This window comes from Paenibacillus sp. FSL H8-0283, from assembly GCF_045040675.1.
GTDB classification, from domain to species: Bacteria; Bacillota; Bacilli; order Paenibacillales; family Paenibacillaceae; genus Paenibacillus; species Paenibacillus amylolyticus.
Genome location: NZ_CP150295.1, coordinates 2,015,112 through 2,130,454, shown reverse-complemented (window position 1 = coordinate 2,130,454; position 115,343 = coordinate 2,015,112). Strand labels below are relative to the sequence as shown.

The window sequence follows — 115,343 nt, the reverse complement described above, 5'->3', positions numbered from 1 at the left end:
TTCCTGTCCTGCTCTTCCATAAAATCCGGCAATGTACCACCCCGCTGGTGCCTCAAGTTTGATTTGATCCGAGGTCTTTTGTCCGCCTTCAACTTTATTTCCAAGATTGGTGGACAACTCCACGTAAAAGATCCGTTTATCTCCATTACGTGTCCCCTGACCAATTGTAGCCTGAGTTAAGTACTCTCCGTCTGCCAGGTTCAGTGTGACAATGTTGGATTGACCACCATGTGCTAGGTTCGTTCCATCCCTGTACAACGTTGAAATGCCGTCTACACGGTTGCCCGAGTTAAGTACCACTGAACTAGGTCTGGACTCCGGAATATGATTTAGATCATTAAACCCACTTCCTCCAGATCCTCCGATTGTTGAACTTAGTTGGTACTGAGAAGATGTGCTATACACAAATTCCGCTGTAATCGGATAATGATCGGAGAGTTGCTTCCCACTCGGATCAACAAATGTTTGATTTTCTAACCGATAGCTCTGTGCATTCAGAGACAACGCTTTACTTCCGCGATACAAAATTTTGTCCACGATCTCATAGTTGGGTCCATTTAAATTGCTTGCATCCATAAGGGCTTCTCCATCAGCGGGAATACTCCCACCTCGAATCAAATCGATCCACGGATCTCTTAAACCATTCTCAGACATGAGTAGCTCTATATTGTCAGCGGCACGTGTGTACCGTGTATTGGTATCCCCAAATACGATAACTGCGTTCCCGTCCGAGTGCTCCTTTATGTAATTGGAGAGTTGTCTGATATTATCTCGTCTGGCCTCAAGCGATTTATCATCGCTACCTGCGTCCGCATGCAAGTTGTACACGTCCACTTTCACCTGAGGTGTGATCTCATATGTAGCTACTGTAAATCCTTTTGGAGTCAATTCATCACTTCCATTGTCAAAAAGGCCAGATCGCTTATCCCAGGTAATACGTTTCAAGTCACGGAATGGATATTGGGACAGACTGTTCAACCCACTTCCAAAACCCGCAATTCCGCTTGTTGTCGTCAGATACGGCAGAGTGACTTGGGATATCAACTCATTATGATAATTAAAATCCTCTTGCACATTAATGATGTCATAGTCATTTAATTTTGGGGAAATCTGAACGGTGTACTCCTTGGGGTTGGAACTGGATACCAGGTCCGGAAGACCACCTACATTGTAACTAAGTACCTTGAACGAACCCGATACTGATCCACCTTCTGCAGCACTCGCCGTTGATAAAAATAACGGTGAGCTCGTAAAGGCAACAACAGCAGACAATACCAAGGCTGCTCCTTTTTTAACTATACTTCTTCGCATCATATACCTCCTCATATTAGAATCTATTCAAATATATGTAATATTCGTTAATGGAAGAATAACGCTGGTCTATTCATTTGTAAATATACAATTTGAACTAAAGAATATTTCCGCTTGCCACTCAGATAACAGAATAACCTTCTGATCACTGTTATCCCCAGATTTTTTGAATAAAAATACCCCCTAGAGAGACTTTTTAGAAAGTCTGTTCTAGGGGGTAATCGATCACATAAAACGATATCTACCGCTTAACATCAGCAACTAGCTTCAGCTTTACGGCTTCGAAAGGCGCTGCATTAGATTAACCAATGGAACCTTCCATTTCGAATTTGATCAATCTATTCATCTCAACGGCGTATTCCATTGGCAATTCCTTCGTGAATGGCTCAATGAAGCCCATGATAATCATCTGTGTTGCTTCTGCATCAGTCAGACCACGGCTCATCAGGTAGAAGAGTTGATCCTCAGACACTTTGGATACTGTAGCTTCATGCTCCAGCATGATGTTATCATTCATGATTTCATTGTAAGGAATTGTATCCGATGTGGACTCATTATCGAGAATGAGTGTATCACACTTGATGTTGGATTTCGCGCCCTCAGCTTGACGCCCAAAGGAAGCCAAACCGCGGTACGTTACTTTACCACCATGTTTACTGATGGATTTGGATACAATCGTAGATGTTGTATCCGGAGCCAAGTGGATCATTTTCGCACCTGCATCCTGATGCTGGTTTTTACCAGCTACAGCGATGGAGAGTACGGAACCTTTAGCTCCACGGCCTTTCAGTACAACCGCTGGATATTTCATCGTCAGTTTGGAACCGATGTTACCATCGACCCATTCCATCGTTGCATTTTCTTCAGCAACCGCACGTTTCGTAACGAGGTTGTAGATGTTTGGTGCCCAGTTTTGAATCGTTGTGTAACGAACACGAGCATTTTTCTTACAGATGATCTCAACAACCGCACTGTGCAGTGAGTTCGTGCTGTAGATTGGAGCTGTACATCCCTCTACATAGTGAACGAAGCTATCTTCGTCCGCAATGATGAGTGTACGCTCGAATTGTCCCATGTTCTCGGAGTTAATCCGGAAGTAGGCTTGCAGAGGTACTTCACATTTAACGCCCTTAGGCACGTAGATGAAGCTTCCTCCAGACCATACCGCACTATTCAATGCAGCAAATTTATTATCTGCTGGTGGAATAACCGTTGCAAAATATTCACGCAGGATTTCGGGATGCTCTCTGAGAGCCGTGTCCGTATCCATGAAGATTACACCTTGGTCTTCCAATTCCTTTTGCATGTTGTGGTATACAACCTCGGACTCATACTGAGCCGATACACCTGCAAGGAACTTTTGCTCTGCTTCAGGGATACCCAATTTATCAAAGGTTTCCTTGATTTCGGAAGGAACTTCCTCCCATGTTTTACCTTGTTTCTCCGAAGCACGCACATAATACTGAATTTCATTGAAATCCAATCCGTCGAGATCTCCGCCCCATTTCGGCATTGGCATCTTTTCGAATTGTTTCAGGGATTTCAAACGGAATTCCAACATCCATTCCGGTTCGTTCTTAATCTTGGAAATTTCGGTAACCACTTCTGCAGTCAGACCTTTACCGGTTTGAAAGATGGATTTGTGCTCGTCGCGAAAACCATATTTGTACTCTTCCATTTCTGGTGCTTTTTTAGCCATCTTGCTCTACCTCCCTATCGTTATTGTACTTTGTTCTCTTCGTCAATCCCTTTGCGTAATGCATTCCAGGCCAGAGTGGCACATTTGATGCGTGCAGGGAACTTGTTCACACCGGATAGGGCTTCGAGATCTTCATAATCGTCGAAATCGACTTCTTCACCTTTCATCAGTGAGGAAAAACGGTTAGCGATATCGAGTGCTTGTTCCATCGTTTTGCCTTTGACGGCCTCTGTCATCATCGATGCAGAGGACATGCTGATGGAGCAGCCTTCACCCGTATATTTGGCTTCCTGGACGATTCCGTCTTTCAGCAAAATTTGCAGTGAAATCCGGTCGCCGCACGTTGGATTGTTCAAATTCACCGTGACAGCGTCATTATCAAATGTTCCGCGGTTACGCGGGTTTTTGTAGTGGTCCATTATAACACGTCTGTACAGATCATCAAGTTGCATCGCCAAAATACTCCTTTGTCTGGATTAAGGCGCTGACAAGCCGATCTACATCTTGTTCGTTATTGTATAGATAGAAGCTGGCACGAGCTGTTGAGCTAACTTCAAGCCAGCGCATTAGCGGTTGACAGCAATGGTGTCCGGCACGAATGGCTACGCCACTCGCATCCAGCACGGTTGCCACATCATGTGGATGAACATCCCCCAGATTAAAGGTAACAACACCCACATGCCGCTTAGCTGGGCCATAGATGGTTAACCCATCGATCTCGGCCAGTCGTTCTGTTGCATAAGCTGCCAGCACACTCTCATGATGTGCGATCTCATCCATACCAATCTGCTCCAGAAAATCAATGGCAGCTCCCAACCCTACCGCACCTGCGATAATCGGGGTTCCACCTTCGAACTTCCAGGGAAGCTCTTTCCAGTTGGATTCGTACAGACCCACATCATCAATCATTTCACCACCGAACTCAATGGGTTCCATGGACTCCAGCAGCGCCTTTTTGCCGTAGAGTGCACCGATTCCGGTTGGTCCGCACATTTTATGACCGGATAATGCATAGAAATCACAGTCCAGATCCTGAACGTCCACCTTCATGTGAGGTGTGCTTTGTGCGCCATCAACAACGATGACAGCACCATTGCGGTGTGCAATTTCAGCAATTTGTTTCACTGGATGGATCAGACCCATAACATTGGATACATAAGCGATTGCTACAATTTTAGTATTGTTCGTAATCGTCTTCTCAACATCAGCCAATTCAATATGACCGTCAGGCTGAAGCGGAATGTATTTCAATGTTGCACCTGTCTCCTTGGCAACTTGCTGCCAAGGAATCAGATTACTATGGTGCTCCATTTGCGTGATAACAATCTCATCGCCTTCTTTGCAATTGGCGCGGGCGTACGATGAAGCCACCAGGTTCAGGGCTGTCGTTGTCCCGCGGGTAAAGATAATCTCCTGTGTACGGCGGGCATTGATAAACTTGGCTACCTTCTCACGTGCGCCTTCGTAAGCGTCCGTTGCACGGCTTCCAAGGGTATGAACACCACGGTGTACGTTGGAGTTCTCATACTCATAATAATGTTTGACTGCTTCAATCACAGCATGAGGCTTCTGTGAAGTTGCAGCACTATCTAAATATACGAGCGGGTGTCCGTTAATTTCCTGGTGGAGGATCGGGAACTGCTCGCGAATGGACGGATTCATTGTCCCAGCTTCTTCTCAATCAGGGACTGCAATTGGGTGCGCAGTGCTTCCAGAGGAATATCCGCCACCACCGGAGCCAGGAAGCCATAGATGATCAGGCGTTCGGCATCCGTACGGTTAATTCCGCGCGACATCAAGTAATGAATCTGCTCGGCATTGACTTGACCAACAGAAGCCGCGTGACCTGCTGTTACATCATCTTCATCAATAAGAAGGATTGGGTTGGCGTCTCCACGTGCTTTAGGGCTCAGCATCAATACTTTCTCTGTCTGCTGTCCATCAGCTTTGGTAGCGCCTTTCTCAATCTTCGTGATGCCGTTGATGATTGCAGAAGCTTCTTCACGCATAACTGCACGTGTAATCATCTGGCTTGGTGTATTCTTGCCGAAGTGACGAGCTTCTGTGGTGTAGTTGATTTTCTGCGAACCGGAACCTACAGCGATGACTTTGGAATCAGAACTTGATCCATTGCCTTTCAGCACGGTCATCGTGTTGCTCGCTGTGTCGCCATTGTTCATTTCGCCTACAATCCACTCGATGGAAGCATCATTCTCCAACACTGCACGACGGAATGAAACATCAGTTACATTCACACTCAGTTGATGAACCGATGCGAAACGTACTTTAGCACCGGATTTTGCGAATACTTCCACAACACCATTATGGAAAACAGGTGCGGACAATTCGCCAGATACATAGTTATCAACATAAGTTACTGAACTGTTTGCTTCTACAACAACAAGCACGTGAGGTGCAAACGTTGCAGATGCGTCGTCCGTAAGCAACACTGCTTGCAGTGGTACTTCGATTTCGACATTTTTCGGAACATACAGGAAGACCCCGCCATTCCAAAGTGCCGCATGCAATGCAGCGAGGGAATGCTCATCCGCTTTCACTGCTGTGTTCAGATATTGTTTTACCAGATCGCCATGTTCGCGAACCGCTGTAGCCAGATCCGTGAAGATAACTCCTTTTGCTGCCAGATCAGCAGACACCTTGGAGTATACCGTACCGGAATTGCGCTGGATAACCAGACTGCCTTCAGCTTGATCCTGAACCAGATCTTTGATAGAAGCAGGTACTTCTGTCAAAGAAGAAATGGCTTCACTTGTTTTATATGTTCCGTACTCGCTGACATTCCAGCGTTCGATTTTTTGTTTTTCCAGTTTAGGAAGCGCAAGCCCGCTCGCAAGCTTTAAAGCTTCAAGCCGCTGTTCGGTCAACCAGCCGGGTTCATTGTTGCTTTCCGACAAGGCGCGAAGCGCTTCAGATTCAACCGGAAGAATTGTTTGTGTAGTCATTAATTAATCCTCCTCCGTTTTGTCTTTACGCTTCTTGGCCTACAGTTTCGTCTGTAATTCCCAGCTCTGCCTTTACCCAGTCATACCCTTCCGCTTCCAAACGGTGAGCCAATTCAGGTCCGCCGGATTTCACGATACGACCTTGCATCATTACGTGAACATAGTCAGGCGTAATGTAGTTCAACAGACGTTGGTAGTGAGTGATGATCAGGAAGCCACGGTCTTCGCTCTTCATAGCGTTCACACCGTCAGCCACAATTTTCAAAGCATCGATGTCCAGACCGGAGTCAATTTCATCAAGTACTACGATTTTCGGATCAAGCAGCATCATTTGCAGAATCTCGTTACGTTTTTTCTCACCACCGGAGAAACCTTCATTCAGGTAACGGTGAGCAAACTCAGGGTTCATGTCGAGTTCTTTCATTTTACCTTCCATTTGACGAATGAACTTGATCAGGGAGATCTCGTTACCTTCGCCACGACGTGCGTTAATTGCACTACGCAAGAAGTCGGAGTTAGTAACACCTGCAATTTCACTTGGGTATTGCATAGCCAGGAAGAGACCTGCACGTGCGCGCTCATCTACAGCCATATCCAATACATCTTCACCATCAAGTGTAATTTTACCGTCTGTTACTTCATATTTAGGGTGACCCATCAATGCAGAAGCCAGAGTGGATTTACCTGTTCCGTTTGGCCCCATGATTGCGTGGATTTCTCCACCTTTCATTTCCAGGTTGATGCCTTTCAGGATTTCCTTACCTTCGATCGTCGCTTTCAGACCTTCAATGACGAAATTCGTAGCCATGTGTATTGTTTCCCTCCATTGATTAAATTGATGTTAGTTGTCGAAAACGAAAAAGCGCCTATTATATCTGAACAGGGCTTCCCCTGAATTTCTCCTGTACTCGAATCTTCAAAGCAAGAACACTTTAGAATAATTCTAAACTGATTCTCAATGATAATCAAGTCATTTCCTAAGAACCTTTGTCCATTGCATGAAACCTTATTCTTTCTGATTCTATAGTAAAAGACAAATTGAATCAAATCAGAAAACATCTTAAGCACAAATGCACAGTGAGAAAAATCACAGCAATTCAAGCTTTTATGCCATCTGCTGTACACTAATCTAAAAAAAGGACTCATCCATATTATGGACAAGTCCCTCCGTTAAATAATGTTACTATTTACAATTTGAGCATCTCGTTAATCTTCTGTACCTGTTCGTCAAAATCCGCAACGTCCACCACCGGCGTCATTTCGCGCGGCACCGGACCATTCGGAATAGAAATCCATGAACGGCAACCATTATATTCAGGCAGTACGGGGATTTCCATCGGTTCTTTCAAAAGGTACACACGTAAAATCAATACATGGAGCGGATCTTTCCGTTTCCATTTCAAACGGTCTTCGGCAAAATCCGCTGTCCACATATGAAAGTCAAGAAGTCGATCCAGCATCTCCTGATCTCGTATCTCCAGATCCTGCGTTACTTCGGCATATGCAGTAATACGGATTGTCGAAGCTTCGGGCACCCATTCGGCCAGTGATTCTTCAACATAGGATTGATCCGAGGACTTAATCAGTTCTTTACGCTGATGTTCATAAGTCGGATACAGGTAAAACGCTGGACTTTTCAGCTCAAAATGTCGGGTTTCCTCTACAATCCCGCCTTTGCGCATCACCATAATCTGGCGACCCGTTTCCAGTGCTTTGATTGCAGAAGCCCATTCTTTTAAAGCCGGTATCGTTGGTTCTAACATAAGCGGTCCCCTCCCCTATCGTTCTTGTCAGCAGTATAGACGCTCAGGGCGTTTCTGACAACATGATCCGGGCTCAGAAAGCTTACGTAAGAGACCATTTGTATTAGGCAAAATCTTACCTATATTAACCCAGGAAAGAGCGAAGCATCCACATGTGTTTCTCCAGGTCAGCCTTGAAACCTGTCAGCATATCGGATGTTGGTTGATCTTCAGCTGCATCTGCAACTTCGATACCTTCCTGATATTCATTCGAAAGTGTAGCGAAGTCCTCGATCAGGTTTTGCACCATTGTTTTTGCGTCTTCTCCGCCTGCTGCTTCCTGGATAGAGGAAAGCTCCAAATACTCTTTCATTGTAGCCGCCGGGCTACCTTTCAGCGTAAGGATACGCTCTGCGATTTCATCCATTTGTACTGTAACTTCGTTGTAGAACTCTTCGAATTTCACATGCAACGTGAAGAAGTTAGGTCCTTTAACGTACCAGTGATAGTTATGGATTTTAACATACAATACGTTCAGGTTAGCTACCTGACGATTAAGTACTTGTTCCACCGATTTTGCTTGATCTGTTTTGTTTTTTGTAGCCATATTAATCCCATCCTTTATTTAAAATTAGTCTGTCATGCCATGATAAGCAGGTTGTCCCGCAATGCATAACAGAGAGTTAATAATGTGTCACCACATGTAGTGGAGAGGCTTGTTAACGGCGTTTCTCTCAACCGTCCGGCCTATTTGTTTTTACCCTTGAACCGGAAGTTCGAATCAGGATCGACTTGACTTGTCTCAAAAAAAAGTTCAAAAACCGCGTTATTTCCGATATACTGACATATACCAAGCAAAGAAGTGGGTTTTCCTGTTTCTTCATATATATGGAGGTGGCACCTTTGTCCCAATATCGCCCGTTTACCCCCCAGGATGCAATTGAACTGGCCAAAACATTACCGGGTCCATTTGCGGCAGATGCGAATCTGGATTGTCACGAGATCGGCGATGGCAATCTGAATTTGGTATTCCACATCACGGATCAGAACTCCGATAAAAGTATCATTATCAAACAGGCGCTTCCTTATGCGAAAGTGGTTGGAGAATCATGGCCGCTCTCTCTGGTACGTGCCCGCATTGAACGTGAGATTCTGCAGGAAGAGTATCGTCTGTGTCCAGGGATGGTACCCGAAGTGTATCATTACGATGATGACCTCGCGTTAACGGTTATGGAAGATCTGAGTGATCATGTGATCATGCGTAAAGGCCTGATCGAAGGTGTTTCCTATCCTCTTTTTGCACAGCATATCGGGGAATTCATGGCAAGAACGTTGTTCTTCACATCAGACTTGGGCATGGATCAGCAATTGAAGAAGGAACAACAGGGCAGATTCATTAATCCGGACCAATGCAAAATAACGGAGGATCTGATCTTTGATGAACCCTACCGGATCGCTGAGAAAAATAATTATGATGTTTCCATTGAGGACGAGGCTGAAGCCCTCCGCACAGATGGAGAACTTCACCTTGAAGTGGCCTTACTGCGGGAAAAATTCCTGACACATGGGCAGGCATTGCTTCATGGAGATCTGCATACAGGCAGTATTTTTGTTACACCTGAATCAACCAAGGTCATCGATCCCGAATTTGCATATTACGGCCCCATGGGATTTGATGTCGGTGCAGTCCTTGCGAACCTGCTCTTGAATTACGCATCCCTCCCAGGATGGATTCAGGATGAGACTGCTTTGCGTGAGCGTGAGACGCTTTTGCTGAATATGGTTCGTGATGTATGGACTGAATTCGAATCTCGTTTCCGTGCCCTCTGGGTTAACGACCTCGTTGATCCGATGGCAAAAACGCCAGGCTATCAGGATCTGTATGTGCAACAATTGTTCAGAGATTCGATCGGCTTTGCAGGTACCAAAATGGTTCGTCGTATCGTGGGACTCGCTCACGTGGCGGATATAGATACGATTCCAAATGCAACTGAACGTGAACATGCTCAGCGTAAAGCGTTGTCCATTGGTAAAGCATTGATCAAGAACAATCGTCGCTTGAATACCATCGGCGAAGTACTGGATATTGTATCCACAGCTGTTACTACTACTAAGGCTTAACATAAGGAACGGAGGAACCACCCATGACAACCCCTGAATATCAGCCTCTGTCCTCTCTCATCTGGAAAAAGGACAAGCTTGAAATGCTTGACCAGCGTCTGCTGCCCGAAACGATCCTCATGTTGAAATTGTATACACCTGAGGAAGTATGGGAATCCATCCACTCCATGAAAGTACGCGGTGCTCCGGCGATTGGTATTGCTGCTGCATTTGGTGTTGTATTGGGTGCCAAATCATACGACGGAACAACCATTCAAGGTTGGTTGGACCACGTAAAATCCATATGTGCTCATCTGGCTACTTCCCGTCCAACAGCGGTGAACCTGTTCTGGGCATTGGATCGCATGATGCAAAAAGCAAATGAGGTCGTTGAATCCGGCCTGAGCCTGGATGAGGGCAATGATGCGCTTGAAGTAGAAGCTCTGTTGATTCAGAAGGAAGACGAAGAAGTATGCCGCATGATTGGCGAGAATGCACTGCCTTTGTTCGAAGATGGTATGGGTGTACTTACTCACTGTAACGCAGGCGGACTGGCTACGGCGAAATACGGTACGGCAACTGCTCCAATGTATCTCGCGCAGGAACGCGGCATTCACCTGAAGGTATTTGCAGACGAAACTCGTCCCGTACTTCAAGGTGCACGCCTGACAGCATTTGAGTTACAGCAAGCCGGCATTGACGTTACGCTGCTCTGTGATAACATGGCAGGCATGGTGATGTCCAAAGGCTGGATTCAAGCCGTTATCGTCGGAACTGATCGTGTTGCTGCGAATGGCGATGTAGCTAACAAAATCGGAACATACAGCGTGGCTGTGCTTGCCAAAGCTCACAATATTCCGTTCTATGTAGCCAGCCCATTGTCGACCATCGACTTGTCCACTCCATCCGGGGACCTCATTCCAATTGAGGAACGTGCTGCGGAAGAAGTCACTGAAGGATTTGGGAAACGTACAGCACCGCAAGGTGTTAAAGTATACAATCCAGCATTTGATGTAACGCCTAACGAATATGTAACAGCTATTATCACGGAAAAAGGCGTTGTTCGCGCTCCTTTCCAAGAAAACCTGGCTGCCTTGTTCGCGAAGGAAGAAGCTTAATTTAATAGAAAGCGTTCGTGTGTATAGAGGTGGGAGCTACGATGTGCCAGGCTCTGTATTACGGCGTTAAATAAGGGCTTCCCATAGGGAGCCCTTTTGTTAGTGCTTAGATCATTTTCAACAAAGCCTCTACACCCGTCATGCCAACCGTAATGCCCATGGCCTCGGCTTCTGTTGTCACCGACTCCATAGGTGCATGCAACAATTGCTCCAGTGTACGCACACCAACCGCCCGAGCTGCAATAATTTTGCGATCCCCGAGCTTCTCATTAAGTAATCCCACGTCGAGTGCTCCGCACATGATATATCCTTTGGATGTGTTAATAGTCAGCAAAGTTGTTTTGGGCAGTTTGACTTCTACCCCAACTAATACATGTTCTCCAACTACAATAGGCTCCATCGTCACCATAATTTCCCGATCCACCTCCTCTTCCACAGGTCACGATAATTGTATGCCTCATTCTGGATTGTCGTGTGGACACCTGCCGTGGTTGAGAAAATGTAGGTACTTACAGTTCAGACAGTGTTTGTCATGATACATTATAGAAGAATATGGAGGAATTGATATTTTGACTGCCAAGTATTACCTAAGAGTGGGAATGAGCATGATTATCGGACTATAAAATGGCTCAAAATGAATGGGGAAATTTCATAGGGAAATATCCAAACTTTAAAGAAACAGTGAACCGGCGAGATCTGTATCCTCCATTTGAGAGAGCGGTGCCTTTCATGAAAAACTCCTGAAGCAAGCCATTCAGATTTTCATTGGAAGCCCGCGGCCAGAGGACTAGGAGGAAGCAAAATAAACCCTGAGGTTTAACTGTAACCTCTAAATAATAAGACTTGATATCGTACAGCATGATCAATCATTTTTTGATGATAGTATAAATTTAAATTATACAAGGGGAGCACTCCCCCCCCTTGCGCATCACCATACCAAAAATTTTAACTATGATTAATACTTCACCCAACCATTGGTGGCATTCATATTTTTTTTAGTAGAAGTTGTATAGTAATACTTATTAGACGGTGTTGAAGCTTTAATGTTAATTCCTAATGTATCACTAACAAAACCTAAAGATGCGGTTGCTCGCATAGTCCAAGTCCCTGTGGTATTAAAGTATCCCTCTGAAATGTACCCCGGACTATTATTTGATGTCTCACTTAGAGTGAATCCTGGATTCCGATTTAGATGTCCTTGGATTACTTGAAGAGGCTTAACAGCTGCATTTCCATTGTGCTCCCAACTAACTGTCAAAGTTATTGTGGATGTATCTACACCAAATATGCTCAATTTCTCTGACCTGCTCACCGATGCCGCTTGATTAGCTCTAGCCGCAAAAGCGCCAGCTGATAATTGATTTGCTTGAACTTGATCAGTAGAACTGGACTCTATTTCAATTGGTATTTCTTGATTAGAGCTTTTATACGATGAAGTTTCGTTACCAGACAACATTTCGCTCATTGCATTTACATATTCTTCTGAAAAAATAAAACTTAAGAAAGCTTTTTGTTTAGTTGTGGGTAAACTATTAAACTGCTCTAATGTCTGAATAGCTCCAGTATCCCCATCATTAATAAGTTGTATCAAATACTCTGTATATTGCTCAGGTGTATATACTTCAGGTTCAGGAGTATCTTTCGCAGATGCCATGGATGCAAATATCGTTGTTACTAGAATTAGTGCAAGAGCACTCTTTGAGAATTTCCTTAACATTGAATCATTTCCTCCCATTTGGTTAATATATTAGTATTGGCATGGTGATTTATATATGTTACCATTAATTAGGTGATTTGAAACATTTATACTAAATTATCATCAAGAAGGTGGAGGATAATATGAAAAAATATACCCTACTATGGGCCGTTCTTGCTGTCATAGTAATACTAGCAATTATGTACATCTTTACTGATATAGCTTGAAAAAGAGATCATTGAATTTATTTCTCTCAAATGTCCTCCTCACGCTTTCAAGGACATTTATAAAAAGGATAATTGCAGTTGATTTATTTATTAAAAAAATGATTCCTGTGGTTATACCCATAGTAAGCTCAACTCGGATTTAAAAGTATACATTCGTTGTTACTTTTGAGTCCGATTACTTTCAGGTAGATTTCATAAAGTTAACAAAAGAATACCTGTTCTCAGATTAACACTAGAGTTTCAATATTTATATAAGACGAATCTCGTTGGTTAAGATTGTCGTGAGATAATTAAAGTTCTCCGTCACAATGACGGTGACTAGCACCTATATTAGAAATTGAAAGAGGTCGTTTTTAAGCAAAAACATAAACTTAATCTGCAATTATGCAGTAAACTTAGTAGTCCTATACTCGGTTTAATTTAACAGGTAGTATGTTGAACATACATGCTTTTTAGGTACACTAATCATATTTGAGCCGTGAAAACTGTATGTCATTGTGTCCAGCCTACCTTAAAACATTTGCTCATCATTCTTTAATCGTCTTATCTCCGTTAACTCTCTTCTAATTCCTAGTACACGTCTATGAAGTACACTTCGATCTATTGATTCAGCTACCGACTTTTTGAACTGGACATCCATATCACTTAATTGCTCCTGAGCTAGTTTCTTTTTATGTATTGGTTTAACTAGAACTTTTGTAGTTTCAGGCTTGATAGGCTTCAATCTTTTCTGCTTCATAATCTGTTCAAATACACTGTCCCCTTGATGCATGGTCTTCATTCCTTAATGTGTGATGAACACATTGTATCATAACGAGAAGACGACTGTTACACAATAAAGTACAGATGCTTAGGGATGGACATGAGCCTAAACGCAAAAAAAAGAGGGCCAACGCCCTCTTTGATGATGTACTCATTTTATAAAATGTAAAAATACGCTTGATTTCCTGGACTCTTCACAATTACTGTGGTCACTAAATCACCGGCATCCCGTTTACGGATACTTGTGATCGAATCTAACTCTACATTCGCAATAACTCTTGGTAAGACATACGCGGCCAGATCAGGCTTGGAAATTGTCACTTCAGTAGCCATATCGACAATCTGTCTCACATCTACTGTAGACTGCATATCCTTCCAATCTCGCACCTGAAGATAGCTATCCAAGTATTCTCTTTCCTTGATACTAATGTGTGCATCCAAAACATCCATATACTTGACCTCAATGCTGGAAAGCACATCAGGTCTTGAAATATATAATTGCCCAAGCTGTTCTTCCAAATAAGGAATCTCAAGACTGCCTGCCCTCTCATCATGATCTAATGCTCTGACTTGAAGAACACTATTCAGATCAGGGTTATTAACCCTAATCTCCGAAATCACAGTCGAATCACCGTCGTACATGACCGTAAGCAAAGACCCCAACGTTGAAGTTGCTTTTATATAATTGGAGACTTCCAATGAAGCATGAAGATCTGGTACGGATACAATTAAACTCGTATCCCGTCCATCATCGAGCAGCTGTGATATCGTTAACGTACTGACTAGAGACATTTGTCTATCTACCGTAATGACTGAAGTCAAGTCAGGATGAGACACTGCGATTTCTACAGTTTTTTCGTCGTCCAGACCTGTTCTAACGGCAAGATTACCGTCTGTATCCTTAGTTGTTCGTATAGTAGTAATGAACTGCGCATGAAGCTCGGGCTTAGAAATAGAAACCCATGTTTCCTTCTCTTCTGTCCTACTTTCAGCAATAGAAATGTTCGAATCCAGTTCCGCATCTATACGTTTAGCTACTATCAGATCTACATCCAGGTCCGGACGGCTGACTGCGATTACTTGAGGTATATCATGATGCATATGATCCTCATAGCGGTGGACGTACAACTGAGATTTGAGCCAGTCCAGCCCAATATCACTGTGTACAACTAACGTTGAAGCTATATCCTTGCGACCTGCACCATAAATAAAAATCTCACTTTCAATTTCGGTTCGACCGATAGAATAGATTTGAGAAGTGATATATTTGATCTGCAAAACAGGTGGTTTGGAAGACTCACGAGTGTTGAAATAAATCGGCGTGTTACCGCTAGACTGAATAATCAGTCCAACATTCGAAAGAATACCTTCTCTCCACATTCGAAGCAATGCCATCATATCAAACTCAACATAACGTTCAGTCGTATCCAGAATATAACTGGACGATAAGAGCTGAATGGACTGAGGTCTGTTCGCATACGTAATCCCGTACTCACGCCACAACGTATCAGGCTGATGCAGCTCAATGTGTGCTCCAGGTGCCAGGGTTCCTGTGTAATATAACCTCAATTTAGCGTCTTCCAGATATAACAGATCAGGTATTCTAGTATCCAAATCACCGAAATGTATAAACGATTCGAATTGCTCTATCTCGTCTCTACCGATCATCATACGCTGTGTATCACCAAAGTTGAGCGTCTGCAGGTGAGTTTGGCTTCGTGTGGTCGCATCAGCAACAGGCTTAAGATTAACAGTTACACGCGGTGCTTCCAGTAATTCATATTTGCCGTGTGCACGGTTATGTGGGCGAACGTACAACATGCCTTCAAGATCAACTTTGGATGCCGCTTGAATGGTTGCGCCCAGATCTCCTTGCGACCTGTACATCACCGATAGCGAATTGCTCAATTCCTGTGACCGTCTGACACGTACGGATACACTAGAGACGATCTCGGACACTTTTCTTGTAGCAGCTATTAGGGTTGAAGACAGTTCTTCATCCACCTGATTGTACAGGATATACTTTGCTGCAAAACGATTTTCCGGACTTTTAATATGTATATAACTATCTAATAGAGTCTCCCCGTTATTAATTCCACTCACTTCCTGTCTCATTGTATTGAGAGCTACACCCGGTCTGCTGTGACTTTCATTTCAAAATTGCCATTAGGATTCGGCTTGGCATGAATATCCGTTGCGATACGAATATAAAAATCGATGCTATCCTCCGGTTGAATCAGACCATAGGTCAGATAATCGATCGGAAGAAACGGGTCGGCCTGTCTGGATAATTGGACTTCAACACCATCCGTTTCGAATTTCTTATCCATCTCCAGGTAAACATGATCCACAGCATAACCAAGCAAGTTTTTGATTCTGACTTTCTTTGTTAACGTCGTCTGTCCGGCAATGATCACCCCATAATCAAGTTGTTTCAAAATACCACCAAAGGTATCTGAAAGAAAATCTCCAGACTCGTCCATAAACATTAATCCTGAATACGATCCGATAAACTTGATTTCCCGTGAGTCTACGGCACCCCAATAATCCTGAAATTCAACCTTCAATGTATTCTCTTCGCCAAAATTAACATTTCTCTCGTCAATATTGAGTTCAATATTGAATGGAGATGCTGCTAGTCGTGTAAAATTGCCATCCGCCGGATAATACGTTTTACCGTTCAACAAGACGCGGTATTTAACCTTGCCCTGATCTGCATCATCCAGCACACCTGTAAGTTTGTTACCAGAGAAGGTCAGGTCGATTGTGGCTGTGGTGTTTAACAGTTGCAGTGACATATCTCTAAACTCCACTGCATGTCGCGGTGCATCAACGACCATTTTCACTTCGTCAAGCGAATAGCTGTTTTCATAGTGCTTACTGCTATCGAAGTAGTAGGCAATTCGAGTTAAAGCTATTAGATCCTTTTCAGGGATGGCGTTGAGTGTGTCCAGGTTCATTCCTTTTCTTTTGAATAACGTTGTATCCTGGATATCCAGATCAAGCCACTTGTTGAAACGGTATGTCTTCCATGTGAGCCCTGAGTCGAACGAAGCAACCATTCTTAATATACCTTCCGGACTGTTCTCCGTTACTTTCGTAGCGACAACCTTTTTCACGTCTCCATATAACGCTATGTCTGTTGGTTGCACAATTAATTGCTCAAACGGTAGCGCGTTATACGTTAGCATTATGTCCCGATTTCCGGCGATTACCTCTTCGTCGTTGGTCCACGTAACCACGTCAAAATCTCCCTCAAGTTCATCCAATGGGGAGTAGTTAGCCGTGATATTCAGTTCCGCTGAGGTTTTGGAAGGATCGTCTGTATAGTATAGAACATCTACACTATCACCCAACTCGTCATATATTGTAAAAGGTTCGGTTTCGATTGTAATCGTTGATTCGGATTGATTTGGGTCATCGGTGTATTCAATGATTTTGATCTCTTTGTCTTCCCACTCTTCGGCTAGGGTGAAGAGATCAGTTTCAATGTTGAAGGATGCTTCTGTTTTGGTTGGATCGTCGGTATAGCAGCATAATTCGACTTCGCCAGTGAGTTGTGACCATGCAGATTCAAGTATGATGGAGATGTCTTTCATACCATGTGAAATATAGTCCTGCTCAGTTGCAACAGCTCCGATAGTATTCCATGAATTATCATAGTACTTATATTGACTATTATGAAAAAGAAAAACTGTATTTATGTCATAATAAGCGTATGCTTTATGTCCTGATGGTACTGGATATAAAAATGGCGAACCACCAAAATTAACTGTGAAAATATGAGAATTCGTTCCTCTTTCCTTAAATAGAGGGAGCACTTCTCCAAGTTCTTTTACATTGGTATGGCTTATACCCATACTTACACCATTTTTATAAAATTCAAGTTTTCCATTATCTAAGTCAAGAGCAACACCTATGACATTCCCGACCACCCAAGAGGTTCCATATGCCACATTCTCAGGATATTTATTTCCACCATTGCCATCGTAAGATCTCAATTGAAGAGCATTAGCAGTTGTACCAGTATAAGTTCCTGATGTTATGGGATACTCTTTAGAGGAAACACCAACAATCAAGTTAATATTGCCACTATCTAATCTAACTTCCCAATACCATTTCCCAGATGTCTTTCCATGTGTTGCACGTATGTTTGTAGAAACATTCCCGACATCTATCGCGCTTGTTAAATTTCCGTTAGTTAATATCCTAATGCCTACTGGATTATTCATGTCATTGGGGTTTAAAGTAACATCTAGTAGTGCCATAATCCCATCTCCTCTCTAAATTCTAAATCAAACAATCATTTCACATAGCTATGTGATCGACGCTTTCTTGATTGGCGTTTTGGATGTGTCAATTTTTTGTTTGAATACTTTTCCTGCACCTAATTGAGAATTGTCCTGAACAATCGCTTTCCTTTTATGGGTGTCTGAGTATAAATTAATTAATGAGGATTTTTCTATTCCATGACTTAGGAAGTTATTTTCTGAATAATCAAGACTTACCAAAGTGTTAATCTCTTTAGAATAAAATTGTACTTCAGACAGCGCAGTGTTTGTCGCTCCATTGTTTCTGATAATATACACTCTAAAAAATATAAACGATTTTTCATTGGTGAAGCTGAAGATTTTAGTTGTAGCATCGCTCCAACTTACTTCATTTTGTCTAATATCTAAATCAGTCCAAGATGATCCATCGTTTGACCCCTGTAGCATCCAGTCTACGGGAGCTGTTGTTTGTGTACTTGAAGATAAACTGTAGCGATCAATTAATACTGGCTCATTGAATTTGTATTGAATCCACTGAGGTAGACTCACAGATGTAGACCATCCTTGTGTATTCACTAATCCATCAAAAGCTTTCCATGAGTCAAAATTTGTACTCGCTATTGAACTAGCGGAAGATTGTCCATTGGTTGATGTATTGCTTGTCATTGGGGCGACAAGGGACTTAGAAGACATACTCTCATAACTGTAATACTGATCTTCTGATGAAATCAAGAATTTATTCGAATATGTTATATAATCAAAACCAATAGATAAAAGTACATTGTTATTAACTGTAGTCGGCATTATGTCGGTTGTTCCAGAATACATGGAATTGTAAGTAAGACTTAAACCTTCGCTTATCTGAAAAACCGTTGGAGTAGGGGTGTTTCCGCTACCAATAGGCGCACCATTCAAAAAATGAAATCCGATTAAATATTCAGTATTGGCTTCTAGCTTTACAGGAGCAAAAAAGTCTACTCTATACCATCCTACAACTCTAGTTGCTTCGGAAATGCCAATGCCATTTCCTATAAGTTGTCCACTCATAGTGTATATTCTCGGGGATGCCGTAGGAGAGGAGTTGGTGACTCCTCTGTACCAATACAAAGATGACAGTATCGTAGCCTTAGAGAATTTAAGTTTCATTGTCAATGTAGTTGTTGTTGTACTCCATTGATTGTTTGCTGTTGGAAATTTATAATTATATGAAATAATAATCGTCTCCTTTCAAAATAAAATAGAACACACCATATAGATGTGTTCCTAAATCTAACCTTATATAATCTTGTGCGCTTTATGCTTTGATCTATCAATTTTTTGTTTAAAGACTTTGCCTGATCCTAGTAATTCTGACGAATTATTTATATCACTTATCGATGTAACATAGTCATATAAATTTATTTCGACATCTTTGCCCATTCCATACTTGTTAAAATCACTCTCTGATAACGAAGGAACTTTTATAAGCTTTGTTATGATTGTTTCAAACATTTTCAATTCATTTACATCTGTATAGAATGAGTAACCATTATTCGCAGTCCAGTTTAAACGATACATTTTAAACTTCATATTACGAAAAGAAACATCTAACAAATATTCTTTATCCGTATATGCAGTTATCCAAGTCTGATCGATTTGTCCATCTAAAACAGTCCATAGTGATCCATCATTAGAACCTTCAAATGTCCAATTTTTAGGCATCTTGTTTAGATGGTTTGAGTTAGGAGATCTAACTGCATACTTATACAAAGAGATGGCTTCAAGAAAATCATATCCTAGATATCCCACTCCACCACTACCATTGAGAGAAACATATCCTTCGTTATCATCAATTCCATTGAATGCCTTCCATGGAGGATAGGCTGTGCCATACATATCTTTAGCAAACGCTCTGCCAGATGGTGATGTATCAGATGTCATTATCGGTATAGATGTATTATTGCTTTTTTTTTCAGTAAAGATAGAAAGCCTTTCGTCTTCTGATGAAATCAAGAATTTACTTGCATTTGCTTGTTTGCCATCGTATGAGTAATAACCAACTGGTAGTGGATATGCAAATGGAGATGCCCCAAAATTGAATGTCGCTGTCTTGCTAGTTGCAGTACCAAAGAAAATGAATGGGTATACTTCTCCCAAAATTTTTATGTCGGTGTGACTTACACCTAAGCTTACATTGTTCTTTCGAAACTCTAAGAACCCATTATCAAGATCAACTAAAACTCCCACTGTATCTCCAATAACAAAAACTGAGGTATAAGCAAGTCCTTCTGGGTATTTAAACCCATTAGAACCATACATAGATCTTTGATTCGTATTAGTAAGAATATTTGCTGTCATAGATAGGGTTTTATTTGCTATACCTATTCCCAAATTTATAGCTCCAGCGTCAAATTTTACTTCAAAATAACATTTTCTTGAATTTGATCTACCATGCGTTGCTCTAACAGATGTGGCAGAGACAGTATTAACAACTGTTAGATTCCCATTACTTAAAATGTTTCCAGAACCCATGTCGCTAGGATTTAATGTTACATCGAAAACATCTACCATTTATCCATCTCCTTTCAAAACAAATAGAACACACCTTATAGATGTGTTCCTCATAAATTTAGCCAAGTGTAATTTTATCTACTCGGCGTTTTGACATATCAATTGTGTGCTCGCAGGATTTACCTGAACCTAGAGTTGCACTAGCACTCTTCAAAAATTTAGATCCGCTCAGATTTGCATTGAGTAGAAGTTTGTCGTTAACACCATATTTTAAAAAAGTATTTTCAGTACTATTGTCGATTCCAACTTCTTTAAATCTCCTTTCATTAAACGAAAGTTCGTGAAGAATAAGAGAAGTGTTACCATTATTAGCTGTTATGTTTAATCTATAATGATCGTAACCTTCAAGCCTATTAATCTTAAAAACTCTTTTCTCTGTAGCGCCCCAAGTCTGATTAATCTGTGTATCTATTACTGTCCAATTGACTCCATCACTAGATCCCTCAAAAGTCCAATCTTTAGGAGTTGCAGTTACACTGACATTTGAAGCGAACCCTACAACATATTGTCCAAGAAACACCTTTCTCTTTAACTTCACAGCCAGTGCTCCTGTCTTTACGCTTGCTGATGACCAAAATGTTGAACTATCACCATCAAATGCTTTCCAAGCATCGTTGTTCGTTGTATTCGCAACACTGCTTGCGCTTATCTCTGCATATTCCGTTATATTTCCAGTTAGTGGAGGAAGGTAATTCTCTGTAGCAATTTCTGATAATATGGAATAATACTTATCATCACCTGATGAAAGTAAGATTTTATTTTTTATTAGTGGTGGAACTAGACATGTTTGAATTGTGTTTAATTGAGTAGTGGGATTAATTGTAGGTTGAATCAGAACTTTATTGTTTTCATCTATTAGCTCTAACATAAACGGCTTATCTATTCCTCTATTAGCACCTATTGTTGATGTATCAGGACGAGGTACAAATTCAATCTTATAAATCTTATCTAGCGGAACTTTAAACTCAACAGTTATTGTATATGTAGCATTTGCACTGTCTGTAAGCCAATAACAAAGATCTGTATAAACTCCTGTTTGTTTTTTGTTGGTGTCAACAAGGTATGGTAGATAATAAGCGTTAGTTGAAGGGTAACCAGCATCAGATGTAGCTAAGAAATTTTGTGTTTCTCCACTAGTTGGACTAGCAGAGACTTGACTTCCTGAATTTACCATATCAACTTCACTCTTATAAAATCTTACTCCACCAAATGCTGTATACGCAAAACTCGATTTTTGTATTACGAATCTAACTTTTTTTATCGCCATATAAGCACAACTCCTTTCTAAGTGAAATTATTATTTTACAGACAAAAAGAAGTAGAGCATTAAACTCTACTTCACACTTACATTAATTATTTCAAAATACTTTTTCAGATCGATTCTTCCTTTGAACATCTTGCCTGATCCTAGCGATCCATTGGCAGACATACTCGCAATGAAACCTTCGTTTTTTCTATCTAAAACAGATAGATCATCCATTCCGTCATTAATAAAAGTGTCTTCTGAAGGTAAAGTTGCCGAAATTGTATTCCACTCTAAAGTTCCAGTGTCAAACCTTTTATACGCTCCATCATGTTTAACGAAGGATTTAAACATTGGCAAAGTTTCTAGTTCTACTAATGGTCTGAAACCATGCGAAACATTATTAGAAATTGTATAAGTCAGAGTGTCGTTCTTAGAGTTACCTCTTAAAGTCCTATTACTGGAATTGTAAGTATTTGTAGTGCTTGTCCAAGTGTATACACCACTCCAATTCCACACGTTATTGTCACCAACAATGATTTTTCCATTCAGTGTAGAGTTAACAATATATTTATCCCATTCATTATCCTTATCCGTTGCTTTGATCCCGCCTGTGAGTAATCGATAAATTAAGGTATAATTCTTCACTCCTAAATCCTTTTGAACACCAAACACAAGACCATTGCTATTTAATGCATCCCATGATATTGAAGATTGAATGTTCCTGTCTGCAATTAAAATTTTCTTGCCATTATATTCATCAGCAACAATTAAATAGAAGTCTCCATTAGGTACACTTGGAACAGATGATGTTGATATGAATTCAGATGTTTGTTTTCCTATATTTTTAAACTCTCCTGCCGCACCAGAAGTGTTCGCAACATAATTACATCTGATACGTGTGCCAATCTCAAGTTCATCAATACTTGTTACTTCCTCTGGATGAAATAATCTACCATCAAGGTCAATATCAATTGCATCAAGTGAAAATGTTCCACTCAAACTAGTTGTTGATAGCTTCACTTTATGTAAAGCTTTCTCCAAACCTGACACTTCAAAGACCAATATTTGATATTTATTTGCTGGATTGTTGGGATTCCATGTAGAGACTTTTCCATCAATCTCTATGGTCACGTTATCCACTCTATTAGTCCAATACAGATCAATGATCCTCAATTTTGTCCCATAAAAATTAAATTTAATGCTATTTGATGATGCTCCATTAAGTGGAATATAGTGGGCTGTTCCTGCATAAGTATTAGAATCACCTGTAGCTGAAATCCAACCCACTCCTTCGTATTTAATAGCTGAATTACTATTGTCATACCTCTTCCAACCTGGTTCTGGTGCAAATAAACGTTGTCCCACCTGAGCCACCATATAGCCTGTGTCATCAATATCTACAGCATCTATATCCAATCTCCAATCTCCGTTCGTTCCGTTGATAAGATTAACTTCATGGATACCTAAAGACAGATTAGTTTTTTCGTAAGTTAGCCGCTGTCTTTCGTCTGCTGTTGTTGGCATTCTTGGATTAAACTTCTCAGTTACTCCATCAATGACGACTGAAATATCATCTGCAAAAGTCGGACCTATACTTGATATTAGTCTCATCTTGGTTCCGTAAAATTTAAACCTAATTTCGTTACCGCCCATTCCTCTTGCAGAATAGTGGTGGGTTGCATTGTAGAGAGTTGGCGTTCCTGATTGAGCTTGAAATATCCAATTCTCTCCCAGATATATAAAGGAATCATGTGTATCATCATATCGTCTCCATCCTGTATCAGGCGATGTCAATGGTTGTCCAACCACCGTCACAAGGTTTCCTGTTGAGTCAATATCAATAAAATCAAGAGCAAATGTGCTGTTACTTCCACTTACTACACTCTTATCTAAGTTCTTTATAACAACAGAATGCTCTTTATCCTCAAAATCTGTTTTTATGAATCCAACTGTACTACCAGCAATTGCGCTTTTACGACCAGTCACGTAATCACCTAATTTAACACCATCTACCTCAACTGAGAATCCAGAGTGTTCATTGGTATTCCAATACAAAACGCCAATAATTAACTTTGTTCCAGTGAACTTAAATGAAATAGTGTCTGCTGTGTTTCCCATACCAGAGTCAATATATGATAGTGTTCCTGCATAAGTTCCATACGTAGTGTATGCTTGCCTTAGTGCATTAGGGGAGCTGAACTTAATTCTTGAATCCCTTTCGTCATACCTTTTCCATCCTGCTTCAGGAGCTGTCAATGGTTGTCCTATTACTGCCATTCATTACACCTCCTTATATTCAAATACTGGGCGAAACCCAATATAATTCTGCGACGAAGCACTTCCTGTAAAAGCAACACCTCTATTATCGTCGCGCTGTTCATATCCTCGTACTATTCTGCTTGAAGAGGGTGCAGATAAGACTGTTCCTTTATTCGTAGTCCATGAGCCGAGAACAGGTGTTTCCTTTGCCCAACAAAACATGTTATGGTGATGCCAAACATTATCAACATTGGGTCTAGCCTTGCCACCCAAGTTGGACTTCATAATATATTTGTCATATTCATTATTACTTGGAAATGCCCCCAATCCTAAGTCCTTCATACTCAGTTTGCCATCTTTGTCTGCATATCCTACTCCACCAGATATACTACGGACAATTCCTGAGACACCACCAAAGGTTTTAGGCAAACCTTCAATAATCTTATTTGCATTCATTGAATCCCAAGTGACAGTATGATGTCTAATGCGATCAGAGATTAAAAGACCTTTGTCTACTTTAATAGCGTACCAGTAGTAGTTGTTTAAACTTGTAGTACCAACCAACCCATTTACAGGTATTTCGTTTATTCCTAGAGTGCCATCTATAAATTGCTCTCCAGAAGAATCATATCTCCATACAATATAGTCGCCAATCTCCATATCACTTATATTTGATCTCAATACGCCTGTAGTCGCTGGAACTGCCATAAAATCACCCCTTACTCACTCTGATTCCATCTACTTTTTGAAATTTCGTATTTTCAACCTTCTGACGTAGCACTATCCCTGCTGGAGTGTCCGATGCTCGTTCCATGTTCAATTGATATATTTTCTTTAAGCCTAGAGAACCCGAGTCACTTTCGACAAAGGAATTGTTGTATTTCCCATTCTCCTTAAATTCGTCTATGTAGAAATTCGAATATTCTTTCTCAGCAACAATCTCAATTTTCACCTTCATATACTTTGCAGGAGCTTTAGTAGCAGTCACATCTGCTAAAATTTCCTCATACGCCCCCCACTCAAAGCCATCCTCAGATGTACTCCAATAGATCTTGTATGATGCTCCCCCTACTACATCTACGCTTGCAGCCACACCTTTAAATGAAGCAATCTTATCCTGAATCCGAATGGGAGTGGACTCCCAAGACCCATTAGCTGGATAGATTGAATTCCCGTCCGCATCCTGGCTCAACTCTCTTAATTTCAACTTCTGAGCCTGATATATCGTATCTTTGAAAACACCTATAGATAGATCTATATCCAGTGCAATTTCTTGAATCGCCATACTTTCACCACCTATCTCATCTCAAAATCCAACTCAACGAATGTCCCAGTTTATGATTCCTGCATGATTTGCCTTCAGAGGGGCTACGATTTGATCTATGACAAAGCCATTTTTACGAATAACGAGTTGCCCAGGCAAGTCCAGGTTAGAAGAAATTTTTATTTGAAAGAATACGGATTCCTTTAGAGGCAGGGAACATACGCATTGAAAATTAATTTGTGCATCATTCAGGTTCATTGTTTTTTTGTAACCAAAGTTAAAACATTCAATCGTATTTCTGAAAGCCCCTGAATTCCCTTGCCCTGAAAATCCAGCCATATTCGCTTCTGAGGATCCATTTTTGAATTGGATGATGTCATTGTATACAAACGTTCTCCCGGTTAAAGGGTACTCCTGCTCATCACATTCATAAGATATGGAGTAACGATCAGCATTAATGTGGAAGACCCCATTGGCAACATTGTAATAAACTTGGGATCCTTGACCTATCAATCCGAATAACACCAACTTCTCTTTGTTGATGTCATAAAAGCGGTGTGCATGTTGTGTCTTAAGATCATACTCACTCAGATATGTTCCATCATAATAATCGGCAATCCATATATAAGCTTGAGATACAGGTGAACGAGAGTACTGTTTCTGACCTAAAATCACAGTTTTTCCTCCTCATAGATAAATAAAAAGACAGGCTACAATAGCCTGTCTGCATCATTAACTTTTCTTAAACGTAACGATAGGAGATACGTTTCTTGAACTCTTGTTTACCACTACGAGCATTCAAGGGTACTTCACATTGAATAGACAGCGTTACATAGTTACCTGCGGCGTCTTCTTGATCTCCATTATTATTAACTCCCAATATCTCTTTTGCACCCGGTACTAGCGGTGTTGCATAAGGTGTTCCAGTATGATCCACCGTAGTTTTGCCCGTAGTTCCAATAGGCTTCGAAAAGTCCTTGCCTACACGAGAGCTCTCTTCATCCAAATCGTTCTCCCCAAGTGAGTCCACTTGCACATGAAACCAGTTGTTTTTAACAGCTTCAATATCGTATTTAACCGTATCACCAGTGCCCCCGTCCATATCCCGCGTTGTAAAAGTGCAATCCTCCATTTTTGACACATCCGTCGCACCACCTTTGTTGTTCCACACATTAAAAATACGAATTTCACTTTTGGTATCTGCATCAATAACACCATAATCAAACGGTGCTACAATCTCCTTACTATGTGTTGCGTCCATCCATGTAATAATTGGTTGTGTCATTATAATCCATCTCCTTTTTTATGTTCTGATCGTTAATTGAATCGTAAGATGTTGAGTGTTTGAACCGGCTTCGATGATGTTGATTCTGAAGATATCTCCAGCCTCCACTTTTCTCACCTCAAATGTAGCCTCACCATCATCTTGATGTTGAAATGCTTCAAATTTCAGTGGACTCCCCATCACATCCTGCCAGTGAATGAGATCCTTGGATCGTTCAATTCTTATTTCAGTCGCGGTATCTCCAGAAACTCCACAGTAGCCCTTTACATGTAAAATCTCGCCATCGAATGGAAAGGGGGCTAAAATCCCCAGTACTTCCGGGTACACCCGTGATTCTTTGCAAAAGACTATAACCCGATCCTGTACTTCCAACGGAATCTCATTTAATTTCAGGTGTTCAGCTGTACTCATGAGCCCATCCATATCGGAATTAACCACCTGAAGGTTTTGACCAAATACATCAATCTCTACCCATGTCTGTCCATCAAAACGATATCTTTTACCATCCTTATACGTCTGCACCGTCCAGCCTATTTCAGGAGAAGGGTATTGCATACTTAACTCCTCAAAATCAGCAACCGGACTCTGGTACACAAGTCGAGTCGTCTGATAAGCCTCTTTTGCTTTTCCGGCAGCCTGTAAGGCTTCGCCAGCAGCCTCCAGTGCCCGCTTGATAGCGAGTTCAGTTTCGCCAGGATCTCCTGGCTGCCCCGGACCGCTATGTTTCACCGCTTCTCTAATTAAAGACTCTACATGTGCTAAAGTTATCCCATTTGACATAATTCACCTACCTAAGCGTTATGTAGCGTATTTTCTTTATAAGACGGCTTCCAAGTTGATACCTCCCCCTTAACTAGGAAACCTGTCCCTGGCTTATCATTAAAGAAATTCTTGAACAACCATGCACAGCATTGCTGTGTCTGGCTTTAGAGAGGTTTTCTAATGAGACTAATGCCAGCTTTTTTGCACTCCTTGCAGTATTTCATTCGATTCGATTTTGCCAGCATTCGTTTTCCGCATACGGTACAATTTTTGATGTTTTCTCCTTTCCAGCGAGAATACTCCAACACAAAGTCATCGAAGCGAACTAACTGGAAGGCAACCTCACCATGCTCCGCAGCGAACAAAACCTGTACGTTAGTTGAATCGACACGTTGACTTTCTTTGAGATACCCTAACTGAATAAGTTTGTGCACCAATAACCCCTGATCTTTTTTGCTTACGGCCATTTGACTATCACCGTAGATTTCTTTCCATTCATGATTAATCCAGTACGTATCATTTTCATTGATTCGATTATTAATCTTGCTGTAGACCAGTAAAACAAAGGCCAATTTCTCGAGTCGTTTACTTTTAAGTTGTTTGATCTTTTGAAGTTCTTCGTGCGTTACAGGTACATGATCAATCTCGATTAGCGTGCTCTTGCTTGCCTCCTCCCTTATCTTGATATACTTCTGAGACTGCTTAATGATACGATTGAGAAATGTATCCCACTGGACAGCATTGTAGTCTGGATAATACTTGGTCATAAACTGATTTAACAACGCATATGCATCTTCGGCGTTCTTCCCTTGTTGAAGCCCGTATTTAGCTAAACAAATCAACGTTTTGGTTGGCTTCTTATCCATTTTCCCATGTGCAATTGCTTGCTCGGCATGATGACGTTCATTCAGAATGATTTTCAAGGGCGCTACTCCTTCACATGCATTTGGGTCATTTTAAAGGTTTTTCCCGCGTACTCAATATCGCCGTCCCGGTCTCTAACCGGATAATGAATGATGTGATCATTGCTAACCAATAGATTGCGAATAATCTGATCTCCTGACACATCCCATACAAATTGCTTTGATTTCTCCGCATTTCGATAACACATGTCCACAATCATATTGCACAGATCTTCTTCGTTATTACAGATCTCCAGCGCCTGCTCCTTAAAGCGTGAAACAAACAACTGCCATCGGGCAGATCTTTCTTCCTTTTTCACCTTACTCTTGCGCAAGTTAGTCATATAGCTACGTAGCTCTTCGTTATGCATCTGATATAAACGTTGAATCTCTTTATAACGAGCTTGTGAGTATTTTTTGGTACTCATCAATATCGTATGATCAAACGAACTTGCGGTCTGTTTTAACTTTAACTTGTTGAACTCGTCTTCCACTTGATGACATAACCGGTTCATCACAGATGGTGCTGTGGATACAGGCATTCTCTGTTCATACTGTGCCAGGAACTGTTCCTGATCCGGAGATAGCTCCTTATTCGAATACAACTCATCCACAGTCATGCCAAATAACTGCAAGCACTTCTGACTCGTTTTTTCTACATAGGTGGTATATTCTTTTTTCTGTTCCGGGTCATTGTATATGAAAAAATAAGGTTTCTTGTGTGCTACCATTTTCAAGGCAGACTCGTCGGTTACCGCAGCGCGAATATCATACCAGTGCTTCGGCATTTTTTTACATTCAATACCTTTAGCCTGATCAATGGCATTTTGTTGATAATGCTGACCACATTGAATTCGGTACATCATTTCCTGATATCCTGCACTATGCTCCTCATAATTGGCTAATACATCAAACATCGACGTGATTTTGTTCGTTGTAAAACCGATCAGATCACCAAAGCTGTCTTTGTTAGCCTGAATCAGATCCTTCTCATCCGGAATTTTTTGGGCTGAGGTTTTCTGTACACATACAATCGCATCAAGCTCCTGAATTGCCCCAAGAATTGTGTCGTTGTCTGTAGTTAAGACCTGATCACTATCCATATCTGCACCATTTAAGGAATGCGTCGTCGTATCCCATGAATTTAAGATCGTGACCGTGTTCATATAGCGATACCAATGCTGCATCTCATCTGTATTTTGAAAACGAAGCACCTTGATATTGTTATGACAAGTCATCGGAGCTCTGAAGCAAGCTACGCGGTCCACATGGTGTTCATTCCAATATCTGGAGTAGAACTCACCCGAGCTCAGCAATCCTGTTAAAGGCAAGCCAAAAATGCTCTGACACAATGTATAGGGATCGCCAGATATAATGCTGAAATTGCCTTTCACTCTTAGAACTCCGATCTTGGCTTCATTCATTCGCTTACGTAATAAGGTATGAATTTTGTTGCGCACAAAAGGATCATCTATAAGTCGCGGGTCTACCATCAGCCCTTTAATATAATCATCTGGACTATTTCTATAATCGTTCTCATGGATGTGAATTCCTTTGAGAAATAACAGTGCCTTGCGATAGTCTTCACCTAGCACATTTTTAATCGAGTCTAACGTAGGCCGAATAAGTTCACCAATCTCATTATCATCCAATTGGAGCGACTGAATAAACTGGTAGTTTAAATGACGCTCGTCCTCGAGCTCTTCAGGTGTAACCTTCGTTACGCTAAACGTGTAGCCATAATAACCGCAACATAACAGGTAATCGTCGATACTGTTGTATGAGCTCCATAGTTTGAGCATAGACGTTGTGATGATCAGGTCTATCTCTCGAATATCCACAGGATTACCCCAGGCATCGTCCACCATATAATTACCTGCAACTCGATCAGCAAATTCGTGATAATCAAATGTAAAGACCATCCCTTTACAGAAGCTATTGCGAATACAAAATCCACTCGGGATATATTTATGTCCCAGCTCGATTGCCCATCGTTCACTAAGTGCAGGAGAGATAAGACCGAACCCATCACTCATGTTCATCTGAATAGGCTCATTTTTCCTACTCTCTATGCGAGGGTATTCTGTCTCGGTATCATCAATCTGAATTATGTCTGCGCCAAATTCAGTTATACAATCATGAACAACCAATACCCGCTCGGGATGTGACACAGGCGTGCTTGTACTGCAAGCCAAGGCCTTATATGCCTCCAGTTTGGCAGGAACCAGTTCTTTATTGGGATCTCTGCCGTTATTCAATCTTTTCTCCAACAGCGAATGAATATCCTTACTCACATAGATGACCGTCGAACTTTTGGCTCCACCTGTCGTAGCCAATAACCGCTTGTATTTCTTGCCGTTGATGGAGAAAGCTTTCGATGAATTCAGCCGATCATAGTCTTTATTATTTTCAATGACCACCAGCAAGTAATCATCGGCAAATTTCAGGTTTTTCAGTTCTTCATGCAATTTCTTCGTTGTTCTTTTATGTTCAGCATTGGTTTTCAAGGCTTTTAATCGCTCTATTTCCAGCTTGATTCTAGCCAGATCTTGTTCCCTCTCTTTGTAGCCTCGAATACGATCGATAAAACGAAACACCTGATGGTTTCCAATAGATGCCACTTCTCCATTTACTGTCGCTTCTTGATAAGTAAGATGCAGATCATAATCCGCTTTTCTAATTCTGGAAGATGTAATTTTATAAACGTATCTCAATCGATCCTGATATGCATTGCCCATTCCCGATTCCCCCTGTTGCTTCCTGTCCTGATTAAATAAATTATAGAGTAGACCCGCACGACTGGCGCAGGCAAACAGGACGATCAGGGGATGAAAAAAGAAGAATATTTGTTCTATTCTGGGGAGAAATTAAGGGGCACTCCGGGACTAGATACATCTCGAATCGGCATATTTCTGCGTCTCTAGCACTATGATAATTTCCTTTTTAATGATATAGTGAATTGAAGCGTTTTTTTGAGCTGACATAATTTTTAACGGGGCTGGGATGAATGAAAGAAACCTTATCCAATCAAGAGGACATCGGCTTTTTATTTAATGTCGATATACTTATTAAGAGCCGCTCAAATGCATTGGCACTGCAGTCCCTGTTGGAGTTCATAAACAATGAAGAACAAATTGCGGACTTTCGGATTCAATCCGGCATAGAGCTAGGCAAAATTATTGAAGCGACACTCCAGTCCAAGAAGGACTCTTTCGTCACACTTCACAACGAACGCAAAAAAGCCAACGCAGCACAGAAGGCGTCCACTGCAGCTCAGACACCTGCCTCACCTGCTCCAGTCAAAACACAGAATCTACAAGAACAACCGGTTAGTGAGAAAAAGCCTGCCACCCAAACATCTAATGTATCCGATGGAAACTCGTTTGACGCGTGGATTGACACACTCATCAAGGAGAATAAACTCACCCGTATTGTTGTCAATAACAAGAACGGTAAACATCAGAGCATTCCTTGCCGTATTCTGAATTTTGATCGTGATACCAGTATTGTGAGCATCTACCATGTCGATGAAAAACAGGTGTATACGTTCCGAACCAATGAAATCGATGAGTTTCTGTAACTAACTTCATCGGATTAAAACAAAAAGCAACTTGCGTTAGAATGACGGTACATTCTAACGCAAGTTGCTTTTTTAGTTCTATGTTTCATGTAGGATTGAACCCTCCGAGATTTGTTTGGACCGATCAGGAGCGATCCTTACCTCGCTGCCATACATCTAATGTCAATAACAACCATCCGGCAATGAAGGCTACCCCGCCAATCGGTGTGATGGCACCCAGAATCTTAATGCCAGAAATACTAAGCACATACAAGCTGCCTGAGAACACAATAATTCCGATAAACAACAGACGCGCTGCCCACTTCAGTTTTGTCGATGCTCCAAGTTGACCAGCCGTCAAACCAATAATGAGCAAGGCCAATGCATGAATCATGTGATATTGCACACCTGTCTCATATGTAGCTATGGCCGCCGGCCCAATCGTATCCTTGAGCATGTGAGCACCAAACGCACCAATCGCCACCGATAGCATGGTCATTACAGCTCCAAGCATCATCCATCTACGTTGCATATAAGTTCTCTCCCTTAATTCAACTACACTTCACTCCTATTATTGTAGCGAATCCACTCCTCCTTTACCAGTCGGGACAGAGCTTCAAAGATCATATGTCTGTTTATACTTAACAATCCTATCCCTGCCCTATAAATTGTAGGAAACCAGCGTAAATCCTTGATTTTTATCGATAATTATGGAAAAGTAACAGGTATGTAATCGTTGTATTTTAAGTGCAAGTTCAAAAAGATTGGTTTTCAGTACCGAGAAGATGGGATGAAGCTAGAAATGGAGTAGCGGAGCGTAGGGAAAACTACGTGAGCAACGGACATTTCGGGTGAATCCCATATTCGATGATGATGATGCCGTTAGGCATCTTTCGTAATCAAAAGCGGACTTTTTGAACAACCTCTAAAAGGAGAATCATTACTCATCGATTAGGTTGATAACACTCAGTACGATGATTAAGGGAGGCAAGTCAACATTATGGATAATCGCGATTCCTATAATTCAGGTTATAACAACACGGATCAGAATCCTGGCCATGCAGATCCATACAATAACAATGGGTATGAAGCATACCCGCCAGATCATGAGAGGCAACCAATGGCACCACTGAAACATTCCGGACCTGGGATCGCCAGCTTTGTCATTGGGTTGGTTGCAATCTTGGGTTATATTCTGATATTCTTTATTGCCACCATGGCTGTAAACGAATCCATCGGAGTTCTCACCCCGTTGCAGACAGAAGAGATCGCCTTGCATCCAGCAGTGGTTCTGGCTTCATTAGCCATCCTGGTCTGCCTGATTCTCAATCTGGCCGGAGGCATCGTCGGAATTATTGGTCTTGTCCTCAAGAATCGAAAGAAAGTTTTTGCCATTATCGGAACCATATTAAATGGGATCATGATTCTGTTATTCGTTGGACTTATCTTGGTAGGCATGACGCTGATGTAACGCTTTGCATCAGCGTCATGTTTCCTTATAATTAAAATGAATGGGTTTACACATAAGGATAATCTATATTTTTTGCCAAAATTATTGTTTTCAAAGGAGATTGACATGTCACGAATCAAAATTTTTGCGGACAGCACAAGTGATCTGGCTCCAGAATGGATCCAGCAGCACGATATCGGTATCATCCCTTTATATGTCGTGTTCGGTGAAGAATCACTGAAAGACGGTGCTGAGATTAAGCCTGAACAGCTATATGAACGTGTTAGCCAAGATGGGCGTCTTCCCAAAACAGCTGCACCTTCCCCCGCTGATTTCATAACGGCATTTCAACCTTACATAGATCAAGGGGATGAGATTTTATATATCAGCTTATCTTCTGAACTTTCCTCTACCTATCAAAATGCACGACTAGCGAGTTCCGAGTTCCCGGAAGGTCGAATATCGGTCATTGACTCACAGAATCTCTCATCAGGAATTGCACTGATGGTGATGAAAGCTGTTCATGCTGCTGATAAAGGACAAAACCTGACTCAGATTACACACCTGATTGAGGCGATGAAATCAAATGTACGCACGGAGTTTGTTATCGATACACTAGAGTATCTGCATAAAGGCGGACGCTGTTCGGGCATGCAGAACCTGATTGGAAGCCTGTTGAAGATTCGTCCTGTCATCCGGGTAACAGATGGCAAGATGGCACCTGCCTATAAAGTGCGCGGCAAACGGGAGAAAGCTCTGGAACAAATGTTGAATAATACGCTCAGCCAGAAGGATCAGATCGATCCAGACCTGCTGATTGTTGTGCACACCATGGCTGAAGAGGATGCGCTTGACTTGCAGAAGTCTCTGCAGGAACAAACGGGTGCCCGTGTGGAACTGACCACTGCTGGTTGTGTAGTATGCAGTCACTGCGGCCCGAAAACGATTGGAATCATCTATAATACTGTTTTATAGTATTACACGTTACATCGTATCGTATTACCCAATCCAATCCTTTCTTCTGGATCTGTATATGGTACATCCAATACTTGGACTGGCATACCGTTATAAACTAAAAAGGGCATTCCGAGCTTAATCGCTCAGGATGCCCTTTAATATTTTTGCTAAACTTTTGAATGACCTACACTTGGTCCATTGCTCATTATGATAATGGATCAATAACTTTTGGTCCGCAGATCATCCAGACTTTTGAATGCATATCCTTGCTTGCGGGCCTCATCAATAATGGAACCCAGAGCCTCCGTGTTATCTTTGGATACTGAATGAAGCAAAATGACAGCGCCCGGATGGAGTTGTTTCAACACCTGTTGATGAGCATATTGTGCGCCACGCTGCACATTGGTATCCCAATCTTTATAAGCAACAGACCAGAACACATTCACATACCCTTGGGCATGACTCTCTGCAAGCGTACGATTGTTAAAAATTCCTCTCGGTGGCCGTAAAAAGGTCGCTTGTTGACCGGTCAGCCGATTGACCTCCGTCTTGACCTTCTCAAGTTCCTCTCTAAGCTTTTCATTGGAGATGCGGGTCATATCCGGATGACTCCATGAATGATTACCGACAATATGACCTTCAGCCGCCATACGTTTGACCAACTCAGGCTGATCTTTCAGATAATGACCTGTCACAAAGAAAGCCGCCGGCACCTTCTTGGTACGCAAAACATCCAGTATGGCAGGTGTGAATCCATTCTCATACCCGTTATCAAACGTGAGATACAATTCCTTCTGTTTTGTATCCCCCAGGAAAATGGCATCGTTATGTTGTAAGATTGATTTGAAGCCTTCCTGATCAATGGAGGGCAGTTGACCGTTTTGACTTTTTTTGAAGCCAAAGTGATACGCTCCGGTAACCGGTGATGCTTCAGTCTGTGCCGGTACCATACTGATGGATAACAGTCCCAACAGTATATATAGAACCATTCGCTTCATTCTATCCGCTCCTGTTCCTGAAAAATTCGGTTAGTCGTTTGCACACACGAACACCTTCAGGTAATATGCCACAGGAACGGCTAATGTATGTAAATCATTAACGATCGAAACGTTTATTTTCAGGTTGTGGCGGAGATTGATGGAACAATTCAAGTAAGGTCTGAGGTTTGCCACTGGAAGCAAGCCATTCCCTCACGGTCTGTATGGCACGGGTCTGTCCATCTCCCCGATCACGCCATGTAAGCAACTCGATAACTTTGATAATCAAGGCCGACATATTGTGATTATCCAGTTCGGACCGCTCTGCCCTCAGCTTGTGATACAAAGCCTCCTGCTCCCAATCCAGTAGAATCTCATCACCGATGGTTGGCTTCAAAAGTGTATACGCTCTGTCACAACCTTTACAACGAACCGTGCTGACCTGTTCATCTATAAATTCCGCTCGGATATCCTGCTCGCAATCCGGGCATTTGAACCCAACTTGTATGTTTTGAATGTTTTTGTTCATGACATTGTTCCTCCTGCTATGTGAGCATTTTGCATCATTCGATTCAAAATACTCCTTGGATATATGCATAATGCTTATGTATGTACTACATCTATACCCGATATTTTGTCGATTCACGCTTATTTTGAAGAAATCTGTAAGGTGCTATAATCTTGTAAATATGTTAAAATATTATACATATCATGGTAGGGAAAAGGCGGGATACTCATGTCGAAGGAAGAGCGCAACATAACCTGGCAATCATCCAGCATCAACAGGCAAGACCGGGAGAAGCATAATGGGCACCATAGTCGTGCCATATGGTTTACCGGGTTATCAGGTGCAGGAAAGTCATCCCTTGCATTTGCCCTGGAGCAGTATCTCTACGATCAAGGCGTACGCTGTTATGTTCTGGACGGGGATAATGTACGTCATGGACTGAACCGTGATCTCGGTTTTACAGCAGGGGATCGTCAAGAAAATCTGCGGCGAATTGGTGAAGTATCAAAGTTAATGGTAGACGCCGGGTTGTTTGTACTTTCGGCTTTTATCTCTCCTCATGAACAGGATCGGGAGATGGTTAGACAGTTATTTGAACCAGATGATTTCATTGAAATCTATGTGCGCTGTTCAATTCAAGAATGTGAGCGTCGTGATCCCAAGGGTCTATACAAAAAAGCACGCAATGGTGACATCCCGCATTTCACAGGCATTTCCGCCCCCTATGATGTACCCAAATCTCCTTCATTTATCATCGATACAGAGCAATGGTCCATTGAGGAAGCCGTGCAAGAGATCGTACAGCATTTGGAGCAGATCGGTGCTCTTCAACTGCCGCTTCCTACGAAAACAGCCCTCGTTCATTAATTCTTGCTCATTATACTAACTACTTACATGAAAGGCGCACCAATCGTGGCGCGCCTCTTTACGTGAACCCATTGCTGGTTATACCATAGATAAATGAATAAAGAGAAAAAGATACACACTCTATCATCACGTTTGAATGTCTTCTGATGTCCACTCACTCACTTACTGCCCCACAACACCCGCTTGCATGTTCAAAAGTTTGCTGAACGTCCCTACCGGATCAGTAGATAACTGCTGGTACCCGCCCTCTTGAATCACCCGACCTTCATCAAGTACAATTACACGATCTGCCGTCCGAATCGTGGACAATCGGTGTGCAATCACGATAATGGTCACATGTCCTTTTAACCGTTCCAGCGCCTCATGAATGTACTGTTCATTCTCACTGTCCAGCGCACTCGTTGCTTCATCCAGTACCAATACAGAAGGATTACGCAGCATAGCCCGGGCAAGCACCAATCGCTGACGTTCACCCCCGGATAGACGAATACCCCGATCACCAATAATCGTATCCAGACCCTGAGGCAACTTCCGTACAAATGCTGCAGAGGAGGAAAATTGCAAAGCCTGCCACATCTGTTCTTCACTTGCATTTGGATCAACCAGACGCAGATTCTCACGAATACTTGTGTGAAACAGGAATGGATCTTGGGAGACATATCCGATTGAACTTCGCCAGCTCAATAATCGTTCTTCTGACAGAGGAACACCGTCAATCAAAATACGACCAGTTTCAGGCCTCACAAGGCCCATAATCAGATCTATCAGCGTGCTTTTGCCTGCTCCGGATTTCCCCACAATTGCGGTCATACCCCTTGCTGGAATCGAAGCTTGCACATTTCTCAATGAGTAAGCATCACTTCCCTCATAGCGATAGCAGACATCCTCACAGGTGATAGATCCCTTCAGTTCCATAGGTTGAATCCCATCAGTTCCAACGTCTCCTGCCGAAGCAATCTCTTCACTAATCTCACGACTCTTCGCCGTCTGCGCTTGTAATTCTCTGACTACCCGAAATGCAGGCAGCATGGAGCTGATGTACTCCAGATTGGACTGAATTGCCGTAAACCTTGGCCATAAGCGGGAAAAGATTAGGATGATGAGCAGCAGACTTGCGGGTGGCACCGTCATTACACGGAGAGAAAGATAGATGAATGCCGCAATAATGATTGCCGCGGACATCCGGTGAATCAGCTGTGTTCCACTGTTCAATTGGCTAAACTGAATGACATTGCGTTCTATCTGTCTGCACATGCGCTCAAACCAGTTCATGTGTGAGCGCTCAAGCATGTTACTCTTAATATCCTTAATGCCGTTGAAATGCTCGGTAATGCCGTTATAATAACTTTGCGAGAATTCAGAGGTCTGATCCCCGATCTGCTTGGCCCGCTTGACGAATTTTCTCAAGACAAAAAATAATAACAATCCACAGACCAGCACAAGTGCCGTCAGCTTGGCGGATAACCAGAAAGCAAGTCCGATCTGAATGCCCGTAAAGATCAGAGAGGCTGCCATTTGCAGCATAATACTCGTTCCCTGGCTCACACGTGCAAGTTCAGTCGTTAATATATGGTTAAAATCGGATTTTCGTTTTTGGAGAAAAAATGACCATTGCGCCATAATAATAGCACCATAGGTTTCCATGCGCAGCGTTCGTACAAATTGCTGTTGGATTCGAGTATTACGGATCGTCTGGAGACGCTGCATCCAGGCCTGTCCGGAGACAATCAACACAAAGGTGAACAATACGAGTAACAATTGGCTATTTTCAGAAAAACGATTCAACACGTCGCCAAGCCAGGGAATGTTTAAGCCTGTGGAGCCCATCTCAAATATGCCAATCAGACTCAGCATCGGAACAAGCATGTAGATACCGATCCCTTCCATGAGACTGATACAGATCATCCCTAGCAGATTCCAATATAAAATGGGCCCCGTGACATGATGCAACTTTCGCATGAAATACCTTAATTCCGAGATCATACTTTACCCCTTTCCGTCACCGTATACCTTTTAATTCGCCGCCAGAACCAGAGAAACGGACGTAACGGAAAGTACAGAAAAAACAAAGAACGCGGAAGCGGCAATTGATCCACATCCCATGTACTTGGATATAAACGTTCAATAAAGAAAAACCATTTCTGTTTTGTACTTCGAAGTTTAAACAAATACGATTGATAAGACTTCATATCAGCCGGACTTTCCAGCATGTCGTTCATGAACTTTGCGCCTTCGTTGGCTAATCGCTTGCCTGTACGGTCACTCAAGGACATCAAGGACCTGTACTCTACATCCAGCGGCGTATTCAGCAGCTCCGAGGCCAGATAAAGAGCCTGTGAACCAATGGATAAACGTCCCTCCGCTTTCAGACGTCTCTCTAATTTCTTCACATCAAGTGGCATGCTGCGGATCATCTGGTCGATATCCAGTAACCAGCGCAGTCTGAACCAGCCGTGTCGTGCACCATGGGTTACGAGATAAGCCCATAGGTCTTCTTGTTCAAGCATACGGACAGGTGTCTGTGTGTATGAACTGAACCGGCTTCGTTTCCACAGCAATTCAAAATCGGTTTCTTTGCCCGAATCCGGGTTCAGACGCCAATGGATCTCCACTTGAGTCCTTTTGACCGGATGGGTGTAACAGATATGATGTTCCCGCCATTTCCAGCTGCGCACCGTAGGTGCCCGCTCCCCTTCCTTGGATACATATCCGAGGGTAGCCAGAATGCCTTCAGCCGCTTCCACATCATCAAACGGAATCAGGATATCCAGGTCTTTGGAGGTTCGCATCGATACATCGCCATAGAGATCATGGGCGAGCGCTGGTCCCTTTAGTGTAATATTGCGGATACCGCGTTCACGAAAAGCTCCACACACCTGCTCCATTTCAGCTGTCAGATGTAACATGCGGAACGTATTGGCCGTATATTGTTGTCTCAGACTCTCCATAACATCTGCAGGAATGATTGCAGAGTTGAATTCTTTCATTTTCACATAAAGGACAGAGTATAAGCGGTGATGATAGACAAGCCGCAGAAAAAGCTGCCAATCGGTTCCTTGCAAACCCGCCTTGAGTTCTTCAGGGGATAGAGCCGTCAGATCACCTCTAATCATGCTCAAAATCAGCTTAAGCTCCTTCGGAAACCCTGATGAATAGAGTTCACTTTCATGTATCATAGACAATCTCCCCAGATCCCTTCTCCGGACACCGTTTGCCAAACACACCGACAACCGTATATTGGTCCATAGTATCAGCTCCGGTCACGATCAATTTACCACTTCGCAGCCAGGCATGAGCCATCATATGTCCTTGCTTATTCCGTGCAGTCCCCATGTATAACGTACTCTCTATCTTGCGTCGCTCAAGCATCTTCATCCCGGCAATCGCCATTACAAGGCAGCGGCTTTCCCATAACGTATATTTGCTGGCAAGCGAAATCGCTTTGGAAATATTCCGTATAGTGATGACCTCGCTGCGTTCGAGTCCTGTCATCGGTGTTTCTACCATAGGCGTACCCAGCCCTGGCGCGATTTTAGCGAATGGCATAGCCTTCTGTATGCGTGCCCAGCCAAGGAGGATATAGGCCTCCCATACCAGTCGACGCATCGACCGCGGGAGCGAGAGATAAGCCTTTATTTTTCGCAACATGACTCTACACTCCGCGAGTAACGTCGATTAAACCTTCACGGGACAGATGTTCCAGGAATTGTACTACCTGCTCACGACATACATCTGGCTCAATCTCATACTCCGCAGCAAGTACCTCAACAACTTCACCCAGCGTGCGTTCTTCTGCGATCAGATCCCAGATTCGTCCACCGGTACTCCCGAGATTATAGTATTTTCCAGAGCTAATGCTCATCATGACTTTCTCACTGCCCATATCACTGACCAGATTGCCTTCCTTCCGGGTTACCCGGTCTTCCACATTCATCGGCGTAGTCGCTGTCATTGTCCTGTATGCACTCCTTTACGTATATGATCTGTGATCCGATCCACCATCTCAAATGCTGTAAACTCAGCACCCGTTCTGACCAATCTGCCAATCTCCACACTTGCTGAAAGTCTTGAAGCCGTCTCAAACAACCATTGTGCCAGTCCCTGTCTTGCAACGAGTCCACCACGGAACGTATGCGAGCATAACAGATGCAGTCGTTCCAGCCCCGTCACTTCCACCAGTTGAACAGATGTATGGTTTGCCTCCGGTTGTGGAGCAAGTTCAAATATTCCACCTAGTGGTACGGCCATCTCATGAAAATAGTGCTGAACAGGTATCGCATACTTTGTAATCTCTGCGTGAACCGTTGCATAATCCTGTTCCTTCATGCCGAAGCCGTCCAGACTGGGCTGCCATAACTTCTGTTGCGGGTAACCAGGTGATACGATAGCTCTTCCTCCGGCATCCCAGGTCAGTGCAACAACATCATCGGTGAGAAGTGGATATCCGCGTGATGCCAGTGCGGCCGACAGTGTCGATTTGCCTGCTCCCGAATGTCCGACAAATGCGTAAGCCCAGCCATCAATAACCACTGCACTGCCATGCAATGGAAGAATGCCACGCTGCATCATAATGACCGCCATACAGGTGCCCAGGATGAATAATCTGACCTTTTTCTCATCCGCTCCTGGCTGAGGGGATACAACAATGCGCTTTCCTTGTTCCATTAGAAACAGACCTGTATCTTCGATTTTGAAAAAAAGACTGCCCTCTCGTGCCACAAAGTTGTCGTTGCCTACATCCCAACCCTCCCACAATAGGGTCAGATCTGAAGACTCGATGTGCACATCCACGACATCAAAATCAGTCTCTGCATCCTTGGGTGCGATCTGTAGTTCAGGCATTCGAATTTGACTCGACCAGCGCAGACCATACGCCACATAATGCAAAGGCAACAATGAACGACGCCTCCTTCGTAATAAAATGTAAAAAAAAGCCCTTATATTCATGTTGCTCAATATAAGGGCGGAGGCGAAAAGCTGGATTTGTTGCATTTCCGCCCTTTAAGTATGATGACACTTCATAAAACTAAACAACTTAGGAAGTTGGATCGTACAGATCCGCATCGTGAACCGTGATCCAGTCAATTTGTCTGTAGCCAGTACCGGCCATTGTTTGATTGACTTCCAACACTTCAAGAGCTGGTGCTTGCCATTCCTTTTTTTCCATTTGCATCGTATTCACCTCCTTTTCGCACTTCTAAGTATGATGGCATATGGTAAAGCTTTCTAACTAGTTCCGTAGAGATCCGCATCGTGAACCGTAACCCAGTCGATATGTTTGTAACCTGTGCCCGCCATTGTTTGGTTGACTTCCAATATTTCCAGTGCTGGTGCTTGCCATTCCTTTTTTTCCATTTGCATCGTATTCACCTCCTATCATGAGTCAATTGTAAGAAAAATCCGGGCCCACAGTTCACCGGGCTATATCAGAATTTCCGAATGAACCGATAGACGATCAGACTATGCATCATCAATCGCAGATCTGGATGCGAAGCAAGTTCAGGTCTTGGACTCGGGAAATTGGCCAGGGCAGACTTGATACGCTCCGTGTTTAATATGCCAGCGACCTTGCTGTCAGAACACAAAGCACGTAACTCGGCGGTAAAAGCATCCCAATTCGGAATGATGCGATGTAACCAATCTGCAGGCTGCACACCCCGTACCCGCTGATTCAGTCTGACCTTGTCAGGCAATTCCGGTGAAGTAGCCCGGCGAATCAATGAACGATCCGTCCCTTGTTTCACATATTGTTCAATCGGAACGGACAGACAGAACCGGATGACTCTGGCATCACTTGTCGGATCACGTTCCCAAGCGCGGTAACGCAGAGAACATTTCGTAGCTACAGCACCGTTTTTGTTGGCGATGGCCAGGTTATTAAATTTCTCGGCACGTACTTTGAGTGCATCAGCCTGGGCACCGCCCTGCAGAACAATAATGGATTTGAGTCTTTCCAGTACACCCGTTCTCTGCGCAAAGTCAGGATGGATCAATTGTACGGATGCGGCCTGGCTGGCTCCTTTGGACTGAGCCTTGAACCAATCCGGATATGCCTTTTTCCCGGTGATCTTGGCTATACGTGAGAAAGGCATGCCCGTTCGTTCACTATACTGCTGCATCTCACGGAACCAGCGGTACCAGCGGCCACTTTTCAGTAGACTGGCGTAATAATCCAGAGCCGGTCCCCAGGAGATGGTGAAATTACCACGTGCCCCTGTGAGCAGGATGCCTGCATCTTGCTGGCTCGCTTTTTCATAGAATCCGCGAATCCAGAATGAATTTTCAAAGTATTTATAGGGCATTTCCATAATGTCGAGCCAGGTATCTACTTCACTGAGTGGACTTCTGCCTTCAAAATCGAGGTAGTTCTCTGTGATATTGCCGACATGATTAATCGTGGAACGTATGAAGGGCCGTTCGTCTGCGAGCAACGTTTTCGACGTATAATCTGTGAAATCGGGTACGGGAACATAACTATAGGCCTGCAGCCGTTTGCCCTGACTTCTCAGTGTTCCGGAAGCAAAACCAACCACGGCTCCCGAGTCCAGTCCGCCACTTAATGCAGCAGCCACCTGTCTGTGCGTTCGCAATCGTGATCCAACCGCCTGCCCAAAGACCTCCCGAAACGCTTCTACATACTCGCCATCGGATTTAAGCCTTAGAGGTTCCACTTCATTCCAGCGATGATATTGCTTCAGCTCCAGTCTCCCATCCCGGAAGACAAGTGTATGTGCAGAAGGCAGCTGGCTTATTCCCCGATATACAGTTGAATTGATATCTGCTGAATCATGCATGTCAGGAATGGCAAGGAATTCGGACAGCCAGGTCTCATCAAGTTCTTTATGTACCCCTTCAAGCCCGAGCAACGGATTCATCAGTGTGCAGAAAGCAAAACGTGAACCATCATGTCGGTAATAAAAAGCTCTCATGCCTGTAATGTCTCTCGCTGCATACAGTTTTCGATTCCGCTCATCCCATATCGCGAATACAAAATCCCCCAGCAATCGGACGGCTACATCGTCTCCCCAGCGCTGATAGGCACGCAAGATCAATTCACTATCCGCCAACATACCCAGTTCAGCTCTAGATATTTGTAATTGATCTGCCAGTTGTTCCCGGTTATCCAGAATGGCATCTGCCGTGATGGTCAGACCACTTTCCTCATCATATAAAGGCAACTTCTCGCTAACCGATTCCGGTGTAATCCATTGGGCATGACAGCTGAGGAACGCCTCATTGCCTTTCCATACTCCTGTTGTATCCGCAGGGACATGCCCCAGGCTTGCGTACAGACGCCAGCTGTCTTCCCATAGCGCCTGCTGACCATCGTTGTGAACAATTCCTGCTATGGCGCTCATGATTTGCCTCCCCGTAGAATCTTGCGCTGTGAAGCCCAGGCGCTGATCTGATGACCAAATGGTACCCATGATTTGATACGCTGTATTTTGCTTTGAGCAGAAGCCAGCTGGACCTTCAAGCGTTCTCGCTCACTGTAACCCCGTTCCAGACGATGATCTGCTGCACGTAATGCGGCTTGCAGCTGTCTGATTGTTACCAGTGCAGCTAGCGTCGGGTCTGTCTTTTCCGGTTCTTCGACAACTGGGTCATTAAGATTCCCAACCGGATCATGAACGACAGAATCTGCCGGTTGCATTCGGTATTGTGGTTGCCACTGGCAACCGGTCGCTGCTGTCAACTGATGCGTGATTCGGTCAATGACCTCTTGATCCGGACTTGCATCATAATGTACACCCGTCCATTGTTCGGCTTCTGCGAGCTGTTCACTGTATCCCATCTGGTGGAACAGATCTGCCCCCATCACACGGCAATACAGTTCAACTTCATGTGGTTCTAATATGTTTTTCCAGTTGTTAACAGAACCTTGATGTGCCTCTTGATGCGAAGAGAGGAAAGGATCACCCACGCCCATACTGTAGAACATGTCAGACTTGGCACTGTCCAGAAACTGTCCATACTGCTCCATTCCCTGTTCATATCGAATTCCCAGAAACGCGCATAGTTTCTCAAGTTCTTCCTGAGGATTGGAAACCAATCGTTCATATTGCAATTCATACGCATTGGAATGGGGTTTGGCAAAATAATCATTCAAGCGGAGCATCCCAAGTGTGAGATCTACGGATTTCATATTTAATTTGGGGCTCTGCAGACTATGAATCAGGTCGAATCCTTCTCCTGTGTGGCGGTTTACCTTTTTGAATGATGCAGCTACGGCCAGAGGATTACGCTGGAGATGAATACGCTTGGACTGAGGGAACAGACGATCCAGCCATTCCAGCATGTAATAGTACCGTGGAGATTTATCAACGATGAAGTCTGCTCCGCTCCCCTCCAGGAATCCATTGTAGATTTCAAGAGCAAAACTTCTGCACGCCTTCTCAAAGACATCCTCAGATACCATGGCATTGTAGAACTGGCGCATGATGGAGCTGCCACCGTAAGCACGTGAATCAGCCTTGGGTAAATCGACAAGATTCATCAGAAACCACATTTCCTGGGTGGCAAATATACGACTATGATTTTGCAGCATTACGGTGGATAAGGAACTACCACTGCGGGGAACACATAGTAAGAAAACAAGTCCGTTACCTTGAGCATCGATCAATGGCAGCCTCTCCTCTGTTCATTAGTATAAATGTGTAGCTGGGATAGACCAGACTCTACCTTTGTGTTTGGCAAAACGAGTAATATGCATGCTATAGGTGAGCATTTTGCAATATTCCGTCGGAAGTTCACCCGGGAATGAAGCAAAACACATGATTACATTCGACAACTCTCAGATACAATATGTATTTATAGTTTTACTCTATGATACAAAATGTATCATGTCAATCTTTTATTTTCACCTTTTCATAAATTGATACTCTTTCACTGTATTCTGCTGTCTGTCATTTAAGCACTTATTCATGGATCAATTATGTTCTGATTGCACAAACGCGAATAAGCTCCAGACATGTTCTGTGAGGAACAATGCCTGAAGCCATACGTAATCCGTTGAGAAACTTAATATGAAAACGGGTGAACAACCATCAGGTAAATCTTACATCTGAACTTTTCCCAGTAGCTCCAATGCTCCCATTTCGCTCTTCTTCCTGATCTGCCCGTGTAACATCCTGCAACCCCTTCTGTACCTTCACGGTTAACAATACAGCAATGCCCGCGACGAAAAAGAAGATGAGCGACAGAATACCCCAACGTGTGGAACCCGTGATCTGCCCAACATAACCAAACACAAATGGACCAAAGATCGAAGAGAATTTGCCTGTAATATTCACAAAACCAAAATACTCTCCTGTTCTGCCTGCTGGCATCAGATTGCTAAACAGGGAGCGCGCTGTGGATTGACTCACACCCTGCACGACACCAACCAGCCCGGCGAGCACATAGAAGTGGATCGCTTGTGTCATGAAATAACCGAGAATCACAATACATATGTAGACCGATAAGCTAACGATTAATACCTGCTTTGCTCCCCAACGCTGTGCCCATGCTCCCAGTAACAATGTACACGGGAACCCGATGAACTGGGTTAACAGTAGCGCGAGCATCAGGTCGGCTGTGCCTATGCCTATACTTGTCCCATAGATCGTAGCCATTAGAATGATGGTATTAATGCCGTCATTAAAAAACCAGAAAGCCACCAACATGCGGATTAACTGGGGAAAACGCCGCATCTGACGAAAGGTTTGCCGCATTCTGCGCACGCCCACCGCAACGTACCCTGTCCACGTTCCGGGCAGATCCGGTGATGCAGGCCGTCTCGGAGCATGGCGGAAGATCGGTATCGAGAACAGCAACCACCACAACGAGACGGAGATGAAAGCAAGTCTTGTGCCTGCCAGTGTACTGCTCATCCCGAACCAGCCCGGTTGCTGAATCATCAGCAGGTTCACTGCAAGCAACAAGCCTCCTCCAATATAACCATAGGCATAACCTTTGGAGGATATCATGTCCCTTCGTTCCACGGGTACCAGATCCGGCAGCATTGCATCGTAAAAGGTGTTACCACCCGCAAAACCGATTGTAGATATGACCAGCAACGCGGAAGCAAGGAACCAGTCCCCTTCACCGATTGCGCTGAATCCCAATGTAGCAAGGACGCCTATAATTGCAAATACACGCAGGAAGTCGCCCTTCCGTCCTGACAAATCAGCTAGCGTGCCTAGCAACGGTGTTAGCAGAGCTACGCACAACATGCCAATGGAGTGTGTATAGGCCAGGTAGGAGGCGGCGGTATCCGTATCCAGCGTTGCTGCAGCCACCGAAGCATAGAATACAGGCAGTACTGCGGCCAGTACTGTTGTCGCGTAAGCCGAGTTAGCCCAATCGTACATAATCCAAGCCTTGATCGCCTTTTTATTCACATGAATCCTTCCTTTACATGCATCTATATTAGTGCGAGTTCAACAAGTCTAAGTGGACTTTTTGAACAACTCTATTAGATGCCAGATCGATGTCTTTCTCCTATTGTAAAGGAAGGATATCACACTTGTTCACTATTTCTGTAAAAAATGGTGCAGTTCTGTTCTTACGACTCACCTTACCTCTGAGGTGAACTTGCGTAATTGTATCATTTTATATCCACTCTCATCACATATCGTCCTCGCCCGTGAATATACTTAATTACCGACAGGCCAAACTGTGCCGCGTAATCAATGGGGGGTGCCTACATGTCAAATTCACACCAGCCTTACTCGTTCGTTGTGTCGAAGGAAGATTGGTCGCTTCACCGCAAAGGGTACCAGGACCAACAGCGCCATCAGCAAAAGGTGAAAGATGTCATCAAGCAGAATCTGCCTGATCTGATTACGGAAGAAAACATCATCATGTCTGATGGAAAACAAATCATCAAGGTACCAATCCGCAGTCTGGATGAGTACCGTTTTGTGTATAACTACCAGAAGCAAAAACATGTCGGTCAAGGAGACGGTGACAGTCAGGTCGGAGACGTCATCGGTCGTGATCCCTCTGCTTCGCAGAAACCCGGCAAAGGTGAAAAAGCTGGTGATCAGCCTGGTCATGATATTGTGGAAGCCGAAGTTAGTATTGAGGAATTGGAAGATATGCTCTTCGCTGAGCTGGAATTACCCGATCTGAAGCAGAAAGACAAAGACCTGATTGAGACACATACGGTAGTTTTCAACGATATTCGCAAAAAAGGCATGCAGTCCAATATTGACAAGAAACGTACCATTCTGGAGAATCTGCGTCGCAATGCAACGACTGGTACGCCAGGCATCCATCACATCAGTCCAGATGACCTGCGCTACAAGACATGGGAAGACAAAATCATTCCACAATCCAATGCCGTTATTATTGCCATGATGGATACATCCGGGTCCATGGGTTCGTTTGAGAAGTACTGCGCGCGCAGCTTTTTCTTCTGGATGACCCGTTTTCTACGCCGTCAGTATGAGAAAGTTGAGATTGTTTTCCTCGCCCATCATACGGAAGCCAAGGAAGTAACCGAAGAAGAGTTCTTTACCCGCGGCGAGAGCGGAGGCACCATCTGCTCCTCTGTATATATGAAGGCGCTGGATATTATTGACAGTCGGTATCCACCTTCCAGCTACAACATCTACCCTTTCCACTTCTCTGACGGGGATAATCTGACCTCGGATAACGAACGGTGTGTGAAGCTAATCGGTGAGTTAATGAAGCGTAGCAATATGTTTGGATACGGCGAAGTGAATCAGTACAACCGCAGCAGCACACTGATGTCGGCTTATCGTCATATCAAGATGGATCAGTTCATGTATTATGTGATCAAAGAAAAAGGCGAAGTGTACAAAGCTTTGCGCAGCTTTTTCCAGAAACGGGAAGGAGGCAGCGTTAGATGACAGATGAGATCCGCGACCTAGAATACGCTATTGCCGAGATTATGGAGATTGCCAATGGTTTTGGCCTGGATTATTACCCCATGCGGTACGAAATCTGCCCATCGGATATTATTTATACATTTGGAGCCTACGGCATGCCGACCAGATTCAGCCACTGGAGCTTTGGCAAAACATTTCATAAGATGAAAATGCAATACGATTTTGGACTCAGCAAAATTTATGAGCTTGTCATCAACTCCAACCCTTGTTATGCCTTCTTGCTGGATGGCAATTCCCTGATTCAGAACAAATTGATCGTAGCCCACGTATTGGCACACTGCGATTTTTTCAAAAACAATGCCCGCTTCTCTAAATCCAACCGTAATATGGTCGAAAGTATGGCCGCTACGGCGGATCGGATCAGCAATTATGAGATGGAATACGGAACCGAAGCGGTTGAAGCATTTATCGATGCCGTGATCGCAATTCAGGAACATGTGGACCCACAGCTGATTAAACCCCGCCATTTGGACAAACAACGCTACATGGAGATGAAAATGCGGGAGCAGCGCGGTGAGAAAAAACCACGGCCGGAAGGCCGCTATGATGATCTGTGGTCACTTGATGACGTGCAGACCGAAGAAGCACCCGCTGAAGGTATTCAGGTTCATCATTTTCCGCCTGAACCGGAGAAGGATGTCATGTGGTTTATTCAGGAATTCTCCGAAGTGTTGACCGACTGGCAACGGGATATCATGAGTATGATGCGTGAGGAGATGTTATATTTCTGGCCACAGATGGAAACCAAAATCATGAACGAAGGCTGGGCATCCTACTGGCATCAACGCATTATCCGTGAGCTCGATCTGAACAGTGAGGATACGATCGAATTTGCGAAGCTCAACTCCTCCGTGGTGCAGCCATCCAAACAAAGTCTGAATCCATATTATTTGGGACTGAAGATCTTTGAGGATATTGAACGGCGCTGGGATAACCCAACCCGTGAAGAACAGGAACGTTGGGGCCGCAAACCAGGGCAAGGTCGTGCCAAAATGTTCGAGGTGCGTGAATTCGATTCCGATACCTCCTTTATCCGCAATTACATGACCAAGCAATTAACCGAGGATCTGGACCTCTACGTATTTGAGAAAAAAGGCCCGGACTGGAAAATCACCGACAAGTCCTGGGAGAACATACGGGATCAGCTCGTATTTTCACGTGTCAACGGGGGCTCCCCTTACTTGGTCGTGCAAGATGCTGATTATCTGCGGACAGGGGAACTCGTGCTGAAACATCAATATGAAGGCATCGAGCTGGATTTGAAATATATGGAACGCACTCTGCCTTATCTGTATCGCCTCTGGGGACGTACGGTACATGTGGAGACACGTGTCGAGGATAAACCGATCTGGTTTACGTATGATGGCAAGAAGCACCACCGCAAGTTTATGTAAGGTTTTCGATTATCATTATTGGAAACGAAAAGATAAATGCTCTTATCATGAGTGAGATTAATGATTAATAAAAGATAAGACATAAAAAGCGGCAAGTTCCCGACATACACGGGAACTTGCCGCTTGGCATACATAAAATTAGGATGGTGCCGGTGGTGTACTATTACCCTGCAATCGCAGCGGCACAAAAAAATCATGCTCCACTTCACTTGCCGGCAGTGGCCGACTGAAATAATATCCCTGAATCTCGCGGCAATCATTCTGCATCAGAATATCCAGTTGGCCTTTCGTCTCAATGCCTTCAGCAATGACTTCCATCTTGAGATTCTGTGCCATCGATATAATGGTCGCCACAATGGCTTGATCGCTGTGACTCTCTGTAATGTCCGTCACAAACGAACGATCAATCTTGAGCTTGTGAATCGGGAAATGCTTCAGATAACTGAGTGAGCTGTATCCCGTACCGAAATCATCCAGGCTGATCTTCACACCCAGGGCTATCAGTTCATTAAGAATCGCCGTGGATACGGCTGCATCCATCATCATGCTCTCTGTTATTTCCAGTTCCAGATATCGAGCATCCAGCCCTGTCTCCAAGAGTGCATTCTTGACCTGTTCTACCAAGTTGGATTGGTGGAACTGCTGGCTGGACAAGTTAACCGATACCGGAATGAGTGGTCCGCCACTGGCATGCCAGAGTTTCATCTGCCTGCATGCTTCCCGCAGCGTCCAATTGCCAATCTCATAGATCATGCCTGTCTCTTCTGCAAGCGGGATAAACACATTGGGTGCGAGCAGACCTTTGAGTGGATGGTTCCAACGTATAAGAGCCTCCACACCAATCATGCGGCTATCCTCGGTACGAATCTGTGGTTGATAGTACAGGACCATCTCATCGCGTTCCAACGCTTTACGAAGATAACCCTCCAGCTCAATACGTTCATATAGTTCCGAATCCAGTTGGGCCGTGTAGAATTGGAAACCATTTTTGCCGTTTTTCTTCACTTCATACATGGCGGAGTCCGCATGTTTCAGCAAAGCATCCACACCCACTCCATGATCCGGATACATCGCAATTCCAATGCTGGCGGTTACGTAAAAGTCATTCTCCTTCAGTCGATAAGGTAACTGAATGGCTTCAACAATCTGTTTTGCAAGTTCTGCCACTCTTACTTCTGTCGCTTGATCCTGGGTCACAACGAGTGTGAACTCGTCCCCGCCCATCCGGGCCAGCATGACATTCTCCATAGCCAAGGGATCAGAAGCTTCTATGGCTTTCATGATCCGGTTGCTCACTTCTCTTAGAAATACATCTCCAATGGAATGTCCCAGCGAGTCATTAATCATCTTGAAACGATCTATATCCATCACCATAACGGCAAAAGAGTTCCCTTTTTCTGCTGAATCGTTAATCGTACAAGCCAGCACATCATCCAACTTGCGCCGATTGGGCAGCCCCGTCAACGGATCATGCAAAGCTTGGTGACGAATCTTCTCCTGAGCCTGTTTCTCCTCCGTTACGTCTTTGATCAAAATGTGACTTCCCACATGTCTGCCATCAATGACAACAGGAACTACAACAATACTAAGGTCCAGAAGTTCACCCTGCACATCTCTCATTTTGGCCATGTAGTGCGCCTGCTCCAGCCCATGATCATCCCAATCGATGGAATCAAATTCACTTATCCACTCTATATCGATTTGCTGAGCGATCTCATCAATGGAACGATCCATGACCTCTTTTTCAGGATATCCAGTGATTGTTGTTACAGCAGCATTAATCCCTTTAACAATACCTTCCTTGTTCACTGAAATAATAGCATCCGAATGGTTATGATACAGGGCCTGATACCATTGCTCATTCTCATGAATCCGTCGATCTTTCTGTGACATTCGCTGATTGATAAATATGCCAAACAACGTCAAACCCAAAGCAATAAATGTGCCCGATGCGATCAAGTAGGCGAGAATACCTGGCTCAATCTGCATACCTGAACTTACCATCGAGCCATGTGAATGATGGAAATGTGCCGCTGACATCCCGGTATAATGCATGCCAGAGATTCCAATACCCATAATGAGACCGCTGCCCATCTTGTAAACCCAGGTATGTCTTGATTGATGATAACGGAAGAAAAACATGAGCCACAATGCCGCAAATGAAGCAAGCGCTGCAATCAGAATAGATAACACCACTCTGCCTGGTTCATACGTAACCGGAATTGACATCGCTGCCATTCCCACATAATGCATCGAGCTGATCCCTGCCGTCATCAGTACTCCAGCAATCATGAGCTTGCTTATCCTGCCCGATTGTCTACCCGCAATGTTCAAGGCCACCCCCGATGCGACAATAGCAAGTAGAACAGATAAAACAACCTTACCGGTGGAATAGGAGACTTGCGTAGGCAGAACAAAAGCCAGCATACCTACGAAATGCATGGACCAGATTCCTAGCCCCATCGATACTGCACCGCAGGTAAGCCATACATTCCTCGCCATCCCGTTAGCCTGACTTACACGGCCTGCAAGGTCAAGGGCAGCGTATGAAGCTAACGATGCAATAATATAGGATAAAATAACAAGTTCTAAGTTGTACGTGCCATGTAGGTGCTCCACTCACTCTGTCCTTTCAACCGGGAAATGCCTTGTATGTATGCAAAAATGTAAAAAAGAAGCGAGTGCGCTGTCTGGATGACAGGCACTCCCTCCGCATCATTTGACTCGTGACAACAGACTTAGTTGAAGCCGTTGTCATACATTGGAACCCGTTTATATGAATGTATATAGTCTAAACGTCCCAGCCTTTAAAATCAACACTTATTTCCAGATATACAATGTTGAATAGCTAACATTCTTATATTCTAATTCACAACTAAATATTCTATTTACGAGTCAGTAACAGACTGCCAAAGCCGGAAGTATCTTGATAAGAATTACCTGATGAATCACTCCAGATGGACACACTGCTTCGCTTGCCATCCCCAGCGCCATCATCATTAACTTGAAGGTCAAACCCAATCCATCTTTGCCCTTCAGCACGAACGCTGTCTAGTGGGATTGCCACTTCAACTGTATACCCTCCGCTTGTTAATCGAGTAGCTGATTTGAAACTTTCTTTCCGTGCATTTCCACCAAAAGAAGCCTCATTATCAAAATTGACCCGGTACTGGGCGTCATCCTCCTGATAGAATGTTGTCTGATCTTTGCTCGGGTCGATAAAAATCTCGATTGAATCCTGCTCATGTGCATTAGAACTTAATTTGCTTCGCAAAGGATCTTTCACATCTGCCAATACGTACAGGTATTTCTCATCCCATAACAGCTGTGCAGTCGCCGTTGCACCGGCGTTTCCGACTACCCAGACATCCGTTTTAACAGATGCAGCCTTTTTCCAGACGTTATCCTTTTTTGCATCAATGACAGGTTTGCCATAAGTGACCTTGGTTTGTTTCAAAACAGAACCGAGCTTCAGTTTGCCCCGGTTGGCTGGTTTGTCCGGCTGTTGATTGGAAATATCATTCCAAACAATGGTCGCTGTCTTTCCAGCAGCATATTCATCCGTAATCCGAAAATCCAGAGACAAGACCTGGCCTTCGGTAAGTAAAGCAGCTGACATAGGCAGTGATGCGTATACAACATACCCGGTTTTTGTCTCCTGTACGTTGTAAGTATTTTTATCTTTGCCTTTACCGCCATCCCGTTTAAATGTATATTGACCATTTGCAGACGGCGGATTTTTCTTCTTGGCAGACAGATCAGCTTCAGAAGTTGCAGCGCCTGTCCCCTTGACTTCTTCCGCGAGGAAAACCTGCACCTGATCCCCTTTGCGACGTGTGGTATCCTTCACTTCCACTCGTAAATTGACCTTTTTGGCATCCCACATCATACGAGCCTCACCCGTAACCGCAGATGTACCATCTGCCAGATGATTAATTTCGAGTCCTTTCACAGCACCCCAAAGAATATCTTCCTGTCCTTTGTGATTCGGGAAAGAAGGGCTGGCCTTCAATGCTGTCCATTCATTGCGATAGATCGGAAGAGTCGTAGGGTCCACCAGTGCCCAAAATGCCGGCTTTGCTTTTAATTTACGATCAAATAACAATGGTGCATCTTTGCGTCCTTTGACTGGATGATTGTCAAGCCATGTACCATCATCCGCAAGTCCCCATACTGTAACACTGTCCATTACGCCGCGTTTTCCCAATTCGTCGAACAGGTCGAATAGCTCACGATAACGATAGGCTTGTTGCAGCATTAATTCATCTGTTACAGGCATCTCCAACTCGGAATTACTTGAATAGATCGAAACGTCCAGCTCTGTAACCTGTACATTTACACCAAGAGCGATCACTTTCTCAAAAGCCTCACGAATGAGCTTTACATCCGGTCCGTACATGGATACATGCATCTGGAATCCAACCGCATCAATCGGTGTTCCTTTGGCAAGCAGCTTCTCTACAAGCTTCACCATATCATTCACCTTGTTTCCATTGCCCTCCATTCCATAGTCATTAATCACCAGTACAGCATCGGGGTCAGCCTCACGTGCATAACGGAAAGCCAGCTCAATGTAATCACTGTCATCTCCGTCGCCATCTACATCCCCAATAATATCTCTCCACTTGGAATTACTGGCCTCATTCCGCAAGCCGCCTCCGTCTGAGATGACTTCATTGACGACATCCCATGTATGAACCTTTCCTTTGTACCGGGTCACGATGGTTTGAATATGGGTTTTCATCCGTGCAAGCAACTGTTCCCGCGTGGCAGGTTTCGATGCATCATTCGGATCTGTAAAGAACCAATTCGGCACCTGACTATGCCATAACAGCGTATGACCTCTGATTTCCATGTCATTTGCTTCGGCAAACTTCACCAGGCGATCTGTCTCTGACCAGACAAACTCTCCTTCCTTGGGCTGCATCGCATCCATTTTCATAAAATTGTCCGCTGTAATACTATTAAAGTGTTTCGTCAACAACTGGGAATGCTGGTTTTCCGCGTCTAGTGCAGACTGGTTGATGGCAGCTCCCATTGCGTAATTTTGTCCCACGATATCGACCAGATTCGGAATATCCTTCTCAATTTCAATTTTCTGAGCAGCCGTAATCAGAACATCATCCACGTAAAATGAAATCGTATCTGCCGGCGTCACTTCCTCTGACGTCTTCCATGGTGTCTCCACATACATGCGGAATCCGGTGATGCCACTATTTTCTTCGGGAATCACCACATCGGCCTCGACTTTTTTCCACTGTCCTTTGTTCAAGGTAGCGGAGGCAAAGGTAGCATATTCAAGACTCGAAGCGTCCTTATTGTATTCTTTCTCGAGTGCACCGTTAAGGACCTGACTGTCCGGCCCTTCATCGTACATGGCCCAAAATGAAATATGAACTGTGCTACCCTTCTGTACATGATCCAGCACTTCAACTAAGGGTCCATGGAACGTTTCGGTACGTGAAGAGGTTCTCAGGCTGCGTGTACTGTCATGACCTACTTGCGTTACGATATCAAGCTTTTCACTTGCACGTGGACGCCATTGTCCCAACACACCATCTTCAAAATCAGCCTTGAACAGTACTTCATCATCGCCAGTCTTAACGTCCGCTGCCGAAGCACGTGCCCCTCCGGTTCCCACACTTGGGAACAAACTGAAGATCAATACAGCCGACAAGCACAAGCTCCACCATTTTCTCAAATGCATCCGATCTCCTCCTTGGTTCGTTGTTTGTGAAGAATAACCTTTGCTCTGCCATGTGCCAGCCCTTTACAAGATCGTTATACAGGATGGATAGATGCAAATGGACAGAAAATTGTAAGCACTTTCATTATACGATTGCCAGTAAACTTTGTTTACCCGTTAAACTATAGGACTTGTACCACTCCCTAATCCATATGTTTCCAAATGAGATAAAGGACGACAAAAAGCACAGCTTATTAGCTGTGCTTCGTGTAAACATCTTTACTATTTACGTTTTTAAGCTTTTAAAGGTGCTGTCGTCTGACGGATGACCAGATTGGAAGGTTCCGTCACCACAGGGGGAGAATAAGATGGATTCTCAATCATGGCAATCAGATATTCGATGGACTTAATGCCAATGGAATAGATATTCTGATTCACCGTGGTCAACCCCGGTTTGAATACCTCAGCATAATACGTGTTATCGAACCCGACAACCGAGATATCTTCTGGTACACTCAGTCCATGCTTTTCAATTTCATGAATCGCACCAAAGGCAGACATGTCTGATGCACAGACAATTCCCGTTGGTTGATCCTGAAGTGCCAGCAATCGTCGGGCAGCCTTGCTTCCTCCATCGAAGGAATAATCGCAGATCTCCAGATATACCGTAGAATACGGGATGCCGCATTCTCGAAGCCCTTCCCGATATCCTTCCAATCGCAGATTGGCTACAGCAGGTCCAAGTGTCCCTGAGATATAGGCAATTTTGCGGTGCCCAAGCTCATGCAGATGTTTGACACCCATCGAGATCCCGTTCGCGTTATCCGTAGTAATGTAACCGGCACGTTTGCCCAACATGTCCGTATCAACAAACATCGTTGGAATCTCTGCATCCACCAGTTCCTGAATACTCGCGTTTTCTCTGCCTTCCCCGAATACCACTACGCCATCCACATTACGACTGCGGCAATGTTTGATGAACGAGTACGCCGGATCATCGAATCGAGTAGACAACCGGACCAGGTCATATCCACTGTTCTCCAGCGCTGTCTTGATCCCTTCCAGCAACTCCGACACAAAAGGGTTCGTAAACGGAACTGTTAACAGTACTCCCACCGTCCATGAACGGCGTTTGACAAGTCCACGTGCGACCACATTGGGTTGATATTTCAATAATTCGATGGCTATATTGACTTTTTTGCGTGTTTTTTCACTTACATCAGGATAATCGTTTATCACTTTGGAAACGGTTGCAACAGATACTCCCGCTTCCTTGGCTACATCATGGATAGAAGCCATCTGATCACCTCAACCTCTTTCGAATCCCCTGTCTCCGGCTGCATTTTCTATAACATCGGCAGGTTTGTCTACCCATTATAGCTTAAAACAGCCTGAAACGGTATGGAAGGTTCCTAATGCTTTTAAGCTCTATTCCTGCTGTTCCAGATTCTTCAAATCCAGAGACAGTTTCTCCATTGTTGTTGCAAATACAGCGAGTTCAGCCGAGCGTGAAGCTTGGCTACGTGCTCCGCGAGACGTATGATCCGACTCCTGCTGCACACTGCTCAGTTTCTTCATGATCTTCTCCAGATTAGACTGAATCTTACCCTGTGCATCCCGGGAACTGGCTGCAAGCTTGCGCACCTCACTGGCAACTACTTCGAAGCCACGTCCAAACTCTCCTGCATGAGCAGCTTCAATCGCTGCATTCAGGCCGACAAGATGACTCTGATCCGATATCTCGCGAATGAGTTCACCCATTTTTCCGATCTGCTGGATCTCTCCTGTTAATTCGGTAAGCATAACCTGAGCCTGATCCTGAGAAGCCGCTGTTTCTTTGGCAACATTCGATATAGCCATTGCACTTTCATTTAATTCACTAATCATGCCTGTAAGCTCTTGGGTAATCTGCGTAATTGCCTGTAATGTATGTTGTTGGTCATCGGCAAGCTGATGTAACTTTTCTTTTTCTTTCTTCTCATAGGCTTCCAGGACAAGCTGTGAATCCAGATTAAACATTTTGCTGAGCGCTTGAATGACAAGATGCCAGGAATCAGGGATAACCTGTTGGAATATGCTCGTTGCAATATCCAGGTAGACCATATAGGTACCCAGATAATAATCTTCAGACAGACCAATCCGTGAATGCACAAGTCCAATCGCAATCCGTTGCTCAATATATGCGTCGTCCACGATTCCATCCGTCATTGATAACCAGTACATCTTCTGTGTTTCTTTTAGACGATCAATGGTAGAGAATCGAGCGATCAGATCTACCAATTCAGGATAATTCCCCACATGATTGTAGAAATGATCCACCACTTCATTAACGACTTTTTTAAAAACAGGCCGATGATCGGCAAGCAGTTTTAGATCCCCTGCGGTTAATCCCATGTAATCAAGTTGCTTCTGTCTTGTTGCGGAAATACTGCTCATATCTGGTTCAGTCAGCTCCTTAATAAACACTAAATTACTTTAAATTGTAAATATATGTATTGATTATAGACTAAAATACCTAAATATACATATACCATTAGAACTAATTCTCTTTAAAATTAACCTTATTTGTCAGCTTTTTAGACTAATATGACCTTCATGTAATTAAAAAGGCCCTGACCCTGCTGTGAAGGAGCCTCACAACAGGCATCAGGAGCCTGATCCGGAATGGTTCGTTGCCGATTAGCGATTAAGCAGACTACCCACATAACGTAACAGTTCATTCGCGCTGGCTGCGGTGTATCCATGTTCCTCAATTAAACGTTTAATGACTTCATTCATACGTTTCAATTGTGTTGCATCCGGTGTTTTGGTTGAGGTTGTGATCTTGACAATATCTTTCAGATCGGTGAACAACTTTTTCTCAATCGCTTCACGCAAACGGTCATGGCTGCTGTATTCGAACTTGCGCTCCTTGCGGGAGTATGCCGAGATTCGGATCAGAATCTCTTCTCTGAACGCTTTCTTTGCATTCTCGGAAATCCCGATCTGTTCCTCAATAGAACGCATCAAACGCTCATCCGGGTCCATCTCTTCATCCGTGAGCGGGTCACGCATCTTGGACCAGTTGCAGAATGCTTCAATGTTATCGAGGTAATTCTCAAATAACGTTCTTGCGGATTCCTCGAATGAGTAAACAAATGCTTTCTGCACTTCCTTCTTGGCCAGTTCATCATACTCCTTGCGTGCAAGAGCAATGAAGTTCAGATAACGCTCCCGCTCTTCCTTCGTGATCGAGGCATGTTGGTCCAGACCATCCTTGATCGCCCGCAGAATATCCAGCGCGTTAATGCACTGAAGATTTTGCTTAATCAAAGCACTGGAGATCCGGTTAATGACATACCGTGGATCAATGCCGGACATCCCTTCATCCAGATACTCATTTTGCATCTCGCGCAGATCAGCTTCTTTGTATCCTTCCACTTCTTCACCATCATACATGCGCATTTTTTTAACGAGATCCATGCCTTGTTTCTTCGTTTCCTTCAAGCGGGTAAGTATGGAAAAAATGGCTGCAGTCCGCAGTGCATGCGGTGCAATATGAACATGCTTCATGTCACTTTGCTGAATGAGCTTGGCATAGATTTTCTCTTCCTCGGATACCTTCAAGTTGTACGGAATCGGCATGACAATCATCCGGGATTGCAGTGCCTCATTCTTCTTGTTGGAGATAAAAGACTTATACTCCGATTCATTCGTATGCGCCACAATCATTTCATCCGCACTGATTAAGGCAAAACGTCCCGCTTTGAAATTTCCTTCCTGCGTGAGCGACAGGAGATTCCATAGGAATTTCTCATCACATTTCAACATCTCCTGGAACTCCATTAACCCACGGTTCGCCTTGTTCAACTCCCCATCAAAACGATAGGCACGTGGATCGGATTCGGAACCAAACTCCGTAATGGTGGAGAAGTCGATACTCCCCGTCAGATCGGCAATATCCTGTGATTTCGGATCGGATGGACTGAACGTTCCTATTCCCACGCGATTATCTTCGGAAACAATGACCCGTTCCACCGGTACCTTGCTGATATCACCACCATATTCGGTACGGAGTCTCATCTGGCAGGATGGGCAAAGGTTACCCTCAATACGGACTCCAATTTCCTTTTCCACTTCAGGACGAAGCTCCAGCGGAATCAAATGCAGCGGTTCCTCATGCATCGGGCATCCATCAATGGCGTATATGGCACCTTTCTCTGTCCGCGAGAACTGTTCAAGCCCCCGCTTCAGCAGCGTCACCAGCGTCGATTTCCCTCCACTTACAGGACCCATCAGGAGCAAGATCCGCTTCCGTACATCCAGACGGCGTGCAGCCGAGTGAAAGTATTCTTCAACCAACTTTTCAATCGAACGGTCCAGCCCAAAGATCTCCTGTTCAAAAAACTTGTACCGCTTATGCCCACCTACTTCTTCCACCCCAAACGATTCAATCATCTCATACACTCTGGCGTGAGCCGTCATTGCCGGAGTCGGGTCCTCTCTCAGCAGTGCAATATAATCTTCAAATGTTCCGTTCCATGTCAAACGGTCACTCTCTGCCCGATGTTCCGCAACGCGTTCAAAAATATTCATGCTTGGTACCTCCCATGGCTCCTTTAGTGTGATTGTCAACCATTCCGAATGGTATGAAGAAATCAATAGAATTGCGGCTCCTGCTTGAATACCAATCTTGCGGTCCTGTGTAGTCCCGCCACCCTCTGTCCAAACGTCTTGTTTTGTTGTGAAAAGTGTATTACATACCTATGCGGCAATTCGGATAAGTTGACCTCTTTTTTTCAATCAACCGCTTCGAATTTTGGCTTTTCCCTGTTCTATCAGACATCTTGTGCCTTCAGAAAAAAAAGAACGAATATGATATAATGAGGGTTCTAAATTCAGGAAACCGGACAACACATGGTCAGAGACAGGCCACTTCTGGAAAGGAGCACGGACGATGGCAGTGAAATACGAAACCGAATTATATTCTCCTGTGAAGGCTTTTTTCGAGCAACGTGGCTTCGACGTCAAGGCGGAAGTCAGACATTGTGACCTCGTCGGAGTCAGATCGGACCAGGACGAACCACTCATTGTGGAGATGAAAAAAACATTTAACCTCTCCTTGTTGCTGCAGGGCATGCAGCGCTTGAAACTTAGCCCGTTCGTGTATCTGGCCGTCGAGCGCAATCGCAGTAAACGCGGAGCCGTGAACCAACGCTGGAGCGAACTGACCGCACTATGCAGACAGCTCGGTCTGGGGCTGCTGACTGTCACATTTTACAAAACCAAAGCTCCCCTGATTGATGTATTGTGCGAGCCCTCCGCCCTGATCCCCCTCACTGGCCCCAATCAGGTTGCCCGTAAAAGCGGTGTTCGGCGGAAACGATTGCTCAAGGAATTCGACGAACGCAGCGGAGACTACAATACGGGAGGCAGCACACGAAGACAGCTGGTCACAGCATATCGTGAGAAGGCTTTGCGTGTCGCATCCGCTCTACGGACGAACGGAGAAGCCTCTCCGGCCAACCTTGCCAGACAGACAGGCGTAGGTTCTGCCGCAGCAATTCTGCAAAAAAATTATTATGGCTGGTTTGAACGCCTCTCCCGTGGAAAGTATATTCTGACGATTAAGGGAGTACAGGCGTTAACCGAGCATGCACACATGCTTGAGGATAATGATATGATTGAACGAACCATTAATGAACTCGATGTAACGTATTCTGTATCTGGTGAAAATAAGGACGACCTTGCACACATTGCTGAAGCAGCAGAAGCTTACTTAAAAAATACAGGCCATGTCTGATATGGAATCACTCGAAGTAAGTGATATGAAAAATGAGAATGCAAAAAAAACACCTGTAATCTCCACTGGAGACTACAGGTGTTTTGATGTGTTCTATATAGAAGATTGTTATTAGAATTTTACTGCTACTTCGGAAGCCAATTTCAGACCTGCAGTAACGATTTCTTCAGCACGATCTGCAGAAGCGTTATGTCCTTCAACGATAACCACTTCAGGGTTTTGAATGCCCCACAAGCCAAGAACTGTTTTCAGGAAGTTCAGGGACATTTCAGCAGCTGCCATTGGGCCTTCGGAATAAACGCCACCACGTGCGTTAAGCAAAGCTACTTTTTTGTCGCCAGCAAGTCCTACAGGACCTTCAGCAGTGTATTTGAATGTTTTACCAGCTTGGCTCAGGTAAGCAATGTAGTTTACCAATGGAGCTGGAACAGTGAAGTTCCACAGTGGGAATGCAAATACAACTTTGTCAGCTGCCAGGAATTGATCTTGCAATTGTGCTGCAAGTGAAGCTGCTTTTTGCTCGTCAGCTGTCAGTTCAAAACCGTTAGCTGCTTTGTAAGTACCTGTGATAGCAGTGTTACCATAGAATGGGAATTCTGTATTGTAGAGATCCAACTCAGTAACTGTGTCACCTGGGTGGGACTCTTTGTATGCGCTCAAGAATGCATCGTACAATTTAACGCTGACTGCTTGATCTGCAGGACGGTCATTTGCTTTAACAAATAAAATATTAGACATGTTGAATTTTCCCCCGTTAAATAAAATATATGAGTGCTTTTCCTGAACTGGCCACCATTGTAGCTTATATAAAGAAACCAACAACTCATTAATTCATATTATATATAAAAATGTTAGTGGATGCAATAACGTAATCACTTTGGTCATGAACCAATTTTAATTTTTGCTACAAAATCTATTTTGATCTGACTTAGCTACGAGCCGTAAATTCGGAAATGGCTTCACTGATCAGGTTCATGCCAAGTAGCAATTCATCACGGCCCGGATGGCTAAAGTTCAATCGGATGTAACGTTGATCCTGTACACCTGTGGAGCATAGTGATCCAGGAAGAAAGGATACACCTTTGGGCAAAGCCGCTTTAAGCAGAGCGCCACTATCCAATCCTTCCGGCAACTGTACCCACAGATACATTCCGCCCTCAGGGATATTGTACTGACACCCTTTCCAGCCCGGCCTCTTCAACAGTTCAAGCATCAGTTTGAGTCTTGTCTTATACTCCCGGTTCAACATGGATAAGTGATCACTCCAACGAAAAGGGGAATGAGCAAGCAATTGATATAACAGCCGCTGATTCATCGGACTGGACTGACCATCTGCAATTCGTTTAACCGAGGCCATTGCCTGAATCAGCGCAGGATGTCCAGCGGCCCATCCGGTTCGAAGAGCGGGCGCTACTGTTTTGCTGAATGAACCAATGTAGAGAACATGTCCACCCTGATCGGCAGTATCCAGTGCAAAGAGTGAAGGATATTTACGATAGAATTCCGTTGGCTCAAGGCCATCGAAATGGAGCTCTCCGTAAGAATCATCTTCCACAAGCAGTACACCATAGCGCGAACACAGCTCAAGGACTGCCTCCCGCCGCTCCATACTCCACAAAGCACCGGTCGGATTCGAGAAACTGGGTGCAGCAAAAAGCAGCTTCGGTCTAACCTGCTGCATGTGATGCTCTAAAAGGTCTGGCAGTATGCCGTCCCGATCACCCATTACGGGCACAATCTTGGCTCCTTGCATCTCCAGAACCTCAAGACAGCCTGGAGATGTGGGATGTTCAACCAGTACAGAATCTCCTGGCTCAAGCAATAGACGCATCACCAGATCGATGGCCTGCTGGGTACCAGTGGTCAACAGAATCTGCTCGGGTACCGTTCGTATGCCTTTGCGTGCATTCCAGTCTTTGTTCAACCACTCTCTTAGGGGTGTGTAGCCTGCTGGCTCTCCATATTGCAATGCGGAAGGGCCTGAACTAAAGACAGACACCGCCGCTTCTTCCAACAATTTGAAAGGAAACAACTCCTCCGCAGGCAATTCTTCCGCCAGAGAAATGAAATAATCCCTGCCAGACATCTCACGTATATCCCTCAGTGGTGATGACAAAAGCCTGTTGGTACGGGAAGCAAAGAAATATTTCATCGATCCGTTCCCCTTTCGTCCCTATTCCGAAACTGTACTCGCAGTCCGCAGCCCTACAACCTATTCCTGCTCACCATCGAATATGACCGGATGCATACCGAACTGTTGTGATCATGGGAAGAACAGACCTGTTTCGTCAGGATCCCGTCTTCACTTGTCTTGCATGCAAGGCATAACGTTCAATGGCCTGTGCTCTACTGCTCACTTCCAGCTTCACGTATATTTTACGCAGGTAATTATCAATGGAACGTCTGCTAACGTTGATCTCATTCGCTATTTTATCATAGGTTACACCCTGAACAATTCTTTCCATGATAAAAGTTTCGGTTTCTGTTAATTCAATGACACGTGCTTCTGTCGGAGACTCCACAGGTTGCGCCCACTCCGCACTGTTTAACCACGACAATGGAATGGACACATGGCCCTCACGCAATCCAGAGATCAGATGAATCAGCTGGCTAGGGGAAGCCTGTTTGGATAACATGCCGCTTGCACCAAGGCTCATCAGATGACGAAACAGCTTCACATTGTCTTCATCCGTCAAAATAATGATGTGACTGTGAGCTGACAGATTCTTCATCTGGGCAATATATTGATCTGCCTGACCTTCCGGAAGACGATAATCCATCAGAATCAGATCAGGCTGGTGAATATTCACCAGATCGAGCCCTTCTGTTCCGGTCGAAGTCATACCACGTACCGTCAGATCTTGCTGCTCTTCCAAAATCAATTTTGTACCGAGCATGCTGGTGGGGTGGATATCTATGATGACCACCTGCCATACTTTTTTCATTGTTGTTCCCCCTGTTATGTATTGGACAAATAACTTTTAAATTCTGTCATGATGATTTCATCGTCTATGCGACAATCCGAGTATAGAAGAAGCATAGGTCGGATTATGTCGAAAAACAGAAAAATACAGGAGGAAGCCGATAAAAAAGCTCTATTTTCACTGTATTTTGTTATAAAAACACCATGACGTCCATCTTTCCATCCCCGGAAAGGTCAAAATATAGTATAAATTTCCTGCATTTCTATCTAAAAAAGTCGAAAAACCTGCCCAAAGTTCCTACTTATTGCATCTATAAGAAATTGTATCCTAGGACTTCCTTCCGATGCAATCTCTTTTTACTCTATTAAGTAAAGAATTTCATTTTTGCGTAATCAATAGGGGCATGATAGAATGAGGACTGGAAATTTTTTTGTACCTATAAATGACCAGGAGTGATGATATGAAACCATCTGCCCCGTCCTCTGACATCCATCACACCCGGAGCGCCAAAGGCAAGGCTGGATCTTCAATCAAGCTGTTTCTGGTAATGTGGATTGTTCTCATTGCACTAGGAGTCGTTGGAACCTACTATTATAGTAACCATCTCCAGCAACAGATGATTAACCAGCTTCAAGCCCATAATCAGCAGCAGATTGCAGCGCTAAAAACCGACTACGAAAATCAGCTAACAACGATATCAAAGGAAGTAGAAGACCTGCAGGGACAGGTTCAATCCTTCAATGAATTGCTGACTTTCACCAAGGATAATGCAAGTGACAAAACGGATAACAGCAACAAACTGTATACCCAGCTGAGCGAAGTCAAAAAACAACTGGAGACACTCCAGAAAAAGATGGACCTGCTCAAATGATTACACCCGTCAAACAGGTTAATCGTTTTTTTATGCTTGCACTCGCTCCTTTTGTTGGATTGATATTATGCCTGCTGCTGCTTCGTCCTCCACTTGAACCCGGAGGTTTGATGCCTACCGAACCGTCAGAGGATACGATTACACCCCGGACCCAAGCAATTAGCCAAGAGCTTGCGGGGGCAAAAGATGCTGCTGTCCAGACTTCTTCTTCTATTAAAAGAACGACACAGCTCTATAATAAAACAACAAGTACGATGTCTACACTTGTGCAGAAGGCTTCCACCCAAGCGGATCGTCCGGAAAAGATTTACAACAACCGGATTTCATCCAAGCTTGGCGTTCCATTTGAACGGGTAGACAGTGACCGGCTAACGATTGAAATGTACAGAGTGAATCCTGGCAGCTATAAGGGCTATGCCATGAAGATCAAGCTAAAAGACCCTACTGCCATGCAGATGGCTCTAGACAGTGAACCTGGGCGTTCTGAGACGACCATGCAGGCTGTGAAGCGTAACGGCGCAATTGCCGGGATTAACGCAGGTGGATTTGCTGACAGTGGGGGCAAACGTTATCCACTTAGCACAACCGTCATGGACGGGAAGTACGTGAACGGTTTTCAGGCCAGTTTCAAAGATCTGTTTTTTGTAGGACTTAACGATGCCGGTAAACTGGTCGGAGGCAAGTTCTTCGACAAAAACTCACTGGATCGCCTGCAACCACAATTCGGGGCTACGTTTGTTCCGGTGCTGCTACAGAATGGGCGGAAACCCCCAATTCCCGACAAGTGGAAAGTATCACCCAAACGAGCACCACGTACAGTCATTGGCAATTATAAAGATGATCAGTTATTGATTATTGTAGTTGACGGATATAATGAGGGCGGAAGTTCCGGTGCTACCCTTGAAGAGTTGCAAGGGCGATTGTACAAGCTTGGGGTGATTGACGCCTATAATCTGGATGGCGGTGGATCATCCTCGCTTATTCTGAATAATCGGGTTGTGAATAACCCTTCAGATGGCAGCCTCAGACCGGTTCCCACACACTTTTTATTTTACAAATAATAGGGTGAAGCATTTCTTTTCTACCTATAATGGTTATAATAGAAGAAAATGAGCTTGTGCAGGAGGTGCGAAGGGCATGTCATTTTCACTGACATTCTGGATTATTGCAATCGTATTGACTCTCTTCATTACAGGCATTCTCACTTCATCCTACAACAATGACAAAACAAAAGGCTTGTAAAGGCCAAGCCTCTCTCCGGAGAGGCTTTTTCTATTGCTTCATCCTCGAAATAACAAGAGACAAGGCTTAAAAGAATGATTCGATTCTTCTAAGCCTTGTCTCTTGCTGTATTCGGGATCAATAGCTAACCGCCCGGTCATTCCGCATAGATATAACCGAATCAGCCGAAATAGGCCCACTCACCGACCCACCCTCAACTAATGTCACATAAATTCGTTCATGATCAACGGGTTCTCCAGCAATAATTTTGATCAATTGTTCAGCAGCGAGCGATCCCCACTTGCGCTTGGAATAATCAATGCTTGCCAATCTCGGCTGGACGTATTTGCTCAATTCAATATTGTCGAATCCGATGACATCAATCTCTTGACCAACGCCAAGTGCACTGTCTGCCAGACGATCACACAAGCCAATAGCCATCTCATCATTGAGGCAGAATACCGCTGCAGGTCCATCATACACCTGCACAATCTGATCTGCGGCTTGTTCTCCACTACTCTTCTCAAAATCTCCCGTGATCTCAATCCATTCCACACCGGCTTCACGTTCTGCAACCTGTCTCACAGCCTTTAACCGCTGCACAGAGTCAAACGAACCTTCCGGTCCTGTCACCACGTAGATTTTCTTATGTCCCTGTTCAATCAGATGTTCCATCGCAAGTGTCGCCCCGGCTTTATTATCCAGCAGAACCTGATTAATATTGGGATGATCCATCTCACGGTCCAATACAACGATTTTGTGCCCACGATCGGCATACTGCATTAGTTCCTCACTTGCAAACGTATGATCCAGAATGATCGCACCATCAATCATTCTCTCTGGAAGCATACGATGGGATTGTTTACCACTGCACACGATCAGGTCATAACCTTGAGCATTACATACGGCTTTCATGCCACTCAGCAAGTCTCCATACACATCTCCTCTAAAATCGGTCAAGAATACACCTAGAATTTTGGATTCCCTCTTCTTCAGTGTTCTTGCTGCGGCATTTGGAACATAGTTCAGTTCTTTGGCAATGGCCAAAATTTTGGAACTCGTCTCATCGGTCACTTTGTTGCTGCCATTCAGCGCATATGACACAGTAGAGATGGAAACTCCCGCCTGTTTGGCGATATCCTTGATACTGACCACATTCTTCGCTCCCCTGTTATGTTCATCAGGCCTTCCATAACAAAAGGCCTGACACATTACTCTTTCCATTCATCAGATTAAACAAGTCTGAATGATTTCTTCTGAGTATCCCGACTGTTTGCACCCACAAGAATATGGAACTCGCCTCGATCACTGCGGTAGCTTAAGTCAGAATGGTGATAACGAAGCTGTTCTTCATTTAACGTAAACGTGGCTGTACCACTCTCGCCTGGCGCCAGTGCAAGCTTCACATATCCTTTCAGCTCACGCATAGGACGAACGACTTCACCCGTTACATCACGAACGTACAACTGAACGGTCTCCACGCCTGCGCGCTCACCCGTGTTTGTTACATGTACTTGAATGCTCAGGGACTCTTCGGTAGTCATCTCATTACTTGACACTTCAAGATCACCATAAGAGAACGAAGTGTATGAGAGACCATAACCGAACGGAAGCAAAGGTTCATTCGGGCTGTCAATGTATTTGGAGACATAACGTTCTTCCGTCTTCTCCGGGTTCAGTGGACGACCTGTATTGAAATGGTTGTAATAGACCGGAATCTGACCTACGGACTGCGGGAAGGACATCGTCAGACGTGCGGATGGATTCACTCCACCTGTCAGAACATCTGCAATCGCCGCTCCGCCTTCACTACCCGGGAACCAGGCTTCAAGAACGGCATCCGATTCATCGATTACACCATGCAGATCCAATGGACGGCCGTTAAAAATAACGCTGGCAATCGGTTTTCCCGCTGCTTTGAGCTGTTTAACCAATTCCAATTGGGCTGCTGGCAGACGAATATCCGTGCGCGAGCCACCTTCTCCACTCATCTCGGAGTCTTCACCAAGAGCAAGGACAATCAGGTCTGCTTTGCTTGCCACTTCCAGGGCTTCGGCAATCTGCTCAGCTGTAATCGTATGAACATTACTGCCTTGAGCAAATTGAACTTTCCCACCCGTCAGGCGTTCTTGCAGAGCTGTTCCCAACTTAACTGCATCTTCCTTAACTCCTTCACAGGACCACCAGCCCAAAATATCAGGACTCTGTGCAAAAGGACCAATAAGGGCTACATTAGCGTCAGGTTGAAGTGGAAGCACGCTGTCATCATTCTTCAACAGGACAGCTGATTTCGTTGCCAGTTCATACGATACCTGACGGTGCTCTTTGGAGAATACAATCTCACGTTCACGTTCAGGATCAGCTGCACGAAGTGGGTTATCGAACAATCCCAGCTTTTCTTTCAGTTGCAGAATTCGCAGAACGGCTTCATCAATGAGCTTCTCATCCACTTCACCACTCTCAATCAGTTCAGGCAAATGATGCACATAACAAGGTGTCATCATCTCCATATCTACTCCTGCGCGAATGGCACGATATGCCGCTTCACGATCATCTTCTGCAGCACCATGCGCAATCATCTCGCGAATGGAAGCCCAATCCGAGATTAACACACCATCAAAGCCCCACTCGTCACGCAAAATACCGCGCATTAACTTCTCATTGCCACTTGCCGGAATACCGTCAACCGTATTGAACGAAGTCATGACCATTTCCACGCCCGCATCCAACGCTGCTTTGTACGCTGGCAAATAGTACTCACGCAGGTTACGCTCAGACATGTCCACCGTATTGTAATCCCGACCACCCTCAGCCGCTCCATAAGCCGCAAAGTGTTTAACACAGGCTGCAAGACGATCTGGCTCACCCTTCAAGCTGTCGCCCTGATATCCACGTACAAACGCAGCCGCGAACAAACTGTTCAGATAAGGATCTTCTCCTGTCGTTTCCATCACACGGCCCCAGCGCGGGTCACGAACCAGATCCACCATAGGTGCAAAGGTAACATGCAAACCGGATACAGCTGATTCACGTGCTGCAATTTCAGCACTTTTCTCAGCCAGTTCTGTGTCCCATGAACAACCGATCGCCAGTGGAATCGGGAAAATGGTTTTGAATCCATGAACTACGTCAGCCATGAACAAAAGCGGAATGCCCAAACGGCTTTTTTGCATATAAGCTTGCTGTACATCAATGATGGCCTGCGCACCGGACAACCCCAGAATGGACCCACTGGCATCTACGGACTGCTCCGTAATTCCCATCTCTTCCATCGGCCCTGTGATCTGACCTTCAACATTTGTTCCTTCATAGAAGTTGGCAGTCAACTGAAGAAGCTGAGCTGTTTTTTCCTCCAACGTCATCTGTCTTACCAGATCTAGCAACTGCTCGTTATTCATCTAATCGTATCCTCCACTATAAGTTGTTGAAATAAAGAACCCGGCTGCGTTCGGGGAGAGACCGCGCACCGGGTTCAAAATTAATTACTGAATGATTACTAGAATTTATCGTTTAGCTCATCCAGATAAGGTTGAACCAGGGACATTTTACTGTTTACCCATTCTTTCCAGTTTGCCTCTAGATCTCCGTTTTTGAGGATCAAGTTGGCATATTCATTCTGGTAGTCAAATGAAGCCTGACTCTTAGCTTTGGAATCGTACAGGTTGACATCCCAATCGTATGGTGCAAGCGATTTGCCTTCTGTACCAAGTTTTGCTTTTTCTTCGAACAATTTCACGGCTCTATCACGGTAATCTTTTTTGATTGCAGGGTTTACAACACTGAAGTCGTCACCAAGCAGATAAAGACCTTCGAAACGAGCTGGATATTTATCTTCCAATACCGTTCCTTCTGGCAACAAGCTAACGAGTTCGTTGTTTTCATCATATTTCCAATCTTTTCCTTCAAAGCCCATGTTGATGAGCAACTGTCCTTCTTTTGTTGCGGAGTAATCGATCAGATCCATGATCCGTTCGAATTTCTCGTCACTAATGTCTGGATTGAAGATCAATGCAGACCAGAAGTTGGCTTGTTCCATGTTACGGTATTTACCGTCATCGCCTACTACGATTGCTGTGTGTACCAGTTCATCACTATCTACACCCAGATTTTTTTTCATATCGGAATCCAGACCTTGTCTGTAGGAAGCCAGTCCGCCCAGACTTGTTACAGCAGCTGTACCTGTTACTTTGAAGTTGTTTTGACCTTCATTGTTTTTCCATGTGTAGAACTCAGGATTGAGCAGTCCATCTTTATAGGCTTTTTGCATCAATTTAAGTCCTGTCAGCGTTTCAGGATCTGCTGGTCCCCAGTGGAATTGGCCATCTTCACCTTTGTAGAACGGAGAGTCAGTCATGGCATGCACACTGTTTGGCATAATCATGTTTGTCATAGCATCTGCCGCATTGTAGGACAGAGGTACAAGTTTGTTACCCACTTTGCCTGGATCTTTTTCTTTCACTAGCGCAGCATATTCATTCAATTCGGTTGTTGTATAAGCATCTTTCAGTTCAAAACCAACCGCTTCAGCCCAGTCTTTACGAAGCGCAATGACACCAATTTGGTTCGTGAGTGGGTCAGCCGGTTTGTTCTCGAAATAGATTGGTCTAGGCAGGACATATGTTCCACCTGTCAATTCTTCCAACTTGTCTCCAAGACCCGTCAAATTGTAAGCTGCTGCCACGTTAGGCCAGCGTTCTTTCCAGTCATCCGGGAATTTGTAGAACAAACCTTGTTCAATGCTGTTAATGGCATCGCCATGTACGTAGTTCCATACCGCTACATCCGGCAAGTCGCCAGAGTTGATCCACAGACGAAGCTTCTCGCCCCATGAATCCCAATCGATATAGTTGTAGTCCCATGTCAAATTAAATTTGTCTGTCCAGAACTTGTGGAAATCATTATCCAGGTTCCCGTTTTTGATTTCTGTCAGGTTAGCTACAGAGATGGTCAGGTTGTCTTTGTAATTTCCCTCTGCATCTTTTTCGTTACCACCTGAAGCTCCTTGACTGGAACAAGCGGTCACCATCAGCATAACTACACTAAGCGTGATGGCAAAGAGAGCTCTTACTGACAACTTTTTTTTCGTTTTCATGTTTTACCCCCATGTTTTTAGTAGAATTTTATTGCAAAATCCTATACGTATATCAGGTCTTGATTGCCCCTGTTAATACCCCTTTGGCAAAGTGTTTTTGCAGCATTGGGAAGAAACACATAATTGGTACCATGGTGACAAATACGGCCGCCATCTTCATACCCATTGAGAAGTTGCTTGCTTGGGCAGCATCCACACTGGATGCATTGGATGCATTCGTCGTAGATGTCACGATAATATTTCGGAGTACATTCTGGAGCGGTAACTGATCCGCTTTTCGAAGGAATATCATCGCATCATACCAACTGTTCCAGTAAGCTACACCGTAGAACAACGTGATTGTAGCCATAATTGGTGTAGCCAGCGGAAGAACAACGGAGAACAAAATTCTCCACTCTCCGGCTCCATCCAGTCTCGCCGATTCCATGAGTGATTCAGGCAAGGTGTAGAAGTAGTTCATCATCAGAATCATGTTAAACGCACTGAAGCTTCCCGCCAGGATAACGGACCACAGCGTACCTGTAAGATGAAGTGATTTCATGATCAGGTACAGCGGTACGATACCACCATTAAAGATCATGGTGAACAGTACCAGGAAAAAGAGAAATTTCTTAAACGGAAATTTGTTGCGACTAAGGCCATATGCCATGCTTGTTGTCAGGAACAAGCTGAGTGGCAAGCCGATGACTAGCAATATAATTGTATTTTTGTACCCCGTCAGAATCGTTCCGTCAGCGAACAATGCCTTGTAGGAATCCAATGTCCATTCTTTAGGGAACATCAAAAATGGATTGTCAGCATATTCTTTTTGTGTTGCAAACGAAATCATGATGACATTCCAGAACGGAATCAGGATCATCAGGGCAAGCACTAGTAATACGGCGAAAATAATGTAATCGAGAAGTGTCATTTTTTCTGTACCAATTCTCGGTTTTTTGTTAGCTTTCTTGCTCATCTCATTTTTCCTCCTCTCTTATCGGAACAAACCGTCTCCGCCAAGCCACTTGGCAAATCTGTCAGCAAGAAGCAGCAAGGCCATATTCACCAGGGAACGGAACAAGCTGACCGCTGTCGAGAATGAGAAATCGGTAGATGACTGGAACGTAATCCGATAGATATATACATCGAGTACTTCCGATACATTTTTGGTAGCGGCATTTGCCAAGTTGAAGATCTGGTCAAACCCGGAAGACATCAATCCACCAACCGAGAGAATAAACATGATTGTGATGGTTGGAAGGATGTTCGGCAAAGTAATTTTGAACATCTGTTGCATACGGGAAGCCCCGTCAATCTGTGCTGATTCATACTGATCCTGATCAATACCGGAAATGGCAGCCAGGAATATAATCGCGCCCCATCCACTTGATTTCCAAATATCAGTCAACAGCAACATGGGTACAAAGTTGGATTCAGACCCCAGGAAGTTAATCGTTGGCAATCCGAGTAATCCGAGCGCGCTATTTACCAGTCCGTCATATGCCAGCACATTGATGACTACCCCGGATACGATGATCCAGGAAAGGAAGTGCGGGAACGTAAGAACGGTTTGGAACAATTTTTTCCCTCTGCGCATCCGCAATTCATTCAGCAACAGTGCCAGAATAATTGGGAACGGGAACTGAATAATCAGTTTCAGAATATTGATGTACAGCGTACGCCATACTGCGTCGATAAAGGTTGGATCACGGAAAACATATTTGAAGTTCTCGAATCCGCTCCATGGACTTCCCCAGATGCCCAGGTTGGCCTTGTAATCTTTGAATGCCAGAGACAGGCCACCCATCGGCATGTAGGCAAACAGAATTAGCCAGACAAGCCCCGGAATAAGCAGGGTGTATGTCATTCGGTGCTTCCAGATTTCAGTCCAGAGCGAATTGCCCTTCAAGTTTCCCTTCAGCTTTTTGCTAGGTCCTTCGGCTGCAGGTTTCACATTGCATCTCCTCACTCTACTATGGTCTTGTCGTTGTACAGAAAATCAAACATCGTTCTCAGGTGGTGCTCCCAAAATCTCCATTCATGAGCCCCCGGCGTCTCCACATACCGAAAATCAAAGGCAGTCCCCTGCATGTATTTCGCATAGTCGCGATTCATCTCTACAAAGGGGTCACTATCGCCACAGCAACTGAGGATATCCGGTAAAGGAACACCCTGTTCCAGCAGCTTGGCCGACAGTGCGTAAATATCCTGATCGGCTTTTACCTGTAAACGTTCTCCAAAAACCGCTTTCATTTCCTTGATCATGGTCGCTGGCATATGGGGATCATGAAGCCGTGTCTGGATATCCGTTACGCCGGATAGAGACACTACTTTGCGATATCGCTCTGGATAAGTTAGTCCACATTTCAGTGCACCATATCCACCCATGGATAAACCGGCGACGTATGTTTTCTCCGGATCAGGATTCAGATTGAGCAGACGCTTGCATATTTCAGGTAACTCCTGAGTGATGTAGTGGAAGTAATTCAGGCCGTATTCCATATCGGTGTAATAGCTTCGATTCGCTTCCGGCATAATGATCGTACAGCCATATTGCGCTGCATACATCTCAATTGTGGTTAACCGCTGCCAGGTACTCGCATTATCGCCTGCCCCGTGCAACAGATATAGTGTACCGCCTGAAGTCTCTCCGGAGTCACTGGACACAACATGTATGCTGGTATTCATGCATAAGGTTGGCGATCCAGTTTCGATCGTTATATGTGCCATAAATGTAACCCCTCTCATCATCGCCTGCTGTCTTTACTCATTCGTTTCTCTGGCGTTGGATTGCAGGCTGTTGTAGATTCCCTTGTATTACGATGGGTTATCGAAACGATTTTCTCGAATCGTTTCAAAACATAGCCAACGTTGATTCACATGGAGTTCATTACAACACTTTTAATGTGGAAGCGATTTCTTCGAATCGTTTCGAATAAATCATAAGCCCGATGAGTAAATCCTGTCAATAACCTTTTTACAAATTTCGCGTTTTTTTCTCGAAAAAATGCTCTTTTAAGTCTAAATTTGCGTCCAAAGACACTATTATTACGAAAAAATGAAAATTTAGTAAGTACTATTACAACTTTAATTGACACCAAACCAGGTTTATACTAACATGGGTTCTGATTTTGCATTCGAATTACGGAAACGTTTCACCAACCGATTTTACTCAGGTTTCACCTGATATTAGGGAGGTTAATATGTCTGAGCAACTCAAAGGTTTCATTCATACGATTACGGAGCAACAATTGAACGTTTTTTCCATTCGCATATTACAAAAAGGGCATCTGCTTGCCCATTGGGACCGGGATAAGGATCAGCGCAGAGTACAACATTCCATCAGTAAATCCTTCACGTGTATGGCCGTTGGTCTTGCGCTTGAAGAAGGTCTGATACATCTGGATGCGACACTTGGTGATTATTTCTCTTATGATCATGTCCCGACTGCACAGCGCAATCTCCCATCGCCGCAGGAATTGAAACTAAGTGATCTTCTCCGAATGTCTTCGGGTCATGACTCTCCCCCTCTTTGGGCTGATGAGCGAGCTTCATTGACCGAAAAGGACTGGGCGAAATATTATATGTCTCTGCCTCTGGACCGGGTACCTGGAGAACAATTTACATATAGCAGCGGGGATACATTTATGATCTCAGCCATGCTACAGGCTGCTACCGGCCAAACCGTGAAAGATTACCTGACTCCACGGTTATTTGATCCGCTTGGCATCCATGATGTAGAGTGGGAAACCTCTCCACTCGGCGTAACGCTTGGCTGTGCAGGTCTTTGGATAAGCAATGAGGAACTGAGTCGATTTGGACAGTTACTGTTGCAGGAGGGCTTTTGGGAAGGCAGACAGATTGTACCTGCGGATTGGATTCGACAGGCTACGTCCCAGCAGATCGAAACGACTGGAGAAGGAGATTGGGGAAAAGGTTACGGGTATCAGTTCTGGATGTGTTCTCATGACGCTTACCGCGCCGATGGTGCCTATGGTCAGTTGTGTATCATAATTCCCTCAAAGGAAGCTGTCATATGTATTAATAGTGAGGAAGAAAATATGCAAGGCATCCTGAATGCCGTGTGGAATGAGGTTTTACCCCTTTACACCCAGCGTTAGTATACGTATTTTATCTTTTTTTCAAATTGCAATTATGCCATTCAATTGAGAATAAAACAAAAATAACGCCACGGGGTCAATGGACCCCATGACGTTATTTCTTATCCGTGTTGTGGAAGCTGAGTCATTTCATCTAAACATTGTGCGCATATGTAACGCTCTTTGAACTCGTTGACTTCCTCGATGGATCCGCAGAAAATACATTTTGGACGATATCTCTCCAAGATAATATGGTCCCCTTGTACTAAGATTTCTACAGGATCTCCCTCATTCATTTGATACCTTTTACGCAAAGATTTAGGCAATACGATCCTACCTAATTGGTCAACTTTGCGAACTACTCCAGCTGGCTTCATAGCTACGGCACACCTCTCCTATCTTACTCTAAATTTCTAGGTACATTTGTACTATGTTTATAGATTCGCCAAGATTTTGTCGAATCCTGCTGGAAATAAACATTTTTTGTCCTTTTTTTTGAAAAATGTTTTTTTTCCGAATTCTAGCCGTCATTTATAACCAAATTTTATCCTTCTAACCCCGGGAAATTGAGCTGGCGTAACGCTTCATATACAATAATTGCTGCCGAATTGGACAGATTTAATGATCTAACGTCACCAGTCATTGGCATTTTCATGCATGTATCGGGATTCGCAGCAATTAATTCAGGTGGCAGGCCTTTAGTCTCTTTACCAAAAACGAGGAAGTCCCCGTCCTGAAAATTAAAATCACTATATCGGTTCTTGGCCTTCGTAGTTGCATAGAAGAAACGACCTTCCGGATATTTTTCCTGAACCTCAGCAAATGAGTCGTGGTATTCAATATGGACAGCATGCCAGTAATCCAGCCCTGCACGTTTCAATGTAGCATCATCTGTTCGAAATCCAAGTGGACGTACGAGATGCAGATGGGTACCGGTTGCCGCACAAGTACGCGAAATATTGCCTGTGTTCGCCGGAATTTCTGGTTCAACCAGAACGATGTGTAAAGCCATATGTGTTCAATCTCCTTTTCATTTCATGTTGACGACAACCCTCTAATCTTAAAGAAAAGCCCTCCACACGTCAATGTGGAAGGCTCTGGTAAGGCACAGGATAAGACACAAAGGTCCATTACACCGTACCTATACTTAATTATCCATTTGTCTTCTGGAAGTGGCTCATGAAGTCTGTCAGTGCCTTAACACTCTCATAAGGAGCAGCATTATAAATGGAGGCACGGAGACCACCCACACTGCGATGTCCTTTCAGACCTACAAATCCTTCTTCCTCCGAAGCCTTGATGAACTTTTTCTCCAATTCTTCAGAAGCAAGACGGAAGGTTACATTCATGAGGGAACGATCTTCTTGTTCAACACAACCACGGTAGAAATCACCGGAAGCATCAATTGTGTTATAGAGCAATTCCGCTTTTTTCGTATTTTTTTGCTCAATACCAGCCAGTCCGCCCTGTTCTTCAATCCATTTCAATACTTCATTCACCATATAGACCGAGAAGGAAGGTGGCGTATTGTACAGGGAGTTGTTATCTACATGTGTGCTGTAACGAAGCATGGTTGGAATCGTTTTAGGCGATTCGCTCACTAGTTCCTCACGAGCAATTACAACCGTAATTCCGGATGGACCCAGGTTCTTCTGTGCACCCGCGTAGATCATGCCGAACTGATTAAGATCAAATGGTTTACAGAAAATATCACTCGACATGTCCGCAATCAGAGGTACTGAACCGGTATCCGGGAACGACTTGAATTGCGTACCTTCAATCGTTTCGTTCGAAGTCAGATGCACATAAGCCGTACGTTCTGGCAAACTCAGATTCGAAACATCCGGCAATTTCATAAATTTCTCTGCTTCCGAAGATGCAGCAACATGTGTCTCGCCGATCAACTTCGCCTCAGACAGAGCCTTCTTCGCCCAGCTGCCAGTCATCACGTAACTTGCAGTCTGCCCTGCGCCGAGCAGGTTCATTGGCAACATCGCGAACTGAGTGCTTGCACCGCCCTGCAGAAAGAGAACCTTGTATCCTTTTGGACTGCCTAGAAGCGACAACAACCGCTCCTGAGCTTCATTATGTACAGACTCATACACCGCTCCACGGTGAGACATCTCCATAATCGACATGCCTGTATTACGAAAATCTACAAATTCCGCCTGTGCACGCTCCAGTACCTCAAGTGGTAACGCCGCAGGTCCTGCATTAAAGTTATACGCTCTTTTTGTCACAAAATCCCCCGCCCTTTCCATCCGTAACTCTGACATACAAACAGCATTTTGCACAATTCGATTAGAATCGCTCACGGGTATAAGAGTTGGACAGGAAGAAGCATCCTGATCCAACCAACGTATAGACAAATTGAATCATTTTGATCTATATCTTACTTATTGAAAGTCGCTCTATGGATTTGTGCAAAATGCACTCAAAGTGAATATTATCGCTATGATATCAGTATTCTCTATCTGCTTCAAGGGTAATATGCACTGAAGTGTTGAATATAGGTCATCAAATTCCTTTATCACCCTGCAAAGTTAAAGCACTACATTGTTTAATTCAAGGAAAAGCCTCCGAGAGCGTGTCCCGGAGGCTTTAAGTTGGAAGAAGAACTGTTCCGACCCCGACCGATTAGCAGTCGAAGTAGAGGCTGTACTCGTGCGGATGAATGCGGATCGCTACTGCTTTCGCTTCATCACGTTTGAGGTTGATGTAGTTATCAAGGAAGTCTTTCGTGAATACGCCGCCTTCAGTCAAGAACTCGTTATCAGCTGCCAGAGCATCAAGTGCTTCTTCCAGGGAAGCTGGCACACTGCGGATGTTTTCTTTGTCTGCATCAGACAGGTCATAGATGTTTTTGTCGAGCGGACCATATCCAAGCTCAGTTGGATTGATTTTACGTTTGATTCCGTCCAGACCCGCCATCAGCATTGCGGAGAATGCCAGGTAAGGGTTAGCTGTGGAGTCTGGTGTACGGAACTCGATACGACAACCCTTCGGTGTCACAGCTGCAACCGGAATACGAACTGCTGCGGAACGGTTACCTTTGGAGTAAACCAGGTTTACTGGTGCTTCGTAACCAGGTACAAGACGTTTGAACGAGTTTGTACTAGGGTTAGTCAAAGCGATCAGTGCCGGAGCATGGTACAAGATACCTCCGATGTAGTGCAGTGCCATTTCACTCAGGTTAGCATATCCCGCTTTGTCATAGAACAATGGGGAATCGCCATCAAAGATGGATTGGTGAACGTGCATTCCGCTACCATTATCACCGAACAATGGTTTTGGCATGAATGTTGCTACTTTACCATATTGACGTGCAGTGTTGTGCACGATGTATTTGTATGCAAGCAGGTTATCTGCTGTTTTCTTCAGTGTATCAAAACGGAAGTTGATTTCGGCTTGCCCCGCTGTCGCCACTTCATGGTGATGACGCTCGATCGACAGGCCTGCTTCTTCCAATAGACGACACATTTCGCTACGAATATCTTGTTGTGTATCCACTGGCGCTACTGGAACATATCCACCTTTAGTGCGAACTTTGAAGCCCAGGTTACCGCCTTCTTCTTTGCGGTTAGTGTTCCATGAAGCTTCTTCGGAATCTACATAGTAGGAAGAGCTGTTCGTTCCGCTCTCATAACGTACATCGTCGAAGATGAAGAACTCGGATTCAGGTGCGAAGAATGCCGCTGTACCTACACCGCTCTCTTGCAAATAAGCTTCTGCTTTAACAGCGATGCTGCGTGGGTCACGCTCATAACGCTCGCCATCCGGAGTGAAGATGTCACACATAACATTCAATGTAGGGTGTGCAGTGAACGGATCGACATAAGTCGCTTCAGGGTCTGGCATCATAACCATATCGGACTCTTCAATTCCGCGGAAACCTTGGATAGAAGAACCGTCAAAAGCTACTCCATTTACGAACGTGTCTGCATCAACAGCCGAAGCTGGCAACGAGATGTGATGTGCACGACCAGCTAAATCTACAAAACGAAAATCTACCCACTCGATGTTGTTCTCTTGAATTGATTTCAATACGTTTTCAACCGACATGTATTCGTCCTCCCAAATATTCCGAACATTAAACAACCCCACTAAGAAAATGTCTAAATTCGAATTTTTTTCTGTCGTCATTATAAATTTTAAAACATGACATCGTCAATACTTATGTAAGGTATTTTTTGAAGGGATGTTAGATATACTCACACTTTATAAATAGCATAAATTCATATAACAACTATTTTCATATACATTTAACTGGTTTAATGCGGTAAAGCGACCCCTATTTTAACCTAAATCATGGGAAAAACTTCACATCATAAATGTTTCTTATCACTATTGATTAATAAATACGTTCAAAACTGCAAAATATGCAAAAAACCGAGCATCTATCTGATTCCGTTGCAATGAACGAGATCAGAGGAGATGCCCGGATGATGATCCAGACCTTGACTATAGAAATTTTTATTACACGCCTACACGTGCCGGGAAAAATTCTGCCGGTTGTTTGGCTGTGCTGAATGATTTACCCACGATTGGTGCCAATTTCTCCAGATCCTGCAACAGGTTAGCGAATTGGTCAGGGAACAAGGATTGCACACCATCTCCTGTCATGGAGTTATCCGGATCGGTATGCATTTCAATGATCAGGCCATTGGCACCCGCAGCAACGGAAGCTTTTGTCATCGGTTCCACCAGTTCACGTCGTCCAGTACCATGGCTCGGGTCAGAAATAACCGGCAAATGGCTCAGAGACTGCAGAACAGGGATTGCTGACAGATCCAGCGTATTCCGTGTGTAGGATTCAAACGTACGAATACCACGTTCACACAGCATAACATTTGGGTTACCACCCGCAAGAATGTATTCAGCCGCATTCAACAATTCATCGTATGTCGCACTGAAGCCACGTTTCAACAATACCGGTTTGCCACACTCGCCCAATTTGCGGAGCAGGTCAAAGTTCTGCATGTTACGTGTACCTACTTGCAGAATATCTGCGTACTCGGCGCAAATATCCACATACTCAGGTGTCATGACTTCTGTAATGGTCAGCAGATCATGTTTCTTGCCTGCTTCCGCCATCATGATCAATCCTTCTACACCCGTTCCCTGGAAGCTGTAAGGACCCGTACGAGGCTTAAATGCACCACCACGTAACACTTGCCCACCAGCAGCTTTCACAAGCCCTGCAATCTCATCAATCTGTGCAGCGGATTCAACCGCACATGGTCCGCCCATGACAACAAGTTCTTTTCCGCCGATATCTACACCTTTGATGGAGATCACCGTATCTTCCGGATGGAAGTCGCGACTTGCCAATTTGTAAGACTTCGAGATTTTAACGACATTCTCGACACCTTTCATTTGGCGAAGATGCTCTTGCATTTTAGGTTCAACTTTACCAATCAAACCAATGATAGTACGATCCTCTCCGCGAGAGATATGCACCTGAAGCCCTTCTTTTTCAATAACTGCAACGATATCCTGAATCTGTTCCTCCGGTGTAGCTTTGCCTGCAATAACGATCATATTAATTCCCATCCTTCCTTGTATGAGAGCACAATCATTTCTTAATGTGCGTCTGATTAAATTTAAAAACTCTGTCGCGCTTAAACGCTTGTTCGCTTTTAAGCTTTTATCCGTTAAAGTGAATATACCATAGTTATCTGATTGCGTCAAGGTACACATTCCTTATCCATATACAAAAAGAATCCTGCTCCGCAGGCTCCGACATTCGGATCTGCATAACAGGATTCTTCTCAATCACATCTCGTTTTTAATTCAGACTTACTTTTACATTTCCTTTGCCCTAAGGTGTACGTGTTTTTTCTCTAACTGGAGGCAACAGTTTGCTCATGTTCACGGTACGTTTGATCTCCCACGTCTCCGGCTTGTCATGTTCATACTGTTCCAGGTAAAGGATGACTTCTTTCGTGATCGGTGTTGGTGTTGATGCACCCGAAGTAACCGCCACCTTATTTACACCTTTCAGCCATTCTTGCTGAATCTCGGAAACATCAGATACACGGTAGGCCGTAACACCCGCAATCTCCTCCGACACTTGTGCCAGACGGTTAGAGTTATTGCTGCGAGGATCACCCACCACGATAACCAGGTCCGACTGACCTGCCTGTTCCGCAACAGCTTCCTGACGAACCTGAGTTGCAAGGCAAATCTCATTATGAATCTCTGCGCCCGGAAACTTCTCCAGCAGACGGCTCATAATGTGTTTGATATCCCACTGGCTCATCGTTGTCTGATTTGTAATAAGGATTTTGCCTGGAGATACGTTCAGCTCTTCGATCTCTTCTTCCTTCTCGATCAGGTGAACGAGATCTGGTGCAACACCTACGGCACCTTCTGGTTCAGGGTGATTCCTTTTACCAATATAGATGATCTGATAACCTTCTGCCGTCTTCTCCCGAATGAGATCATGGGTCTTGGTGACATCAGGGCATGTTGCATCCACTGTTGTCAATCCTTTGTCTCGTGCCAACTTGCGCACTTCAGGAGATACACCATGAGCTGTGAAAATAATCGTGCCACTCTCCACTTGGCTCAAAATATCCATCCGGTTCGGACCATCCAATGTAATAATACCTTCATCTTCAAAGGAATCCGTCACATGTTGGTTATGCACAATCATACCCAATATATAAATAGGTCGTGGTAAATCCAGATTGCGTGCCGCTTGACGCGCGAGCACCATCGCATCCACAACGCCGTAACAATATCCCCGCGGCGAAATTCGTAGTACTTCCACTTGGTTGCCACCCGCTTTCTTTCTCGGCAACGTTGCCGATGTAATTGCAGTCCTGTCTATTATACCTTTATTCGATAGGCGGAGCAAAGACAACCGGCAACCAGATAATAAAGGTGGTTCCTTCTCCACGTCTGGTCACAACCTCAACCGATCCATGGTGTTCCTCAATAATCCACTTCGCAATCGAAAGTCCCAGACCTATGCCCGGTGTAGCCCCGCGGGATTCATCTGCCCGATAAAAACGATCAAAGATGAACGGCACTTCGTCCCGATCCATCCCAATACCGGTGTCGCTAATGCGTAGTCCCACCTGGCCCTTGTATAATACGGCATCCAGCGTCACAGAGCCTTCAGGTGTGTATTTAAACGCATTTTCGATGAAAATAAACAGCATCTGTTGCAGATAGTCCTTGCTACCGTTCACATAAATGCCGTTCAGGGTGGAAAAATCTCCTGGAAGCCAGTCTGCCTGACGATCCAGAAATTGTGCTCTGCGTGCCACTTCCTGTACGAGAATCTGTAGCGGGATCGGATTCAGTTCAATTTTCTGACCCGTATCCGCTCTCGCCAGCGATAACATGTCGCTGATCAGCCTGCTCATACGTTTTCCCTCGTCCGCCATATCTTCAATGGCTTCCAGCGACATTTGTTTGACAGTCTCCTCATCCAGATTCGGTCGGTCGCTTCCTTCCTGATCCCACAGCTTCTTCAAGAAGTCTACGTTCCCGCGAATGGTGGTCAGCGGCGTACGCAGTTCATGCGATGCATCGGATACAAAGCGGCGCTGGGCAGCATTCGTCTCCTCCAAACCACGGAATGACAATTCTGTACGTTCAAGCATATTATTCACCGTTTCAATCAGACGCCCGATCTCATCCTTCGGCCCAGCATATTGAATACGTACACTTAAGTCATCTCCAGATTGAATCTGATTGGCGGCATCAATGACAGTCACGAGCGGACGCATCGACTTGCGAGCCAAGACGAGACCTGAGGTAATAGCGAGGGCCATCGCTACCAGCCAGCCAAAAACCAAAATATTAAGCAACGCTTCCAGCAAGCGCTCTTGTGAACTTACATTCGCACCAACCTGAAGAATTCCACGTACTTCATTGGTACCCTGAAGAGAAAGGGGAAGCTGATTCACCAGAAACGGTGTACCATCCACATAGATCTTGGATATGCCTCGCTTTTCAAGAATTTCATTGGCTTTTAATACCGGAAACTGAATCTCCAGTTTTTTCATATTGCCGGAAATTATGCCTGAGCGACTCTGATAATCCCAGAGTTGAATGTAAATTTGTGCCTCCTGAAGCTGGCTCTCTGTAAATGGGTCCAGATCCAACGACTGCGAAAGAGGATTTACACCAATTTGATCCGTAATCCGGGCACTTTTCACCTTTAATTGCTGTTCGACTTCCTGATAGGAATTAAAATAAACAAAAGCATAGATGACAACGCCCCAAAAAATAAGCACGGCGGCCAGAATACCAGAATACCATGCGGTTAGTCTTAACCGAATGGACATGTCAGGAGTCACCTCTCAGAATATAACCGGCTCCCCGGATGGTCTGGATTAGACGTTTGCCACCGTATTCTTCAGTCTTCTGTCTGAGCATGGCAATGTATACTTCAAGCACGTTAGACTCACCGCTGTAATCATAACCCCAGATTTTATCCATAATCAGATCACGGGACAGTACCCGTCTTGGATTTTGCATGAACAGATTCAACAGTTCGAATTCTTTGGCAGTCAGCTCCAGACGCTGCCCATCTCGCAATACTTCACGTGAGTCATTGTCCAAAATGATATCTTCATACATTAAGCGGTTGTCCGGCGTACCCGCACTATCTGACTTGCGGCGTAGCAATGCACGGACACGTGCCAATAATTCTTCCAGCGCAAAAGGTTTTACAAGGTAGTCATCGGCTCCTGTGTCCAGTCCGGTCACCCGGCTCTGTACTTCATCCTTGGCCGTAAGCATCAGCACAGGCACTTTGCTGCCTGCTTCTCTCAATCTGCGACATACCTCAAATCCGTCAATCTGCGGCATCATCACATCCAGCACAACGATGTCCGGCTCCTTGTCCATCAGTTTGCTGAGGCCTTCGGCTCCATTGGAAGCCGTCTGTACCTCATATCCTTCAAAAGCCAGCCCCCGGCGGAGCATGGATACAATTTTTTCGTCATCATCCACAATCAAAATAGTTGAGCGCATGGTGGTCTTTCTCCTTTATCCTAACGTTTTATCCCATTGTAACAGGCGGAAGCACAATCTGCATCTTCAAGTAGGCGTCTCCAATCCGTCCTGGTCCATTGTAACCCTGCTTCATCAGGGCAAAAAAACGGAAGGGCCTTCAAACCCTTCCGTTGTGTTAATCCTTGCCCGATATTTATGGTTGCTGCTGTTGTGTATCTGTTGTTTGTGAAGTATCAAAATCATTTTTGTTGCCGATTTTGATTTTCAGATCCATCTTCTTACCATCACGCACCACGTTCAGTGTAACTTCACTACCGATTTCCTGTTTCTTGATAAAATCAATCAGATCTTGACTTGTCGCGTACGGCGTACCATTGGCACCTGTGATGATGTCATATGCACGAAGATCTGCTTGGTAAGCCGGTGATTGGAAGATCGTGCTGGCTACAACTGAACCTTCGGTAACGTCTGTTCCCATTTGTTTAGCAACTTCAGGCGTGAGAGCCATCAGAGACGCACCGATAAAGGGTACTGGCTCTTTGGGAACTTCTTTGTTCTCTTTAAGATATTTAACGGCTTCAGAGATGACGCTCGACGGGATTGCAAAACCAATTCCCTGTGCATCTGCGCTTACTGCAACGTTCATTCCGATAACTTCCCCATTCAGGTTAAGCAACGGACCACCGGAGTTACCCGGATTAATCGAAGCATCTGTTTGCAGCAAATGGCTGTACTCACGTGTTTTTCCTGTTTCTTCATCTGGAATGCTGATCGTACGTTCTTTGGCACTCAGTACACCTGCTGTAACCGTGTGTTCGAATCCTTCAGGATTACCAATAGCTACAAGCCATTCACCGACTTGAGTACTGTTGGAATCACCCAGTGGAGCTACAGGGAACGCATCGTCACCACTGTTTTTCTCAATTTTCAATACAGCCAAATCCAGATCAAAGCTGCTTCCCAGCAATTTAGCCTCATAAGGCTTGCTGTTGTTCTCCAGGGTTACCTGGATTACATCTGCACCCTGAACAACGTGTTGGTTCGTCAGGATATATCCTTCTTTGTCAAAAATGAACCCGGAACCAATGCCCATAGGCACAAGCTGATTACCGCTTTGTGGTTGCTGGCTTTGGCCTTGATTGCCTTCCGTTCCGCCCCCATTACCAAAGAAGTATTGGTACAGCGGATCACTTGTATTTGATCCACCCTGACCCAATCCTGTACGTGAGGACTGCTTCGCGAGTGTTTCGATTTTGACGACAGCCGGACTTGTACTTGTTACTACGGAAGACACATCTTCTTTGCCTGTTGGCAGTAACGACGCTGTGACATTGTTGCCTCCGCCTGTGTTTGTAGACGCTTCCTGTCCTGAACTTTGATTGTCTGTGTTCGTAAGTGCCGTCTCCGGTGTGAACATGTTTGTTCTATCAGCTGTGTACATGAGAACGGTGATGACCAGCATCCCGGCAATAAAGGAAAATAGAAGTGATCTTACGGAAGAACGTGGCTTGCGGTTATTATAGTTCCAGTTGCCTTTGCCGCCATTCCCTTGATCTCCACCGTTACCTGAGCCGTTTCCGCCGCCTGCTGATGATCTTTTCGCTTGTTCGGATGGTTCACTATTATAGTAAGTAGGTACGGGTCTCACCGGATCAGGTTTTGTAATCTCTACATTTCCTTCTTCACGCTGATTAGTGCTTCCCATGTGATTTGCTGTATCTTCCTGATTCACGGACTGAAAAGGTCCATAAGAATAATAATAGGAGGATTCGTCCGTTCCGGAAGAATTGCGATTCTCCGTTTGTTTGGTTTCGTTTTCCTCGTCTTGACGGTTCGATCTATAGTTGCGTTCGTCCATGCCTCTCTACCTCCCAATCTCTTATTCCCAAGAGATATTCTTTAACTGTCCTTATTTTGTACTTTAAACCTTAACCGTACCTTAAAAACAATTAAAAAGGAGATAAAAGCACATAAGAATAGACTCTTTTCCCCGTCACGACGGCATTTTACCCTTTCGTTTTCACCCATCCCTGACGATGAGCATAGATGGCCAACTGTGTACGATCGTCCATCTCACATTTCATCAGCAGGTTACTTACATGTGTTTTGACGGTTTTGATACTGATATGTAATTCTTCTCCAATGTCTTTGTTGGTCTTTCCCTCTGCAATAAGCAGCAGCACTTCCTTCTCCCGTTCAGTCAGACCCGATTCACTCTCTCTCGCTGTACGTTGTCTGATTCCCCGGGTTAACGCCTGCGAAACATCACCTGTCATAACAGGCATGCCTCTATATGCCCCTTGCAGAGCATAGATCAGTTCTTCAGCAGAGACTGTCTTCAGTACATAACTTACCGCACCCGCTTCAATCGCTTGCACAACCAGATCATCCTCCAGGAAACTGGTGAGCATCACAATTTTCATCCCTGGAAATTCAGTCATGATGGCTTTTGTTGCTTCAGCGCCATTCATTACAGGCATCATCAGATCCATCAGGATCAGGTCCGGCATTTCACTATCATTTAACTTACGTAACTGATCAAGCGCATCCTGCCCGTGGCCCGCTTCTCCCATCACATGAAAAGTAGGTTCCAGCATCAGATATGTTTTCAAGCCCATGCGCACCATATCATGGTCATCCACAATCATCACGTTTACTTTACCACTCATTGCGTCTCCCCCTCTGGTTCACTCAGGAACGTTCGGGAATTTCGGGATCAATACCCGTACCGTCGTTCCCGCTCCCGGTTTCGATATAATCTGAACTTGCCCCCCAAGCTTCTCCGCCCGTTCACGCATGGTAGATAACCCGTATGAACCCGGACGCTCCGCTTGCTGTAAAAATCCCTGACCATCATCGCTGATGCTCATGCTGATCTGATGTTCACTCTCCCGTATGGACAGACTAACCACTCCAGCCTCTGCATGCTTCACGACATTGGCAACTGCCTCCTGAATAACAAGAAACAGCTGGTGCTCAATGGCATCCGAGATTCCGCCATCCAGTTCCAGCTCTTTCACACCTTTAAGACCATTCTGCCTGCAATAATCAGGAAACCAACTATCCAGTGCTGCGGTGAGGTCACGCCCTTCCAGCTCCACCGGTCGAAGTTGGGCAATAAGTCCTCGCATCTGACGCTGTGCAATATGCGACATCTGGATTAACTGGTCCAGTACTTTACCGCCATGTTCCGGATTCATCTCCAGCAGTCGCGGTAAGGACGAAGCCGACATATGCATGGCAAACAGCTGCTGGCTAACCGTGTCATGGAGGTCCCTTGCCATTCGTTTGCGCTCTTCAAGCACAGCCCGCTCCGAGGCTTGCTCCTTCTCAATGACTTCCTGCTCACCGAGGCGCTGAAGCAGTCTCATCTTTTTCTCAATCGAATCCATCATGACATTGAACTCCTGATAGACACGACCAAACGAAGCGTCATCCGCTTCAGGCATGCGCACCGCCAGATTACCCTTGGATACTTTCAACATGTTGAGATCAAGCAGGTCGATCTTGCGTTGGAGTCGTAATGCAGCGATATATCCGGTGATAACGGTGGCCAGCACAACAACAGCAACATAGGTCCATGCCCGCTGACGACCAGCCCCCATCAACACCTCTCCATACAATAGATAGAATCCGCCCAGCGTAATCAGACCAGTTAGCGCAAAATACATCATCAGTTCCCATTTATTGGCCTTGAGAATTGTTCGAATCATGCATTAACCCACCTTATTCACTTTGACGTCTCCGATAAACACACTTACAATAATCCGTACTTTTTTGCTTGCTTCATGGTAATGGGCAGTTTCAGCCTGGGCACTACTCAGGAATCCGCCGCGTTTCTGGTTCAACAGTGACATATCTCCAATGAAGGAATTTGTCGTCACCGTCACACCCAGATCCATATCTTCCGGAACAAATACTTTCACATCCCCAATAAATGAAGAAATGACAATCTTCGTCTCCCCATAAGGAATCTGTGCCTTCGTCAAATCAATTACAGTATCTCCGATAAAAGCCGAGATGTTCATTGGTTTCAACGAGAACACTTCCTGCCCCATGTACAGATCACCGATGAACGCCGATTTATTAATGGTATTGCCACTGCCATAATCCCCATAACCATTTCCGTAGCCATTATCATAATGTTCTCCGTATCCGGTATCGTTAGAGTTATACGATTGATGTTTCTTCTTATATTGATGCCCTTGTGATGATGAATCCGTTGATCCTGTGAAATGAGGGCCATGTGCATCGTTCTTCTGTTCCTGTTTTGGTTTGCCAAATGTTTTCTCGAACTGTTCGTCAAACGATGACGGCATCTCCAGATCCTCCGGAGCCAACGGTTTATAAGGTTGCTCAGGTGCTGGAGGTGGCTGCATCTTGTCATGATGTTTCCGATCACGACGTCGTGGCCCGATCAGTACGAACAATCCTCCGCCAATCAGCATAACCGGGATCAAATAACGAATGAACTCCCCCATGGAGTAATCAATCCATCCCAGGTTACGGGCAAGAAAGTAACCACCAATTGCCAGTACAATTACCGGTCCTATAAAGGCGTAACCCCCGTTGCGACGAATCTCGGAGATTCCTTTGACCCCCCACCAGATTAGAAATAACGGCCAATATGTTCTGAAAATATATCCTACATCAATGTCATATCCCAATTGTCTGAACAAGATCATCGCACCAATAGCAATAAGAGGTATGCCAACCCACCAGCGGTCACGCGTCGATCGTTTCATCGCTCATGTCTCCTTTGTCTGTATTATGTATCCAGTGTAACTCAGACAAGACAATGAGAACAGCGGCGGCAGGTGGAATTCATCTCGGTCTCGAGACTGAGATCAGAGGATATTAATGTAAAAACTTCGTATATGTAAAACACCCCGGAGCTGCTGCTCCAGGGTGCTGAATCATCATTTGATTAATGAATCTTCAATTATTTTTTGTATTTTGATGCTTTGCCTTGGCCTTGGCCAGTTTGGCCTGTGTTTTCTACACCGAACTCGGCATTGTATTTTTCATCAGGTGTTTGGAAATTATCTTGTACTTTGTTTTGAGCAGATTGCTTCACTTTTGCTGCTGCATTCTCTTCTCCAAACTCTGCATTGTACTTCTCGTTTGGCGTTTGGTACCCTTGTGATTTTTTAGCCACAACGAATCACCTCTCTCTTCATATTTACGATACATTGCTGCACCGCGGGGTTCGTCCCCAGTCAGTATTATGTGGAGAGAGCACTTCAGTTATTCATGTGACCATGTGAAATTAAATGGCCTTGTCCAACCACGAATCCGGTACAGATTTGTACACATCGATTGCATCGGCCAACTCGCTGAGCATCTTTTCTGTGCATTTCCCAGCGCCTTGCCTGATCACCTGTACCTCCACATCCTTTTTGCCCCACTCTTTGTACACTTGCTTGGTTGTCGGGAAATACAGATCGATTTTATTGCCTTTGATCGCTGAACCCGTATCTGCAACAATTCCGTAACCATAGCCCGGTATGTACAGAATGGAACCCATCGGGAATAATTTTGGATCAGCTGCAATCGTGGAAACTGTTTCTTTATCACGACGTACTTTTACACCAGAATACGTAATTCCGTATTGAGGATGTTTTGGTCCTTTTCCTGTAGACTCCACACCTGCCGTATATCCCGTTGCTGTAACCTTTTGTGTACCCAGGATTTGTTCTGAACGCGGAGCAAGCACCGGCATAGACGGATCTGCCACTTGTTTCTCAGGAAGCTCAGGCCTTGGAATGACCATCGGTTGCGGTGACCACAATAAAGCCATATACACCATGGTCGTCAGCTGGGCCTCGTCGCTGTATTGATGGCTAACCTGTTCTGGAAATTCTTGATCAGACTTGCTCGATGTTTCAATTTTCGGACCTTCACTGCCCCTGCTCTGACTCTCGACATGCAGTACTGTACTTTCCTCTTCAAATGTATAGGCATCCGCCTGATTCAGGTTAATCATCATCCCGGCGAACATCACACAGCCAACCAATAAACCCCGTATATGTTTCTTTTGAATTGAGAATTGCTTTTTCATTGTATAACCTCCCCCTCACTGCAAAGGTTTTCCAAAAAGCAATTAATCTATACTTTTTACTGCAAACACTACGAAAAAACGCCTGAATAACATAGGTCAATCCCATGTTATTCAGACGTTATGCAGAGTGATCAGCGCAACTTATGCACTGGTTATCTGATAAATCATTTGTTCATTTATACTAAACGTGTTGCAATTTCTTCTTTCAATTGAGCGATTATTTCATCGACCGGTTTCATGCCCAGATCGCCTTCTCCACGCTTACGCACGGATACCGCTTCTGCATTACGCTCATTCTCACCAACAACAAACATATAAGGCATTTTCTCCAGCTGCGCCTCACGGATTTTATATCCAAGCTTCTCATTCCGCAGATCGGCTTCAGCAGAGATTCCCGCACGTTTCAGTTTCGCTTCCACTTCACGCGCATAATCGTCGAAGTTTCCGGATACTGGGATCACTTTTGCCTGTACCGGAGACAACCACAATGGGAAAGCTCCTGCAAAGTTCTCCAGCAAGAATGCTGTGAAACGTTCCATTGTACTAATTACACCGCGGTGAATAACGACTGGACGATGTTTCTGTCCGTCATCGCCCACATATTCAAGTTCAAAGCGCTCAGGCAACAGGAAGTCTAGTTGAACCGTAGACAATGTCTCTTCTTTGCCCAGAGCTGTTTTGATCTGTACATCCAGCTTCGGACCGTAGAACGCCGCTTCACCTTCAGCTTCATAGAATGGAAGGTCAAGCTCTTCCACAACTTCACGCAACATGCGTTGGGACATTTCCCACATCTCGTCATTTTGGAAGTATTTCTCAGTATCCTGCGGATCACGATAGGACAGACGGAAACGGTATTCGTTGATACCGAAATCCTTATAGACTGTTTGAATCAACTCGATAACACGAGCGAACTCTTCTTTGATCTGATCCGGGCGTGCAAAAATGTGTGAGTCGTTCAGTGTCATCGCACGTACACGGTGCAGACCTGTTAACGCCCCCGACATTTCATAACGGTGCATCATACCAAGCTCTGCAATACGGATTGGCAGATCACGGTAGCTGTGCATGCTGGACTTGTACACCATCATATGGTGAGGACAGTTCATTGGACGGAGAACAAGTTCCTCGTTATCCATTACCATTTTCGGGAACATATCTTCCTGGTAGTGCTCCCAGTGTCCAGATGTTTTGTACAATTCCACGTTACCCAGAACTGGTGTGTATACATGCTGGTATCCCAGGCTTTCTTCCAGATCCACAATATAACGCTCCAGAGTACGGCGTAGCTTCGCACCGTTAGGCAACCAGATTGGCAAGCCTTGACCGACCAGTTGGGAGAATGTGAACATTTCCAGCTCTTTACCCAACTTACGGTGATCCCGTTTTTTAGCTTCTTCGAGGAAGTGCAAATGCTCGTCCAGCTGTGCTTTTTTCACAAAAGCCGTACCATAGATACGTTGAAGCATTTTGTTTTTGCTATCTCCACGCCAGTAAGCACCCGCGACATTCATCAGTTTGAACACTTTGATTTTGCTAGTTGATGGTACGTGAGGGCCACGACACAAGTCGAAGAATTCACCTTGCTCATAAATCGTAATCACGCTGTCCGCTGGCAAATCACGAATCAACTCAAGTTTGTAAGGATCGCCCACTTCTTCGAACGTTTTGATCGCGTCCTCGCGGCTAACTTCCTTACGTACAATTGGCAAGTTCTCATTCACAATACGTTCCATTTCCTTCTCGATCTTTTGCAGATCTTCAGGATTGAGCGCATGTTCGAGGTCCATATCATAGTAGAAACCATCTTCAATGACAGGGCCGATACCGAGTCGTACCTCTTTGTTACCATATAAACGTTTCACTGCTTGAGCCATCAAGTGAGCTGTACTATGACGCATCACTTCAAGTCCTTCTGGTGAATCCAGAGTTACGATCTCCACCAATGCTCCCTCATGAAGTGTTGTGGACAAGTCCACCACGATACCATCCAGTTTGCCGGCTACGGCATTTTTGCGCAATCCGCTGCTAATTGAAGCCGCTACGTCCTCAATGGTGCTGCCATCCGCGTACTCACGCACCGAACCATCCGGTAATTTAATGTTAACTGCCATTTGTCTCATTCCTCCTGTTAATGTAACCTTCATGTCCAGATATTTATGGACTGATTATCTATTGCTATTCCAGTCATTTTGCAAAGGAACGCAAAAAACACCCGTCCCGGCAAAGGGACGAGTGATATATACTCGTGGTTCCACCCTAATTCAGCTGATTCATCCATATTCGGAAATACAGCCCTCATTGGCATGACGATAACGGGCATGACCCGGCAGATCCTTACTCGCGGATAATCCCCATTAAAGGCGATATTCTAACTCCACTTTCAAAATTGCAGCTACAAAGGGGTAAACCATACGTGATATCCGGAGGAAATTTCAGCCTTGGTTCCTCTCTCTGCACCGATCTTGCGTGTGGTTGTTGTCTTTGTCAACGCTTTTGGTTCAATGGTTCACATGAAAAATTCATGGATCAACAGTTATTATAATTGCCGAGATCACTTGCGTCAAGACCTGTCAACAATCCTGAGCGCAGCACTTCGCATTCCGGGCAATGATGACATATTTGCACTTTGTCTTCAAATATCTGGCATATGGTTGAGATGATTGGCAGATCCGGGGTGCGTGTATGGAGCATGACCTTCTCAGGAGAGATCGAGATGAGTGTACTTACAATCATATCTTCAATATCCATCTCCAGTTCCAGACCCGGCATTTCCACAACGACCTGTTCATCCTTTTGCACGGGTAACAGATTAAGTCCAGCATCCAGGACCTGAAATTCATGCATTCCCTTGTGTACAAGATGAACCAGAGGTACTTTGGCTTCTTGAAAAAACACAAAATATTTTAACAGCCCCATAAACTCTTCATACTGCCGATCCATCCAGAACTCATCCAGCGCATACTCCACTAATTCCTGAAGCTCCTGCTTATATGGCCGTATGCGGAAGTTGATAATGCCTTCAAGGTGAAAAAAGTGAACATCCTCCAGGTCCTGCCGTAGTCCACTGGCTAACGTAGTACGACGGCGCTCTCGAAGTCCGGGCTGATCCAGATCACCATTTAATAGAAGTGGCATGCAGATTCGATTGACCTTTTCCACCTCATGCTCATCCATGACAGAACACGCCTTGGCGATCATATCCTCCACCATGCTCCGTTCTTGTGTCTCCATAATGAAGTCGGCGAGTCCAAGGGAGAGCAGATCACTGATCCGGGGAAGCCATTGCTGGAAGTCTTCGTGATTCTCATTCCCTCTGCACACCCAGGTTGCTCTTCCATCATTATGTTTGAAGGTGAGCCGAAATCCTCTTTTACTTATATGTAAACCTTTGGTTTTTTCCTTGACACAACGATAAAATTGATCCGCTTCCTCTTGCCCCGATACATCGGTCCATACAGCAAACAGTTCCACAAGAATCACTCCTTTCCTTCCTGTTCAAAGTATATGGCAAGGCCGATGGGGATATACGAAGCGGATTGATGGAAAGCGTGTCATGATTTCTCAGTATATTATAAAGAGGTTTGGAGTTAAGACAAAAATGTGTTATTATTTTAATAACAGTATATTTCACGGGAAAGGAGGGAAGCCAAAATGAGACAACAACCTAGAATACTCCACTACACTATCATTATCATTTTGTGCGTTTTCCAAGCCTTGTGCTTCCCTATTCCGATGCAGTCCGAATCTGCCGTTGGGGTGTCTGTAGAAGCAACTTCCAACAAGGAAGTGCTGTTGCAAATACCCGAATCCCAGCAGAAACCTGTCATTCGCAAATATCCACAAGTTATGTCCAAGCTGATTGCGGTTACGCATAATAAGCCTGTCTTTCTTGTCCTCGCATTGTTATTGATGCTGCGAATCCCTACAACGGGTCTGTCCTTTAAACCGTGGTATTGTCTGTTTAAACGCAGATTATTTCTGCTACCTATTAAGTTTACCAGCATGTATGTATCCCTCACCCCTATAGCACCAAAATACGTGAACGCTCTTCACTAGCCGTTACGACGTATTTACAGGTTGCTTTTGCATGAAGACACCTCTGTAATGAAAGACGGTGCGCTTGTGCATAACTTATAACCCTTTTAGCACACGTTAGATAAACCCATGTTTATGACAGTACCTATTTTTGTTGTACCCACACCGACAAATTCAAATCATATGGCTGTGTCAGGAATTTCTGGCTCTGTTTACCCGCATCTTTTGATGTTCCCTTGAGCAGCAGATTAATCATTTTCGGGAAATAAGCCTGTCTTCTATGGCCAGCCCCTAATTATAAGGAGGCAACAATCCATGGATGTACGCGAAACAGACTTGCCGGGAATCGGCAAAAAATTTCAGATTGAAACAAGCAGCGGTGATAAAATTGTCATTATTATTCACGATGACGGTCGCCGGGAAATGTACCACTTCGAGTATGATGATCCCGATCAAAGCATCTCGATGATCACACTTGACGATTACGAAGCACGACAGATTGCTGCTATTGTTGGCGGATTAACTTACAAACCAAAACAGCTTGAAAATATTGAAGTAACGTTTGACGACCTGATTATCGAGTGGTACAAAATCGAACCATCCTTCGGAAGTATCGGTAAATCCATCGGTGAATTGGACGTACGTCAAAACTCTGGGGCAACGGTTATCGCCGTTGTAGAGAAAAATCACAAAAAACATATCAGCCCAGGTCCGGAGGTAGTTATCAGTGCAGAATCCACGGTGGTAGCCGTTGGCGAACGCAATCAGCAGAAACTGTTTAAATCCCTCCTCCTGACTGGAAGGGGGTAAATAGATGGATCATTTGATATTCGAAGTAGGTCTGGCCCTTGTGCTTATTGCAGCAGCCGGCCTTTTATCGGCAAAACTAAGATTTTCGGTCGTACCATTTTATATTCTGATCGGGATGGCCGTGGGGCCACATGCCATGAAAATCTGGCATCTGGACTTCCGTTTTATTGAGAGTCAGCCTTTTATTGAATTTATGGGTCGGATCGGTATCCTGTTCCTTCTCTTCTACCTTGGACTTGAATTCTCGGTAGGTCGTTTAATTAAATCGGGTCGCTCTATTGCAGTTGGCGGCTCGATCTACATCGGCATTAACTTTACGCTGGGATTAATATTCGGTTTTGTGTCCGGTTTCCCAGTTGCAGAAGCACTTATTATCGCAGGTATAACTACCATCTCTTCCAGTGCCATTGTGGCCAAGGTACTCGTTGATTTGAAACGAACGGCCAACCCGGAAACAGAGATGATATTGGGTATTATTATGTTCGAAGATGTATTCCTCGCTGTATATATCTCGATCTTGTCCGGACTTGTGCTTAGTGATTCATCCTCCATCGGAGGCGTCATCATGTCCGCACTTATTGCCCTCGGATTCATGCTTATCGTGATTATCCTTGGACGCAAAGCAACACCGCTACTAAACAAATTGCTTAAAATTCGATCGAATGAACTATTCTCTCTCGTTGTATTTGGAGCCTTGTTCCTGGTAGCTGGTTTCTCTGAAACTATTCATGTTGCCGAAGCGATTGGTGCATTACTGGTTGGTCTGGTGCTTGCTGAAACAGAACACGCAAAACGGATTGAGCACTTGATTCTACCGTTCCGTGACTTCTTCGGAGCAATCTTCTTCTTCAGCTTTGGATTGTCCATTGATCCGTTGTCCTTGGGTGGCGATGCCGTATGGTTAGCTCTGATTGCAGTTGTTATTACATTGTTCGGTAACTTCCTGGCGGGTATGCTGGCCGGGCGCAGTGCAGGACTATCACCCAAAGCATCGGCGAATATTGGATTAACCATTGTGTCACGGGGTGAATTTTCCATTATCTTGGCCAACATGGGTAAAGCCGGGGGACTGTTGCCAATGATTCAACCGTTTGCCGCGCTGTATGTCCTAATTCTGGCCATTCTGGGTCCTTTATTAACCAAAGAGTCCAAACATGTATTCCGTTTATTGGATAAAATATTCAAGTTCAAAGATCCTCGGAAAAAGAAAGACGAACCAAAGGTTCTGCAGAAAGAAGGATAACACCTATGTCTGTACAGAACAGACATACTAACGTACTTCGCGGCTCTTACGCCGATCTTTCTGTGACTAACCCAGGGAGAATGGCTCGAAAGCCGCACTAAGGAGGATGACCTATGAAAGCACCTCTGATATCGGCTAATCCGGTGCCAAACACCGCCAAGACCAGGATATCGTCTACCCGCCGCTGGTTAAACCTGTTTCTCGTTATTGCGGGCGGAATTCTGGCCTCCGTGGGACTTGAATTGTTCTTACACCCCAATAAAATTATTATTGGAGGCATTACAGGCATTTCCTCACTCTTCGCCCACTGGACCGAAATGAGGATTGGATTGTTCCTATTTTTATTCAATGTGCCGTTTATATTTCTGTCTTACAAGATTGTGCAGAAGAAATTTGTACTGGTTACTGTTCTAGGTCTGGTTGTCTTTTCGATCGGTGCCATTGTGCTTCATCCCATGCCGCCACTTGTAGAGCATCCGCTGGCTGCCGCCATGTTTGGCGGATTATGCCTCGGACTCGGAATTGGGCTCGTCGTACGGTATGGCGGGACACTGGATACGCTGGAAATCGGTGATCCGTCTTCCCGCCCACCTGAACGTGTATTTAGCGGAAAACGGATGCTTATCGAAAAAATAATCATGCTGCTTAACTTGTTGATACTGACAGCCGCTGGTGTTGTCTTTGGCTGGGACCAAGCGATGTATTCCGTAATCGCCTATCTTATTGCTTATGAAATGGTGTACATTGCGTTCAGGGGCTTCTCTTCCAAACGCAAAGTATGCATATTGACCACACAAAGCTCTCAAGTTGAAAAAGCTGTACGCAAACGGCTACGCCGTGAACCTGGAATTCTGGAAGCCACTTCTGACTCAACACAACTCGCGATGGCGGAAGGATGGATCAGGCAAATCCCGGGTGCACTTTATTATGAGGTACATGTGCTGGAGATGATCTGGTTGAAGTCCATTGTGCGTCACATTGATCCACATGCGGGTATTGTAACGAATCCGGAAAAATAAAAAACGCTCTCTTCCCCTATGGATGGACAGTATTGTCCACCAAGGTCAGAGAGCGTTTTTTTCTGTTATTATAATTAATTGATATTATAGTTCAACGATAGCTTTGACTACATGTGAATCTGGCAATAACCATTGATCTATTGCAGTAGGTGACTCATCAAATTCCACTCGGTGTGTGATATACCCATCCATACTTAATTTCTTTTGACGCAAGGTCGACAGGACCTGTTCAAAATCTTCACGGGTTGCGTTTCGACTGCCCAGGATACTCATCTCCCGCTTGTGAAATTCGGGGTCATGAAAGGTAATATCCGCTTTCACCAGTCCAACAAAAATGAGTTGACCACTATGCGCCACATATTGAATGGCCTCATTCATGGAATTCACGTTACCTGTTGCATCGAAGACAGCTGTAGCATAGTCGCCTCCCGTAATTTCAGCCACTTGTTGTACGGTATGTTCATTGGCCTGTACTAGGTCATCCGCTCCAGCCCAAGTCCGGCTAAGCTCCAGCCTGTCCAGATTACGATCAACGGCAATAACACGCGCTCCAGCCTGTTTGGCGAATGCCATCACACCCAATCCAATGGGGCCAGCTCCAATCACAACCACATGCTCACCAGGTTTAATTCCTGCTCTTCTGACGGCATGGGCTCCAATGCTTAATGGTTCTACCATTGCCGTCTCATCCAGCGTCAAACCTTCTGCTGAGAGCAGATGTGAGACAGGCACGCTGATTTTTTCTCTCATGCCTCCGTCTACGTGCACACCCATGACTTGCATGGACGCACAACAATTGGTTTTTCCACTGCGACATGCAATACAGTGACCGCAGTGCAGATACGGAATAATACTTACCTGATCCCCAGGCTGTAATCCTGCCTCGTTCGGACCGATTTCTTCAATAACAGCCGCCAGTTCATGGCCCAGAACACGAGGATAGGTAAAGAATGGCTGGTTGCCTTTGTACGCATGCAGATCCGTTCCACAGATCCCAATCCGCCGAATGGCAACCAACGCCTCTCCTTCTGCTCGTTCCGGTTGAGGCAGGTCCTGGAGCTTTAATTGATCTATTTCTTCACATACAATGGCTCTCATCGTAGTTCCCCCTTGGATGCTTCTGCTGTCGTGTTGCTTGGCTTCGTATTATATTCAGGTCTTCCGCTTGACCATGTCTCGTTATGCAATGGAGCCAGAATGCGCAGCACTTCATCCAGCAGGCTCTGATCCATCGGTTCCTCTATCCAGGCTGCATTATTGAGGATATTGCGCTGGCTGGCACTGCTCACCAGTGTTGTCGGAATTCGTTCATTCGACGTGGAGAATTGCACGGCCAACTTGGCAATGTCACTGCCTTGTTCTGCACAGAAGCGGGCAGCCTTCAGGCAGAGCTCTTTCACCCGATCATCTGCCGGATGCCAGGCAGGAGCCCCTCGGGTACTCAACAAGCCCATAGAAAGAGGCGAAGCATTGACGAGGCCAATTTCTTTTTTTTCCAACAGGGGCAATAACGATAATAATGAGGTATCATTCAATGAATAATGACAATACGAGATGATCGCATCCGCATCGATCTGTGGCAGAACCTTCTCGAACAACGGCAAGGGCAATCCACAAATGCCCGCATGTCGTATAACTCCCTGCTCTTTCAGACGCAGCAACGTTGGAAAGGCTTCTTCTACGATGATCTCTGCTGGCACAAATTCAATATCATGCAGGAACAGAATGTCGATATAGTCTGTATGCAGTCGATCCAGGCTCTCTTGCACGCTATCCAGAATCCGCTGACGTGAAAAATCAAACTCATTTTCCCCATACCGTCCGGCTTTGGTTGATAACATATATGAACTGCGCGGCAAGCTACGGATGGCTTCACCCAACACGGACTCCGCTTTTGTCAGCCCGTAGTAAGGCGAAACGTCTATGTAATTCATCCCCGCATCTACGGCCGCATGTACAGTGCGAATCCCTTCGTCCCGGTCAATGTTACGAAATACAGAACCGAGTGAGGATGCTCCAAAACTCAATACAGGTACGTCCAGTTCCGTCTTGCCAAGTATTCTTCTCTTCATCGGTTTAACCCCTTCCAGCGTGTCTGACTACACAAGTTCCCTTTCATTGTAACAGTTCAATTTCAATATAAAATATCGGCAATTGCGTAACATGTACTGTTTGATGACCTCGAACCGCAGAAAGAAATCAAAAAGCCCGCCGTCTCTCCAAACGGAGTAGTCAGCGGGCTTGGCTTCATAAATACTTATCTAACGATCAAAGTTTATAAAGAGTAGTATTGAATTAATTAGAATTAGTTCTGCATTACGAAATCTTCATGTACGGCATTTTCTTCGTCGAACATGCGCACAATCTCGTATCGGGTGTTACGTTGTGCCGGGATATAACCGGACTCCCGAATCAAACGGAGAATGGATTCAATGTTAACTTTATATGTTGCACCAGCAGCAGATACAACGTTCTCTTCAATCATCGTGCTACCGAAGTCATTACAGCCAAATTCAAGCGACTTCTTACCGATCTCAGGACCCATCGTTACCCAAGAGGATTGAATGTTCTTGATATTATCAAGTACCAGGCGGCTGATGGCTACAGTCTTCAAGTACTCTTCTGGAGTCTGACGCTCCAGCTTGAGGTTTGTATTATCCGGCTGGAAAGTCCAAGGGATAAACGCCAGGAAACCTTCGGAGTCATACTTGTTCGCAATACATTCGTCCTGAGCTTCACGTACACGGAGCAAGTGTAATGCACGCTCTTCCATCGATTCACCAAGTCCGATAACCATCGTTGCCGTGGTGTTCATACCGATGCGGTGTGCAGTTTGCATAACGTCCATCCAATCCCGCCATGAACCTTTCAAGCGGCTGATCTTCCGACGTGTGCGGTCATCCAGAATTTCAGCGCCGCCGCCAGGCAAGGAATCCAGACCAGCTTCGTGAATGGCGCGTACAACCTCTTCCAATGTAAGACCATCGGAAACTTCAACCATTTTCATAATCTCAGCGGGTGAGAAAGAGTGCATCGTGATGTTTGGGAAACGCTCTTTGATGGCTTTCAACAGGTCTGTATAATAGCTGAAAGGCAAGTTCGGATTCGTTCCACCTTGCATCAAAATCTCGGTACCATTCACATCTTCCGTTTCCTGAATCTTCTGGAAAATAACTTCGTCCGGAAGCACATAACCTTCATCCGAACCAGGTCTGCGGTAGAAAGCACAAAAACGGCAGTACACATCACACACGTTTGTGTAGTTGACGTTACGCCCAATTACAAATGTTCTGTATGGTTCAGGGTGCATGCGTTTCATAATGACATTAGCAGCTGCCCCGATTTTGTCCACTTCATTCGATTCAAATAGCTCAATCGTGTCTTCCAAGTCCAAACGTTCGCCCCGAAGGGCTTTATCTAAGATACGGTCTACCGTACTCATCGTAAAAAAGCCTCCCTCATGAAGAGAAATTATATAACGATCCGTCCCAACTTGTTCAAGAGAAGCAAGTTCTGGTGGCAACATCGTATTTCTGTACTCCACATATCGTAACACAGGTTACATGTGAAAAAAAGCACCTTATGTACAGGTGCTTTAAAAATAAGTAAAAATTTTTACATATGGAAAAGAATTAGTTCGAACTTATGTGATACGCATCGGCGTATTCGGGCATCCACTTTTGTTAGGATTCCTGAAGTGCTTGCTCCAAATCTACAATGAGATCTTCGATATCTTCCAGACCTACTGAGAAGCGCAGCAATCCATCTGTAATGCCACGGTCACGGCGAACCTCAGCCGGCATTGCCGCATGAGACATCATCGCTGGGTAGGACAGAATACTCTCCACAGCTCCCAAGCTTACAGCAACAATGGGGAGCTTCACCCGGTTAAGAACTGCTTTTGCACGATCACCTGAACCGACGTCAAAAGAAACGACAGCTCCATATCCTGTGGACTGGCGCTCATGTGCCTCACGGCCCGGATGATCCTCAAGTCCAGGATAAAATACAGCGGTAATATCACTGCGCTCATTAAGCCATGCCGCCAGTTTGGCTGTACTCCGTTCACTATGAGCCATGCGAGCCCCCAAGGTTTTCATCCCGCGCATCAGAAGCCAAGATTCTTGTGCCCCGAGTACAGTTCCAAGTCCATTTTGCAACTGTTTTAGTTGTACGCCAAGTGATTCCGTGCGAGCAACGGCTAACCCTGCCAGTACATCACTGTGACCTCCGAGAAACTTCGTAGCACTATGTACGACGATGTCCACACCAAGCTCAATTGGACGCTGATAGTACGGTGTCATAAAGGTGTTATCCAGAATTGTGATCAGGTCATGTTCCTTCGACCAGTCAGTTACAGCAGCGATATCCGTAATCCGCAGTGTAGGGTTGGACGGTGTTTCCATATATACTGCCTTGGTGTTTGGCTTGAGTGCCGCTTTTACTTCATCTATATTGGTCATGTCTACAAAGGTTGTCTCGATCTGCATACGGCTTAATATGGAAGTAAGCAAACGATACGTACCTCCATATACATCTTCCGTTACAATCATGTGATCCCCTGCCGAGAACATCATGAACACGCTTGAGATCGCAGCCATCCCCGAAGAATAGGCAAAGCCTCGTGCGCCGCCCTCCAGCAATGTGATGTAATCTTCCAGAGCCTGACGTGTCGGATTTCCCGAACGACTGTAATCATGTTGAGGCGGATTGAAGATATCAAAATGATGGAATGTTGATGCTTGGTAGATCGGTACACTGGAGGCTCCAGTCGTTTTGTCAATCTCATCGCCAAAATGGAGCAACTTGGTATCAAATTTCAACTCGGAATTGGGCTTGTTGTTGGACTCACTCATGAGTGCACGCCTCCTTCCACTTCCTGTTGTGCAGCTGTCAGAGCATTGCCGAGATCTGCAATCAGATCATCTGCATGTTCGATGCCTACGGAGAACCGGAGCAGACGATCATCCACACCTACGGCTTCACGAATTTCAAGGGGAATATCCGCATGAGTCTGTACTGCGGGATAAGTCATAAGTGATTCGACTCCGCCGAGACTTTCGGCAAAAGCAATGAGTTTGATATGACGCAGCAACGGTTCAACATAACGTGCATCCTTCACTTTGAAAGAGAAGATACCTGTGTTACCGGTAGATTGTTTGTTCTGTATCTCATACCCCGGATGATCGGATAGACCTGGATGATACACTTCAACCACCGCTGGGTGCTCAAGCAAGTATTTGGCAATAGTAAGTGCATTGTGCTCATGACGCTCCATGCGAAGAGCCAGCGTTTTCATACCTTTCATCAACTGGTAGGAGTCACTTGGAGATAATACCGCTCCAATGGAATTATGCAGGAACGCCATCTCAGCAGATAACGCCTCACCTTTGGTAATAATTAGTCCGGCGAGCACATCATTATGTCCGCCCAGATATTTGGTAGCGCTATGAATGATGATATCGGCACCCAGTTCAATCGGACGTTGGAAAAATGGAGTCAACAACGTGTTGTCAACAATGGTCAACAGGTTGTAACTTTTCGCCCAGGAAGCAACGGCTTCCACATCGGTGATCATCATCAGTGGATTGGTTGGTGTCTCAATAAATACAGCTTTGGTATTCGGCTGACGAACCTTCTCCAGTGCTGCAAGGTCATTCGTGTCCACATAACTAGCAGTTACGCCGAAACGGGACAGAATACGTTCCAGCAGACGATAGGTTCCACCATACAGATCCAGCGATACAATCAGATGATCCCCTTGACCAAACATGGCAAAAATCGTTTGCAGCGCAGCCATTCCCGAGCTACAGGCAAACCCTGCATCACCGGACTCCAGCGCTGCGGCGGCTTCTTCCAATACTTTACGGGTTGGATTAGTCGTACGAATATAATCAAACCCCGTGCTTTGTCCAAGCTTAGGGTGGCGAAACGCAGTGGATTGATAGATCGGAAAGTTAATGGCGCCTGTTACCGGTTCATTGATGGACCCAATTTGTGCTAAGCGGCTTTCGATTTTCAACTTGTTGTTGTCTTCCATTGCTGCATCCTCCTGTAATCTCGATTAGATTTGCGGGCCAATATCGTAAGGTGTTTCTTGATACACATAGTAATTGAGCCAGTTAGAGAATAATAAGTTGGCATGAGCGCGCCAAGTAGCTGGTGGCACACGGGAAGGGTCGTCATTCGGATAATAATGCCTAGGCAATGCGATATCCAACCCTTTGGCTGCATCCCGGTCATACTCCCACTTTAATGAGAACGGGTCATACTCGGCATGTCCTGTGGCAAAAATCTGTTTGCCGTCTTTGGTAGCAACCAGGAAGATCCCCGCTTCCTCGGATTCAGCCAAAATCTCTAAATTCTCATTCTTTTCAATATCTTCGCGTCTCACTTCCGTATGACGGGAATGTGGAACGTTGAATACTTCATCGAATCCACGCAACAATGGAACATGTGGTTTATTGATGGTATGTGGGAAAACGCCAAAACACTTTTCATCAAGTGCAACCTTGGGTACATCAAAATGATGGTATAAACCTGCCTGGGAAGCCCAACATATGTGGAGGGTTGAAGTCACATTGGTTTTGGTCCATTCGAAGATCTCCTGGATTTCATTCCAATAGTTCACGTCTTCGAAATCCATCTGTTCCACCGGGGCACCCGTAATGATCATTCCATCGAAACGACGGTGCTCAATCTCATCAAAGGTTTTATAGAACAGATCCAAATACTCTTGAGACGTATTCTTCGACGTATGGGATTTGGGATGTACAAGAACGACATCCACCTGAATAGGCGTGTTTCCCACCAGACGAAGCAATTGTGTTTCGGTCGTTTCCTTTGTGGGCATCAGGTTTAATATAGCGATACGGAGTGGACGAATATCCTGCTGATATGCAGAAGTTTCATCCATGACGAAGATATTCTCTCCTTCAAGTACTTCTTTTGCTGGTAGAGTATCGGGTATTTTGATTGGCATAGTAAGTCTAACTCCTCCTTGTGCATAGATAGATGCAGCCACCCTTGGCTTGATGTCTTCACATCAATACAGTTATAGACTGCCTTGAGCTTGTAAAAACATTGAATTGCTCTTTCATCCAACGTTACAAACAACCTCAAGTTCCTTAGCGAAAATCACTGCTGAGAAGTCGGGGCATATGACAAAGACCTTCCTCGGATTTCGAGAAAGGTCATATGTAAAATAGATATGCGCCTCTCTCATCTCTCAGTTACAACAGTGCCACCTGACACTTAGTCGCTGCAAGAATTAGCACCGTGCGGTATACCGCCGGTTGCCGGGTTTCATCGGGCCAGTCCCTCCACCTACTCTTGATAAGATTTCGCTGTATTAGATTGTAATTAAATATGGTTCACCGTCTACTTTATTACATTAATGCCCTCACGTCAAGTTGCAGTTCGATGTCTGCTTCCCAGATCGGAACCGTTCATCATCCGTTGTCATACACTGCCTCAGGGCGCGAAATAGACACATTTTTGCGCTTGAAAGCACCTTGTACCAGCGGTATACTAAACAAGGTGTTATAAACCCTTATGTGAGAGGTGACATATTAAATGGATGGCGACCCGAGGCCTGACTGGCAGCCGAATTCCGACAAACTGCATAAAGAATTAACATCAGCATGCCGGCAACGGGACGTGACTTCCGTTTGATTATATAGTGAACGCAGCCCTGATCTCCAGGCTCCGCTGCCGACCGGCTGATTTGTTCTTTTTGCGCCCATAATGATAATATCCGCCAAGTTGGCGGGTGCAGAAGGAGTAGATTAACGATGAAAATCCGGTTGGTAAACAACGGTGTATTTATTCCGGTGGACGACATTCAGCAGGCGCTGACTCCACCAGCGGAAGGATTTTACTGGATTGATGCAGACATAGACGATTTGGCGGTACTTCAGCCGCTGTTCTTGATGCATGATCTGGCTGTGGAAGACTGTCTTAGTGACGAAGAACAACGTCCGAAGATTGAAATTTATGAGAACCATTATTTTATTGTGATTAATAGCATCCGTTTTGATGATGAAGAGATATTTCTACGTGCGGTCAACTTATTCCTCGGCAGACATTTCATTATTAGTGTTACCAAGCACAAGGTCAGCGAATTGCGCACACTGAAACCCATCCTGTGGGAACAGGAAATCAGTACACCGGATCGTCTGCTGTATTTGCTGGTTGACTTGATTGTTGATAATTATTTCACCGTAGGTGACCGAATTGAAGCACGGATCGAGAAGCTTGAGGAAGACATTCTGATGCACACCAAAAAGTCACATCTGAATGAAATCATCGGGCTACGCAGTGAGATTCTGTGGCTGAAAAAAGTCCTTGGACCTCAGAAAGAGGTTATTAACACCTTGAATAAAAAAGATCTGCGTCTCATCGATGATCAACTGCAAAAGTATTTCAGTGACATCTATGAGAATGCTGTAAAAATATCTGAAACCTTTGAGACTTATCGCGACCTGATGGGCAACTTGCGAGAAGCCTACCAATCCAGTATTGCGAACCGGGCGAATGAAATCATGCGTGTATTTACCGCCATTACCACGGTCTTCATGCCGCTGACGGTCATTACCGGTATATACGGTATGAACTTTACGAATATGCCCGAGCTTAACTGGAAATACAGCTATTTTGTTGTGATTGGCCTAATGGTTACCCTGGGCCTGAGCATGTTCTTCATTTTCCGCAAGAAAGACTGGGTATGAACTCGTATGAAATAACAAAGACGAAGCGCTCCTCCGGAGAAACGCCTCGTCTTTTTTCATTCCTGATTATTAACCAACATTCTTCTCTGTCTCTGCGTGCCGACGGAAGCGGATTCGAATCATGCGCAGTCTTTCATAGACCTGCTCCAGACTTCCTCCATCGGGTTTCTCTCCTCCATACACCTTATGTAATACTGGCTTCAGGAACGTATCTCCAAGCTCCTCATACGCACTCCATACGGCCTCTTGTTCGTTTTCTGGCATCACTGCCAGCTCCACATCAAGAAGACAATCGGTGTCATAACCTTCATGATCCAGTGCCTCTAACAGCTCAACCAACTCACGTCGGGATAATCCGGATCGATTAACAATCTCCTCTAACGTATACCCTTCCTTCATGCCTTCAAGCACCTGCTTACGCGTGGTGAACTTATCAAGTTCCTGCTTATACTTCTGCTCTCTCTGCTTGTATAACCAACTCTCATACTCTTCTTCCTTCAGCGCCGTGTATACCCAGTCCAGCGGGAATGTCGTTGAACGCTCCAGTCCGGTTGTAATCTCCATCCATTCCGCACCATACTCAGTTGCTTTGCTCTCTCCTACGCCCGGCAGTTGCATCAGTTCATCCAGCGATTGCGGAACAAAGGCACTAATCAAACGCAGCAGACGATTGGTTGCAATAAAATACGGTGCCTTCCGGTCAGACACAGCTCTCTTCCTGCGCCATGTGCACAGATCCGTATATAATTGTTCATTGCCGTATAACTCACTGTAACAATGGAGCCGCTGTCCACCATAACTGCGTGACTTCAGATCATCATTCTCATGAAATAACCCCTGCAACTGCGGTCGGTACCCCTCACTCATCTGTATGGCAAGCTGATGACGGTAAATATGAAGCAGCTCCTCCCAAGAAGTCCCCTCATACCAGATGCTGTCCTCACGCTCTCCTTCCTCGTAGCGACTCCATCCCAGCTGCCAACTATCTTCCTCTTCCCCAATCCATAACTGTGCATACTCTGCATTCTGATCTGACATTCTGGACAATCTGTTCATGAAAATGACTTCCATTTTCGTTCCCTCCCTTTGAATATTCAGCTTATACGAGTTAGAGATACTACCTACAGGCAGCACAAAAAAACACCCCTCCTGCAAAATCCATGCAAGAGAGGTGCTTCCTCATTAACCGTACTATGCTGTTGCCCATATCATACCACAATGGTAAAATTCGTCAATCCCTTAATGACCTACTTATTCAATGCCAACTTGGCAAGCGCCAGCGAACCACACAGACCCGCATTGTCACCTAGTCCTGGTGAAACAACATACTGGTCAATGTCAGATTGAAGTGCCGGATGCTGAACGTATCCAGCCAGCAACTCCTGCAGTTTGCTACGAACCATCGAGAACAAGTGCTCCTGCTTCATTACTCCGCCACCCATGACGATTTTCTGCGGAGAGAGAATGAGTACATAATTCATCAGTGCATGTGCCAGGTAATGTGCTTCGATCTCCCAAGCTTTATGATCCGCAGGCAGCTCATAAGCCGGTTGCTCCCAACGTTTGTTAATGGCCGGTCCTGCTGCAAGGCCTTCGAGGCAGTCACCATGATACGGACAGAAACCCTCGTATGTATCCTCCGGATGTCTGCGTACAATGATATGTCCCATCTCTGGATGTGACAATCCATGGACCATTTTACCGCCAACCACAGCACCAGCACCAATACCTGTACCCACAGTGATATACAGACAGCTCTCAAGACCTTGTGCAGCGCCCCAGGTTGCCTCTCCAAGTGCCGCACCATTCACATCCGTATCAAATGTCATCGGTACATCAAAATGCTCCTTGAGCTTGCCAATCACGTTATACTGTCCCCAATGTGGTTTTGGTGTTGTTGTGATATAACCATATGTTGGGCTTCCTTCAATCGGATCAATCGGACCGAATGAACCTACACCCAGAGCTTCAATGCCTTTGCCTTCAAAAAATGAAATCACTTGAGCCATGGTCTCTTCCGGTGTTGTTGTTGGAAAACTTACGCGTTCCAGAACTTCTCCGTTTTCTGTGCCAATACCACATACAAATTTGGTTCCGCCTGCTTCAATTGCGCCTAAGATCGTCATGTTAGTCACACTCCCAAGTTAGTTTAAAAAGGAATTCGAATTGCTTTACTTGATGACACGATAATTACCCTGCTACTTGTTCTCCAGCTTGAACAATCGTTTCATTAACGTTTGCCTCCAGCTGTCTGACAGCGCAGGAATGGCCAGCAACGCCTGAATACCTTCGACATTTTCTTTCCCCTGATGCATGATTCGATTGGCTTCAAGAACCGTCATTGAGGCTGGATCGGTGCTGATCCGTCGAAATATCGATGAAGGCCCTACCTCACCTTCTTGCAGTACACGAAAGTAAAAGCCGGTATATCCACTCTCCTGAAAATAAACAGGCAGCTCCTTATAATCATACCTCGCACCCAGCTTGAAGCAAGGTTGTCTGGGCTGACTGACCTGCACTGTGGCTTCGCCCAACTCGTACACATCGCCAATCCGTACGTCTTCTTCGGCACAGCCTTCAACCGTCAGATTTTCTCCACAAGCTCCCCAATCCAGCTTGCGATCCATCAGTTGTTCCAGCGCCGGATAACGACTGTAATCGTATACACAAACGGCTTTGTCAGGGCCGCCATGATGCACCAGATCCGCCTGCGCGTCCCCTGTCATTCCAGTGAATGACAGGAAAACCGCGTCGGATACAGGATGTTTCACAATGCCGCTCAGCACTTCACGCTTCTGCCCAGGGAGCGGCTGCGGCAGGCCTACATTAATGGCCAGAACAGCTGCATTGCTCTCCCCTGGCTTTCGATCAGATGTGAGTGTCATTTGCGTCATACCTCCCATAATCACTTTCTTTTAACGCACAGAGCCGCCAAATACGAGTGTATTACTCAAGAGCCGACCTGGAGAAGTCAGCATTTTGCCCCCGGCATACATACCCGAGGAAGCACCGCCATCCAGATTCATGGCCTGTTTGGCACCAAGCTTCTGCATCACCGCTGCCCACTCCTTGATTGTTGCTCCGGAAACGGTAGCCAGCATAACAGAACCGTCTGCCATGATCGCAATACCACTTCTGGCTCCGGAAGCATTAAGAATCTTGGCATCCTTGAAACCTTCGCTCGTCGGATTGACAGCTACCTTACCGTCTTTTACCAGACGGGGTCCTGCCCCAACAGCAGTCACTACATCTTGCCAAGGGATCTCTTTGCCTGCTGCGTTCGTATACTTATAATTCATTTCTACGGTCGAACCAACGGTGAAACGGTCCGAAGAAGACTTCTGATTACCTGTGAAAACCAGTACCGAGCCATTCTTAGGGATCGCTACATTTGTATTGGGCACTTTTTTGGTCACGATACCTTTCTCCATGACAACCGCAGTGCCACCTTTGAATCCGACTGTGGCACCTCGTTCAGGCGTATACAGCATCGTAATGCTTGCGTTCGCTGAAGGTGTTCGATTAATAAAGGTTGCATACCAACTCCGTGATTTACCTTTTGTATCCGTTACTTTACCTGTCAAACTCACTTGAAGTGAATCCATGATCGCCGAGCCGTCTTCCTTAAATCCGATGGATGTTCCGTATCTTCCAATATGTATGACCTTACCATTTGCTATTAACATACCGTATGGATCTGGTGCTCCGTTATATGCTTCAAAAAATGCTCCGTTAATGGCTGCTTGCGCACCATAGGCTTTCACAATCGATGGCAATGTTGCCGTCTGGCCAACTTGCTTCTTCGCGAGTCCCACGGTAACCGGTGTTCCCTTTGGAATCGAAACGGTCTGTACGGTAAAATTACGTCCTGCTGCTTTTACTTTCTGTACTTTGGTGTTAATTGCTGCTTTGGCATCCACTGTCTGTGGTGCACTTACTGCTCCCGAAAGAATTACGGGCAAGGCCAGGACGAGGGCCATAGCCCCTGTCCACCACTTTTTGCCTGTTCGTACGTTATTCATGTTGCTCACCCTATTGCCACTCCCATCCAAGAGCCAAGGCTCTTCATCTCAAGTTGTTCAAACTTGTCCATCACCATATCCGGATCAAGACGCAATTCACAGATATCCAGCGCACAGGCAACCGGAACAGCACAATGAATCTCTGCCAGTTTGCGGGACAGATGAAGCATGTCCAGATCATTCTCAATCTTGTTACGCACCGAAGGGGTCAGTTTATCCATGTTGCTCAGAATCCCTTCAATGGAGCCGTATTCCTGTACAAGCTTCAACGCTGTTTTCTCACCAATTCCCCGTACTCCCGGATAATTGTCGCTGGCATCTCCCATCAGACCCTTCATGTCAATCACTTGACGAGGTGTCAGTTGTTTCTCAGCCATGAGCGTTTCAGGGTTGTACACCATGTAGTTGCCATGGCCTTTTTTCATAATAATGATACTTGTGCGGTCATTGATCAGTTGCAACATGTCGTGGTCACCCGTCAGTACCATAACATTCATATCGGTCTCTTCGGTATAATACTTCGCAAGCGTCCCGATGCAATCGTCGGCTTCGAATCCTTGTGCACCTATATTCGGAATACCCAGGCTATCCATGACTTCACGAATCAGAGCAAATTGGGGAATCAGGTCATCCGGAGCTTCGGCCCGGTTGCCTTTGTAGGCTGCATATTCTTCACCGCGGAACGTCTTACCGCCCATATCCCAACAACATACGACATGACTTGGCCCAAAAGTCTGAACCGCATCCCAGAAATAACGGATAAATCCGTAGACTGCGTTGGTAGGCAATCCTGCCTTTGTACGTCTGATATATCCGCTTGCAGATGTCGCATAAAAAGCACGGAACAACACCGCCATACCGTCTACCAGCAACAAAGTAGGTTCATTACGTTGATTCACTTGAATTTGTTCTCTCCTATCTAAATCTAGCATATAAAATATCGAAACTAATTCTATCATTATAGCATAGTTCCGCCAACCATCGTTCAGCCAAAAAAGCCCTGAATTTTGAACAATTCAAGGCTGATATTCAGCGCGTTTATGCGTTATTCCATTCCTGCTCGTATGTTTCTTCCTTGAATCCAACCGTCACCTTTTCTCCATCCGTAACGATCGGACGTTTGATCAGTCGACCATTGGAAGCCAGTAAACGAATCTGTTCATCAGCGGACATGCCTGGAAGCTTGTCCTTCAATTGTTGTTCTTTGTATACTTCCCCACTCGTATTAAAGAACTTTTTCACTTCCAGCCCGCTCTTTTGGATGAGTTCTGTTAGTTCAGATTCTGAAGGCGGTGAGTCAAAAATAGGGATTAACTCCAGCTCATGTCCTTGAGCTTCAAGCCATTTTACAGCTTTGCGGCATGTGCCGCATTTGGCATATTGATATATTTTTAAGTTACTCATGGTATGTGTTCCTCCTCTGCTCCGGTTTCGACTTCTCACTTCCCTTGGTTTGCTTCGCAAATCCAAAAGTCGCTCCAAATTGATACCATCGCCATGTAATTTTACTGACTTTTGCGAATGAGATAAAAAACTCACATTCGGCTATATTTTTTCGGATCAAAATCTTACAGCTTTTGTATCCTTAAAAGCTTTTGAGATTTGAATTCTTGAAATATTTAACATCAAATTGGTAAACATCAATACATTAACCATAGAACCATAAAGATTAGCCTACGGCATGTTGTTCGGGTGCATTAAGCATCCCTCACAAGGGTAAGACAAACAGCGTTGAACTCCAAACAGGACAGGCTGTGCAGGAAACTGCGATACGAGGTGCAAAACTAAGAGCCCCTTCGCAGCTTCCTACAGTTCTTCTCTGGGAGCTGCCTCATCATTCAAACGCTTCTCTAGCGCGGCCATATCTGCTGGAAAAGGAGCTTGGAACGTTATGCGTTCCTTTAGAATGGGATGTTCAAACGTCAATTCACAAGCGTGTAATGCCTGGCGTTCAATCCAGGTATCCCGTTCTTCTCGAACAGCCATGGTCTGCTCATCGATATCATGCACAGGTAGTGTCTTGTACATTCGATCACCTATCAACGGGCAGCCGATGGACGTCATATGTACCCTGATCTGATGGGTTCTGCCACTTTCCAGCTTGAGGCTTATCGCACTGGCGCTACCCCCTGACCAACGTGTTAAGGTTGTGTACAACGTTCTTGCAGCGTAACCATCAGGTGTTACGATTCGGCGGTGTGGCTCTTCAGGATCGCGATCGATCGGGCCATCTACTGCCCCTTGTTCCGGGACAGGGCTGCCGTGCACAAGTGCAATATATTTCTTGTCTACTGTTCCAGCGATCATCTGTTCAGAAACATGCTGATGCACATAAGGGTTCTTGGCTATTGCGAGCACACCTGACGTTTCCTGATCAAGTCGATGAATCGGTCTGAACCGGAAACGCTCGCCCTTGGTTTTCCAGTAATGAACAACACCATTTGCCAAAGTACCTGTGTAATGTCCATGTGTCGGATGAACGATGATGCCCGCATCCTTGTTGACAATAAGCAAGTGCTCATCTTCATACAGAACGGTAAATGGAATAGGCTCGGGCAAAATATCATCCGATTCCTCTTGCTCCATCCGAACTTCAACGACATCACCCGCAGCTACCTTGACGCTAATGTACACGCGCTCTCCATTAAGCATGACACCTTGCTCCGTCAGCTTAATTTTGGACAAAAGCTTACGCGACACCAGCAGCCGCCGCTGAAGCACGGTCTTCAGCAGCCAGCCATCTTCTTGTTCGGTCACCGTGTAGACAATCGGCGAATAATACTGGCTCATTCTTTGCGGCGGAAGACTTTTTTGCTCCGCACATATTCAATATCGGCCACCTGTTGTCTCGCGTTGGCCGTCCGTGCAACCACGAAGAAGTAATCAGACAGTCGGTTTAGATACCGTCGTACAGACGGATTAATATCTGTATGTTGTCCAAGTGTTACCGTGCGACGCTCTGCGCGACGACATACAGTACGGCACACATGAAGAGCAGAGGACAGCTGACTGCCACCTGGAATAATGAATCGTTCCACTTTTGGATTCTCTGCATCATACTGGTCGATCCATTGTTCCAGACGTGTGACCATTTCATCTCTCACCTTATATTTCGTCTCACTAATCTTCACAAAGGCCAGATCCGACCCGCAATCAAACAGTTCCTGCTGAACTTCCAGCAGGTGTTCACGCAGATCTTCAAATTCCCCTTGAGCCGAGTCAATAAGGCTGATCGCCTGGCCTACAAAACAGTTCAACTCATCAATCGTACCATAAGCCTCAACTCGGTCATCATCCTTGATGACGCGTCCACCGATGACCGAAGTCTGTCCTTCGTCACCTGTTCGTGTATATATGCCCATCGTTATCCCTCCAATTGGTAATATAATAATGAATACGGGAATGCCATTTTTTCAGAAACCCGTCTATCGCTTTACACGTATATAAGAATTGGTGTGCTCTGCCGAGTATACGACAAATCAAAGGAAACCAAAAGTAAAGGAGACGATTATGCAAAACTGGATAACCGATTTCATGGAACAATACGGCTACATAGGCATTGCACTCATTATTGCTCTTGAGAACGTATTTCCCCCGATTCCATCCGAAATCATCTTGCCGTTTGGCGGATTTATGACCACCTATACCAGTCTCACTCTTCCAGGAGTTATTATCGCCGCAACTATTGGTTCTGTCTTTGGTGCTGTGATCCTGTATGGTATTGGTTTACTCATTGACGTCGAACGCCTTGAGAAAATTGTGGAACGCTGGGGACATGTTCTGCGCATCAAAAAAGAGGATATTCACCGTGTCGATGCATGGTTTGACAAATATGGCATGTGGACCGTATTATTCTGCCGAATGGTTCCCCTCGTTCGTAGTCTTATCTCCATTCCCGCAGGCATGTCCAATATGAAATTTGGTTTATTCCTTCTCTTCACAACCATTGGTACATTGATCTGGAATGTTATTCTAGTCTGCGTTGGTGCTGCGCTTGGCGCATCATGGGAGAGCATTTTGCACTTTATGGATGTCTATTCCATTGTAGTGTATGTCATTCTGGCCATCATTCTCATCGGATGTATCATCTGGTGGGTCAGACGTAGCAAAAAGCGGAAATAAAAAGAATAGCTTAATAAATAAAGCCTCCTCGCCACCAATTCGTGGTTAAGGAGGCTTCTTTATATCACCCGTTTATGTCATCTCACTATCGTTCATCTTCATTTCGCATGCCCTGACTTTTAAGATCGATAGCCAGACCAGATACCAGCAAGTACATCTTTTCAGCATGTATCTGCAGCATCCGATTAACCGAAGCCATTCTCGCTGTAAATATTCGTTCTTCCTCGGTAGGATGCAATGTGCCATGCATTTCATTGGTAATCACAAGCAACTTCCCCTGATAAGACAATAATGCATCAAGCAAAAGCTGTGTCTCTGAACGCTGATGATCCAGATCCTTTGTTGCCCTGAAACCGGCAGCCATCCAGGAGGTCAGACTGTCTACAATTACAATTCGCTGATCCGCCAAAAACAGATTGGATTCCCGATTAATCTGGGTGATCACCTCTGTCAGATGCTGACCGTTCCCGGCATGAATGGCACGATAATGAGCGGATGGCAATTCGGGAATAACGGGATCATGATCACCGGTGGATAAATATACACCCTCCCGGCTAATCCCGGCTGCGTACTTGAGGGCAAACCGGGTTTTACCACTACCTATGCCGCCTGTGACCGTAATCAGCAATCCGCTTCCCTCCTTCCATAGCCATTCTGAATTTTCTTTACTCTGTCAGCGCCTTCAGCACTTTTTTGGATTCTTCGACATTGGAAGATGACACTGGAATGGTAGCGAACAAATTGCTCGCAGCATATTCTACATCTTTAAACATTTTCATATCTTCGAGTGGAATGCCGTAAAGATGTGATTCTTGCTTGAGATCTGAACCTCCATCTCCTTCACCCTTCTCTACCAATACTCCACCCTCAAATACACCCCGTTCAAACTTCTTGGGATCAAA

General features: G+C 44.8%; 100 protein-coding genes and 1 riboswitch (2 of these 101 cut by a window edge). Of the genes, 18 read left to right on the top strand and 82 right to left on the bottom strand.

Going from position 1 to position 115,343, the window contains the following annotated elements; translation table 11 throughout:
* The 8 genes from MHI52_RS09750 to MHI52_RS09715 all read right to left on the bottom strand — a co-directional run.
* Nucleotides 1-1,314: the 5' portion of a jacalin-like lectin gene (locus tag MHI52_RS09750; protein WP_405158937.1), read on the bottom strand. Its footprint begins 39 nt before the window's first position; only the first 1,314 of its 1,353 coding nucleotides appear in the window; the start codon lies at nucleotides 1,312-1,314; its stop codon lies beyond the left edge, outside the window.
* A gap of 298 nt (nucleotides 1,315-1,612) precedes the next feature.
* Nucleotides 1,613-3,010 (bottom strand): Fe-S cluster assembly protein SufB, encoded by a 1,398-nt coding sequence (gene sufB, locus MHI52_RS09745; RefSeq protein ID WP_036669904.1) that lies wholly within the window; start codon nucleotides 3,008-3,010, stop codon nucleotides 1,613-1,615.
* Nucleotides 3,011-3,030: 20 nt separating this feature from the next.
* Nucleotides 3,031-3,462, bottom strand: coding sequence for a Fe-S cluster assembly sulfur transfer protein SufU (gene sufU, locus MHI52_RS09740; RefSeq protein WP_017689537.1), 432 nt, complete (start codon nucleotides 3,460-3,462; stop codon nucleotides 3,031-3,033).
* Nucleotides 3,452-4,672 (bottom strand): cysteine desulfurase, encoded by a 1,221-nt coding sequence (locus tag MHI52_RS09735; RefSeq protein ID WP_017689538.1) that lies wholly within the window; start codon nucleotides 4,670-4,672, stop codon nucleotides 3,452-3,454. Before MHI52_RS09735 ends, sufU begins: the two co-directional genes overlap by 11 nt.
* Nucleotides 4,669-5,973: a Fe-S cluster assembly protein SufD gene (gene sufD / locus MHI52_RS09730; RefSeq protein WP_237176150.1), complete on the bottom strand. Its 1,305-nt coding sequence runs from the start codon at nucleotides 5,971-5,973 to the stop codon at nucleotides 4,669-4,671. Before sufD ends, MHI52_RS09735 begins: the two co-directional genes overlap by 4 nt.
* 25 nt (nucleotides 5,974-5,998) lie before the next feature.
* Nucleotides 5,999-6,781 carry a Fe-S cluster assembly ATPase SufC gene (sufC, locus tag MHI52_RS09725; RefSeq protein ID WP_036609931.1) on the bottom strand — a complete coding sequence of 261 codons (783 nt, stop codon included), beginning with the start codon at nucleotides 6,779-6,781 and terminating at the stop codon, nucleotides 5,999-6,001.
* Between the two features lie 379 nt (nucleotides 6,782-7,160).
* A complete protein-coding gene (locus tag MHI52_RS09720; protein WP_017689541.1) occupies nucleotides 7,161-7,736 on the bottom strand; it encodes a DUF1802 family protein in 576 nt (191 codons plus the stop codon).
* 124 nt (nucleotides 7,737-7,860) lie between these two features.
* Nucleotides 7,861-8,322, bottom strand: coding sequence for a Dps family protein (locus MHI52_RS09715; RefSeq protein ID WP_017689542.1), 462 nt, complete (start codon nucleotides 8,320-8,322; stop codon nucleotides 7,861-7,863).
* A 296-nt stretch (nucleotides 8,323-8,618) separates the two neighbouring features.
* Between MHI52_RS09715 and mtnK the strand changes: the two genes are divergently transcribed.
* Nucleotides 8,619-9,836: an S-methyl-5-thioribose kinase gene (gene mtnK / locus MHI52_RS09710; protein WP_405159376.1), complete on the top strand. Its 1,218-nt coding sequence runs from the start codon at nucleotides 8,619-8,621 to the stop codon at nucleotides 9,834-9,836.
* A gap of 23 nt (nucleotides 9,837-9,859) precedes the next feature.
* Entirely contained in the window at nucleotides 9,860-10,933 is a 1,074-nt protein-coding gene (mtnA, locus tag MHI52_RS09705) for an S-methyl-5-thioribose-1-phosphate isomerase (RefSeq protein WP_405158936.1), read from the top strand.
* Between the two features lie 106 nt (nucleotides 10,934-11,039).
* Here mtnA and MHI52_RS09700 read toward each other — a convergent pair whose 3' ends face one another.
* The 15 genes from MHI52_RS09700 to MHI52_RS09630 form a co-directional block, all read right to left on the bottom strand.
* Nucleotides 11,040-11,342 (bottom strand): YunC family protein, encoded by a 303-nt coding sequence (locus MHI52_RS09700; protein WP_017689545.1) that lies wholly within the window; start codon nucleotides 11,340-11,342, stop codon nucleotides 11,040-11,042.
* Between the two features lie 546 nt (nucleotides 11,343-11,888).
* Nucleotides 11,889-12,650 carry a hypothetical protein gene (locus tag MHI52_RS09695; protein ID WP_315372166.1) on the bottom strand — a complete coding sequence of 254 codons (762 nt, stop codon included), beginning with the start codon at nucleotides 12,648-12,650 and terminating at the stop codon, nucleotides 11,889-11,891.
* A gap of 1,124 nt (nucleotides 12,651-13,774) precedes the next feature.
* The gene (locus tag MHI52_RS09690; RefSeq protein ID WP_405158935.1) at nucleotides 13,775-15,733 is read right to left on the bottom strand and encodes a DNRLRE domain-containing protein; all 1,959 of its coding nucleotides are present in this window, start codon (nucleotides 15,731-15,733) and stop codon (nucleotides 13,775-13,777) included.
* 11 nt (nucleotides 15,734-15,744) lie between these two features.
* Nucleotides 15,745-17,886, bottom strand: a complete 2,142-nt coding sequence (locus MHI52_RS09685) for an SPRY domain-containing protein (protein ID WP_405158934.1) — start codon at nucleotides 17,884-17,886, stop codon at nucleotides 15,745-15,747.
* 48 nt (nucleotides 17,887-17,934) lie between these two features.
* Complete coding sequence (locus MHI52_RS09680) at nucleotides 17,935-19,101, bottom strand: discoidin domain-containing protein (RefSeq protein WP_405159375.1); 1,167 nt, start codon at nucleotides 19,099-19,101, stop codon at nucleotides 17,935-17,937.
* Nucleotides 19,102-19,164: 63 nt separating this feature from the next.
* Nucleotides 19,165-20,439, bottom strand: coding sequence for an SPRY domain-containing protein (locus tag MHI52_RS09675; RefSeq protein WP_405158933.1), 1,275 nt, complete (start codon nucleotides 20,437-20,439; stop codon nucleotides 19,165-19,167).
* A 58-nt stretch (nucleotides 20,440-20,497) separates the two neighbouring features.
* Nucleotides 20,498-21,706 (bottom strand): discoidin domain-containing protein, encoded by a 1,209-nt coding sequence (locus tag MHI52_RS09670; protein ID WP_405158932.1) that lies wholly within the window; start codon nucleotides 21,704-21,706, stop codon nucleotides 20,498-20,500.
* A gap of 66 nt (nucleotides 21,707-21,772) precedes the next feature.
* The gene (locus MHI52_RS09665) at nucleotides 21,773-23,962 is read right to left on the bottom strand and encodes a hypothetical protein (protein WP_405158931.1); all 2,190 of its coding nucleotides are present in this window, start codon (nucleotides 23,960-23,962) and stop codon (nucleotides 21,773-21,775) included.
* 3 nt (nucleotides 23,963-23,965) lie between these two features.
* On the bottom strand, nucleotides 23,966-24,652 hold the full coding sequence (locus tag MHI52_RS09660; RefSeq protein WP_405158930.1) for a hypothetical protein: 687 nt from the start codon (nucleotides 24,650-24,652) through the stop codon (nucleotides 23,966-23,968).
* A gap of 4 nt (nucleotides 24,653-24,656) precedes the next feature.
* Complete coding sequence (locus MHI52_RS09655; protein WP_405158929.1) at nucleotides 24,657-25,229, bottom strand: hypothetical protein; 573 nt, start codon at nucleotides 25,227-25,229, stop codon at nucleotides 24,657-24,659.
* A 33-nt stretch (nucleotides 25,230-25,262) separates the two neighbouring features.
* Nucleotides 25,263-25,883 carry a hypothetical protein gene (locus MHI52_RS09650; protein WP_405158928.1) on the bottom strand — a complete coding sequence of 207 codons (621 nt, stop codon included), beginning with the start codon at nucleotides 25,881-25,883 and terminating at the stop codon, nucleotides 25,263-25,265.
* Between the two features lie 67 nt (nucleotides 25,884-25,950).
* Nucleotides 25,951-26,493 (bottom strand): hypothetical protein, encoded by a 543-nt coding sequence (locus tag MHI52_RS09645; RefSeq protein ID WP_127544355.1) that lies wholly within the window; start codon nucleotides 26,491-26,493, stop codon nucleotides 25,951-25,953.
* 18 nt (nucleotides 26,494-26,511) lie between these two features.
* Nucleotides 26,512-27,273 carry a hypothetical protein gene (locus MHI52_RS09640; RefSeq protein WP_338708248.1) on the bottom strand — a complete coding sequence of 254 codons (762 nt, stop codon included), beginning with the start codon at nucleotides 27,271-27,273 and terminating at the stop codon, nucleotides 26,512-26,514.
* A gap of 146 nt (nucleotides 27,274-27,419) precedes the next feature.
* Complete coding sequence (locus MHI52_RS09635; RefSeq protein ID WP_405158927.1) at nucleotides 27,420-28,178, bottom strand: hypothetical protein; 759 nt, start codon at nucleotides 28,176-28,178, stop codon at nucleotides 27,420-27,422.
* Between the two features lie 5 nt (nucleotides 28,179-28,183).
* Nucleotides 28,184-30,895, bottom strand: a complete 2,712-nt coding sequence (locus MHI52_RS09630; protein ID WP_405158926.1) for a hypothetical protein — start codon at nucleotides 30,893-30,895, stop codon at nucleotides 28,184-28,186.
* Between the two features lie 269 nt (nucleotides 30,896-31,164).
* Here MHI52_RS09630 and MHI52_RS09625 point away from each other — a divergent pair, with 269 nt between their 5' ends.
* Entirely contained in the window at nucleotides 31,165-31,737 is a 573-nt protein-coding gene (locus tag MHI52_RS09625; protein ID WP_076318334.1) for a hypothetical protein, read from the top strand.
* Nucleotides 31,738-31,861: 124 nt separating this feature from the next.
* Here the strand turns inward: MHI52_RS09625 and MHI52_RS09620 are convergent, their stop codons facing one another.
* Complete coding sequence (locus MHI52_RS09620) at nucleotides 31,862-32,248, bottom strand: DUF423 domain-containing protein (protein ID WP_405158925.1); 387 nt, start codon at nucleotides 32,246-32,248, stop codon at nucleotides 31,862-31,864.
* 468 nt (nucleotides 32,249-32,716) lie between these two features.
* Between MHI52_RS09620 and MHI52_RS09615 the strand changes: the two genes are divergently transcribed.
* Both MHI52_RS09615 and MHI52_RS09610 read left to right on the top strand, forming a co-directional pair.
* The gene (locus MHI52_RS09615; protein WP_051447149.1) at nucleotides 32,717-33,187 is read left to right on the top strand and encodes a hypothetical protein; all 471 of its coding nucleotides are present in this window, start codon (nucleotides 32,717-32,719) and stop codon (nucleotides 33,185-33,187) included.
* A 105-nt stretch (nucleotides 33,188-33,292) separates the two neighbouring features.
* Nucleotides 33,293-34,141 (top strand): DegV family protein, encoded by an 849-nt coding sequence (locus tag MHI52_RS09610; RefSeq protein WP_036609970.1) that lies wholly within the window; start codon nucleotides 33,293-33,295, stop codon nucleotides 34,139-34,141.
* A 200-nt stretch (nucleotides 34,142-34,341) separates the two neighbouring features.
* Here the strand turns inward: MHI52_RS09610 and pdaA are convergent, their stop codons facing one another.
* The gene (gene pdaA, locus MHI52_RS09605) at nucleotides 34,342-35,121 is read right to left on the bottom strand and encodes a delta-lactam-biosynthetic de-N-acetylase (RefSeq protein ID WP_036669871.1); all 780 of its coding nucleotides are present in this window, start codon (nucleotides 35,119-35,121) and stop codon (nucleotides 34,342-34,344) included.
* Nucleotides 35,122-35,218: 97 nt separating this feature from the next.
* Nucleotides 35,219-35,629 (bottom strand): hypothetical protein, encoded by a 411-nt coding sequence (locus tag MHI52_RS09600; protein ID WP_076209139.1) that lies wholly within the window; start codon nucleotides 35,627-35,629, stop codon nucleotides 35,219-35,221.
* 207 nt (nucleotides 35,630-35,836) lie between these two features.
* On the opposite strand from MHI52_RS09600, the gene cysC reads away from it, so the two are divergent.
* Complete coding sequence (gene cysC, locus MHI52_RS09595; RefSeq protein WP_017689556.1) at nucleotides 35,837-36,475, top strand: adenylyl-sulfate kinase; 639 nt, start codon at nucleotides 35,837-35,839, stop codon at nucleotides 36,473-36,475.
* A 162-nt stretch (nucleotides 36,476-36,637) separates the two neighbouring features.
* Here cysC and MHI52_RS09590 read toward each other — a convergent pair whose 3' ends face one another.
* From MHI52_RS09590 to MHI52_RS09545, 10 genes are all read right to left on the bottom strand, one after another.
* Nucleotides 36,638-38,455: an ABC transporter ATP-binding protein gene (locus tag MHI52_RS09590; RefSeq protein ID WP_179087903.1), complete on the bottom strand. Its 1,818-nt coding sequence runs from the start codon at nucleotides 38,453-38,455 to the stop codon at nucleotides 36,638-36,640.
* Nucleotides 38,455-39,588 (bottom strand): nucleotidyltransferase family protein, encoded by a 1,134-nt coding sequence (locus MHI52_RS09585; protein ID WP_315371962.1) that lies wholly within the window; start codon nucleotides 39,586-39,588, stop codon nucleotides 38,455-38,457. The genes MHI52_RS09590 and MHI52_RS09585 overlap by 1 nt, the downstream gene beginning before the upstream one ends.
* A 52-nt stretch (nucleotides 39,589-39,640) precedes the next feature.
* Nucleotides 39,641-40,123 carry a lasso peptide biosynthesis B2 protein gene (locus MHI52_RS09580; protein ID WP_017689559.1) on the bottom strand — a complete coding sequence of 161 codons (483 nt, stop codon included), beginning with the start codon at nucleotides 40,121-40,123 and terminating at the stop codon, nucleotides 39,641-39,643.
* Between the two features lie 4 nt (nucleotides 40,124-40,127).
* Entirely contained in the window at nucleotides 40,128-40,427 is a 300-nt protein-coding gene (locus MHI52_RS09575) for a lasso peptide biosynthesis PqqD family chaperone (protein WP_017689560.1), read from the bottom strand.
* Nucleotides 40,424-41,371, bottom strand: a complete 948-nt coding sequence (locus MHI52_RS09570; protein WP_405158924.1) for an aldolase — start codon at nucleotides 41,369-41,371, stop codon at nucleotides 40,424-40,426. Before MHI52_RS09570 ends, MHI52_RS09575 begins: the two co-directional genes overlap by 4 nt.
* A 139-nt stretch (nucleotides 41,372-41,510) precedes the next feature.
* On the bottom strand, nucleotides 41,511-41,648 hold the full coding sequence (locus MHI52_RS09565) for a paeninodin family lasso peptide (protein ID WP_174806426.1): 138 nt from the start codon (nucleotides 41,646-41,648) through the stop codon (nucleotides 41,511-41,513).
* 53 nt (nucleotides 41,649-41,701) lie between these two features.
* Complete coding sequence (locus tag MHI52_RS09560) at nucleotides 41,702-41,830, bottom strand: paeninodin family lasso peptide (RefSeq protein WP_152683099.1); 129 nt, start codon at nucleotides 41,828-41,830, stop codon at nucleotides 41,702-41,704.
* A gap of 71 nt (nucleotides 41,831-41,901) precedes the next feature.
* Complete coding sequence (locus MHI52_RS09555) at nucleotides 41,902-43,833, bottom strand: asparagine synthase-related protein (RefSeq protein WP_405158923.1); 1,932 nt, start codon at nucleotides 43,831-43,833, stop codon at nucleotides 41,902-41,904.
* Complete coding sequence (locus tag MHI52_RS09550; RefSeq protein ID WP_127544373.1) at nucleotides 43,830-45,098, bottom strand: sulfotransferase; 1,269 nt, start codon at nucleotides 45,096-45,098, stop codon at nucleotides 43,830-43,832. The genes MHI52_RS09555 and MHI52_RS09550 overlap by 4 nt, the downstream gene beginning before the upstream one ends.
* Before the next feature lie 424 nt (nucleotides 45,099-45,522).
* Nucleotides 45,523-46,857: an MFS transporter gene (locus MHI52_RS09545; RefSeq protein WP_405158922.1), complete on the bottom strand. Its 1,335-nt coding sequence runs from the start codon at nucleotides 46,855-46,857 to the stop codon at nucleotides 45,523-45,525.
* Nucleotides 46,858-47,163: 306 nt separating this feature from the next.
* Here MHI52_RS09545 and yhbH point away from each other — a divergent pair, with 306 nt between their 5' ends.
* A complete protein-coding gene (yhbH, locus tag MHI52_RS09540) occupies nucleotides 47,164-48,333 on the top strand; it encodes a sporulation protein YhbH (RefSeq protein WP_036609998.1) in 1,170 nt (389 codons plus the stop codon).
* Nucleotides 48,330-49,766, top strand: coding sequence for a SpoVR family protein (locus MHI52_RS09535; protein ID WP_076252399.1), 1,437 nt, complete (start codon nucleotides 48,330-48,332; stop codon nucleotides 49,764-49,766). Before yhbH ends, MHI52_RS09535 begins: the two co-directional genes overlap by 4 nt.
* Nucleotides 49,767-49,904: 138 nt before the next feature.
* Here MHI52_RS09535 and MHI52_RS09530 read toward each other — a convergent pair whose 3' ends face one another.
* The 5 genes from MHI52_RS09530 to MHI52_RS09510 all read right to left on the bottom strand — a co-directional run bounded on the left by MHI52_RS09530 (nucleotide 49,905) and on the right by MHI52_RS09510 (nucleotide 60,027).
* Nucleotides 49,905-52,385 (bottom strand): EAL domain-containing protein, encoded by a 2,481-nt coding sequence (locus MHI52_RS09530; protein ID WP_405158921.1) that lies wholly within the window; start codon nucleotides 52,383-52,385, stop codon nucleotides 49,905-49,907.
* A gap of 265 nt (nucleotides 52,386-52,650) precedes the next feature.
* Nucleotides 52,651-55,473 carry an endo-1,4-beta-xylanase gene (locus MHI52_RS09525; RefSeq protein ID WP_127544385.1) on the bottom strand — a complete coding sequence of 941 codons (2,823 nt, stop codon included), beginning with the start codon at nucleotides 55,471-55,473 and terminating at the stop codon, nucleotides 52,651-52,653.
* Nucleotides 55,474-55,746: 273 nt separating this feature from the next.
* On the bottom strand, nucleotides 55,747-56,751 hold the full coding sequence (locus MHI52_RS09520) for a LacI family DNA-binding transcriptional regulator (protein WP_017689571.1): 1,005 nt from the start codon (nucleotides 56,749-56,751) through the stop codon (nucleotides 55,747-55,749).
* Nucleotides 56,752-56,880: 129 nt separating this feature from the next.
* Nucleotides 56,881-57,888, bottom strand: coding sequence for a globin-coupled sensor protein (locus MHI52_RS09515; RefSeq protein ID WP_036669849.1), 1,008 nt, complete (start codon nucleotides 57,886-57,888; stop codon nucleotides 56,881-56,883).
* Nucleotides 57,889-58,131: 243 nt separating this feature from the next.
* Nucleotides 58,132-60,027, bottom strand: a complete 1,896-nt coding sequence (locus MHI52_RS09510) for a PrkA family serine protein kinase (protein WP_036669848.1) — start codon at nucleotides 60,025-60,027, stop codon at nucleotides 58,132-58,134.
* 361 nt (nucleotides 60,028-60,388) lie between these two features.
* On the opposite strand from MHI52_RS09510, the gene MHI52_RS09505 reads away from it, so the two are divergent.
* Nucleotides 60,389-61,234, top strand: coding sequence for a DUF2161 domain-containing phosphodiesterase (locus tag MHI52_RS09505; protein WP_127544391.1), 846 nt, complete (start codon nucleotides 60,389-60,391; stop codon nucleotides 61,232-61,234).
* A gap of 111 nt (nucleotides 61,235-61,345) precedes the next feature.
* On the opposite strand, the gene MHI52_RS09500 is transcribed toward MHI52_RS09505, so the two are convergent.
* The 3 genes from MHI52_RS09500 to MHI52_RS09490 all read right to left on the bottom strand — a co-directional run bounded on the left by MHI52_RS09500 (nucleotide 61,346) and on the right by MHI52_RS09490 (nucleotide 64,179).
* A complete protein-coding gene (locus tag MHI52_RS09500; protein WP_036610012.1) occupies nucleotides 61,346-61,972 on the bottom strand; it encodes an FMN-dependent NADH-azoreductase in 627 nt (208 codons plus the stop codon).
* Between the two features lie 190 nt (nucleotides 61,973-62,162).
* Nucleotides 62,163-63,386 carry a PLP-dependent aminotransferase family protein gene (locus tag MHI52_RS09495; protein WP_036610015.1) on the bottom strand — a complete coding sequence of 408 codons (1,224 nt, stop codon included), beginning with the start codon at nucleotides 63,384-63,386 and terminating at the stop codon, nucleotides 62,163-62,165.
* Between the two features lie 136 nt (nucleotides 63,387-63,522).
* Entirely contained in the window at nucleotides 63,523-64,179 is a 657-nt protein-coding gene (locus MHI52_RS09490; RefSeq protein WP_017689577.1) for a response regulator transcription factor, read from the bottom strand.
* Between the two features lie 439 nt (nucleotides 64,180-64,618).
* Here MHI52_RS09490 and MHI52_RS09485 point away from each other — a divergent pair, with 439 nt between their 5' ends.
* Together MHI52_RS09485 and MHI52_RS09480 are read left to right on the top strand one after the other, a co-directional pair.
* The gene (locus MHI52_RS09485) at nucleotides 64,619-65,029 is read left to right on the top strand and encodes a uroporphyrinogen-III C-methyltransferase (RefSeq protein WP_017689578.1); all 411 of its coding nucleotides are present in this window, start codon (nucleotides 64,619-64,621) and stop codon (nucleotides 65,027-65,029) included.
* A complete protein-coding gene (locus tag MHI52_RS09480) occupies nucleotides 65,026-66,090 on the top strand; it encodes a phosphodiester glycosidase family protein (RefSeq protein WP_405158920.1) in 1,065 nt (354 codons plus the stop codon). The genes MHI52_RS09485 and MHI52_RS09480 overlap by 4 nt, the downstream gene beginning before the upstream one ends.
* A gap of 298 nt (nucleotides 66,091-66,388) precedes the next feature.
* Here the strand turns inward: MHI52_RS09480 and MHI52_RS09475 are convergent, their stop codons facing one another.
* The 6 genes from MHI52_RS09475 to MHI52_RS09450 form a co-directional block, all read right to left on the bottom strand.
* Complete coding sequence (locus MHI52_RS09475) at nucleotides 66,389-67,405, bottom strand: LacI family DNA-binding transcriptional regulator (RefSeq protein WP_282322110.1); 1,017 nt, start codon at nucleotides 67,403-67,405, stop codon at nucleotides 66,389-66,391.
* Nucleotides 67,406-67,482: 77 nt separating this feature from the next.
* Complete coding sequence (bglX, locus tag MHI52_RS09470) at nucleotides 67,483-69,648, bottom strand: beta-glucosidase BglX (protein ID WP_405158919.1); 2,166 nt, start codon at nucleotides 69,646-69,648, stop codon at nucleotides 67,483-67,485.
* A 98-nt stretch (nucleotides 69,649-69,746) separates the two neighbouring features.
* Nucleotides 69,747-71,342 carry an ABC transporter substrate-binding protein gene (locus MHI52_RS09465; RefSeq protein WP_076252415.1) on the bottom strand — a complete coding sequence of 532 codons (1,596 nt, stop codon included), beginning with the start codon at nucleotides 71,340-71,342 and terminating at the stop codon, nucleotides 69,747-69,749.
* A 52-nt stretch (nucleotides 71,343-71,394) separates the two neighbouring features.
* On the bottom strand, nucleotides 71,395-72,297 hold the full coding sequence (locus tag MHI52_RS09460) for a carbohydrate ABC transporter permease (protein ID WP_036610027.1): 903 nt from the start codon (nucleotides 72,295-72,297) through the stop codon (nucleotides 71,395-71,397).
* Between the two features lie 18 nt (nucleotides 72,298-72,315).
* Nucleotides 72,316-73,275, bottom strand: a complete 960-nt coding sequence (locus MHI52_RS09455; RefSeq protein WP_405158918.1) for an ABC transporter permease — start codon at nucleotides 73,273-73,275, stop codon at nucleotides 72,316-72,318.
* Nucleotides 73,276-73,286: 11 nt separating this feature from the next.
* Nucleotides 73,287-74,051, bottom strand: a complete 765-nt coding sequence (locus MHI52_RS09450) for an alpha/beta hydrolase family protein (protein WP_076318319.1) — start codon at nucleotides 74,049-74,051, stop codon at nucleotides 73,287-73,289.
* Between the two features lie 473 nt (nucleotides 74,052-74,524).
* Between MHI52_RS09450 and MHI52_RS09445 the strand changes: the two genes are divergently transcribed.
* Nucleotides 74,525-75,442 carry a serine hydrolase domain-containing protein gene (locus MHI52_RS09445; RefSeq protein WP_405158917.1) on the top strand — a complete coding sequence of 306 codons (918 nt, stop codon included), beginning with the start codon at nucleotides 74,525-74,527 and terminating at the stop codon, nucleotides 75,440-75,442.
* Between the two features lie 101 nt (nucleotides 75,443-75,543).
* Here the strand turns inward: MHI52_RS09445 and MHI52_RS09440 are convergent, their stop codons facing one another.
* The 16 genes from MHI52_RS09440 to MHI52_RS09365 all read right to left on the bottom strand — a co-directional run bounded on the left by MHI52_RS09440 (nucleotide 75,544) and on the right by MHI52_RS09365 (nucleotide 93,941).
* Nucleotides 75,544-75,798 carry an AbrB/MazE/SpoVT family DNA-binding domain-containing protein gene (locus tag MHI52_RS09440; RefSeq protein WP_036610032.1) on the bottom strand — a complete coding sequence of 85 codons (255 nt, stop codon included), beginning with the start codon at nucleotides 75,796-75,798 and terminating at the stop codon, nucleotides 75,544-75,546.
* Between the two features lie 167 nt (nucleotides 75,799-75,965).
* On the bottom strand, nucleotides 75,966-76,433 hold the full coding sequence (gene trmL, locus MHI52_RS09435) for a tRNA (uridine(34)/cytosine(34)/5-carboxymethylaminomethyluridine(34)-2'-O)-methyltransferase TrmL (RefSeq protein WP_017689589.1): 468 nt from the start codon (nucleotides 76,431-76,433) through the stop codon (nucleotides 75,966-75,968).
* Nucleotides 76,434-76,572: 139 nt separating this feature from the next.
* Nucleotides 76,573-77,661, bottom strand: coding sequence for a 3-phosphoserine/phosphohydroxythreonine transaminase (serC, locus tag MHI52_RS09430; RefSeq protein ID WP_076252731.1), 1,089 nt, complete (start codon nucleotides 77,659-77,661; stop codon nucleotides 76,573-76,575).
* 397 nt (nucleotides 77,662-78,058) lie between these two features.
* The gene (glnA, locus tag MHI52_RS09425; RefSeq protein ID WP_340032324.1) at nucleotides 78,059-79,483 is read right to left on the bottom strand and encodes a type I glutamate--ammonia ligase; all 1,425 of its coding nucleotides are present in this window, start codon (nucleotides 79,481-79,483) and stop codon (nucleotides 78,059-78,061) included.
* Nucleotides 79,484-79,897: 414 nt separating this feature from the next.
* Nucleotides 79,898-80,962, bottom strand: a complete 1,065-nt coding sequence (aroF, locus tag MHI52_RS09420; protein WP_036610039.1) for a 3-deoxy-7-phosphoheptulonate synthase — start codon at nucleotides 80,960-80,962, stop codon at nucleotides 79,898-79,900.
* A 280-nt stretch (nucleotides 80,963-81,242) separates the two neighbouring features.
* On the bottom strand, nucleotides 81,243-82,196 hold the full coding sequence (locus MHI52_RS09415) for a 4-hydroxy-3-methylbut-2-enyl diphosphate reductase (protein WP_315371544.1): 954 nt from the start codon (nucleotides 82,194-82,196) through the stop codon (nucleotides 81,243-81,245).
* A 67-nt stretch (nucleotides 82,197-82,263) separates the two neighbouring features.
* Nucleotides 82,264-83,724, bottom strand: coding sequence for a cell wall metabolism sensor histidine kinase WalK (locus MHI52_RS09410; RefSeq protein ID WP_127544400.1), 1,461 nt, complete (start codon nucleotides 83,722-83,724; stop codon nucleotides 82,264-82,266).
* A 1-nt stretch (nucleotide 83,725) separates the two neighbouring features.
* The gene (locus MHI52_RS09405) at nucleotides 83,726-84,415 is read right to left on the bottom strand and encodes a response regulator transcription factor (RefSeq protein WP_036610048.1); all 690 of its coding nucleotides are present in this window, start codon (nucleotides 84,413-84,415) and stop codon (nucleotides 83,726-83,728) included.
* Nucleotides 84,416-84,590: 175 nt separating this feature from the next.
* Complete coding sequence (locus MHI52_RS09400; RefSeq protein ID WP_036610051.1) at nucleotides 84,591-86,255, bottom strand: S1C family serine protease; 1,665 nt, start codon at nucleotides 86,253-86,255, stop codon at nucleotides 84,591-84,593.
* 148 nt (nucleotides 86,256-86,403) lie between these two features.
* Nucleotides 86,404-87,066, bottom strand: coding sequence for a response regulator transcription factor (locus MHI52_RS09395; protein WP_017689597.1), 663 nt, complete (start codon nucleotides 87,064-87,066; stop codon nucleotides 86,404-86,406).
* Between the two features lie 18 nt (nucleotides 87,067-87,084).
* Nucleotides 87,085-88,110, bottom strand: coding sequence for a sensor histidine kinase (locus tag MHI52_RS09390; RefSeq protein WP_036669825.1), 1,026 nt, complete (start codon nucleotides 88,108-88,110; stop codon nucleotides 87,085-87,087).
* 3 nt (nucleotides 88,111-88,113) lie between these two features.
* Nucleotides 88,114-89,142, bottom strand: coding sequence for a cell wall-active antibiotics response protein LiaF (liaF, locus tag MHI52_RS09385; protein WP_405158916.1), 1,029 nt, complete (start codon nucleotides 89,140-89,142; stop codon nucleotides 88,114-88,116).
* Between the two features lie 197 nt (nucleotides 89,143-89,339).
* On the bottom strand, nucleotides 89,340-89,555 hold the full coding sequence (locus tag MHI52_RS09380; RefSeq protein WP_036610057.1) for a hypothetical protein: 216 nt from the start codon (nucleotides 89,553-89,555) through the stop codon (nucleotides 89,340-89,342).
* Between the two features lie 111 nt (nucleotides 89,556-89,666).
* Nucleotides 89,667-90,206, bottom strand: a complete 540-nt coding sequence (locus tag MHI52_RS09375; RefSeq protein ID WP_081595013.1) for a 3D domain-containing protein — start codon at nucleotides 90,204-90,206, stop codon at nucleotides 89,667-89,669.
* 428 nt (nucleotides 90,207-90,634) lie between these two features.
* On the bottom strand, nucleotides 90,635-92,572 hold the full coding sequence (gene thrS / locus MHI52_RS09370) for a threonine--tRNA ligase (protein ID WP_076327039.1): 1,938 nt from the start codon (nucleotides 92,570-92,572) through the stop codon (nucleotides 90,635-90,637).
* Nucleotides 92,573-92,987: 415 nt separating this feature from the next.
* Nucleotides 92,988-93,941 carry a putative sporulation protein YtxC gene (locus MHI52_RS09365; protein ID WP_051447153.1) on the bottom strand — a complete coding sequence of 318 codons (954 nt, stop codon included), beginning with the start codon at nucleotides 93,939-93,941 and terminating at the stop codon, nucleotides 92,988-92,990.
* 171 nt (nucleotides 93,942-94,112) lie between these two features.
* Between MHI52_RS09365 and MHI52_RS09360 the strand changes: the two genes are divergently transcribed.
* From MHI52_RS09360 to MHI52_RS09345, 4 genes are all read left to right on the top strand, one after another.
* The gene (locus MHI52_RS09360; protein ID WP_051447154.1) at nucleotides 94,113-94,517 is read left to right on the top strand and encodes a hypothetical protein; all 405 of its coding nucleotides are present in this window, start codon (nucleotides 94,113-94,115) and stop codon (nucleotides 94,515-94,517) included.
* A 294-nt stretch (nucleotides 94,518-94,811) separates the two neighbouring features.
* Entirely contained in the window at nucleotides 94,812-95,306 is a 495-nt protein-coding gene (locus tag MHI52_RS09355) for a cation:proton antiporter regulatory subunit (RefSeq protein ID WP_036610059.1), read from the top strand.
* A 4-nt stretch (nucleotides 95,307-95,310) separates the two neighbouring features.
* Nucleotides 95,311-96,549 carry a cation:proton antiporter gene (locus tag MHI52_RS09350; protein WP_405158915.1) on the top strand — a complete coding sequence of 413 codons (1,239 nt, stop codon included), beginning with the start codon at nucleotides 95,311-95,313 and terminating at the stop codon, nucleotides 96,547-96,549.
* A gap of 113 nt (nucleotides 96,550-96,662) precedes the next feature.
* Nucleotides 96,663-97,568, top strand: coding sequence for a YitT family protein (locus MHI52_RS09345; RefSeq protein WP_051447155.1), 906 nt, complete (start codon nucleotides 96,663-96,665; stop codon nucleotides 97,566-97,568).
* An 84-nt stretch (nucleotides 97,569-97,652) separates the two neighbouring features.
* Here the strand turns inward: MHI52_RS09345 and MHI52_RS09340 are convergent, their stop codons facing one another.
* From MHI52_RS09340 to metA, 6 genes are all read right to left on the bottom strand, one after another.
* The gene (locus tag MHI52_RS09340) at nucleotides 97,653-98,666 is read right to left on the bottom strand and encodes a zinc-binding alcohol dehydrogenase family protein (protein ID WP_405158914.1); all 1,014 of its coding nucleotides are present in this window, start codon (nucleotides 98,664-98,666) and stop codon (nucleotides 97,653-97,655) included.
* On the bottom strand, nucleotides 98,663-99,640 hold the full coding sequence (locus MHI52_RS09335; RefSeq protein ID WP_315371903.1) for an aldo/keto reductase: 978 nt from the start codon (nucleotides 99,638-99,640) through the stop codon (nucleotides 98,663-98,665). Before MHI52_RS09335 ends, MHI52_RS09340 begins: the two co-directional genes overlap by 4 nt.
* 233 nt (nucleotides 99,641-99,873) lie before the next feature.
* A complete protein-coding gene (gene mqnC, locus MHI52_RS09330; protein ID WP_047844209.1) occupies nucleotides 99,874-101,010 on the bottom strand; it encodes a cyclic dehypoxanthinyl futalosine synthase in 1,137 nt (378 codons plus the stop codon).
* A 241-nt stretch (nucleotides 101,011-101,251) separates the two neighbouring features.
* Nucleotides 101,252-102,424, bottom strand: coding sequence for a PLP-dependent aspartate aminotransferase family protein (locus MHI52_RS09325; RefSeq protein ID WP_036669808.1), 1,173 nt, complete (start codon nucleotides 102,422-102,424; stop codon nucleotides 101,252-101,254).
* Nucleotides 102,421-103,608: a PLP-dependent transferase gene (locus MHI52_RS09320; RefSeq protein WP_076327044.1), complete on the bottom strand. Its 1,188-nt coding sequence runs from the start codon at nucleotides 103,606-103,608 to the stop codon at nucleotides 102,421-102,423. Before MHI52_RS09320 ends, MHI52_RS09325 begins: the two co-directional genes overlap by 4 nt.
* Nucleotides 103,609-103,632: 24 nt before the next feature.
* The gene (gene metA, locus MHI52_RS09315) at nucleotides 103,633-104,550 is read right to left on the bottom strand and encodes a homoserine O-succinyltransferase (protein ID WP_036610071.1); all 918 of its coding nucleotides are present in this window, start codon (nucleotides 104,548-104,550) and stop codon (nucleotides 103,633-103,635) included.
* A gap of 236 nt (nucleotides 104,551-104,786) precedes the next feature.
* Nucleotides 104,787-104,910, bottom strand: a riboswitch (SAM riboswitch).
* Nucleotides 104,911-105,361: 451 nt separating this feature from the next.
* Here metA and corA point away from each other — a divergent pair.
* On the top strand, nucleotides 105,362-106,297 hold the full coding sequence (gene corA / locus MHI52_RS09310) for a magnesium/cobalt transporter CorA (RefSeq protein WP_036669804.1): 936 nt from the start codon (nucleotides 105,362-105,364) through the stop codon (nucleotides 106,295-106,297).
* 69 nt (nucleotides 106,298-106,366) lie between these two features.
* Here the strand turns inward: corA and MHI52_RS09305 are convergent, their stop codons facing one another.
* The 8 genes from MHI52_RS09305 to MHI52_RS09270 form a co-directional block, all read right to left on the bottom strand.
* Nucleotides 106,367-107,368, bottom strand: coding sequence for an HRDC domain-containing protein (locus MHI52_RS09305; protein ID WP_405158913.1), 1,002 nt, complete (start codon nucleotides 107,366-107,368; stop codon nucleotides 106,367-106,369).
* Between the two features lie 176 nt (nucleotides 107,369-107,544).
* On the bottom strand, nucleotides 107,545-108,423 hold the full coding sequence (locus MHI52_RS09300) for an ROK family protein (RefSeq protein ID WP_127544410.1): 879 nt from the start codon (nucleotides 108,421-108,423) through the stop codon (nucleotides 107,545-107,547).
* Between the two features lie 72 nt (nucleotides 108,424-108,495).
* Nucleotides 108,496-109,182 carry an MOSC domain-containing protein gene (locus MHI52_RS09295; protein WP_405158912.1) on the bottom strand — a complete coding sequence of 229 codons (687 nt, stop codon included), beginning with the start codon at nucleotides 109,180-109,182 and terminating at the stop codon, nucleotides 108,496-108,498.
* A 30-nt stretch (nucleotides 109,183-109,212) separates the two neighbouring features.
* Nucleotides 109,213-110,319, bottom strand: a complete 1,107-nt coding sequence (locus MHI52_RS09290) for a phosphodiester glycosidase family protein (RefSeq protein WP_306068570.1) — start codon at nucleotides 110,317-110,319, stop codon at nucleotides 109,213-109,215.
* A gap of 5 nt (nucleotides 110,320-110,324) precedes the next feature.
* Nucleotides 110,325-111,218 carry a 5'-3' exonuclease H3TH domain-containing protein gene (locus tag MHI52_RS09285; protein WP_017689620.1) on the bottom strand — a complete coding sequence of 298 codons (894 nt, stop codon included), beginning with the start codon at nucleotides 111,216-111,218 and terminating at the stop codon, nucleotides 110,325-110,327.
* Nucleotides 111,219-111,357: 139 nt separating this feature from the next.
* Complete coding sequence (locus tag MHI52_RS09280; RefSeq protein ID WP_047842267.1) at nucleotides 111,358-111,723, bottom strand: arsenate reductase family protein; 366 nt, start codon at nucleotides 111,721-111,723, stop codon at nucleotides 111,358-111,360.
* 402 nt (nucleotides 111,724-112,125) lie between these two features.
* Nucleotides 112,126-113,109 (bottom strand): RluA family pseudouridine synthase, encoded by a 984-nt coding sequence (locus tag MHI52_RS09275; protein ID WP_405158911.1) that lies wholly within the window; start codon nucleotides 113,107-113,109, stop codon nucleotides 112,126-112,128.
* Complete coding sequence (locus MHI52_RS09270) at nucleotides 113,106-113,681, bottom strand: cob(I)yrinic acid a,c-diamide adenosyltransferase (RefSeq protein WP_036610088.1); 576 nt, start codon at nucleotides 113,679-113,681, stop codon at nucleotides 113,106-113,108. Before MHI52_RS09270 ends, MHI52_RS09275 begins: the two co-directional genes overlap by 4 nt.
* A 148-nt stretch (nucleotides 113,682-113,829) precedes the next feature.
* Here MHI52_RS09270 and MHI52_RS09265 point away from each other — a divergent pair, with 148 nt between their 5' ends.
* A complete protein-coding gene (locus MHI52_RS09265; protein ID WP_405158910.1) occupies nucleotides 113,830-114,441 on the top strand; it encodes a DedA family protein in 612 nt (203 codons plus the stop codon).
* An 85-nt stretch (nucleotides 114,442-114,526) separates the two neighbouring features.
* On the opposite strand, the gene MHI52_RS09260 is transcribed toward MHI52_RS09265, so the two are convergent.
* Both MHI52_RS09260 and MHI52_RS09255 read right to left on the bottom strand, forming a co-directional pair.
* A complete protein-coding gene (locus MHI52_RS09260) occupies nucleotides 114,527-115,069 on the bottom strand; it encodes a bifunctional adenosylcobinamide kinase/adenosylcobinamide-phosphate guanylyltransferase (protein ID WP_036610092.1) in 543 nt (180 codons plus the stop codon).
* Nucleotides 115,070-115,106: 37 nt separating this feature from the next.
* Nucleotides 115,107-115,343, bottom strand: the 3' end of a protein-coding gene (locus MHI52_RS09255; protein WP_405158909.1) for a hypothetical protein. 315 nt of this gene lie beyond the right edge of the window; the window shows 237 of its 552 coding nt (coding positions 316-552); its start codon lies off the right edge, out of view — the gene reads right to left on this strand; it ends in the stop codon at nucleotides 115,107-115,109.

Bases quoted from the DNA above. Each gene is read 5' to 3' on its own strand.
- sufB (WP_036669904.1), bottom strand. From the start codon at position 3,010: ATGGCTAAAAAAGCACCAGAAATGGAAGAGTACAAATATGGTTTTCGC.
- sufU (WP_017689537.1), bottom strand. From the start codon at position 3,462: ATGCAACTTGATGATCTGTACAGACGTGTTATAATGGACCACTACAAA.
- MHI52_RS09735 (WP_017689538.1), bottom strand. From the start codon at position 4,672: ATGAATCCGTCCATTCGCGAGCAGTTCCCGATCCTCCACCAGGAAATT.
- sufD (WP_237176150.1), bottom strand. From the start codon at position 5,973: ATGACTACACAAACAATTCTTCCGGTTGAATCTGAAGCGCTTCGCGCC.
- sufC (WP_036609931.1), bottom strand. From the start codon at position 6,781: ATGGCTACGAATTTCGTCATTGAAGGTCTGAAAGCGACGATCGAAGGT.
- MHI52_RS09720 (WP_017689541.1), bottom strand. From the start codon at position 7,736: ATGTTAGAACCAACGATACCGGCTTTAAAAGAATGGGCTTCTGCAATC.
- MHI52_RS09715 (WP_017689542.1), bottom strand. From the start codon at position 8,322: ATGGCTACAAAAAACAAAACAGATCAAGCAAAATCGGTGGAACAAGTA.
- mtnA (WP_405158936.1), top strand. From the start codon at position 9,860: ATGACAACCCCTGAATATCAGCCTCTGTCCTCTCTCATCTGGAAAAAG.
- MHI52_RS09700 (WP_017689545.1), bottom strand. From the start codon at position 11,342: ATGGTGACGATGGAGCCTATTGTAGTTGGAGAACATGTATTAGTTGGG.
- MHI52_RS09695 (WP_315372166.1), bottom strand. From the start codon at position 12,650: ATGTTAAGGAAATTCTCAAAGAGTGCTCTTGCACTAATTCTAGTAACA.
- MHI52_RS09690 (WP_405158935.1), bottom strand. From the start codon at position 15,733: ATGAGACAGGAAGTGAGTGGAATTAATAACGGGGAGACTCTATTAGAT.
- MHI52_RS09685 (WP_405158934.1), bottom strand. From the start codon at position 17,886: ATGGCACTACTAGATGTTACTTTAAACCCCAATGACATGAATAATCCA.
- MHI52_RS09675 (WP_405158933.1), bottom strand. From the start codon at position 20,439: ATGGTAGATGTTTTCGATGTAACATTAAATCCTAGCGACATGGGTTCT.
- MHI52_RS09670 (WP_405158932.1), bottom strand. From the start codon at position 21,706: ATGGCGATAAAAAAAGTTAGATTCGTAATACAAAAATCGAGTTTTGCG.
- MHI52_RS09665 (WP_405158931.1), bottom strand. From the start codon at position 23,962: ATGGCAGTAATAGGACAACCATTGACAGCTCCTGAAGCAGGATGGAAA.
- MHI52_RS09660 (WP_405158930.1), bottom strand. From the start codon at position 24,652: ATGGCAGTTCCAGCGACTACAGGCGTATTGAGATCAAATATAAGTGAT.
- MHI52_RS09655 (WP_405158929.1), bottom strand. From the start codon at position 25,229: ATGGCGATTCAAGAAATTGCACTGGATATAGATCTATCTATAGGTGTT.
- MHI52_RS09645 (WP_127544355.1), bottom strand. From the start codon at position 26,493: ATGACACAACCAATTATTACATGGATGGACGCAACACATAGTAAGGAG.
- MHI52_RS09640 (WP_338708248.1), bottom strand. From the start codon at position 27,273: ATGTCAAATGGGATAACTTTAGCACATGTAGAGTCTTTAATTAGAGAA.
- MHI52_RS09630 (WP_405158926.1), bottom strand. From the start codon at position 30,895: ATGGGCAATGCATATCAGGATCGATTGAGATACGTTTATAAAATTACA.
- MHI52_RS09625 (WP_076318334.1), top strand. From the start codon at position 31,165: ATGAAAGAAACCTTATCCAATCAAGAGGACATCGGCTTTTTATTTAAT.
- MHI52_RS09620 (WP_405158925.1), bottom strand. From the start codon at position 32,248: ATGCAACGTAGATGGATGATGCTTGGAGCTGTAATGACCATGCTATCG.
- MHI52_RS09615 (WP_051447149.1), top strand. From the start codon at position 32,717: ATGGATAATCGCGATTCCTATAATTCAGGTTATAACAACACGGATCAG.
- MHI52_RS09610 (WP_036609970.1), top strand. From the start codon at position 33,293: ATGTCACGAATCAAAATTTTTGCGGACAGCACAAGTGATCTGGCTCCA.
- pdaA (WP_036669871.1), bottom strand. From the start codon at position 35,121: ATGAAGCGAATGGTTCTATATATACTGTTGGGACTGTTATCCATCAGT.
- MHI52_RS09600 (WP_076209139.1), bottom strand. From the start codon at position 35,629: ATGAACAAAAACATTCAAAACATACAAGTTGGGTTCAAATGCCCGGAT.
- cysC (WP_017689556.1), top strand. From the start codon at position 35,837: ATGTCGAAGGAAGAGCGCAACATAACCTGGCAATCATCCAGCATCAAC.
- MHI52_RS09585 (WP_315371962.1), bottom strand. From the start codon at position 39,588: ATGATTAGAGGTGATCTGACGGCTCTATCCCCTGAAGAACTCAAGGCG.
- MHI52_RS09580 (WP_017689559.1), bottom strand. From the start codon at position 40,123: ATGTTGCGAAAAATAAAGGCTTATCTCTCGCTCCCGCGGTCGATGCGT.
- MHI52_RS09575 (WP_017689560.1), bottom strand. From the start codon at position 40,427: ATGACAGCGACTACGCCGATGAATGTGGAAGACCGGGTAACCCGGAAG.
- MHI52_RS09565 (WP_174806426.1), bottom strand. From the start codon at position 41,648: ATGCAAATGGAAAAAAAGGAATGGCAAGCACCAGCTCTTGAAGTGTTG.
- MHI52_RS09560 (WP_152683099.1), bottom strand. From the start codon at position 41,830: ATGGAAAAAAAGGAATGGCAAGCACCAGCACTGGAAATATTGGAAGTC.
- MHI52_RS09555 (WP_405158923.1), bottom strand. From the start codon at position 43,833: ATGAGCGCCATAGCAGGAATTGTTCACAACGATGGTCAGCAGGCGCTA.
- yhbH (WP_036609998.1), top strand. From the start codon at position 47,164: ATGTCAAATTCACACCAGCCTTACTCGTTCGTTGTGTCGAAGGAAGAT.
- MHI52_RS09535 (WP_076252399.1), top strand. From the start codon at position 48,330: ATGACAGATGAGATCCGCGACCTAGAATACGCTATTGCCGAGATTATG.
- MHI52_RS09525 (WP_127544385.1), bottom strand. From the start codon at position 55,473: ATGCATTTGAGAAAATGGTGGAGCTTGTGCTTGTCGGCTGTATTGATC.
- MHI52_RS09520 (WP_017689571.1), bottom strand. From the start codon at position 56,751: ATGGCTTCTATCCATGATGTAGCCAAGGAAGCGGGAGTATCTGTTGCA.
- MHI52_RS09515 (WP_036669849.1), bottom strand. From the start codon at position 57,888: ATGAGCAGTATTTCCGCAACAAGACAGAAGCAACTTGATTACATGGGA.
- MHI52_RS09510 (WP_036669848.1), bottom strand. From the start codon at position 60,027: ATGAATATTTTTGAACGCGTTGCGGAACATCGGGCAGAGAGTGACCGT.
- MHI52_RS09505 (WP_127544391.1), top strand. From the start codon at position 60,389: ATGGCAGTGAAATACGAAACCGAATTATATTCTCCTGTGAAGGCTTTT.
- MHI52_RS09500 (WP_036610012.1), bottom strand. From the start codon at position 61,972: ATGTCTAATATTTTATTTGTTAAAGCAAATGACCGTCCTGCAGATCAA.
- MHI52_RS09495 (WP_036610015.1), bottom strand. From the start codon at position 63,386: ATGAAATATTTCTTTGCTTCCCGTACCAACAGGCTTTTGTCATCACCA.
- MHI52_RS09490 (WP_017689577.1), bottom strand. From the start codon at position 64,179: ATGAAAAAAGTATGGCAGGTGGTCATCATAGATATCCACCCCACCAGC.
- MHI52_RS09485 (WP_017689578.1), top strand. From the start codon at position 64,619: ATGAAACCATCTGCCCCGTCCTCTGACATCCATCACACCCGGAGCGCC.
- MHI52_RS09480 (WP_405158920.1), top strand. From the start codon at position 65,026: ATGATTACACCCGTCAAACAGGTTAATCGTTTTTTTATGCTTGCACTC.
- bglX (WP_405158919.1), bottom strand. From the start codon at position 69,648: ATGAATAACGAGCAGTTGCTAGATCTGGTAAGACAGATGACGTTGGAG.
- MHI52_RS09465 (WP_076252415.1), bottom strand. From the start codon at position 71,342: ATGAAAACGAAAAAAAAGTTGTCAGTAAGAGCTCTCTTTGCCATCACG.
- MHI52_RS09460 (WP_036610027.1), bottom strand. From the start codon at position 72,297: ATGAGCAAGAAAGCTAACAAAAAACCGAGAATTGGTACAGAAAAAATG.
- MHI52_RS09450 (WP_076318319.1), bottom strand. From the start codon at position 74,051: ATGGCACATATAACGATCGAAACTGGATCGCCAACCTTATGCATGAAT.
- MHI52_RS09445 (WP_405158917.1), top strand. From the start codon at position 74,525: ATGTCTGAGCAACTCAAAGGTTTCATTCATACGATTACGGAGCAACAA.
- MHI52_RS09440 (WP_036610032.1), bottom strand. From the start codon at position 75,798: ATGAAGCCAGCTGGAGTAGTTCGCAAAGTTGACCAATTAGGTAGGATC.
- trmL (WP_017689589.1), bottom strand. From the start codon at position 76,433: ATGGCTTTACACATCGTTCTGGTTGAACCAGAAATTCCGGCGAACACA.
- glnA (WP_340032324.1), bottom strand. From the start codon at position 79,483: ATGTCGGTTGAAAACGTATTGAAATCAATTCAAGAGAACAACATCGAG.
- aroF (WP_036610039.1), bottom strand. From the start codon at position 80,962: ATGATCGTTATTGCAGGCAAAGCTACACCGGAGGAACAGATTCAGGAT.
- MHI52_RS09410 (WP_127544400.1), bottom strand. From the start codon at position 83,724: ATGTCCATTCGGTTAAGACTAACCGCATGGTATTCTGGTATTCTGGCC.
- MHI52_RS09405 (WP_036610048.1), bottom strand. From the start codon at position 84,415: ATGCGCTCAACTATTTTGATTGTGGATGATGACGAAAAAATTGTATCC.
- MHI52_RS09400 (WP_036610051.1), bottom strand. From the start codon at position 86,255: ATGGACGAACGCAACTATAGATCGAACCGTCAAGACGAGGAAAACGAA.
- MHI52_RS09395 (WP_017689597.1), bottom strand. From the start codon at position 87,066: ATGAGTGGTAAAGTAAACGTGATGATTGTGGATGACCATGATATGGTG.
- MHI52_RS09390 (WP_036669825.1), bottom strand. From the start codon at position 88,110: ATGATTCGAACAATTCTCAAGGCCAATAAATGGGAACTGATGATGTAT.
- liaF (WP_405158916.1), bottom strand. From the start codon at position 89,142: ATGAAACGATCGACGCGTGACCGCTGGTGGGTTGGCATACCTCTTATT.
- MHI52_RS09375 (WP_081595013.1), bottom strand. From the start codon at position 90,206: ATGGTGTATATGGCTTTATTGTGGTCACCGCAACCGATGGTCATTCCA.
- thrS (WP_076327039.1), bottom strand. From the start codon at position 92,572: ATGGCAGTTAACATTAAATTACCGGATGGTTCGGTGCGTGAGTACGCG.
- MHI52_RS09360 (WP_051447154.1), top strand. From the start codon at position 94,113: ATGAGACAACAACCTAGAATACTCCACTACACTATCATTATCATTTTG.
- MHI52_RS09355 (WP_036610059.1), top strand. From the start codon at position 94,812: ATGGATGTACGCGAAACAGACTTGCCGGGAATCGGCAAAAAATTTCAG.
- MHI52_RS09350 (WP_405158915.1), top strand. From the start codon at position 95,311: ATGGATCATTTGATATTCGAAGTAGGTCTGGCCCTTGTGCTTATTGCA.
- MHI52_RS09345 (WP_051447155.1), top strand. From the start codon at position 96,663: ATGAAAGCACCTCTGATATCGGCTAATCCGGTGCCAAACACCGCCAAG.
- MHI52_RS09340 (WP_405158914.1), bottom strand. From the start codon at position 98,666: ATGAGAGCCATTGTATGTGAAGAAATAGATCAATTAAAGCTCCAGGAC.
- MHI52_RS09335 (WP_315371903.1), bottom strand. From the start codon at position 99,640: ATGAAGAGAAGAATACTTGGCAAGACGGAACTGGACGTACCTGTATTG.
- mqnC (WP_047844209.1), bottom strand. From the start codon at position 101,010: ATGAGTACGGTAGACCGTATCTTAGATAAAGCCCTTCGGGGCGAACGT.
- MHI52_RS09325 (WP_036669808.1), bottom strand. From the start codon at position 102,424: ATGAGTGAGTCCAACAACAAGCCCAATTCCGAGTTGAAATTTGATACC.
- MHI52_RS09320 (WP_076327044.1), bottom strand. From the start codon at position 103,608: ATGGAAGACAACAACAAGTTGAAAATCGAAAGCCGCTTAGCACAAATT.
- metA (WP_036610071.1), bottom strand. From the start codon at position 104,550: ATGCCAATCAAAATACCCGATACTCTACCAGCAAAAGAAGTACTTGAA.
- corA (WP_036669804.1), top strand. From the start codon at position 105,362: ATGAAAATCCGGTTGGTAAACAACGGTGTATTTATTCCGGTGGACGAC.
- MHI52_RS09305 (WP_405158913.1), bottom strand. From the start codon at position 107,368: ATGGAAGTCATTTTCATGAACAGATTGTCCAGAATGTCAGATCAGAAT.
- MHI52_RS09300 (WP_127544410.1), bottom strand. From the start codon at position 108,423: ATGACGATCTTAGGCGCAATTGAAGCAGGCGGAACCAAATTTGTATGT.
- MHI52_RS09295 (WP_405158912.1), bottom strand. From the start codon at position 109,182: ATGACACTCACATCTGATCGAAAGCCAGGGGAGAGCAATGCAGCTGTT.
- MHI52_RS09290 (WP_306068570.1), bottom strand. From the start codon at position 110,319: ATGAATAACGTACGAACAGGCAAAAAGTGGTGGACAGGGGCTATGGCC.
- MHI52_RS09280 (WP_047842267.1), bottom strand. From the start codon at position 111,723: ATGAGTAACTTAAAAATATATCAATATGCCAAATGCGGCACATGCCGC.
- MHI52_RS09275 (WP_405158911.1), bottom strand. From the start codon at position 113,109: ATGAGCCAGTATTATTCGCCGATTGTCTACACGGTGACCGAACAAGAA.
- MHI52_RS09270 (WP_036610088.1), bottom strand. From the start codon at position 113,681: ATGGGCATATATACACGAACAGGTGACGAAGGACAGACTTCGGTCATC.
- MHI52_RS09265 (WP_405158910.1), top strand. From the start codon at position 113,830: ATGCAAAACTGGATAACCGATTTCATGGAACAATACGGCTACATAGGC.